Annotated in this window: 101 protein-coding genes (1 of these 101 only partly in view); 44 read left to right on the forward strand and 57 right to left on the reverse strand. The window is 66.0% G+C overall.

Annotation, left to right across the window (positions count from 1 at the left end; translation table 11 throughout):
• The 4 genes from ACN22W_RS14165 to ACN22W_RS14180 form a co-directional block, all read right to left on the reverse strand.
• Positions 1-146, reverse strand: partial view of a GTPase-associated system all-helical protein GASH gene (locus ACN22W_RS14165; protein ID WP_419685099.1) — the 5' portion only. The gene continues 883 nt to the left of window position 1, outside the view; only the first 146 of its 1,029 coding nucleotides appear in the window; the start codon lies at positions 144-146; its stop codon lies beyond the left edge, outside the window.
• Positions 143-1,522, reverse strand: a complete 1,380-nt coding sequence (locus ACN22W_RS14170; RefSeq protein WP_419685101.1) for a metallophosphoesterase — start codon at positions 1,520-1,522, stop codon at positions 143-145. Before ACN22W_RS14170 ends, ACN22W_RS14165 begins: the two co-directional genes overlap by 4 nt.
• 535 nt (positions 1,523-2,057) lie before the next feature.
• A complete protein-coding gene (locus ACN22W_RS14175) occupies positions 2,058-2,981 on the reverse strand; it encodes a TniQ family protein (protein ID WP_419685103.1) in 924 nt (307 codons plus the stop codon).
• Complete coding sequence (locus ACN22W_RS14180; protein WP_419685105.1) at positions 2,965-3,321, reverse strand: helix-turn-helix domain-containing protein; 357 nt, start codon at positions 3,319-3,321, stop codon at positions 2,965-2,967. Before ACN22W_RS14180 ends, ACN22W_RS14175 begins: the two co-directional genes overlap by 17 nt.
• 185 nt (positions 3,322-3,506) lie before the next feature.
• On the opposite strand from ACN22W_RS14180, the gene ACN22W_RS14185 reads away from it, so the two are divergent.
• Positions 3,507-4,868 carry a TnsD family Tn7-like transposition protein gene (locus tag ACN22W_RS14185; RefSeq protein WP_419687426.1) on the forward strand — a complete coding sequence of 454 codons (1,362 nt, stop codon included), beginning with the start codon at positions 3,507-3,509 and terminating at the stop codon, positions 4,866-4,868.
• 49 nt (positions 4,869-4,917) lie between these two features.
• Here the strand turns inward: ACN22W_RS14185 and ACN22W_RS14190 are convergent, their stop codons facing one another.
• Positions 4,918-6,450: an ATP-binding protein gene (locus ACN22W_RS14190; RefSeq protein WP_419685107.1), complete on the reverse strand. Its 1,533-nt coding sequence runs from the start codon at positions 6,448-6,450 to the stop codon at positions 4,918-4,920.
• Positions 6,447-8,717: a hypothetical protein gene (locus ACN22W_RS14195; protein ID WP_419685109.1), complete on the reverse strand. Its 2,271-nt coding sequence runs from the start codon at positions 8,715-8,717 to the stop codon at positions 6,447-6,449. The genes ACN22W_RS14190 and ACN22W_RS14195 overlap by 4 nt, the downstream gene beginning before the upstream one ends.
• 1,768 nt (positions 8,718-10,485) lie before the next feature.
• Here ACN22W_RS14195 and ACN22W_RS14200 point away from each other — a divergent pair.
• The 5 genes from ACN22W_RS14200 (at position 10,486) to ACN22W_RS14220 (ending at position 18,471) form a co-directional block, all read left to right on the forward strand.
• Positions 10,486-11,397 (forward strand): hypothetical protein, encoded by a 912-nt coding sequence (locus tag ACN22W_RS14200; RefSeq protein WP_124609895.1) that lies wholly within the window; start codon positions 10,486-10,488, stop codon positions 11,395-11,397.
• A gap of 154 nt (positions 11,398-11,551) precedes the next feature.
• Entirely contained in the window at positions 11,552-12,619 is a 1,068-nt protein-coding gene (locus ACN22W_RS14205; RefSeq protein WP_175028265.1) for a hypothetical protein, read from the forward strand.
• Positions 12,620-12,720: 101 nt separating this feature from the next.
• Positions 12,721-13,494 (forward strand): hypothetical protein, encoded by a 774-nt coding sequence (locus ACN22W_RS14210; protein ID WP_419685111.1) that lies wholly within the window; start codon positions 12,721-12,723, stop codon positions 13,492-13,494.
• A 102-nt stretch (positions 13,495-13,596) separates the two neighbouring features.
• Positions 13,597-16,857, forward strand: a complete 3,261-nt coding sequence (locus tag ACN22W_RS14215) for a hypothetical protein (RefSeq protein ID WP_419685113.1) — start codon at positions 13,597-13,599, stop codon at positions 16,855-16,857.
• A 1,014-nt stretch (positions 16,858-17,871) separates the two neighbouring features.
• On the forward strand, positions 17,872-18,471 hold the full coding sequence (locus tag ACN22W_RS14220) for a hypothetical protein (RefSeq protein WP_124609891.1): 600 nt from the start codon (positions 17,872-17,874) through the stop codon (positions 18,469-18,471).
• Between the two features lie 361 nt (positions 18,472-18,832).
• On the opposite strand, the gene sodB is transcribed toward ACN22W_RS14220, so the two are convergent.
• From sodB to ACN22W_RS14235, 3 genes are all read right to left on the reverse strand, one after another.
• On the reverse strand, positions 18,833-19,411 hold the full coding sequence (sodB, locus tag ACN22W_RS14225) for a superoxide dismutase [Fe] (RefSeq protein ID WP_011352986.1): 579 nt from the start codon (positions 19,409-19,411) through the stop codon (positions 18,833-18,835).
• Positions 19,412-19,637: 226 nt separating this feature from the next.
• The gene (xseA, locus tag ACN22W_RS14230) at positions 19,638-21,020 is read right to left on the reverse strand and encodes an exodeoxyribonuclease VII large subunit (protein ID WP_419685117.1); all 1,383 of its coding nucleotides are present in this window, start codon (positions 21,018-21,020) and stop codon (positions 19,638-19,640) included.
• Positions 20,971-21,186, reverse strand: coding sequence for a hypothetical protein (locus ACN22W_RS14235; RefSeq protein WP_419685119.1), 216 nt, complete (start codon positions 21,184-21,186; stop codon positions 20,971-20,973). The genes xseA and ACN22W_RS14235 overlap by 50 nt, the downstream gene beginning before the upstream one ends.
• 284 nt (positions 21,187-21,470) lie before the next feature.
• Between ACN22W_RS14235 and lpxK the strand changes: the two genes are divergently transcribed.
• From lpxK to ACN22W_RS14260, 5 genes are all read left to right on the forward strand, one after another.
• On the forward strand, positions 21,471-22,499 hold the full coding sequence (gene lpxK / locus ACN22W_RS14240) for a tetraacyldisaccharide 4'-kinase (protein ID WP_419685121.1): 1,029 nt from the start codon (positions 21,471-21,473) through the stop codon (positions 22,497-22,499).
• Complete coding sequence (locus tag ACN22W_RS14245; protein ID WP_010090898.1) at positions 22,480-22,674, forward strand: Trm112 family protein; 195 nt, start codon at positions 22,480-22,482, stop codon at positions 22,672-22,674. The genes lpxK and ACN22W_RS14245 overlap by 20 nt, the downstream gene beginning before the upstream one ends.
• A 109-nt stretch (positions 22,675-22,783) precedes the next feature.
• On the forward strand, positions 22,784-23,575 hold the full coding sequence (gene kdsB / locus ACN22W_RS14250; protein WP_419685128.1) for a 3-deoxy-manno-octulosonate cytidylyltransferase: 792 nt from the start codon (positions 22,784-22,786) through the stop codon (positions 23,573-23,575).
• Between the two features lie 208 nt (positions 23,576-23,783).
• On the forward strand, positions 23,784-24,446 hold the full coding sequence (gene adk, locus ACN22W_RS14255; protein ID WP_193098916.1) for an adenylate kinase: 663 nt from the start codon (positions 23,784-23,786) through the stop codon (positions 24,444-24,446).
• A 223-nt stretch (positions 24,447-24,669) separates the two neighbouring features.
• Positions 24,670-25,428: an SDR family NAD(P)-dependent oxidoreductase gene (locus ACN22W_RS14260; RefSeq protein WP_193098917.1), complete on the forward strand. Its 759-nt coding sequence runs from the start codon at positions 24,670-24,672 to the stop codon at positions 25,426-25,428.
• A gap of 67 nt (positions 25,429-25,495) precedes the next feature.
• Here the strand turns inward: ACN22W_RS14260 and ACN22W_RS14265 are convergent, their stop codons facing one another.
• Positions 25,496-26,338, reverse strand: a complete 843-nt coding sequence (locus ACN22W_RS14265) for a SirB1 family protein (RefSeq protein WP_129512814.1) — start codon at positions 26,336-26,338, stop codon at positions 25,496-25,498.
• An 8-nt stretch (positions 26,339-26,346) separates the two neighbouring features.
• Positions 26,347-27,954 (reverse strand): murein biosynthesis integral membrane protein MurJ, encoded by a 1,608-nt coding sequence (gene murJ / locus ACN22W_RS14270; RefSeq protein ID WP_419685131.1) that lies wholly within the window; start codon positions 27,952-27,954, stop codon positions 26,347-26,349.
• A 246-nt stretch (positions 27,955-28,200) separates the two neighbouring features.
• On the opposite strand from murJ, the gene rpsT reads away from it, so the two are divergent.
• Complete coding sequence (gene rpsT, locus ACN22W_RS14275; protein ID WP_047898858.1) at positions 28,201-28,473, forward strand: 30S ribosomal protein S20; 273 nt, start codon at positions 28,201-28,203, stop codon at positions 28,471-28,473.
• A 149-nt stretch (positions 28,474-28,622) separates the two neighbouring features.
• Here rpsT and ACN22W_RS14280 read toward each other — a convergent pair whose 3' ends face one another.
• Complete coding sequence (locus ACN22W_RS14280) at positions 28,623-28,943, reverse strand: DUF3579 domain-containing protein (protein WP_048245154.1); 321 nt, start codon at positions 28,941-28,943, stop codon at positions 28,623-28,625.
• Between the two features lie 413 nt (positions 28,944-29,356).
• Between ACN22W_RS14280 and argF the strand changes: the two genes are divergently transcribed.
• Entirely contained in the window at positions 29,357-30,286 is a 930-nt protein-coding gene (gene argF / locus ACN22W_RS14285; RefSeq protein ID WP_343494828.1) for an ornithine carbamoyltransferase, read from the forward strand.
• 98 nt (positions 30,287-30,384) lie between these two features.
• On the opposite strand, the gene ACN22W_RS14290 is transcribed toward argF, so the two are convergent.
• The 3 genes from ACN22W_RS14290 to murB all read right to left on the reverse strand — a co-directional run bounded on the left by ACN22W_RS14290 (position 30,385) and on the right by murB (position 33,112).
• Positions 30,385-31,467, reverse strand: a complete 1,083-nt coding sequence (locus ACN22W_RS14290) for an SRPBCC domain-containing protein (RefSeq protein WP_419685134.1) — start codon at positions 31,465-31,467, stop codon at positions 30,385-30,387.
• Positions 31,464-31,838: an ArsR/SmtB family transcription factor gene (locus tag ACN22W_RS14295; RefSeq protein ID WP_419687427.1), complete on the reverse strand. Its 375-nt coding sequence runs from the start codon at positions 31,836-31,838 to the stop codon at positions 31,464-31,466. Before ACN22W_RS14295 ends, ACN22W_RS14290 begins: the two co-directional genes overlap by 4 nt.
• 224 nt (positions 31,839-32,062) lie before the next feature.
• The gene (gene murB, locus ACN22W_RS14300) at positions 32,063-33,112 is read right to left on the reverse strand and encodes a UDP-N-acetylmuramate dehydrogenase (protein ID WP_419685136.1); all 1,050 of its coding nucleotides are present in this window, start codon (positions 33,110-33,112) and stop codon (positions 32,063-32,065) included.
• Between the two features lie 136 nt (positions 33,113-33,248).
• On the opposite strand from murB, the gene ACN22W_RS14305 reads away from it, so the two are divergent.
• Entirely contained in the window at positions 33,249-33,734 is a 486-nt protein-coding gene (locus tag ACN22W_RS14305) for a YajQ family cyclic di-GMP-binding protein (RefSeq protein WP_057926110.1), read from the forward strand.
• A 72-nt stretch (positions 33,735-33,806) separates the two neighbouring features.
• Here the strand turns inward: ACN22W_RS14305 and plsY are convergent, their stop codons facing one another.
• Positions 33,807-34,445 (reverse strand): glycerol-3-phosphate 1-O-acyltransferase PlsY, encoded by a 639-nt coding sequence (plsY, locus tag ACN22W_RS14310; RefSeq protein WP_419685138.1) that lies wholly within the window; start codon positions 34,443-34,445, stop codon positions 33,807-33,809.
• A gap of 108 nt (positions 34,446-34,553) precedes the next feature.
• A complete protein-coding gene (gene ybaK / locus ACN22W_RS14315) occupies positions 34,554-35,045 on the reverse strand; it encodes a Cys-tRNA(Pro) deacylase (RefSeq protein ID WP_048245167.1) in 492 nt (163 codons plus the stop codon).
• 240 nt (positions 35,046-35,285) lie between these two features.
• Between ybaK and ACN22W_RS14320 the strand changes: the two genes are divergently transcribed.
• The gene (locus ACN22W_RS14320; RefSeq protein WP_419685140.1) at positions 35,286-36,848 is read left to right on the forward strand and encodes a class I adenylate-forming enzyme family protein; all 1,563 of its coding nucleotides are present in this window, start codon (positions 35,286-35,288) and stop codon (positions 36,846-36,848) included.
• Between the two features lie 50 nt (positions 36,849-36,898).
• On the opposite strand, the gene xerD is transcribed toward ACN22W_RS14320, so the two are convergent.
• The 3 genes from xerD to queG all read right to left on the reverse strand — a co-directional run bounded on the left by xerD (position 36,899) and on the right by queG (position 39,616).
• Positions 36,899-37,849 (reverse strand): site-specific tyrosine recombinase XerD, encoded by a 951-nt coding sequence (xerD, locus tag ACN22W_RS14325; RefSeq protein ID WP_419685142.1) that lies wholly within the window; start codon positions 37,847-37,849, stop codon positions 36,899-36,901.
• Positions 37,849-38,316: a methylated-DNA--[protein]-cysteine S-methyltransferase gene (locus ACN22W_RS14330; RefSeq protein ID WP_419685144.1), complete on the reverse strand. Its 468-nt coding sequence runs from the start codon at positions 38,314-38,316 to the stop codon at positions 37,849-37,851. Before ACN22W_RS14330 ends, xerD begins: the two co-directional genes overlap by 1 nt.
• Before the next feature lie 64 nt (positions 38,317-38,380).
• Complete coding sequence (gene queG / locus ACN22W_RS14335) at positions 38,381-39,616, reverse strand: tRNA epoxyqueuosine(34) reductase QueG (protein WP_419685146.1); 1,236 nt, start codon at positions 39,614-39,616, stop codon at positions 38,381-38,383.
• Between the two features lie 17 nt (positions 39,617-39,633).
• Here queG and tsaE point away from each other — a divergent pair, with 17 nt between their 5' ends.
• Together tsaE and ACN22W_RS14345 are read left to right on the forward strand one after the other, a co-directional pair.
• A complete protein-coding gene (gene tsaE, locus ACN22W_RS14340; protein ID WP_048245174.1) occupies positions 39,634-40,185 on the forward strand; it encodes a tRNA (adenosine(37)-N6)-threonylcarbamoyltransferase complex ATPase subunit type 1 TsaE in 552 nt (183 codons plus the stop codon).
• Complete coding sequence (locus tag ACN22W_RS14345) at positions 40,167-41,696, forward strand: N-acetylmuramoyl-L-alanine amidase (protein ID WP_419685148.1); 1,530 nt, start codon at positions 40,167-40,169, stop codon at positions 41,694-41,696. Before tsaE ends, ACN22W_RS14345 begins: the two co-directional genes overlap by 19 nt.
• A 54-nt stretch (positions 41,697-41,750) precedes the next feature.
• Here the strand turns inward: ACN22W_RS14345 and ACN22W_RS14350 are convergent, their stop codons facing one another.
• Positions 41,751-42,629: an EamA family transporter gene (locus ACN22W_RS14350; protein ID WP_419687428.1), complete on the reverse strand. Its 879-nt coding sequence runs from the start codon at positions 42,627-42,629 to the stop codon at positions 41,751-41,753.
• Positions 42,630-42,786: 157 nt separating this feature from the next.
• Between ACN22W_RS14350 and ACN22W_RS14355 the strand changes: the two genes are divergently transcribed.
• Both ACN22W_RS14355 and trxA read left to right on the forward strand, forming a co-directional pair.
• Positions 42,787-43,668, forward strand: coding sequence for a pirin family protein (locus ACN22W_RS14355; protein ID WP_419685150.1), 882 nt, complete (start codon positions 42,787-42,789; stop codon positions 43,666-43,668).
• Between the two features lie 52 nt (positions 43,669-43,720).
• The gene (trxA, locus tag ACN22W_RS14360) at positions 43,721-44,569 is read left to right on the forward strand and encodes a thioredoxin (RefSeq protein ID WP_193098926.1); all 849 of its coding nucleotides are present in this window, start codon (positions 43,721-43,723) and stop codon (positions 44,567-44,569) included.
• A 101-nt stretch (positions 44,570-44,670) separates the two neighbouring features.
• On the opposite strand, the gene tcdA is transcribed toward trxA, so the two are convergent.
• A complete protein-coding gene (gene tcdA / locus ACN22W_RS14365; protein WP_419685152.1) occupies positions 44,671-45,528 on the reverse strand; it encodes a tRNA cyclic N6-threonylcarbamoyladenosine(37) synthase TcdA in 858 nt (285 codons plus the stop codon).
• Between the two features lie 128 nt (positions 45,529-45,656).
• On the opposite strand from tcdA, the gene pdxH reads away from it, so the two are divergent.
• The 3 genes from pdxH to ACN22W_RS14380 all read left to right on the forward strand — a co-directional run bounded on the left by pdxH (position 45,657) and on the right by ACN22W_RS14380 (position 48,965).
• Positions 45,657-46,301, forward strand: a complete 645-nt coding sequence (gene pdxH / locus ACN22W_RS14370; protein WP_129512827.1) for a pyridoxamine 5'-phosphate oxidase — start codon at positions 45,657-45,659, stop codon at positions 46,299-46,301.
• 121 nt (positions 46,302-46,422) lie between these two features.
• Entirely contained in the window at positions 46,423-47,643 is a 1,221-nt protein-coding gene (locus ACN22W_RS14375; RefSeq protein ID WP_343494820.1) for a cyclopropane-fatty-acyl-phospholipid synthase family protein, read from the forward strand.
• Between the two features lie 23 nt (positions 47,644-47,666).
• Positions 47,667-48,965: a DUF72 domain-containing protein gene (locus ACN22W_RS14380; RefSeq protein ID WP_419685155.1), complete on the forward strand. Its 1,299-nt coding sequence runs from the start codon at positions 47,667-47,669 to the stop codon at positions 48,963-48,965.
• Positions 48,966-48,989: 24 nt separating this feature from the next.
• Here the strand turns inward: ACN22W_RS14380 and msrA are convergent, their stop codons facing one another.
• Positions 48,990-49,550 carry a peptide-methionine (S)-S-oxide reductase MsrA gene (msrA, locus tag ACN22W_RS14385; RefSeq protein ID WP_041492935.1) on the reverse strand — a complete coding sequence of 187 codons (561 nt, stop codon included), beginning with the start codon at positions 49,548-49,550 and terminating at the stop codon, positions 48,990-48,992.
• Positions 49,551-50,130: 580 nt separating this feature from the next.
• On the opposite strand from msrA, the gene ACN22W_RS14390 reads away from it, so the two are divergent.
• The 3 genes from ACN22W_RS14390 (at position 50,131) to ACN22W_RS14400 (ending at position 53,320) form a co-directional block, all read left to right on the forward strand.
• Positions 50,131-51,537: a selenium-binding protein SBP56-related protein gene (locus tag ACN22W_RS14390; protein WP_419685157.1), complete on the forward strand. Its 1,407-nt coding sequence runs from the start codon at positions 50,131-50,133 to the stop codon at positions 51,535-51,537.
• Complete coding sequence (locus ACN22W_RS14395; protein ID WP_419685159.1) at positions 51,534-52,199, forward strand: hypothetical protein; 666 nt, start codon at positions 51,534-51,536, stop codon at positions 52,197-52,199. The genes ACN22W_RS14390 and ACN22W_RS14395 overlap by 4 nt, the downstream gene beginning before the upstream one ends.
• A gap of 611 nt (positions 52,200-52,810) precedes the next feature.
• Positions 52,811-53,320 (forward strand): flavin reductase family protein, encoded by a 510-nt coding sequence (locus ACN22W_RS14400; RefSeq protein ID WP_129512833.1) that lies wholly within the window; start codon positions 52,811-52,813, stop codon positions 53,318-53,320.
• Here ACN22W_RS14400 and ACN22W_RS14405 read toward each other — a convergent pair.
• Positions 53,307-53,807: an Lrp/AsnC family transcriptional regulator gene (locus ACN22W_RS14405; RefSeq protein WP_006477992.1), complete on the reverse strand. Its 501-nt coding sequence runs from the start codon at positions 53,805-53,807 to the stop codon at positions 53,307-53,309. The genes ACN22W_RS14400 and ACN22W_RS14405 overlap by 14 nt on opposite strands.
• A gap of 130 nt (positions 53,808-53,937) precedes the next feature.
• Here ACN22W_RS14405 and kynB point away from each other — a divergent pair, with 130 nt between their 5' ends.
• The 3 genes from kynB (at position 53,938) to kynA (ending at position 56,877) form a co-directional block, all read left to right on the forward strand.
• Positions 53,938-54,579, forward strand: a complete 642-nt coding sequence (gene kynB / locus ACN22W_RS14410) for an arylformamidase (RefSeq protein ID WP_419685166.1) — start codon at positions 53,938-53,940, stop codon at positions 54,577-54,579.
• A gap of 25 nt (positions 54,580-54,604) precedes the next feature.
• Positions 54,605-55,858, forward strand: coding sequence for a kynureninase (kynU, locus tag ACN22W_RS14415; protein WP_419685168.1), 1,254 nt, complete (start codon positions 54,605-54,607; stop codon positions 55,856-55,858).
• Between the two features lie 92 nt (positions 55,859-55,950).
• Positions 55,951-56,877: a tryptophan 2,3-dioxygenase gene (kynA, locus tag ACN22W_RS14420; RefSeq protein WP_419687429.1), complete on the forward strand. Its 927-nt coding sequence runs from the start codon at positions 55,951-55,953 to the stop codon at positions 56,875-56,877.
• A gap of 21 nt (positions 56,878-56,898) precedes the next feature.
• On the opposite strand, the gene ACN22W_RS14425 is transcribed toward kynA, so the two are convergent.
• The 4 genes from ACN22W_RS14425 to mdlC all read right to left on the reverse strand — a co-directional run bounded on the left by ACN22W_RS14425 (position 56,899) and on the right by mdlC (position 62,607).
• The gene (locus ACN22W_RS14425; protein ID WP_419685170.1) at positions 56,899-58,296 is read right to left on the reverse strand and encodes an MFS transporter; all 1,398 of its coding nucleotides are present in this window, start codon (positions 58,294-58,296) and stop codon (positions 56,899-56,901) included.
• Between the two features lie 263 nt (positions 58,297-58,559).
• Entirely contained in the window at positions 58,560-59,504 is a 945-nt protein-coding gene (locus tag ACN22W_RS14430; protein ID WP_419685172.1) for a ketopantoate reductase family protein, read from the reverse strand.
• A gap of 13 nt (positions 59,505-59,517) precedes the next feature.
• Complete coding sequence (locus ACN22W_RS14435) at positions 59,518-60,969, reverse strand: aldehyde dehydrogenase (RefSeq protein WP_419685174.1); 1,452 nt, start codon at positions 60,967-60,969, stop codon at positions 59,518-59,520.
• Positions 60,970-60,999: 30 nt separating this feature from the next.
• A complete protein-coding gene (gene mdlC / locus ACN22W_RS14440; RefSeq protein WP_419685176.1) occupies positions 61,000-62,607 on the reverse strand; it encodes a benzoylformate decarboxylase in 1,608 nt (535 codons plus the stop codon).
• A gap of 99 nt (positions 62,608-62,706) precedes the next feature.
• Here mdlC and ACN22W_RS14445 point away from each other — a divergent pair, with 99 nt between their 5' ends.
• The 4 genes from ACN22W_RS14445 (at position 62,707) to ACN22W_RS14460 (ending at position 67,862) form a co-directional block, all read left to right on the forward strand.
• Positions 62,707-63,618: a LysR family transcriptional regulator gene (locus ACN22W_RS14445; RefSeq protein WP_048245209.1), complete on the forward strand. Its 912-nt coding sequence runs from the start codon at positions 62,707-62,709 to the stop codon at positions 63,616-63,618.
• 184 nt (positions 63,619-63,802) lie between these two features.
• Complete coding sequence (gene dalD, locus ACN22W_RS14450) at positions 63,803-65,197, forward strand: D-arabinitol 4-dehydrogenase (RefSeq protein ID WP_419685178.1); 1,395 nt, start codon at positions 63,803-63,805, stop codon at positions 65,195-65,197.
• A 105-nt stretch (positions 65,198-65,302) separates the two neighbouring features.
• Positions 65,303-66,784, forward strand: coding sequence for a xylulokinase (gene xylB / locus ACN22W_RS14455; RefSeq protein ID WP_419685180.1), 1,482 nt, complete (start codon positions 65,303-65,305; stop codon positions 66,782-66,784).
• Positions 66,785-66,905: 121 nt separating this feature from the next.
• Complete coding sequence (locus ACN22W_RS14460) at positions 66,906-67,862, forward strand: sugar-binding transcriptional regulator (protein WP_419685182.1); 957 nt, start codon at positions 66,906-66,908, stop codon at positions 67,860-67,862.
• 16 nt (positions 67,863-67,878) lie between these two features.
• Here the strand turns inward: ACN22W_RS14460 and ACN22W_RS14465 are convergent, their stop codons facing one another.
• A complete protein-coding gene (locus ACN22W_RS14465) occupies positions 67,879-69,102 on the reverse strand; it encodes an MFS transporter (RefSeq protein WP_419685184.1) in 1,224 nt (407 codons plus the stop codon).
• A gap of 113 nt (positions 69,103-69,215) precedes the next feature.
• On the opposite strand from ACN22W_RS14465, the gene ACN22W_RS14470 reads away from it, so the two are divergent.
• Positions 69,216-70,100, forward strand: coding sequence for a LysR family transcriptional regulator (locus tag ACN22W_RS14470; protein WP_419685186.1), 885 nt, complete (start codon positions 69,216-69,218; stop codon positions 70,098-70,100).
• A gap of 13 nt (positions 70,101-70,113) precedes the next feature.
• Here ACN22W_RS14470 and ACN22W_RS14475 read toward each other — a convergent pair whose 3' ends face one another.
• The 8 genes from ACN22W_RS14475 to ACN22W_RS14510 all read right to left on the reverse strand — a co-directional run bounded on the left by ACN22W_RS14475 (position 70,114) and on the right by ACN22W_RS14510 (position 78,442).
• A complete protein-coding gene (locus ACN22W_RS14475) occupies positions 70,114-71,223 on the reverse strand; it encodes a sn-glycerol-3-phosphate ABC transporter ATP-binding protein UgpC (protein ID WP_343494807.1) in 1,110 nt (369 codons plus the stop codon).
• Positions 71,224-71,281: 58 nt separating this feature from the next.
• Entirely contained in the window at positions 71,282-71,995 is a 714-nt protein-coding gene (locus ACN22W_RS14480) for an HAD family hydrolase (RefSeq protein ID WP_419685189.1), read from the reverse strand.
• On the reverse strand, positions 71,992-72,843 hold the full coding sequence (locus ACN22W_RS14485) for a carbohydrate ABC transporter permease (RefSeq protein ID WP_048245223.1): 852 nt from the start codon (positions 72,841-72,843) through the stop codon (positions 71,992-71,994). Before ACN22W_RS14485 ends, ACN22W_RS14480 begins: the two co-directional genes overlap by 4 nt.
• Positions 72,840-73,787 (reverse strand): carbohydrate ABC transporter permease, encoded by a 948-nt coding sequence (locus tag ACN22W_RS14490; protein WP_419685191.1) that lies wholly within the window; start codon positions 73,785-73,787, stop codon positions 72,840-72,842. Before ACN22W_RS14490 ends, ACN22W_RS14485 begins: the two co-directional genes overlap by 4 nt.
• A 101-nt stretch (positions 73,788-73,888) precedes the next feature.
• Entirely contained in the window at positions 73,889-75,214 is a 1,326-nt protein-coding gene (locus ACN22W_RS14495) for an ABC transporter substrate-binding protein (RefSeq protein WP_048245225.1), read from the reverse strand.
• Between the two features lie 61 nt (positions 75,215-75,275).
• A complete protein-coding gene (locus ACN22W_RS14500) occupies positions 75,276-76,628 on the reverse strand; it encodes a D-tagatose-bisphosphate aldolase, class II, non-catalytic subunit (RefSeq protein ID WP_419685193.1) in 1,353 nt (450 codons plus the stop codon).
• The gene (locus ACN22W_RS14505; RefSeq protein WP_419685195.1) at positions 76,616-77,572 is read right to left on the reverse strand and encodes a sugar kinase; all 957 of its coding nucleotides are present in this window, start codon (positions 77,570-77,572) and stop codon (positions 76,616-76,618) included. Before ACN22W_RS14505 ends, ACN22W_RS14500 begins: the two co-directional genes overlap by 13 nt.
• A gap of 93 nt (positions 77,573-77,665) precedes the next feature.
• Positions 77,666-78,442: an L-iditol 2-dehydrogenase gene (locus ACN22W_RS14510; protein ID WP_419685197.1), complete on the reverse strand. Its 777-nt coding sequence runs from the start codon at positions 78,440-78,442 to the stop codon at positions 77,666-77,668.
• Positions 78,443-78,770: 328 nt separating this feature from the next.
• On the opposite strand from ACN22W_RS14510, the gene ACN22W_RS14515 reads away from it, so the two are divergent.
• The 4 genes from ACN22W_RS14515 to ACN22W_RS14530 are packed head-to-tail and all read left to right on the forward strand — an operon-like array spanning position 78,771 to position 81,866.
• Positions 78,771-79,232: a Fur family transcriptional regulator gene (locus ACN22W_RS14515; RefSeq protein WP_011546084.1), complete on the forward strand. Its 462-nt coding sequence runs from the start codon at positions 78,771-78,773 to the stop codon at positions 79,230-79,232.
• A 47-nt stretch (positions 79,233-79,279) separates the two neighbouring features.
• Positions 79,280-80,194 (forward strand): metal ABC transporter solute-binding protein, encoded by a 915-nt coding sequence (locus ACN22W_RS14520; RefSeq protein ID WP_419685199.1) that lies wholly within the window; start codon positions 79,280-79,282, stop codon positions 80,192-80,194.
• Between the two features lie 15 nt (positions 80,195-80,209).
• Positions 80,210-81,091 carry an ABC transporter ATP-binding protein gene (locus ACN22W_RS14525; RefSeq protein ID WP_419685201.1) on the forward strand — a complete coding sequence of 294 codons (882 nt, stop codon included), beginning with the start codon at positions 80,210-80,212 and terminating at the stop codon, positions 81,089-81,091.
• Entirely contained in the window at positions 81,084-81,866 is a 783-nt protein-coding gene (locus ACN22W_RS14530; RefSeq protein WP_048245231.1) for a metal ABC transporter permease, read from the forward strand. The genes ACN22W_RS14525 and ACN22W_RS14530 overlap by 8 nt, the downstream gene beginning before the upstream one ends.
• Before the next feature lie 115 nt (positions 81,867-81,981).
• Here the strand turns inward: ACN22W_RS14530 and fghA are convergent, their stop codons facing one another.
• The 3 genes from fghA to ACN22W_RS14545 form a co-directional block, all read right to left on the reverse strand.
• Positions 81,982-82,830, reverse strand: coding sequence for an S-formylglutathione hydrolase (gene fghA, locus ACN22W_RS14535; protein WP_419685203.1), 849 nt, complete (start codon positions 82,828-82,830; stop codon positions 81,982-81,984).
• A 16-nt stretch (positions 82,831-82,846) separates the two neighbouring features.
• On the reverse strand, positions 82,847-83,953 hold the full coding sequence (locus ACN22W_RS14540; protein WP_034178897.1) for an S-(hydroxymethyl)glutathione dehydrogenase/class III alcohol dehydrogenase: 1,107 nt from the start codon (positions 83,951-83,953) through the stop codon (positions 82,847-82,849).
• 272 nt (positions 83,954-84,225) lie between these two features.
• A complete protein-coding gene (locus ACN22W_RS14545; RefSeq protein ID WP_419685205.1) occupies positions 84,226-85,662 on the reverse strand; it encodes a xylulokinase in 1,437 nt (478 codons plus the stop codon).
• A gap of 439 nt (positions 85,663-86,101) precedes the next feature.
• On the opposite strand from ACN22W_RS14545, the gene ACN22W_RS14550 reads away from it, so the two are divergent.
• Positions 86,102-87,478, forward strand: a complete 1,377-nt coding sequence (locus tag ACN22W_RS14550; RefSeq protein WP_193098950.1) for a nucleobase:cation symporter-2 family protein — start codon at positions 86,102-86,104, stop codon at positions 87,476-87,478.
• Between the two features lie 133 nt (positions 87,479-87,611).
• On the opposite strand, the gene ACN22W_RS14555 is transcribed toward ACN22W_RS14550, so the two are convergent.
• Genes ACN22W_RS14555 through ACN22W_RS14570 form a run of 4 tightly spaced genes read right to left on the reverse strand, consistent with a single transcriptional unit; the run spans position 87,612 to position 94,429 of the window.
• Positions 87,612-88,376, reverse strand: a complete 765-nt coding sequence (locus tag ACN22W_RS14555; protein WP_419685207.1) for a chloramphenicol phosphotransferase CPT family protein — start codon at positions 88,374-88,376, stop codon at positions 87,612-87,614.
• 36 nt (positions 88,377-88,412) lie between these two features.
• Positions 88,413-89,936 (reverse strand): efflux transporter outer membrane subunit, encoded by a 1,524-nt coding sequence (locus ACN22W_RS14560; protein ID WP_419685209.1) that lies wholly within the window; start codon positions 89,934-89,936, stop codon positions 88,413-88,415.
• A complete protein-coding gene (gene bpeB / locus ACN22W_RS14565; protein WP_129512855.1) occupies positions 89,936-93,136 on the reverse strand; it encodes an efflux RND transporter permease BpeB in 3,201 nt (1,066 codons plus the stop codon). Before bpeB ends, ACN22W_RS14560 begins: the two co-directional genes overlap by 1 nt.
• 15 nt (positions 93,137-93,151) lie before the next feature.
• Positions 93,152-94,429 (reverse strand): efflux RND transporter periplasmic adaptor subunit, encoded by a 1,278-nt coding sequence (locus ACN22W_RS14570; protein ID WP_412023113.1) that lies wholly within the window; start codon positions 94,427-94,429, stop codon positions 93,152-93,154.
• 398 nt (positions 94,430-94,827) lie between these two features.
• Between ACN22W_RS14570 and ACN22W_RS14575 the strand changes: the two genes are divergently transcribed.
• Positions 94,828-95,469 (forward strand): TetR family transcriptional regulator, encoded by a 642-nt coding sequence (locus tag ACN22W_RS14575; RefSeq protein WP_048242628.1) that lies wholly within the window; start codon positions 94,828-94,830, stop codon positions 95,467-95,469.
• Between the two features lie 51 nt (positions 95,470-95,520).
• Here the strand turns inward: ACN22W_RS14575 and ACN22W_RS14580 are convergent, their stop codons facing one another.
• Positions 95,521-96,198: a cysteine hydrolase family protein gene (locus ACN22W_RS14580; RefSeq protein ID WP_419685212.1), complete on the reverse strand. Its 678-nt coding sequence runs from the start codon at positions 96,196-96,198 to the stop codon at positions 95,521-95,523.
• Positions 96,199-96,350: 152 nt separating this feature from the next.
• Between ACN22W_RS14580 and ACN22W_RS14585 the strand changes: the two genes are divergently transcribed.
• Positions 96,351-97,355, forward strand: a complete 1,005-nt coding sequence (locus ACN22W_RS14585) for a helix-turn-helix domain-containing protein (protein WP_419685214.1) — start codon at positions 96,351-96,353, stop codon at positions 97,353-97,355.
• Positions 97,356-97,407: 52 nt separating this feature from the next.
• On the opposite strand, the gene ACN22W_RS14590 is transcribed toward ACN22W_RS14585, so the two are convergent.
• The 6 genes from ACN22W_RS14590 to ACN22W_RS14615 all read right to left on the reverse strand — a co-directional run bounded on the left by ACN22W_RS14590 (position 97,408) and on the right by ACN22W_RS14615 (position 102,790).
• Positions 97,408-98,115 (reverse strand): CoxG family protein, encoded by a 708-nt coding sequence (locus ACN22W_RS14590; protein WP_419685216.1) that lies wholly within the window; start codon positions 98,113-98,115, stop codon positions 97,408-97,410.
• 28 nt (positions 98,116-98,143) lie between these two features.
• Positions 98,144-98,503, reverse strand: coding sequence for a DUF427 domain-containing protein (locus ACN22W_RS14595; RefSeq protein WP_129512859.1), 360 nt, complete (start codon positions 98,501-98,503; stop codon positions 98,144-98,146).
• A gap of 136 nt (positions 98,504-98,639) precedes the next feature.
• The gene (locus tag ACN22W_RS14600) at positions 98,640-99,077 is read right to left on the reverse strand and encodes a carboxypeptidase-like regulatory domain-containing protein (RefSeq protein WP_129512860.1); all 438 of its coding nucleotides are present in this window, start codon (positions 99,075-99,077) and stop codon (positions 98,640-98,642) included.
• A 104-nt stretch (positions 99,078-99,181) separates the two neighbouring features.
• Positions 99,182-100,666, reverse strand: coding sequence for a DegQ family serine endoprotease (locus ACN22W_RS14605; protein WP_412023111.1), 1,485 nt, complete (start codon positions 100,664-100,666; stop codon positions 99,182-99,184).
• A 111-nt stretch (positions 100,667-100,777) separates the two neighbouring features.
• Entirely contained in the window at positions 100,778-102,124 is a 1,347-nt protein-coding gene (locus ACN22W_RS14610) for an ATP-binding protein (RefSeq protein ID WP_412023110.1), read from the reverse strand.
• Between the two features lie 3 nt (positions 102,125-102,127).
• Positions 102,128-102,790 carry a response regulator gene (locus ACN22W_RS14615; protein ID WP_419685219.1) on the reverse strand — a complete coding sequence of 221 codons (663 nt, stop codon included), beginning with the start codon at positions 102,788-102,790 and terminating at the stop codon, positions 102,128-102,130.
• Between the two features lie 200 nt (positions 102,791-102,990).
• On the opposite strand from ACN22W_RS14615, the gene dacB reads away from it, so the two are divergent.
• The 3 genes from dacB to ACN22W_RS14630 all read left to right on the forward strand — a co-directional run bounded on the left by dacB (position 102,991) and on the right by ACN22W_RS14630 (position 106,955).
• Positions 102,991-104,523 carry a D-alanyl-D-alanine carboxypeptidase/D-alanyl-D-alanine-endopeptidase gene (gene dacB, locus ACN22W_RS14620; protein ID WP_419685221.1) on the forward strand — a complete coding sequence of 511 codons (1,533 nt, stop codon included), beginning with the start codon at positions 102,991-102,993 and terminating at the stop codon, positions 104,521-104,523.
• A 294-nt stretch (positions 104,524-104,817) separates the two neighbouring features.
• Positions 104,818-105,732, forward strand: coding sequence for a sterol desaturase family protein (locus ACN22W_RS14625; RefSeq protein ID WP_343494791.1), 915 nt, complete (start codon positions 104,818-104,820; stop codon positions 105,730-105,732).
• A gap of 95 nt (positions 105,733-105,827) precedes the next feature.
• Entirely contained in the window at positions 105,828-106,955 is a 1,128-nt protein-coding gene (locus ACN22W_RS14630; RefSeq protein WP_193098959.1) for an SGNH/GDSL hydrolase family protein, read from the forward strand.
• Between the two features lie 81 nt (positions 106,956-107,036).
• On the opposite strand, the gene ACN22W_RS14635 is transcribed toward ACN22W_RS14630, so the two are convergent.
• The 6 genes from ACN22W_RS14635 to pyk all read right to left on the reverse strand — a co-directional run bounded on the left by ACN22W_RS14635 (position 107,037) and on the right by pyk (position 114,032).
• Positions 107,037-108,065: an L-threonylcarbamoyladenylate synthase gene (locus tag ACN22W_RS14635; protein WP_129512866.1), complete on the reverse strand. Its 1,029-nt coding sequence runs from the start codon at positions 108,063-108,065 to the stop codon at positions 107,037-107,039.
• Between the two features lie 11 nt (positions 108,066-108,076).
• Positions 108,077-109,273, reverse strand: a complete 1,197-nt coding sequence (locus ACN22W_RS14640) for a 5-(carboxyamino)imidazole ribonucleotide synthase (RefSeq protein WP_193098961.1) — start codon at positions 109,271-109,273, stop codon at positions 108,077-108,079.
• 79 nt (positions 109,274-109,352) lie between these two features.
• Complete coding sequence (gene purE / locus ACN22W_RS14645; RefSeq protein WP_412023107.1) at positions 109,353-109,874, reverse strand: 5-(carboxyamino)imidazole ribonucleotide mutase; 522 nt, start codon at positions 109,872-109,874, stop codon at positions 109,353-109,355.
• Between the two features lie 205 nt (positions 109,875-110,079).
• Positions 110,080-110,970 (reverse strand): phosphoribosylaminoimidazolesuccinocarboxamide synthase, encoded by an 891-nt coding sequence (locus ACN22W_RS14650; protein ID WP_048242647.1) that lies wholly within the window; start codon positions 110,968-110,970, stop codon positions 110,080-110,082.
• Positions 110,971-111,202: 232 nt separating this feature from the next.
• Positions 111,203-112,267 carry a class II fructose-bisphosphate aldolase gene (gene fba / locus ACN22W_RS14655; protein ID WP_047898922.1) on the reverse strand — a complete coding sequence of 355 codons (1,065 nt, stop codon included), beginning with the start codon at positions 112,265-112,267 and terminating at the stop codon, positions 111,203-111,205.
• A gap of 328 nt (positions 112,268-112,595) precedes the next feature.
• Positions 112,596-114,032, reverse strand: a complete 1,437-nt coding sequence (gene pyk / locus ACN22W_RS14660; protein WP_048242793.1) for a pyruvate kinase — start codon at positions 114,030-114,032, stop codon at positions 112,596-112,598.
• On the opposite strand from pyk, the gene ACN22W_RS14665 reads away from it, so the two are divergent.
• On the forward strand, positions 114,031-114,159 hold the full coding sequence (locus ACN22W_RS14665; RefSeq protein ID WP_021164118.1) for a hypothetical protein: 129 nt from the start codon (positions 114,031-114,033) through the stop codon (positions 114,157-114,159). The genes pyk and ACN22W_RS14665 overlap by 2 nt on opposite strands.
• Positions 114,160-114,178 lie beyond the last annotated feature (19 nt).

Raw genomic sequence — 114,178 nt, forward strand, 5'->3', positions numbered from 1 at the left:
AATGCCGCAGCTACGCCTATCGCCGCTCGCGAGTTGAGCGCTTCGAATACCACGCGCAATTTTTCGACGGATCGGTTGCGTGCTGCAACGTCAGCATCGGTTGGTTCCGCCCAGAACATCCGGGAATATTTTGCCATTATGCTCATTGTATGTCTCCGCGCTTCTTTGCCTCGATCGAACCGAGTCGCTCCTCGATTGCCTGGGTCTTCCCTTGCTTGATTAGCATCCTGAACAAGCGACGCTCCATCGAATGGTCAAGTCGCCCTCTAAATTCAGGCCGTATTGCTCCTAGGTCCACGAGTGCATTCAACCTTTCGCCTTCCGACAGCTCCTGAAAGAACCTAAGCTGGAGAAGACGTTGGTCCACTGTCGGGGACGGCTCTGTGTCTGGCGCAAGTGCTGCCCGGTTGATCACGTTGACCGCCGTGTCGGCCGGCGATGTGGCTGCGGTGGCAACGGCAACCGGCTCGACTTCTGGCGTTCCTTCCGAAGCCATGCGATCCACTGGCGGTACGATGGTTGGCCGCGGAGCCCGGCGAAAGTTCGGCGAAGCCAGTACCTGCCGTTCCGCCCTTCCGTCCATGAACGCGTCGTCTCGCCTGAAGCGGGTCAGGTAGTCATCCCACGTTCTCGGATTGATCGTCACCGCGAGCGCGTCAGCATCCTCATCCCATTCGAAAACGAGAATGTTGTACTTGTACGTGTAGTCCTCGACAACCTTCTCCGGATTTGTCGCACCAGCGGCCAAGAGCAGCAAGTCGCGCCCCGCGTCGACTGAATCAACCTGCAGCCTCGGAAAGTGCTCGTGACCGGAAATTAGGACACGCGCTCGATTACGAAGGTAGTTGCGAGCCTTCCCCGAATCTTGGAACCAGTTGAGCGGGTGATGAACGAGGACGATGATCTCCTCCCCATCCTCCTCTGGCAAGACTTGTTGCCGCTTGCCAAGGATCAACTTTCCTTCATCGTCCTTGCGAGAACAAATAAGAGCCGAATTCAGACGCACGAACTTGATGCTTCGCCCTTTCGCGAGTTCGAGGCGTCCCCCGCTGGACATTTGTCCGTTCAGATCAAGCTCGCACTCGTAGTCCAATGCGAAATCACGATAAGCCGCGAACCGCCCATACAGAAAATCGCAGCCCTCGGCGCTATCCAGGAGCGGATCAAGGACGGCATCCCCATTTTCACGGATCTGTGTAAGAACGCATTCAATCGGGACAGAAATCTTGTCTCTATCGATGTCATGGTTCCCCGGTACCATCTGGACATTGACCCGCTCGCAGCCAATGGCATCGGTCAGCTCGACCAGCCATTCAGCGGCGATTCGATACTCGTGTTCCTTTCCTGAATATGCGATGTCGCCGGTCACGATCACGCCCGAAGCTTTTCCTCCCAGCTTCGCCACTTCCGCACGCGCGTCGTCGATCAACCGTCGCTTGGCGTCATTATTTACGACGATGTCCCCGCCATTCTTCTCTTGGCCGAAGTGGATATCGGAAAGATGAATAAAGATTGCTTTCAAGCTGCCCCCAGTGCCCCGTTTCCCGCGTGATCATAGCAAAAGGAACGGTAGGTTTGGATGAGCAGGCAAGCAAGAGCGTGAGCATATGACTTTGGCAATCTCACTCCTGCTCTCACGTTTCAGCCCAATCACCGCCAGTGCAGGGTCGTTAGAAGTCGAACGTACTTCCACCATCGACGGTATTGCCATCACCGCCGTTTTTTCAAATAGAACCTTCTGCCCATAGCAAAGCACCGTATCTCAAATAGGACATCGCCCCCATCTGGCTATCCCCCCCTGGCCAGAACGCTCCCCAACGGTCGATTTATAGATGCAAAAGCCTCGATGACTCCGTCAAGGACGAAGTCGAGGGCTTTCCCATATCCACCAAAGTCCACCCAGATCTTGCCATCTCGAGCTCACTGAGTTGCAACTGCTACAACCCGCTCGGTACCACTGTGGTCAGGTACAATCCGTCGACGTCGCAATTAGCACATTAGACCGCACTCAAAAGCCCGATGGTGCGACGTATACTCGGCGCTACTTCTCACCCCGGTCAAGAAACGGACGCACGGGCCAATGCCACCAGCACCAACTGACCAATCGGATTCACACCACCGTCATTGCCAGTTATCGCCCGCTCTACGAACGCGGGTGTAATCTCAGCCCCAACTACGTTCGAAAGTTGGCGCAGCGACGTGCAATCCCAATCTCTCAGCAGAGACCGAATTATGCGTTCCGGATAACGCTTCCGCTCCATCGCAAATGCTCGACGGTACAACGCCATCCGCCGGGCAGGCGATATCGCGCGGCGGTTACTCGAAAAGAGCTCAGACGTTAAGTCCAAGTGACGTAGATAACCACGCGTCAGGATGGCAGGTCGCGAGTCGAACTGGTCATTCCCACAGTGCGGGCAACTCGGTTGAGGGAGATGCCAGTCACTGTCAGACCCCTGACTTCGGCCGCAGGTTTTACAGGCTCCTAAGAGAGGAAGGCTGTGGATTGGGCAATGATGTATGCCCGGAACCTGGTGGATCGTATGCCAATACGCTAGACCATACTTGCCCACATCCACTTCCATGCAAGCTGTACAGCAATACATGCCGTACTTGGCCAAGTTCCTCTGAGCAGAAGTCGGGATGAAACTCCTCGTGTTACGTCCTTGAAACCGCTTCGGCCGTATCGTCATTCGCCACTCGTGCGCCTGGCGCATCGACATCGCCGATGAATAGAAGCCGAACAACGTTCCACGCTCAAGCAACGAGTTGCTCTCTGGAATACATCCTTTTGCTTGTGCACGGTAAAGGCACTGCGCGAAGGGCGCCGCAGGAAACGAAGTCGCGCAGTCGAACAACTGGAAGCTCGTTACGGATTTCGACATATTGCCCGACAGAGCATGCGTAACAGCAACAAGTGAAAAGAAGGTCACGCCATCGGGGATCGTAGGTACAAACAAGGGCCGGTCACTTACAGGAATCATCAGCAGATCTCCAGGTGTCACGCAGTACCTTGAGTCGTCTCAAAACGTCGACGACGAGCCGGCGCTCGTGATCGCTTCCGTTCATTAAGTTCCGAAGTATCCCGTGCGCTTCGGCCTCTAAACCTACGTCTCCCGCACCAAGCATCGACTGAATCTCGTGCCTGGCGAATGAGCACAGTGCACTGACGTTTGCAGAGGTTCGCTTGTTCTGACCACGCAATATCCGACTGATTTGAGACTGATTGACGCCGGTCACCTGAGCAATCTCTGCCTGCGTCAATCGGCGATCCGCCACGGCAGTACGTAACCACGCAAGTAACTGTTCAGTTTCGGAGTTCATTGAACAACTATGCTCTTTTGCATATTTATATGCAAGTTCTTGACGTTGCTTCTTACAGCCGATCGCGCGAGCATCTGAGTTCAACGCAGGAGTGCGTTATGCACCTCTACCCCGAATCTGGTCGCGCCCTCAATCTGCCGCTTCTCCAAGATGACGAGACGTTGTTCAGCTTGCTCTCGCGCACAATGCTGCTGACTTCCCAAGCAGCGTCAACGGATCTGAGTCGCTTACTACTTGGCAACAGAAGAGCGGCGCTGATCTTCGATTACCCACACGGGCTGTCCACCCTGGCAAGGCTGATGCCGCCACCTCTATCGAGCCCTGTAGACATCGCGATCGCTGCCACTTGCTTGCCCTTTTTTGTTCGATTTCGCGAACCGAAATTCGTACAAAGCGCTGCCGAACAAATTGGTAGCGATACGGTTGCGTCGTTGAAGCGACGATTGGGATTGCAGGCGTGTGCGGCTGGAGCGAGGCTACCGATCAAGGCCTGCCCAGAATGCATGGAGGAAGATGTTCGATCAGCAGGCGCCGCATATTGGCACCGGACACCGCAACTTCCGGGAGTTGCTGTTTGCCCAGTACATCGGGTCGAGTTGATAACGGCGAAGTCGATGCGACAAGGTAAGCAAACGACGCTTTTTCTACCCAGTGATTTGACATGGACGCGCTCTGCCGACACCCAGAACAAATCCGGCAGCAGCACACTGCAGTTTGCGACGCTAGCCGCTGCTGCGCTTCAATGCCGGCTTCCCGGGCAGTTCGACCAGCATGTTCTGTATCACACGTACCGGCACGCTCTCAAAGAAAGGCAGTTGCTCTCAAGATCCGGACGACTGCGGCTCGCCGAACTCGAATCGAAGCTAAGACTACATGTGAGTTCGCTACCTCGTGGTGTCCAACTCTGTCGCCCCGAACTATCACGAGAAATAATCTCGCTTGTCGAGATACTGCGCTCAAAGCGAGAAACGTCTAACACATTGCCAAACCTCGTTCTCATTGGAATGCTGTTTGGCACGTGGGAGCATTTCATATCGGTATATGAGTGGGAGAGCACCATGTCCCCACCACAACAATGCGAGACACAACCTCCGTCAGCCACCTATCGTCCGTCATCGATACAGAGGCGGCTAGTATCGCCATCGGAAAGACACCGTCGCCGGCAAGAAGCCGTTACATCCGTGCTCCGCTACCTCGCTGAACATCCCGGCGCATCACGATCGCAGATAGCTCGAGATGTTGGCGGACCATGGCGGTGGCTATATCGCCACGATCCGGATTGGCTCGAAAATAATTGTCGTGAACCGCTACCACCCAATCGTCGCTACGACACGTGGGTCAATTGGCCTCAACGCGATGCGCGGTTGCATGCACTAGCAATGGAACAGCGCTATCGCGTCAGCCTTACCGCAGGTCGACGCATCACTGTGAACACAGTTCTCCGTGAGCTGGGGCCACTTCCTTTTGCTGTCCAGCTATCCAGAATGCCACGCACCGCAGCACTTCTCAACGATATCGTCGAAGAAATGCGCAGACAACGTATGTAGTTCTGCTTGGTTTGCAATCTCATGTCTGGCTTCCCGGGAAACCAAAAACCTACGAACCCTTCCGCTTCTTCAGTTCATGGAAATTCCCAAGCAGCACATTCTGGCGCCCATCCGCTCGTACATCCTCCGGAGACAGAGATGCTCGCAACTCCTCCGCTTTGCGCTTGCGGCGCTCAGCCGATGTCTTCTTTGCTTGAAATGTCGCTGCTGCGGTCACAAACCGAGGTGCCTTGGCAGATGATCTCGCGCGCCCACCTTTGCTTGCGATATCTGCGCCTTGCGTCAGCGCCATCTTGGCAGAAGCGGCAGCGCTCAAAGACGAAGAACCTGCTTTTACTGGCTTCATCGGATCGATTTCGGAGTCCCACATTGATGCAAACGACAATGCAGGCACATCAAGGAACTTGCTCAACGCATTGACGTCGCGCTCAACAAGCCCGCGAATGAGGGCATGCGACGAGCGCATCACTGGACTTCTAAACGCGGCCACCACCTCATCATTGCTCAGGTGGTCCTTTCCAGATCTCAATGCCAGCAGTTGTGCCTGGATCAAGAGCTTCGCAAGGAAGTCGCAAATGCCGCCGGTAAAGCCAAACAACAACTCCGCAGCGTCGACAAGCTGAGGCGGCTTCGGAAGGATATTGAATCTCAGCATGCCGGGGACGACAAACTCAACCCACTCAACATCGCTCGACGAGGTTGCGGGCCACAACTCAAACGCACCGCCGGAACTCATACGCCGCACATCTTGTGAGAAGTCTTCGAATCCTTCGAACCCAATCGGGTTTCCGATGAGAACGATCGGGATGCCAAGATTGCAGAGGCGAAGGAAGAATAACAACATGAGGTTGCGGGACGCCTCGCTTTGGAAATTGCGTAGCTGAATTTCCTCAACTATCAAGACACCACAGAACGAATTGAAGAGCAACTGAGCAACGACGACCATGTGCGTTTCCACAGTCCATTTCTTCGCAGAATATTGTCTGAAGTAGTCTGTTCCCAACGCAGCATCCACGGCGGCATATATCTGCATCAGGAAACCATGCCGACTACCGTCCGATGTCATGTCTACTTTGATCCAGACCAACTGCAGTTGCGACGCCCAGCCACACTGCTGATTCCGACCGTGCTCGATAACCTGTGGGAGGAGACTGAGCACCCGGTTGACGATGGTCGACTTTCCAAGTCCGGTAATGCCTTTGATAGTAAGGCCGCGGGCATTCCGTACGTGCCCCAATTGCATCGAAAGACCTTTGAGTGGATCCATTTTGGCGACCTGCATACGCTCGCTCAGGAAGGTCTTCGTCGCAGGATTTCGATCCTCGTAACCTGCCCAAATCGACGCCAATATGGCATCAGCAATATCGATTGCTACTGGCGTAGGTACGAAATGTGCGGTGACCTTGGACGCATATCGTTCTCGATCGGCAAGAGGCATATCGTTCATTCGTACCGACAGGAGAGGCTCGCGGTTCAGGAGCATCGGAAGATCTTCGTAACGTACTGGAAGCGGTAGTACCTCCAACAGCGGGTTCACGGGTACGGCACCTTCCGACGATGACGCGGCATGAACTCGAGTCATGATTCTTCTCGCATTCTGTTGAATCGCCTCATCACCTCCAAGGCCGGTGACGTCTGTGTCGGTGCGGTATTGGGCGCATTCGCACTGGCCGTCGGCGGCACCGTGGCTTCTGGGACACTGTCCGTTTGAGAAGGTGGTTCTGCAACGCTCGCTAGAAGACTCTTTTCGAACTTTCGATTCTGTCTGATGTTCGACTTCAAAGACCTCTCAGAGAATCGCTTCCGACTGCGCTCGATAAGCTCCTTCTTCTCTTCCTTTGCACTGCTCACGTCAGCGAAGAGTTCTGCATCGAGGGTTACCTCCTGCTGCTCGCACATCCCTCTGCTTCGATGCCGCTCAAGTAGATCGTGATCTTGTACGGCAAGATGGTCTTGCAATGTCCACTCCGTCACTGCAAGGCGATCGTGATCGTCAACGTTGGTGAGTTCGTGCACCCCGTCGTGGACTATCCAAATCTTGCGAAGATCGTTGGGATCTGCGCGAACCTCAAGCCGCACGTGATTCCTGCGCGCCTCCTCCATCAACCCTCGCTCCAGAAGAATTTTTCCGACGAAGCGGGCTTTTCTCACGACTTCAGCTTTTCGTCCGCGATCAGGTCGTAGAAGGTACACACCTGATCCGGTCAATACGGCCGGCAACTTTGGATACAGATGCGATCTCACCAAGTCTGCCGATGGGGGGCCTCCCGCCGTGTACCCGTTCTCAATGCACCATCTGTAAATTGAGATCCGCGTAGGAACGACGTTATCTCGGCGCATTTCGGTGGTCAGTAGATTTTCGCAGCGCTCTTCGTTATTGTGATGAAGAATCCGCTTGACTAAATTCCTCACGTACTCGAAGTACGTCAGACATGCGGATAGCACCGGCGATTTTTGCCCGCGCTCGGTACGCTTACCGCGGGTCGTGCCCGGGATCTTATGATCTAACGCGGAATGAAGGACATGATGATATGTCTCGACCGGAGACTTCAGATCGGCGCGCCCCACCGGCGTAAACTCCAAGGTGCTGCCAAAATTCGCGACGCGTTGTATGGATTCTTGTGCTCGAAATTCGCCGTTATCGCAGATGTATCGTTGGAACGCTATTGCAGGCCAATCCTCGAAGGAAGCGACAAGCCCAAAGCGCGAGCAAAAGTCCATCTTGTCGAGAGCTGCATGAGCGATCGCTTGCATAGCCGTCTCCGCAGACGGCGCATCGAACCCACAGTAGAATCCGGCGATGATTCCGGTGTATGCGTCGCGAATCATGATCCGATTCGCTGTGCCTACAACGAGTAGGGGGCTCGCTGAAGACACAAGATAAACGTCGTTCGTTGTCGCATCGCAGTACGCCACCTGCCCGACACATTGAATTCCGTCTCGCGCTGTCCCCGGCAGCGCTCTTAGATTCCGGTCAAACTCACCTCCCATCAGTTGCAACCGAGAGGCTGCTCTCGACCGCAGACCGCCCATCCCCCAGTATCTAAACTGGCGCAGCGTCGGCCTGTTCTCGGGGAGTCTCAGCATCGGTATCAATGCATCCCCCCGTTTCTCGGTCTCGGCACGATAAAAGGCCTCCATCGTTCTAAGATAGGCCGCATGAACCGATACTCCCGGGCGTAGAAATGTCTCCCACCCAAACTGCAACTGCTCACGATCAACGTCGCTCAACAAGTACCCGGGTGACGCCGATGGATCGCTTCGAATCGCGACGTTCGGACGGCCCAACTTCCTAGCCTGCGAACGGATCTTTCCTTTTCCCCCACAGTTGCTGAGACTCCCCAACAAGGCATTGCGATTACTAGCACCCGCCCAGTATCGATGCAGAATCGCAAGAATGATCTTGTTCTTGACGCCCAACTCGGATGCGCGCTCACCAACTGCCGTTCGCAACATGCCAAGTTCCAGCAAATCGTGGAGGCAGTACCGAGAGACGATTGGCTCGATCACGTGCCACGCTCTATCGCGGCGACTGAGTTGAGCACACTTTTCGCTTCCAGCGCTTCGGCCGTACCTTGCCTCGATCTGCTCGTCCGAGAGCAACCAAGTGGTAGGAGCGATGTATGTTTCAATTTCCACACGTCCGTCGTCAATCGACAGCTCGATCTGCCCTAGCGAAAACATCTTGGGGCCGCGATGATAGGTGATCTTGCGGTTGTCCTCGCGAGCAGTTTGAATCGCCCAGACACGATTACATGGGACATTGAGAAGAAGTGCTCGATACGTTCCGCACGATGTGGACGGCGCGTCGTTGAAGCGAAAAATACTGTTCTCGAGAATTCTGCTCACTTTCCACCTCCCTCGAAAAGCGAATCCCGCAGACGCGCGTGTATGGCTCGCCCCCCACGAACCATCAAGCTCGACGTTGCAATCGGCTCACTTAGGTCGATATCGATATCGAGCTGCCACGCGAGCAACCTGAACGCCGGCCACGCCAAGCATTTCGAAAATCCCGTGTTTGCCGTAGCTATCCGGACGGCCTCTCTTAGTGGTCTCCGAAGCATCCCTCTGATCAAGGCATCTCGAAATTCGTCGAAGCGCGGCGCCGAGCAAATTCGGTCTCGGCAAGCGAGCCCGGTTCCACATACTTCGAGATTTGCAAACAACTGCCGCGGCAGGGCGAGATCGTGCGCGATGTGATATCGAGCAGATATCGCACGGCAGTAGCGTCGTTCTAGTTCGAGTCGCTCCAGGATCCGTGATGTTGGACAGGCGTTGGCAACTGCCTCATAGGGCTTGCACGAGAAAACGACTAGTCGCGGAGGCACGTGCTCCCTCAGTACCGTCGCCACCACATCGAGCGTGGCGACATAGGGAATGCCTGTTCCGACGTAAACACCGTGGTCTATGCCTGCGTCCTCAGCAATCTCGAGCAAACCTGGTGCAACGACTGTTTCATATTGCTCTGCGGTCGCAGCGCCAGCCAAGGGGTGGGAATGCGGAAAGGGCCAAACAGGAAACTGTTCTCGTACGTCCTGTGCGCCTAACCAGTAGCACAGCATTCCAATGTGACGTTCGAGCCTAGCCAGCCCATGAAATGGGCGCTTCTGGCCTGGAAGCGGACCGACCGTCTGGTTGCTATTCGGTGACGAATTCCTCCGTCGAACCTCGATGAACGGCCTGTAACTTTCCCCGTGCCCTTGGCCCGCCCCCTCTTCAATCAACTTCTGCAGCTTCTCCCACGTCATCGTTCCTCGCATCTCGTGTCTCCGGCCGATGTCGGCCCACCAGATCGCCAGGAGGCGATCAGGCACGCCGACGGCCAATGCGCTTGCATCAATCGCACGCAATATGGACCTGCGTGCGATACGCAAATGCAGAGGCAAAAAGGGCTTGACTCGGCCGAATTCGAGAACGATACTGAGGATGTCCAGTCTCACAGTACCGCGCTCTCATAGAGCCAAGAAACAAAGCCAGTCATCCGTGATTGGCTTTTTTCTTTTCTACATACCGCCTCCTACGTTCACCAACTTCAGTAGAGAAAATGTGCTCTGAGTGTCGAGCCATGTGATGTCACATTAGACACCTCCTCGTTTTTCGTCATCAAGTTTATTTTGCAGTCCGATATATATTGGATATTGATGTCCATCGAGGCCTACACAGTTCATCAGAAGTGGTACTCCTCAACTTTCACCGGTGAAAATTGAGGAGCATGATGCAACATTTTTTGCCGGACGTCTTGTGGCCCTATGCAGCACGCGAAAGAATCTAAAGCGACCCAGCCTCAAGCAAGATCGAACTGGCCTCCATCGCTTTCCCGGACGATACCTTCTCTTGGGCAATCTCTGCGCCCGGTGCGCCGGGCTCTCTGCACGGCCGCACATCTTCCCGTTTGAATTCGTCAGTAAAGTGCCTTCTTGCCCTGCTCATTTCATCCCTCTTGGATTACATCAGCTTAGCTGATGTGCCCGGGGAACCGATCGAAAGCTGATTCGACGTCTCCCTTTGACCAACCTCGCCTCGCCGGCGTACTGCGTCATCACTTGGAAGATATACGGCATCGCGCTTCGGCTCGGACCTGCGATATATTGGCGCTGTTTCTTTGACGGAAAAAATCATGTCCAGCCTCGGCGTCGAACACGACCATGGCCTCATTTATGAGGGTACCGACAATCCTAACCACCTCACCGTCCCTGCGCCAATAATTTCTCAATGCACACTCATTGAGTCACCTGCTGATTTCGATAAATTGCCTCGCGGAATGCAAGGCGACCCGTTCCGTTGGATTTTCCGGGAGGACTCGTTCGACCCAGTCTCCCGAGTGAGGCGTGGGCGCATCTTCCAGTCATTCGGTAAAACTAATCGCACGTCCGTTTTCGTAGAGGCGCATCCGAATTTACAATCTGATAGCCGCCTGAGGAACGACTACGGCCGCATACAGAAAGACCTAAATGTGTTCATCCATTGCACTGAGCTCTTGGGGTGTCCCAATCGAGGTGAGGGACTTCAGCTAGCGATAGGCAATACGCAGGCACACTCCCTCTGGCGAATCCTGCAGACCGAGCAAACAATCAGTCACGATGTGCTGGTTACTCTTCGGGCAGAGTCTGCGTTTGGCATTCTGCCAGCTCTCAAGTTGGAGAAAATTCCGGAGGAGAATCAGAAATCCATATCAAGTGCCTACGACCGTGTCATGCAGGTAGCGTACAGGGACTCCCCAACCTCAGTTGTTGACCAGTGTCGAAATCTTTGTGCGGTCGTCAGCGCTCGATGGCTGTATGCTCTGACTGGAAATAAAACGATACTTGAGGAAGACCTCGGAGGTTGCATCACAGCGGTCAAGAAGCATTTCGGTGAAAAAGAGCAACGGCTAATCCGTGCTGCACTTGATACCGTCAATCTTCTTCACCCGAGAGGAAAAGATAATGAGCGCGAGCGCTACGACCTTCGGGAGGTGTCAAAGGAGGACGCCGAACTTGCCCTGCACGCAACGGGTTTCCTCATAACCGAACTCGGCTGGGGAAACTGATACCCGTCCGTGCTGTGGCATCGGGTGGGTATCTATCGATTGCGGCGGCGGTTTCGTTGCCGGAGATTCGGACGATGTCTACACTCCTCAAGGAACGACACACGGTCCACTTCTTCTATTGCAAGAGTCTCCTTTGCTGCCAAAGAACCCCAAGATGTCTTCAGAAACCATGATAGACGAGAACCAGCCAACTCCCGATGTACATCCAGTCTTCGAGACTCCATCGTCGGCGCCCATTCCCTTCGTAGATCTCGCCAACCTTGACAGGCGCATTGTGATGAGCAACTTCTTTCACGATGGAACTCGATGGCGGACATGGGCCCGCGTTGCAACTGGTGCCTTGGTTGAACTGAATATTGTGGAACTTGCGGAAGGATTCTATTTCGCCGAGAAGCCTCAATCACCAACCGATGCACATTTTCGGTTCATGGACTTCATCGCTCAGCACGCGTCCTTTCCTGAACTGAAATTGGCCGTTGCCGGCGTGATGGATGACATCTCGAATCTATCGGCATCGCTGGCAAAGCTTCAACTACTGCACACATCCCGGGACAATGTCGGGTCGGGCATCACGAGGATGGTTGCAACAGAGGTCGAGTATGTATTGTCTGTATGCAGGAGCCTCTTCGACTTGCTGCAAGAGGTTATCAATAAGCTATGGCAAAAGGTTACGCTAACTGGCACTGCCAACACGAAGCGCCCGATGAAGGGTTCTTTCGCTGCCGTCGCATTGTTCCAAGAGGCGCCTGCGACTGCTGAAAAATTGGTCGAAAAATTTGGTCTGCCACTGCCCCTTGTCGACTTCTACGTGGCGGTGACGCCGTTCTTTCTCCAACTCCGAACAATACGCGACAACTTAGTGCATCACGGATCGCAGATGCAGATCATTTTTTCCGGCGATGCAGATTTCCTAATCTCAGGGCACCTGCGACCGTTTGAGAGTATGAAGATATGGCGGGATCAGGAGCGTCAACCTAACAATCTCGTACCCTTGCGCCCCGCAATCAATTCCGTCGTCTATCGAACGCTTGCGGTATGCGAGCAATTCAGTGAAGTCATGCGACAGCACTTCCAGCTTCCTCCACCTGTCGTTCCTGGAATGCATCTATTCATGCGAGGCCCGTTCAACTCCTCCTTCCTTGACGCAATGAATGATGCCGTACATAGAGAAGGCTCTTTGAATGGTGAGCCTCAGAACAGAGCGCCAGCGACGACACGGTAGCATGGGGATTGTATGTGCCATCGCTCGCCCTGAGGCTCTCGATAAGCGCAGGTTAACAAGCGACCCGAGGCAAACCTAGCCATATCCACGAGGACGAACCTGTGGAATACCGCAAACACAAGCCCGAACCCGTGCAGAAAGGAAATCCGTACGGTTTAGTACAACGACAACATATATTCCCTCGAAAATCTATCGAACGCTTCTATGGACTTGACGGGAAAGTAAGCGTGCTCCGATTGGGTGAAACCCAAAGTCGTCTTCGCGTTACGGCCGAGCATGAAATGTTCTGTGCGAAACGTCTCTGGGACCAACGCGCCGAGTCAGGATACATGGCGCAAATTGAGAAACGGTTTCAGAAAATCGCCAACCTCGTTCTTTACGGGGACCGTCGACGGTTAGCTCTCGAGAACGATACGATCACTGCTTTCTACGCTCTATGGAAACACCGCGTGCACTACAGCGCAAACCCTGTACCTGCAGTCATTTTGAAAGGTGTGACGCCAGATAATGAAATCACAAAGGATAAAAAGGAACGGCTGGAGAGCAACCATTACCTGTTCATAGACGAGAATGGCATGATGGGTAGCCGGCAGCTAACCGGAATGCACATCCAGCGTGCCATTGACTACACGCACCTTCAGTTAAAGGGTATACGATGGTACGTCACGGAGGCGGAACCAGGCGCCGGCGAGTTTCTCGTCCCGGATAGCCCTCAAGCACTGTATGTTCCGCTATCCCCGACGGTTTCCCTCCTCGGAAATATGGACATGCCCCGCGCGGACGCAAGCAGCGTCAGGTTTTTAAATCTTTCTGTAATAGCTGGCTGTACTCGATTTGCATTCGCTCGGGATTTTTCGCAGTGCGTCATCAGATAGCAGTTTGACGCCGACACGGCGGCGCTAGCACCTTTTCGGTCACACGATATCCGGCTCAACTACCTGAAGATAGTTGAGCCCGACAGCTTAAGTGGAGCAACGATGCTCAGCTTCGCATTTGACAATCTGTCACGCCGGGTCAACAAAATTGTCGCCCAGTGGTTGGGCCAGCAGAGCGTATCCATATCCTTCAATATTGCGAGCTGGCGGCAGCTGGTCCCCCTTGCGCTCGGGAGGCCATTCGTTTGTTTGTCGGTACTGGTCGCCGTGAAATTCATCATAGCGTTGCTTTGGTGGACCTGCCCTCGATTTCTCGCCCTGACGGTACCGTCCTACGACTGGAGCAACGCGGAATTTGCAGCGTATGTTGGCACGCTCTGGTCAGTACAGGCAACAATTGCCGCCCTGGTATATCCAATCGTCATTGCGTTTGTGGCAGTGCTTCTTCAGCGCCGAGCCACGGCAAAACTTAGCTTGCAGTTGTACCTGCGTGACGCTGCGGCGCTTACAGCTGGCATCAGTTCGATAGCGCTGGTCGCCACCATGGGCGCTGAGTATCTGGCTGTCCCCTACGTCTCAGCGGAATGGATTGCCATGGGGGCGGCCGGGGACTGTGTCTGGTTCTTTGCTAACACCGTGCTCACTGCATGGTTTCTGTATCGGACCGTCCTCTATCTTGACGACAGCACCAGGATGCGCGTTTTCACGCGCTACGCCGTGAGCAACGCCTTGCCAGCAGATATCCGTGGGCGGCTTGAGGGAAGCATTTTTCTCCAAGAGGGCCATGTCGGGGATACGGTAGAAGAGGAAGGAAGACGTTCGAGCAAACCTCGCGTGCGGTACCTCCCATTCCCCGACGGTACACCCTATGTCACCGTGATGGTCCGCGGCTCGAAGACGGTTGTCGACGTCCGCCTTCGTTTGCTTCGCATCGCAACGGAACTATGGATTCGTGCTCACCGCGAAAAATCCTCTGGGAATCCACGTTCAGTCTCGATCCGGTCACCGTGCCTCTCCTTTACGTTCTCGCCTGGTGAACAACTCAGCGGCGAGGAAACTTTGTGCACCGTGCGGGACGGGGAACCACCAAGCCGCATCGCAGCACTCCTGATTCGTCGCTCGCTCGTACTTGGGCAAAGGAAGCCCTCAACATCCACAATCGACATCTTTGAAGAGTTGGCTGCCGAGGTGCTCACGCTGCTCGAGCAACATCGATTCGAGGCCGCGGCCGAAACGATATCTGCACTGCTCGATCTCCATGCCGAGTTGATTAAAGCAGGGGCGTTCGTGGCCGATGATGGAACGAAGGACAATGCCGCGTTGCTCTCAGACCCGTATCAACTGAGTGGTTTGCGTCTTCACCAAGAATGGGTCAATGGGTACCGGCAACTCATTATCGCAGCCGTTACAGATGTCAATCTTGGAACGCCGTTCTATAGCCGCTGCTGCCACATACCTTACCGCCTGCTCAACCGGCTTCATGGCCAGCACCCAGATGTCGTTTCGTATGTGCTGAACCTGTCATCACTGATGTCACATCGACTCGGCTTGTGGTGGCAATCGAAGGCTGACGACAAAGGCCTCACGATGCGCGGTGCTGCAAACGCAGTCGTTTTGCCTATCCCATCGGCGAAGCAGTACGAGTCCGCGGTAAAGACTTTTATCGAAGGTTGGGAAGCCAGCAGCTATTTGGATATCCGCGTGCCCCCCGACAATGCGGCGAATGCATGGCAGGCGCTCTCAGAGCAACTACGGCTCGCTGCGGAGTATCTTCGATACTTGGTCAAGATGCTTTCCGGGGCAGTCGTTCGCGGGGACCGGACAGCCGCACTATATCTCGAGGACTCGCTCCTAAAGTGGTGGGCATCCCAGGAATCACAGTTTGATGGTCATCCGTTGCCCGAACATGAGTTCCCCATCCACACGCTCGCGTGCATTGACGATAATTGGTCGGTTGTACGCTCGTCGTTGGAGAACCTCCCAGAAGGGGATGAGGAACCAGCGATTGCGCAGGCGCTCGCGTCGACATTGTTGCGGCGATACTGGGTCGACATTCGCTTTGTCACTGCACTTGTACTCGTTTCGTGGACTGACGCCTCGGGCTGCGATTCTACGTTTTCGTTTGAATTGGCAGTCGCACTACTAACTGGGCGTAGCTACATAGAAGGTGGAACGGTAGCGGTGCGAGAGATTTCCGAGTTCAACAGGGTTTGGCTGCATCTCGTTCGCGCGCAAAATGCCGACCGACGTTACGAGAATCGGCTCAACGGAGTCGTGCGCGCTATGTTTGACGCCCTTGAGCCTGACCGACTCGGCGGACGAATATTTTCCGGCTGGAGTGACAGCGATATGCAGTCGCTCCTCAACACGCAAATCGAGCTACTCCTTGCCGTTGCGGGTGGCCGAACGCCCTTCGGTGTCTTCACCGCAGTATCGGCTGTGCCGTACTGGTCTCGAGACATGAACCAACTTGAACAGTTGCGACATTTCGCGCGACAACTCAGCGACGCTTTGAATTCACCAGGCCTCACATCCCGGCTAGATCTGATCGATAAACTGCGGAAGGCACTAGGCAATGCAACCAGCTCGGAGGACGCACAAACGGCTTTGGCGGGCGACTTGAATGCATTGGCTACTGCCGCCGCCGAAGCGCGGCAGGCGGTATTCACTAACGCACAGGTCGCAAATAGCAGATTGGCGCTAGCGTCATCCGCGGTTTCACGCTACATCTTGGACAAGCAATGCACCATTTTTCCGCTTTCCCTCGCTCCAACGTTTATCGCTGAACCTTGCTCCGCTGACTTGTCGAGGTTAAACGTCGTGAACGTTAGAAAAGGCCCCTTCACAGACCCGCCGCTGGAAAGCGGGCATGACCACTCCATCGAGTGGTATAACAAGCTGGTTGGAGAGCAAGTTGCTTCAACCATCATCGAAAAATACCTGCACGCTAAGCGCCCAGCTTCTTTGCCCAATACAAGCACTGACGTCTTTCTCGGCTGGCTCGCAGAACAAGTACAATCGATTCAGCGGAACGGCGGCACTCCAGCTATCCTCGTCCCGATTCAAAGTGCGCCAGCATGGCTTCGTCAGTTGCGCGAAGGCCCAGGCAATGCTTCGGATGCACTTGCGTTTAACTACCGACGTGAGAACGACGTCGCAAGTGTTATCGGCCACTTGGGAGACGTACCAATTCACGCAGCGCCGGTCACTGTTGACGCCTGCTATATAGCCCAGCTCGAGGACTTCACGAAGCTTTCGTACGCGGCCTTTGACGAAGCGATGTGCATCGGAATTGAATGGTCGCCCGAGTCGGTCGAGACTATCCGCCTCTCGTTTTTTTGGAATTTCTCTGTACCCGAATGAGGGTGACCTATTCAACAGCAGGAGTTCATATAACGCCTTGATGGCCCTCTCGATCGAACGTCGGAGGTGTGTGCGCGGACCAACAATCTATCTGGCGCTCCGGTACTCCCTGCTTGCTTGCGTTCGTTCTGGATCTTCGCCCGAACGCAAACGATGAGGGTCTCGCGCGATCGTCTCCCGGCTGTTCTGTCGCAAGCAGGTCTTTGATATTCACTGCCTCGCCGGACTTAGGTACCAAATTGAGCTGGCGCCAGTCATGACTATCGGACTGAAGTACAACTTGCTCAACGAAACGAAGTGCAATTTGCTCGTGCATCGAACAGTGCGTGATGATGCCTACCGGATTGTTCTAAGTATCGGCCACGCTCGCTCACATCAAGCCTTGCTGCTACATTCTGAAACTGCCAACCCGTTGGTCTCTTTCCAAGCAACCGCACCAGCAGTTCGACGTCGATAGGATGATCGTAGCAAAGCACGGGTTTCTCACGGCGCTGCCTAAGTTCGTTCATCCAGCTGCTCAACTCCCTTGCCGCCTCCACACTGGACATCACTCTATCGGGATATTGTCCTAGCTGTGGAACAACAATCGTTCGCACAAAGTCAGTACAGTCACTAACTAAATAATCTGTCAGCTCGACGTAGAATTCGCGGCCATCCTCCGCAACTAGCGCGAGGCTTACAAGCGCCGGAGAGTCCAAATTCGTGAACTCCGTGTCAATGAAGACTCGTCTTTTCCATGGGTGCAAGGTCCCCATCAACGCCCTCCGTCACCTAGATGTCCAACTCGCAATTCAATTCACAATTGAAGTGAACTGGACTTAACCATAACGTAGCATTCGAGAAAACACATCACCCCTCAAACGTTTTCCGTAGAAAAAATACCTCCTTAAATCTATTCCCACCTCCGTTCCACATAAAATCCATCGAACTTCGATCTCAGCACCACATATCCATCCAATTCAAGAGTATGCTACCAAACGGACTGCACGCCACGATCATAATCCTGGAGCAACTATGCCGCGACTTTCCCTCACCGATCTAGTTGACGTAGTTTCGAAGGCGGGCTCCCCGAAGGCAACAAAAGTTAGACAAATCAAAAACAGAGATGACTACAGCCCGGCGATTGATTTCTACAAGCCATTGCGCGATGGAATCGTTTCCGTTCACCAATCTGGAAAATCCAAATCCGAGCTAGACTCCATTCTCGATGGCCTTAAAGATGTAAAGAAGCGCTCCGCGTATCCGGAAATTATTGAAGGATATCGAAAATGGTGGGGAGCAAAGAGACCTCAATGGTTTTCTCCACCAACGGCCGTGTATACAAATTCCGGCATCGAGGTCTCCGTCAACCCTGAAATTGGATTGCTTTACAACGATACGCCACACGTCATAAAGCTTTACTTGAAAGATGACGATGTAAATAAATCCAAAATGGATCTTATTACCGCACTCATGGAGCATTGCCTCAGACAAAAATCAAGCGCAAATACACGCATGGGGGTTCTGGATGTGCGTGGATCTAAGCTATACACGCTTGGCACCAACTCTGCGGTACAGAGGGCCATCATTGATGCTGAGCTGGCGTATGTCGCGGCACTTTGGCCAAATGTCTGAGACTCATGGCATCGAAGCACGGCAGCATCGAGCGGCAAGAATTTCAGGAAAGTACCGTACATGGCGCACGCCCGCGTGAGTGGACGTCCGGGTACCCAACTCCGAACTCGCCTGCGTACAACGTGGCACTCACACCATTCGGTTGGACCGCTCCCACCGCGGGGTAAACGCGATTAGTCCCTGTATCTATAGTCAGCGATCACGTACAACTTTCGAAATTCAAATTTCGAAAAAAAGCCCTCGTGACGAGGGCTTTCATATCGGTTACGATTTCCAAAGTTTGTTGCGGGTCACTCCGTCAACTTTCCAAACTTTGTTGCCGTTTCCAAACTTTATTGTGACGGAACACAGGTGCCGGACCTTACGCGAAGTTCTTCGCTGCGAAGTCCCAGTTCACGATGTTCCAGAACGCTTCGACGAACTTCGGACGTGCGTTGCGGTAGTCGATGTAGTACGCGTGTTCCCACACGTCGATCGTCAGCAGCGCCTTGTCGGCGGTCGTCAGCGGCGTGGCGGCGTTGCTCGTCGACACGATGTCGAGCGAACCGTCCGCCTTCTTCACGAGCCATGCCCAGCCCGAACCGAACGTGCCGACCGCAGCCTTCGTGAACGCTTCCTTGAATGCGTCGTACGAGCCCCACTTCGCGTTGATCGCGTCGCCCAGCGCGCCCGTCGGTGCGCCGCCGCCGTTCGGCGACAGGCTGTTCCAGAAGAACGTGTGGTTCCAGATTTGCGCGGCGTTGTTGAAGATGCCGCCCGACGACTTCTTGACGATCTCTTCCAGCGACAGGTTCTCGAATTCCGTGCCCGGGATCAGATTGTTCAGGTTCGTCACATAAGCCTGATGATGCTTGCCGTAGTGGTACTGGATCGTCTCGAGCGAGATGGTCGGCGCGAGTGCGTCTTCAGCGTACGGGAGCGGCGGGAGCGTATGAGCCATGGCGATTCCTTCGTTGAGTATGTAGGGAGGCTTGTGTTGAATGCTGCCGAGCGTCCGATTGTAGGCGAGGACGAATAACCCCGCAAACTCACGGGCCATTTATCCGCAGTATGCGGAAAAGCGATGTTTGCGCATCGTCCGGCAGGACGAACCGGCGATGCGCGGCATCCGTTCCCGTGCTTCGCGCATGCGTTGCGGGACCTGCGTTTCGCTTACGCCGGCCCGCTCAGATCGTATCGGTCAAGCGCGGCTGCACGTCGGCAAGCGACACGTCGGCCGAGCCTTCGGCCAGATGCACGGTCAGGCGGCGCTGCGGCTTCAGCGCGCTCGGCGCGCGCACCGCGCGGCCGGTCTGCGCGTCGATGAGCGCCGCATAACCGCGTTCGAGCGTGCGCTGCGGGCTCAGCACCTCGAGCCGTGCCGCACAGGCTGACACACGTGCCATGTCGCGTTCGTGACGGCGCTGCAACGCCACCGCGAGACGCTGCGACAACCCCGCGAGCGCCTGGCGCGCCTGCGACGGATCGGGCCGCGCGCGCTGCCAGCGCAACTGCGCGAGCGCAAACCGCGCGCGCGCGTCGCGCACCGGCCGCGAGGCCGCCGACGCGAGCCGCACCGCGAGCTGCTCGACATGCGTGCGCTGCCGCTGCAGCCGCTCGGCCGGGCTCACGAGCCGGCGCGCGAGCCAGTCGAGCTGCTGCGCGCGCCGTTCGAGCATGCGTTCGATACCGCGCGCGAGCGCACGCTGGCGCTCGTCGACCTCGCGCAGCAGCAGCGCGCGCTGCGGGCTCGCGAGCTCGGCCGCGCCGGTCGGCGTCGGCGCGCGCAGGTCGGCCGCGAAATCCGCGATCGTGAAATCGGTTTCGTGCCCGACGCCGCTGACGACCGGCAGCTCGCTCGCCGCGATCGCGCGCGCCAGCGCTTCGTCGTTGAACGACCACAGATCCTCGATCGAACCGCCGCCGCGGCAGACCAGCAGCACGTCGACCTCGCGCCGCGCATTCGCGGCCTGGACGGCCGCGACGAGCTTTTCGGCGGAACCGGCGCCCTGCACGGGCGCCGGATAGACGATCACCGGAATATGCGGCGCGCGGCGCGCGAGCGTGGTCAGCACGTCGCGCAGCGCGGCGGCCTGCAGCGACGTGACGATGCCGATCGCGCGCGGGTGGGCCGGCAGCGGCCGCTTGCGCTCGGGCGCGAAGAGCCCCTCGCCCTCGAGTTGCGCCTTCAGCCGCAGGAACGCCTCGTACAGGCGCCCCTGCCCGGTGCGCCGCACGGCCTCGACGTTGAGCTGGACTTCACCGCGCGGCTCGTACATCGTGACGACCGCGCGCACCTCGATCCGGTCGCCTTCGCGCGGCGTGAATTCCGCGTATTGCGCACGGCCGCGGAACATCACGCAGCGCATCTGCGCCTGCTGGTCCTTGATCGAGAAATACCAGTGGCCGCTCGCGGCACGCGTGAAATTCGACACTTCGCCCGATATCCACAGCAGCGGGAACGAGCGCTCGAGCATCGTCGAAATCGCGCGATTGAGCGCCGAAACGGGAATCACTTCGTCACCGCCGCGCGTCGCGCCGGGTGCGGAAAAAGGAGAGTCGGAAGGCATGGGCGATCGGATGAATGCTGGCGGCGACACGATAGTCCGACACGCGCGCGACGTCCAGCACCGGCCGCATTCGCCGCGACGCGCGGAAGGTGTCCACATTCTGGCAACGGTCCGGCTCAAACGCTTTGAAACTGCTTAAAAATCCAGACAATTCGTCATAACGCATTGATTTTTATAGATTTTTAAACCTTTCGAAATCATTCGCATCCGATTCGATGCCCGCCCGGCGGGCGTTTGAGGCGATCGACCGGGGAGTTTTTCACAGAGTTGTCCACAGGCCGCCGCGATCCGGCCCCGCAGGCTGCGTCGGCCGGTCGCGCTTGCCGCGTCCGCCTGCGGCGCGCTAGAGTGCCGCCTTCCGCAGACCCCGCGGCATGCGCCGCCCAACGGAGAATCCGCCTTGACGAATCCGTCCCACGCCGCGGCGCACCACGCGCCGCGCCCGGCCCGATGAGCGCGCCCGGCGGCCCGCTCGCCCGGCTCGAAGCGCGCCTGACACGCGAATGGCAGCGGCGCGGCGCGCTCGCGTGGGCGCTCACGCCGTTCGCGTGCGTGTTCGGCCTGTGCGCGGCACTGCGGCGCACCGCGTATGCGCAGGGCTGGAAAAAGCCGGTCGACGTCGGCGTGCCCGTCGTCGTGGTCGGCAACGTGACCGTCGGCGGCACCGGCAAGACGCCGACCGTGATCGCACTCGTCGACGCGTTGCGGGCGGCCGGCTTCACGCCCGGCGTCGTGTCGCGCGGCTACGGCGCGAACGTGACCGTGCCGACGGCCGTCACGCCCGCGTCGCGCGTGAGCGCGGCCGGCGACGAACCGCTGCTGATCGCGCGCCGCACCGGCGCGCCCGTCTGGGTGTGCCCCGACCGCGTCGCGGCCGCGCAGGCGCTGCGCGCCGCGCATCCGGACGTCGACGTGATCGTCAGCGACGACGGCCTCCAGCACTACCGTCTCGTTCGCACGGTCGAGCTCGTCGTGTTCGACCACCGGCTCGGCGGCAACGGCTTCCTGCTGCCGGCCGGGCCGCTGCGCGAGCCGTTGTCGCGGCACCGCGACGCGACGCTCGTCAACGACCCGTACAGCGGCACGCTGCCGCCGTGGCCCGACACCTACTCGCTCGCGCTCACGCCGGGCGCCGCGTGGCACCTCGATCAGCCCGCGCTGCGCCGCCCGCTGTCGCAGTTCGCGCACGAACGCGTGCTCGCGGCGGCCGGCATCGGCGCGCCGGAACGCTTCTTCGCGACGCTGCGCGCGGCCGGTCTCGCGCCGGCAACCCGTGCGCTGCCCGACCACTACGCGTTCGCCGACAATCCGTTCGTCGACGACGCCGTCGACGCGATCCTGATCACCGAGAAGGATGCAGTAAAATTGGGCGCTTCCTGGCGCGACGCTCGACTGTGGGTGGTCCCCGTCGAAGCCGCGCTCGACCCTCGCCTCATTGCCCTCGTTGTGGAGAAACTCCGTGGACGCTCGCCTGCTTGAAATCCTTGTGTGCCCTATCTGCAAAGGCCCGCTCCACTATGACCGTGCCGCGCAGGAGCTGATCTGCAACGCGGACAAGCTCGCGTACCCGATCCGCGACGGCATCCCCGTGATGCTCGTCGACGAAGCACGCCAGACCGTCGAAGGCACGCCGGTCGACCCGGCCGGCCGCTAAGCCGCCCGACGACGCCCCGGCCGCGGCCCATCCGCGGCCGGCTCGCCGAACCCCGCCGGGCGCCGGCTCCCGACGCGCCGCCCGCCCCGACCTTCTCACCGCTCCCCCGATGACTCACCCGCAACCCTTCATCGCCGTCATTCCCGCCCGGCTCGCGTCGACGCGGCTCCCGAACAAGCCGCTCGCCGATCTCGGCGGCAAGCCGATGGTCGTGCGCGTCGCCGAGCGCGCGCGCGAAGCGGGCGCGCAGCAGGTGCTGGTCGCGTCCGACGCGCAGAGCGTGCTCGACGCGGCGCGCGATCACGGCTTCGAAGCCGTGCTGACGCGCGCCGACCATCCGTCCGGCACCGACCGGCTCGCGGAAGTCGCGGCGACGTTCGGGTGGAGCGACGACACCGTCGTCGTCAACGTACAGGGCGACGAACCGCTGATCGACCCCGTGCTGGTGCGCGACGTAGCGTCGCACCTGGCCGCGCATCCCGCGTGCGCGATCGCGACCGCCGCCCACCCGATTCACACCGCGGCCGACGTGTTCAACCCGAACGTCGTGAAGGTCGCGCTGGACGCGCAGAGCGTCGCGCTGTACTTCTCGCGCGCGCCGATTCCGTGGAGCCGCGACGCGTACCAGCCGCACTGGCCCGACGTCGCGGTCATGCCGGCCCCTGCGTTTCCGGTCTACCGGCACATCGGCCTCTATGCGTATCGCGCGCGTTTCCTGCGCACGTATCCGACGCTCGCGCAGGCACCGATCGAACAGGCCGAGCAGCTCGAACAGCTGCGCGCGATCTGGCATGGCGAGCGCATCGCAGTGCTGATCACCGAGCAAGCGCCCGAAGCCGGAATCGACACGCCGGCCGATCTCGCGCGCGTGCAGGCCCTTTTTCAGCCGGGTTCAAAATAACCCGTGGCATAATCAGGCGATTGTGCGAGCCGTCCGTGACCAGCGCGTTCTCGCTTGACCCCGCCCGCGGCCCTGCCGGCAGCCGCGCGTCGCCGAAGCCGACGCGCCGCATCAGACCAGCCCGCCGCGCGCCAGGCAAGCCCCGCGCACACTGTCGCCGACGCCTTCGAAGCTCGCCACACGAATCTACATACTTGGAGATATCACCATGCGTTTGATCCTGTTGGGTGCACCCGGCGCGGGAAAGGGCACCCAGGCAAACTTCATCAAGGAAAAGTTCGGCATCCCGCAAATCTCGACGGGCGACATGCTGCGCGCGGCCGTGAAGGCCGGCACGCCGCTCGGCATCGAAGCGAAGCGCTTCATGGATGAAGGCAAGCTCGTGACGGATGACCTGATCATCGGCCTCGTCAAGGAGCGCCTGAAGGAATCCGATTGCGCGAACGGCTACCTGTTCGACGGCTTCCCGCGCACGATCGCGCAGGCTGACGCGATGAAGGAAGCCGGCGTCGCGATCGACTACGTGCTCGAGATCGACGTCCCGTTCTCGGAAATCATCGAGCGCATGAGCGGCCGCCGCACGCACCCGGCATCGGGCCGCACGTACCACGTCAAGTTCAACCCGCCGAAGGTCGAGGGCCAGGACGACGTGACGGGCGAACCGCTGATCCAGCGCGACGACGACAAGGAAGAAACCGTCAAGAAGCGTCTCGAAGTGTATGAAGCGCAGACCAAGCCGCTGATCAAGTACTACGGCGACTGGGCGCAGCGCGGCGAGGAAAACGGCCTGAAGGCCCCGCAGTATCGCAAGATCTCGGGCCTCGGCAGCGTCGAGGAAATCCGCGAGCGCGCGTTTGACGCGCTGAAGTAAGCAGCGCATCGCGCATCCGCAAGCCGCCCTTTCCGGGCGGCTTTTTTTTCGGCCGCGCGACGGCGCCCCGTACAATCGGTCGAACGGGTACGCCCGGCATCGAACGGAACCACCGCTTTGCATGGGACCTCCCTAAGCGCTAAAGCGCCAAGGGCGGTCGACGCTTTGCATGGGACCTCCCTAAGCGCTAAAGCGCTAAGGGCGGTCGACAAAGGAGGCAGTCATGGAGATTCGCGGCAACGTCTTTCTGATCACGGGTGGTGCATCGGGCCTCGGCGCCGGAACGGCCCGGATGCTCGCGCAGGCAGGCGGCAAGGTCGTGCTCGCCGACCTGAACGAGGCGGCGGGCGTCGCGCTCGCGACCGAGCTGGGCGGCGAATTCGTGCGCTGCGACGTCTCGAGCGAGGCCGACGCGCAGGCGGCCGTCGACGCGGCGACGCGCGCGGGCACGCTGCGCGGCCTCGTGAATTGCGCAGGCATCGCGCCCGCAGCGAAAACGGTCGGCAAGGACGGTGCACATCCGCTCGACGTGTTCGCGAAGACGATCAACGTGAACCTCGTCGGCACGTTCAACATGATCCGGCTCGCGGCCGCCGCGATGGCGGCAACCGCGCCGACGGCGGAAGGCGAGCGCGGCGTGATCGTCAGCACCGCGTCGGTCGCCGCGTTCGACGGGCAGATCGGCCAGGCCGCGTACGCGGCCTCGAAGGCCGGCGTCGCGGGCATGACGCTGCCGATCGCGCGCGACCTGTCGCGCAGCGGCATCCGCGTGATGACGATCGCGCCCGGCCTGTTCGAAACGCCGATGCTGCTCGGCATGCCGCAGGACGTGCAGGACGCGCTCGGCGCGATGGTGCCGTTCCCGCCGCGGCTCGGCAAACCGGCCGAATACGCGATGCTGGTGCGGCAGATCGTCGAGAATCCGATGCTCAACGGCGAGGTGATCCGCCTCGACGGCGCGATCCGGATGCAGCCGAAGTAAGCGCCGATGAAAAAACGCCCGCGATGCGGGCGTTTTTGATTCGAGGCTTCGACAATCGCGCGCCGGCTCAATCCTCGCCGTCGCGCTGCATCCGCTGCCGCAGTTCGGTGACCTGCGACTCGACGACGGTCGCGTCGTCCGCATCCGGCCGCTCGCCGAGATACTGCTCGAGATCCTCGAGCGCGGGGCGCAGGTAGTCGAGCCGCGCATACGCGAAACCGCGATCGCGCACCTCGTCGAGCTGCTCGGGCAACAGGATCACGAGGCGCTGCTGCACCGCGAGCAGCCGCTGCCAGCGTTCCGTCTGCAGATAGATCGTCTTCAGGTTGCGCAGCATCCGCGCAATGATCTCGCGGCTCGTCGCGGGCTGCAGCAGCGCGCGCAACGCGCTGTCGACCGCACCGGCCGCGCGCGCGACGTACGGCTCGAGCATCTCGACCATCTCGGCCTCGGACAGCGAATGGCCATTGGTCGGATCAATGATCAGGTCCCCGTCCGGCAGCGTGACGCGCAGCAGGAAGTGACCGGGGAACGACACGCCGCGCGCCGGTACGCCGATCTGCTCGGCGAGCTCCAGATACAGCACCGACAGCGAGATCGGAATCCCGCGCCGCCGCTTCAGCACCGCGTTCAGGTGGCTGTTATCGGGGTCGTAGTAGTCGTTGTGATTGCACGCGAAGCCCAGCTCGCGGAAGAAGAAGTCGTTCAGCGCGGCGACACGGCCCTTCAGGTCCGCATCGTCGGCGAGCCGCCGGCTCAGCCGCGCCGCCAGCATGTCGAGTTCGGCCAGCGTGCCCTGCAGGTCGAGGTCGGGATACGCGTCCTGCGCCAGCGACAGCGCGGTTTCCGTGACGGGCAGGCTGTCGTCGTCCGCCACGAGCGTGCTGAAGTAGTCGAGGACGCGGGTCATAGCGGTCGTCACTTGGCGCGCCTTCTGAAGTAAGCGTATTTGAAGCCCATCACCCACAACATACCGAAATATAGTGCAGCGAACAGCACGAGGCACGCGGCCATCAGCGCGATGCGATCGAGCGGCTGCGCGCGCATCCCGGTCCAGTCGAAGGCGATCGAGAACCAGTGCATCAGGCCCGCGAGCACGAGCGTCGCGCCGATCAGCTGCACGAAGAAGCGCAGCCAGCCCGGCGACGGCTGGTAGATGCCGCGCTTGCGCAGCCCGATGAACAGCAGCAGCGAGTTCAGGCACGCGCCGACGCCGATGCTCAGCGTGAGGCCCGCGTGGCCGATCAGCGGCACGAACACGTAGTTCGAGATCTGCGTGACGATCAGCACGCCGATCGCGATCTTCACGGGCGTCTTGATGTCCTGCTTCGCATAGAAGCCCGGCGCGAGGATCTTGATCAGGATGATGCCGACGAGGCCGATCCCGTAGGTCGCGAGCGCGCGTGCGACCATCGTGACGGTATGCCCGTCGAACTTGCCGTAGTTGAACAGGGTTGCGGTGAGCGGCGTCGCGAAGAAGAACAGCGCGAGCGCGCTCGGTGCCGCGAGCAGGAACGTGACGCGCAGCCCCCAGTCGAGCAGCGCCGAATACTCGTGCGAATCGGCGTCGACGTGCGCCTTCGACAGGCTCGGCAGCAGGATCGTGCCAAGCGCGACGCCGAGCAGCGCCGTCGGAAATTCCATCAGGCGGTCGGCGTAGTTGATCCACGACACGGCGCCCTGCCCGAGCCGCGACGCGATGTTGGTGTTGATGATCAGCGACAGCTGCGCGACCGACACCGCGAACGTCGCGGGCACCATCTTCGCGAGCACGCGCTTCACGCCGGGGTGACGCAGCGCGCGCAGCGGGTTCAGGCCGATCAGCGGCACCATGTCGATCTTCTTCAGGCCCGGCAGCTGCACGAGGAACTGCAGCACGCCGCCGACGATGACGGCCCACGCAAGCGCGTATACCGGCACCTTCAGGTGCGGCGCGACGAACACGGCCGCGGCGATGAACGCGACGTTGAGCAGCACCGGCGCGAACGCGGGCAGCGAGAAGCTCTTGTACGTGTTCAGCACGCCGGACGCGAGCGTCGTCAGCGAAATGAACACGATGTAGGGGAACATGATCCGCGTCATCGTGACCGCGAGCGGGAACGCCTGCCCGTCGGTGTGCAGGCCGGACGCGACCGCGAACACGACCCACGACGCGCCGAAGATCCCGAGGACCGACAGCACGGCAAGCGCCCACGCAAGCACGGTCGACATCGCGTCGACGAGCGCCTTCGTGGCATCGTGCCCCTGCTGGTTCTTGAACTCGGCGAGGATCGGCACGAACGCCTGCGAGAACGCGCCCTCGGCGGACAGACGGCGCAGCAGGTTCGGGATACGGAAGGCGACGTAGAACGCGTCGGTGTATTGACTGGCGCCGAACGCACGGGCGATCAGCGTCTCGCGGGCCAGTCCGGTCACGCGCGACAGCAGCGTGAAGCCGCTGACCGTCAGCAGGGCTCGGAATAGATTCATGGGGCGCTTATTATACGGACGTTGCGTGGCCCGGCACGGACCGAAGCCGAAAAGCACGCACGCCGCCGGCGTCCCTCCCGACGGGAATCACTTCAAGCTTGCCACTCGCTTGATTTTGTTGCTATAATCGCCGGTTTCTGGGCTCGTACATGCACGGCAACTGCCGTTTTCATGTCCCGGCCTCGGTTAAACTCACCGTTTTTTTATGCGCCCCTGGGCAATCGTTCTCAGGGGACGGATCGAAAAGCAGCGCTTGGCCGTCAGGCTCCAAGCTCTGGAAACAGGACAGGATAAGGAACCGTCATGGCTAACTCCGCACAAGCACGCAAGCGCGCCCGCCAGGCCGCGAAGGCAAACTCGCACAACTCGGCGCTGCGCTCGAAATTCCGTACCGCGATCAAGTCGGTCCGCAAGGCTGTTGAAGCCGGCGACCACGCAAAGGCTGCCGATCTGTTCAAGGCTGCCGTGAAGACGATCGACACGATCGCCGACAAGAAGATCGTTCACAAGAACAAGGCCGCTCGCAGCAAGAGCCGCCTCGCCGCAGCCGTCAAGGGCCTGCAGGCAGCAGCGTAACTCCGGTGCGCCCGCCCACGCGGGCGCTCCTGTTTCCTGCGATCGCAAAAAAGCCCGCCTAGGCGGGCTTTTTTGTCGTCTGTCGTCCGGACATCATGCCGGCCGACGACAGCCAGGGCGGGCGCAGCAGGCGCCCTCGCCCGTCGGCATCATTTCTTCGCGCTGTAGTCCGGCAGTTCGCACGCCTCGGTGACGACGAGGTTGTTGTCCTTCGCGAAATTCAGCACGAAATCGAAAGCCATCGGCTCGATGTCGCGCAGCCGGGAATCGAGGATCACGCACTTCAGATCGCCGAGCATCGTCGGGCGCACGTACAGCGAATACTTGAGACGCGCATTCGGCCCGCTCGCCCCCGGCCCGAAGCAGGCCATCACACCGGCCAGACGTTCCGACCAGTCGCTCGGGCGAAACTTTTTCCCGTCTTTCGTGATGCCCTGGATGAAAAATTCGGTCGGAGGGGTTTCAGCCATGTGGTTACCCAAGTGACGGCCCGGCGATGCCCAGGCGACGGCGCCTGGATACGCGAACACAAAGCTGGAATGAACGGCGGCACAAGCCATCCGATATCCCGAAAACGGGGCGTCGGAGCGCGCCGCCGGTGTACTGCACCGGATTTGTGCAGCGCACGGCTTGTGTCCGGCAGAGCGCGATGAGGCTTGCCTGCCGGGCTGGAGAAAACTTTTGGATTATACCGCAGCGCGCCATCGCGCGTCGTTCCGAGGCCCCGCTTCCCGTGCCGCCGACGGCGCGACGAGATCGCGCCCCGTTTCTCTCCGTGGCTCGTCAAAGCACAGAAAATCCTTTATGCTGCTTTGAGTTATCCACACCCGACGGCGGCGCCGTCCGGCCTCGCTGCCGGGTGAAACCCGCCGTATCTCGCTTCATGACCGCCAAAACCATTCGTCACTACCTGCAGTTCAAGGATTTCTCGCTGGAAGACTACGAGTACGTGCTCGAACGCACGGGTATCCTGAAGCGCAAGTTCAAGAACTACGAGACCTATCACCCGCTGCACGACCGCACGCTCGCGATGATCTTCGAGAAGAACTCGACGCGCACGCGCCTGTCGTTCGAAGCCGGGATCTTCCAGCTCGGCGGCCACGCCGTGTTCATGAGCACCCGCGACACGCAGCTCGGCCGCGGCGAGCCGGTCGAGGATTCCGCGCAGGTGATCTCGCGGATGGTCGACATCATCATGATCCGCACGTTCGAGCAGGAGATCATCCAGCGCTTCGCGGACAACTCCCGCGTGCCGGTGATCAACGGCCTGACCAACGAATACCACCCGTGCCAGGTACTCGCCGACATCTTCACGTACTACGAGCACCGCGGCCCGATCGCCGGCAAGACCGTCGCGTGGGTCGGCGACGCGAACAACATGCTCTACACGTGGATCGAAGCCGCGCAGATCCTCGGCTTCAAGCTGCGCTTGTCGACGCCGCCCGGCTACGCGCTCGACATGAAGCTGGTGTCGCCCGACAGCGCGCCGTTCTACGAGGTGTGCGACGACCCGAACGAAGCGTGCAAGGGCGCCGATCTCGTGACGACCGACGTGTGGACGAGCATGGGCTTCGAGGCCGAGAACGAGGCACGCAAGCAGGCGTTCGCCGACTGGTGCGTCGATGAGGAAATGATGGGCCACGCGAACCCGGACGCGCTGTTCATGCACTGCCTGCCCGCGCACCGCGGCGAGGAAGTGACGGCCGGCGTGATCGACGGCCCGCAGAGCGTCGTGTGGGACGAAGCGGAAAACCGCCTGCACGTGCAGAAGGCGCTGATGGAGTTCCTGCTGCTCGGCCGGCTGAAGCACTGACGCGCGCGGCCTCGCCGCAAGCGACAAGCGCCGGCACAGCCGGCGCTTTTTATTTTCCCGCGACCCGCGCGGCAGGCGCGCTCATGGCAATGCCCCCATCAGCCCGGCACCGGCTGCGTCGCGGCGAAGCTTGGCCGCTCGCGCATCACCGCCTGCGCACGCGTGACGTTCGGGTATTTCCGCAGCAATTCCGCCCCTTCGGGGAACATGCCCACGTACGCCAGGATCGGCGCGAGGAACAGATCCGCCATCGACAACTCGCTGCCGGCCAGGTAATCGCGCACGCCGTACGCGGTGTCGAACACCTGCAGATGCTTGTCGATTTCAGGCAGCGCCGTGTCGATCACCGCGCGATCAGGCTGGCCATTCTCGCCTTTCGGGAACACGTACTGCAGCACGTAGCGGCGCACCATCGCGTCGTACGCATAGCAGTTGATCACGCTGATCCATTGCTCGCCGCGCGCATGCGCGGTGGCGCCCCACCGGGGCAGCAGGCTCGGGCCGTCGAACGCTTCGTCGATATAGCCGAGGATCGCACGCGTTTCGTAGAACTCGATCGGACCGTCGCAGAATGCCGGGATAAGCCCGAACGGGTTGTGCGCGAGCACTTCCGGCGAATGCGGCGGCAGCGGTTGCAACGTGTACGCGACGCCCTTTTCCGCGAGCGCCATCCGCACGGTCCGGCAATAACTGCTGCGCGGATCGCCGATCACGACGACGGTACCCGCGCTGCCCTCCGGGTCCAGCAGATCGTTGAGCCGGTTGAACACCGATTGCCATCCGCCCATGTGCGAATCGCGCTCGGCCTCGCTCGGAAAGCCGCTGTGACGCATGTGCAGATGCGTGCCGCCGTCCTGGTCGGTGAACGTGACCTCGATCAGCGTCTTCAGATCGGCCGGCATCGCCCCGGCCTCCCAGGCCCACGTGTACGCCAGAAAGTCGACGCGATCGACCTTCTGGTATTCGCCGCCCGCGATGTGGCGCGAACCGTCGCGCCCACCCATCACGATGCGGTACTTGCCGCCGACCCGCGCGTCGGCGCTTGCTTCGATCACGCCCATCCCGCGCGGACAATGCCAGGTCGCCAGCGCGGTTTCGTTCGTGAACGCGTCGAAAACACGTTCGCGCGGCGCGCGGATGAACCGGTTCAATTCGAGATGAAACGTCGCTGCCTGACTCATGACTTCTCCCGCCGAGGTGGGGCGTCGTCGCCGGCCGTGCCACCCGCGCACGATTGTTCGACGAACGCCGTCAGTCGATCGAGGCTCTCTTCCCAATATTGCCGATAGGCTTCGAGCCACCCGTGCGCATCGCGCATCCCGTCCGCGCGCAACCGGCAGATTCGCCAGCGCGCATTGACTTCCCGCTCGATCAGCCCGGCCTCCGAGAGCACGCGAAGGTGCTTCGAAATCGCCGGCGCCGACATGTCGAACGGCCGGGCCAGTTCGCCGACGGGCGCCGCGCCCTCGGCCAGCCGCACCAGGATCGCGCGCCGGGTAGGGTCGGCCAGCGCGGCGAACACCGCGGACAGGGAATCGGATGTGGAATGCATGATCTCATTTAACTTCAAGGTTAAATGAGAGTCAAGGGGATGATGGGTGTGGCGGCGGGACGGCGTGGATGGGCGGGCGGCGGGACGAAACGACGCGCGCATCGCCGCCGGGCGGTGCGGCGCGATGCGGGACATGACGGCGCGCTTCGAGAAAAATGGACGGTTCGCCGTGTGGAACCGGCAACAGCCGGCACGGTTCCGTTACGCGGGTGTCCTGTCCCGGCTTACAGGCAGACCGGCTCCGGCTCCAGCTCGACGCCAAATTTCGCGAACACGTCGTGCTGGATCGCCTGCGCCAGCGCGAGCACGTCGGCGCCCGTCGCGCCGCCGCGATTGACGAGCACGAGCGCCTGGCGGTCATGCACGGCCGCCGCGCCCAGCGCACGCCCCTTCCAGCCGCAGCGGTCGATCAGCCAGCCGGCGGCAAGCTTGACCTGCCCGTCCGGCTGCGGATACGACACGACCTCGGGCGCGCGGGTGCGCAACGCATCGAACTGCGCGGCGTCGATCACCGGATTCTTGAAAAAACTGCCCGCGTTGCCGAGCACGAGCGGATCGGGCAGCTTCGCGCGGCGGATCGCGACGACCGCGTCGAACACGTCGCGCGGCGTCGCCGCATCGGGCGCGATGCCGCGCGCGTCGAGCTCGCGCGTGACGTCCGCGTAGCCGAGCCGCGGCGTCCATTGCCTGGGCAGCCGGAACGTCACGGACACGATCGCGTACCGGCCGCGCCCTTCCCGCTTGAAGAAACTGTCGCGATAGCCGAACGCACAGCGCGCGGCGTCGAAGCGCTCGCTGCGCCCCGTCGCCAGCTCGACCGCGACCAGCGAATCGAAATACGCCTTCATCTCGAGGCCGTACGCGCCGATGTTCTGGATCGGCGCGGCGCCGACGGTGCCCGGGATCAGCGCGAGGTTCTCGAGGCCCGGCATCCCGTGCTCGAGCGTCCACGCGACGAATGCGTGCCAGTTCTCGCCGCCGCCGGCCTCGACGTACCACGCGTCGTCGTCCTCGCGCACGACGCGGCGGCCCGCGATCTCGTCGAGCAGCACGACACCGTCGAAATCGCGCGTGAACACGACATTGCTGCCGCCGCCGAGCACGAGCCGCGGCAGGCTCGCGACGCGCGGGTCGCGATGCAGCGCCTCGAACTGCGACGCGTGCGTGATGCGCGCGGCAAAGCGCGCCGTCGCGGCGATGCCGAACGTGTTGTGCGCGGCGAGCGGATGGTCGGGAAGCAGCGACAGGGCGGAATCGTCAGGGAGCATCGGCATTCGCGGTCACGTCCGCCCGAGCGGCGCATGGCCGGCCTTGGGCAAACGGAGGGGCATCGGTAAAATGGCAAACAGTCCGCAATTATAGCGAGTGCCCGCGCGCGAGCCGGGTGCCCGCATCTCAAGGGAGAAAACCATGCCATCGTTCGACGTCGTTTCCGAAGCGAACATGATCGAAGTGAAGAACGCCATCGAGCAGTCGAACAAGGAAATTTCGACGCGCTTCGACTTCAAGGGCTCCGACGCGCGCGTCGAGCAGAAGGAGCGCGAGCTGACGCTGTTCGCCGACGACGATTTCAAGCTCGGCCAGGTCAAGGACGTGCTGATCAACAAGCTGGCCAAGCGCAACGTCGACGTGCGCTTCCTCGACTACGGCAAGGTCGAGAAGATCGGCGGCGACAAGGTCAAGCAGATCGTCACCGTGAAGAAAGGCGTGACGGGCGATCTCGCGAAGAAGATCGTGCGGCTCGTGAAGGACAGCAAGATCAAGGTGCAGGCGAGCATCCAGGGCGACGCCGTGCGCGTGGCGGGCACGAAGCGCGACGACCTGCAGAACGTGATCGCGATGCTGCGCAAGGATGTGACCGATACGCCGCTCGACTTCAACAACTTCCGCGACTGATCGGCCGCCGATCCGTCATCACGCCGGGCCCCGCACACGCGGCGCGCCCGGCACGCGGCAATCGCCGCTACGTCAGGCTTTTCCGCCGTCCTGCGCGCCGCCGTCCGCGGCCGCTTTCTTCTTGTCGCCGATCCGGCTCTCCTGCCCCGCGAGCAGCTTCGAAATATTGCCGCGGTGACGCCAGATGAGCAGCACGCTCATCGCGAGCACGGCCCACGCGACCGGGTTGTGGCCCGTGCCGAACAGGAACACGTCGAACACCGGCGCGAATACGGCCGCCGCCAGCGCGGCGAGCGACGAATAGCGGGAGAAGAACGCGACGATCAGCCAGGTCAGCGCGGTCGCGAGCCCGAGCACCGGGTGCACGGCGAGCAGCACGCCGGCCGCGGTCGCGACGCCCTTGCCGCCCTGGAAGCGGAAGAACACCGGATACAGGTGGCCGAGGAACACGGCGATCGCCACCCATGCGACCGCGACGTCGGGCAGGCCGAAGTGCCGCGCGAGCCAGACGGCGATCCAGCCCTTGAACGCGTCGCCGATGAGCGTCAGGATTGCGGCCTTCTTGTTGCCGCTGCGCAGCACGTTGGTCGCGCCGGGATTCTTCGACCCGTACGAACGCGGGTCGGCCAGGCCCATCGCGCCGCTGACGACGACGGCGAACGACACCGAACCGATCAGGTAGGCAACGAGGGCGGCGAGCAGGATCTGCATGCGGAGGACTCTTCTTTCAACGTATCGGTAAAGGGAAGGCTATGTGCGGCAAGCCGAAACGGCGCCCATTCTACCGAACGAGCACGGCCTGCCACGAAGGTGAAACCCTCAGTCGACGCTCGCGCACTGCACGGGCTGCGCGCCGAGCAGCGACGTGAGCACCGCCGGCTCGAGGCTAACGAGATAACCGCGACGCCCGCCGTTCAGGTAGATCGTCGGCAGTTCGAGGATCGTCGCCTCGACGTAGACGGGCATCGTCTTGCGCGTGCCGAACGGCGACGTGCCGCCGACGAGATAACCCGAATGGCGGTTCGCGACGTCGGGCTTGCACGGCTCGACGCGCTTCGCGCCGATCTGCCGCGCGAGGTTCTTCGTCGATACGGTGCGATCGCCGTGCATCAGCACGATCAGCGGCTTCGCGTGTTCGTCTTCCATCACGAGCGTCTTCACGACGCTGTGCTCGTCGACGCCGAGCTGGCGCGCCGATTCGCCGGTGCCGCCGTGCTCGACGTATTCGTACGGATGCTCGCCGAACGCGACGCCGTGGCGGCGCAACAGCTGGGTCGCGGGGGTTTCGGACACGTGTCTGGATTTGCTCATGGCGGCATTCTAATGGTGAACGACCGGCGCTCGCGCGATGGCGCGCCGGCGCCGGCGGTATACTCGCGGCCCGTTTTCCGCCGGGCGGCCCGCGGCATCGCCGCTACGATCCCGCCCATCATCATTGCGGACATCGCGAAGCGCTATTGCCCGATTGGCCGATTGTGGCGCGCGCGTCGTCATGGCACGATCGTTCGCAAACATCGTCACGCCGCCGCCCGCCCCTTTTCTGGAGACGCCATGCCCTCGTCCATCCGTTCCTCCGAGCCGCTCGACGTCGATGCGTTGCTCGCCGCGCTGCCGAGCCGCATCGCCGACGTGCCCGCGCGCTGGGCCGCGAAGGCGAGCGCGCACCCGGCGCTGATCGAGGACGCGCGGCGCCTGTCGTACGGCGACCTATCGCGGGCCGTCGACGCGGCGGCCGCGCTGCTCGCGCGCGTCGGCGTGCAAGGCGGCGACCGCGTGATGATCGTCGCGGAAAACTGCGTCGCGCAGATCGTGCTGCTGTTCGCGGTCGCCCGCCTCGACGCGTGGGCGCTCGTGTCGAACGCGCGGCTGTCGGCCGGCGAACTCGACGCGATCGCCGCGCACGCGCGTCCGAAGCTGATCGCGTTCGCGACGGACACCTCGCCCGACGCGCGCGCGCATGCGGCACGGCACGGCGCGACGCCCGCCGGCGCGCTGCCGGTCGACATCGGCGCGTGGTCGTATCACGTCGACGCGAGCGCACCGTGCGAAGCGGTGGCGGCCGACGGCGCCGCGCAATGCGCGGCGCTGATCTACACGACCGGCACGACGGGCGCGCCGAAAGGCGTGATGCTGTCGCACCGCAACCTGCTGTTCATCGCGGCGACGTCGAGCACGCTGCGCCGCGTGTCGCCGGACGACGTCGTCTACACGGTGCTGCCCGTGTCGCACGTGTACGGGCTCGCATCGGTCTGCCTCGGCAGCCTGTACGCGGGCGCGACGCTGCGGCTCGCCCCGCGCTTCTCGCCGGAAGCCGTGCGCGTCGCGCTCGCCGACGAAGGCGTCACGATCTTCCAGGGCGTGCCCGCGATGCACGCGAAGCTGCTCGAACACCTGCACACGCACGGCCACGCATGGCACGCGCCGCGCCTGCGCTTCGCCTATTCGGGCGGCTCGCCGCTCGACGCGAACCTGAAGGCGCGCGTCGAGCGTCTGTACGGCGTGCCGCTGCACAACGGCTACGGGATGACCGAAAGCAGCCCGACGATCACGCAGACGCCGCTCGATGCGCCGCGCGCCGACAGCTCGGTCGGCGTGCCGATTCCGGGCGTGGAGATGCGGATCGTCGCACCGGACGGCACCGACGTGTCGCCGGGCGAAGTCGGCGAGATCCGCGTGCGCGGGCCGAACGTGATGCTCGGCTACTACCGCAACGCGGACGCGACGCGCGCCGCCGTCTCGCCGGACGGCTGGCTGAGCACCGGCGATCTCGCGCGGCAGGAGGCGGACGGCGCGGTGACGATCGCGGGCCGCAGCAAGGAACTGATCATCCGGTCGGGCTTCAACGTGTATCCCGTCGAAGTCGAACAGGTGCTGAACGCACATCCTGACGTCGTGCAGGCGGCCGTCATCGGCCGCGCGGTCGAGGGCAACGAGGAAGTGCTCGCGTTCGTCGAGCTGGTGCCCGGCGCGGCGGCGGACGAAGCCGCGTTGCACGCATGGTGCGCGGAGCGGCTCGCGCCTTACAAGCGCCCTGCGCGAATTCGCGTGCTCGACGCGCTGCCGGCCGCGTCGACGGGCAAGGTGCTGAAGCACAAGCTGCGCGAGCTGGCCTGACGCCGGCCGGCGCGCACGGCGCCGTGCCGTGCCGCCGTGCCGGATTCGCGCTAACCGCGCGGGTGGTGTTGCGCGTGCAGCGTCTTCAGCCGCTCGCGCGCGACGTGCGTATAGATCTGCGTGGTCGAGATGTCGCTGTGGCCGAGCAGCAATTGCACGACGCGCAGGTCGGCGCCGTGGTTCAGCAGATGCGTCGCGAACGCATGCCGCAGCGTGTGCGGCGACAGGTGCGCGCGCACGTCGGCGTGCTGTGCGTGGCGCTTGATGATGTTCCAGAACTGCTGGCGCGTCATCCCGTTGCCGCGTGCGGTCACGAACAGCGCATCGGCCGCGCGCGCACCGAGCAGCGCCGGCCGCGCGTCGCGCAGGTAGCGCTCGATCCAGCCGTGCGCAACTTCGCCGAACGGCACGAGCCGCTCCTTCGAGCCCTTGCCCATCACGCGCACGACACCCTCGTTGAGGCCGACCTCGACGGTCTTCAGCGTCACGAGCTCGCTCACGCGCAGCCCGCTCGCATACATCAACTCGAGCATCGTGCGATCGCGCAGGCCGAGCGGCGTGCCGATGTCGGGCGCGCCGAGCAGCGCCTCGACCTGCGCCTCCGACAGCGTCGACGGAAACCGCGCCGCCTGTTTCGCGGACGTGATCCGCAGCGTCGGGTCGGCGCTCGCGCGATGCTCGCGCACGGCCCAGCCGTAATAGCGACGGAACACCGACAGCCGCCGGTTCGACGACGTCGCCTTGCCGTCGCTGCGCGCCGCGATGTAGCCCGTCACCATCGCCTCGTCGGCCGAATCGAGCGGCGCATCGTGGGTCGCGGCCAGCCATTGGGAAAACAGCACCAGATCGCGCCGGTACGCGTCGAGCGTGTTGCGCGAGAGCCCGTGCTCGAGCCACAGCGCATCGCAGAACACGTCGATCGACGCGCGGCTCGCGAGCAGTGCGGGCGATGCGGCCGCGGCATCGCCGTCGGCTTCGGTGGAAATCAGCGGTTCGCTCATCAGTACGGCACGCCCTCGTGCGCCAGCAGCCAGCGCTTCACTTTCTGGTAATAGCCGTTGTCGTCGTGGTTCGCGAAGCCGCCGAGGCCGCCCGCCGCGACGACGCGATGGCACGGGATCACGAGCGGAAAGTAGTTCGCGCCGCACGCCTGGCCGACCGCGCGCGGCGCGCTGCCGATCCGCTTCGCGACCTGGCCGTAGGTCAGCACCGTGCCCGGTGGAATATCGCTGATCACGTTCCACACGCGAAGCTGGAACGCGCTGCCGACTTCGGCGAGCGGCAGGTCGAAGCGCGCCGACGCACGCTCGAAATAACGTTCGATCTGCTTGACCGCGCGCTTCGCGAGCGGCGAATCCGGATCGACCGACTTCACCGACTCGGGCAGATAGACGATCTCGCGCACCACCGCGGCGTCCGTGCGGATGCCGACCTTGCCGAACGGCGCGTCGATGACTGCATTGAACATGGCCCTCTCCTGACCGATGGATGCGCGCGGTTCCGCCGCGCGCCGACGACACTTTACGCCGCCTTCACGCGGCACGCAGCGCCCATTCGACATGCTCGCGCACGACCGGCGACGGATCGTCCGCCCGCGCGCGCAACGCGGCAACGATCGCGTCGCGCGCCTGCGGCGCAAGCCGATCCGCGTCCGCGCGCAGCGCGTTGCCGAGCCCGACCGCGAGATTGCGCAGCCAGCTTTCGTAGCCGATGCGCCGGATCGCGCTGCCCTGCATCCGCGTGTCGAACGCGTCGGCGTCCCACGCGAACAGCTCGACGAGCGTCGCACGGTCGAGGCCGTGCCGCACGTCGAAATCTGCGACGGGCGCGGCCTGCGCGAACTTGTTCCACGGGCACACGAGCTGGCAGTCGTCGCAGCCGTACACACGATTGCCGATCATCGGCCGCAGCGGCTCGGGGATGCTGCCTTTCAGTTCGATCGTCAGGTACGAGATGCAGCGGCGCGCATCGACGCGGTACGGCTCGACGATCGCGCCGGTCGGGCACGCGTCGATGCAGCGCGTGCAGCTGCCGCAATGCGCGCCGGGCGTCTCGGGCGCGGTGTCGGGCGACGTGTGCGCATCGGTCGGCAGCGGAATGTCGACGTAGATCTCGCCGAGGAAGAACAGCGAGCCGGCATCGCGCTGCAGCAGCAGCGTGTGCTTGCCGCGCCAGCCGACACCGGCCTTCTGCGCGAGCTCGACCTCGAGCACGGGCGCAGAATCGGTGAACACGCGATAGCCGAACGCGCCGATCTCGTGCTCGATGCGCTCCGCGAGCGTCTGCAGCCGGTTGCGCAGCACCTTGTGATAGTCTCGGCCGCGTGCATAGATCGACACGACTGCCGCCTGCGGATCGTCGAGCCGCGCCCGTTCGCGCGCGCGCCAGTCGTGCGGCACGAGCGCGCCCGGCTCGCCGTCGGGTGCGGCGGCGGCGAGCGTTTCGGCCGGCAGGTACGCGAGCCGCACGGAAATCACGCGTCGCGTACCGGCCACAAGTTCGGCCGGCCGCGCGCGTTTCATCCCATGTTTCGCCATATAATCCATTTCGCCGTGGTATCCGGCTTCCAGCCAGGCGGCGAGGCCTGCTTCGGCATCCGAGAGATCGGTATCGCTGATGCCGATCGCCCCGAAACCCAATTCGCGCCCCCACGCCCTGATGCGAGCGGCGAGCGCAGTCAACGCCGCATCATCGAGCGCGCACGGCGCCGCGCCTTCGGCTTGAGTCGAAGGCGTGTCGGATGCGGCGAGTTCCGGTAATCGGTTCATCGCACTATTTTACGAGAATGCCAGCCACGTCCCATACGCCTCATGCCGCCACGCTGCCTGCCCCGTTCGCGGAGCGCGTGATCGCACTCGCCGACGAAGCGGCGACCGAGGCCTTCGGCACCCGTTTCGCGCACGCGCTCGACGCGGCGCGCGTCGATCTCACCCGCGCGCACGCGTTCGACGGGCTGCAGATCCAGCTGGTCGGCGATCTCGGCGCGGGCAAAACGACCCTCGTGCGCGCGATCCTGCGCGGCCTCGGCCACCCGGGGCGCGTGCGCAGCCCGACCTATACGCTCGTCGAGCCGTACGCGCTCGAACGCGGCGATGGGGAACTCGAGGTCTATCACTTCGATCTGTATCGATTCAATGATCCGGCCGAATGGTCCGACGCAGGCTTTCGCGAGTATTTCAATTCCAGCGCGATCTGCCTCGTCGAATGGCCGCAACAGGCGGGCGCGCTGCTCGGCGTGCCCGATCTGGTCTTCTCGCTCGACGTGGATGGCGACGGCCGTGCCCTCACCGTCCGGGCGTATAGCGCTTCAGGAAAGGCATGTCTCGAAAGATGTTGATCAAACCGTTCCGCTCGATCGAATCGGCGGCCACCGCGACGCACAACTGGCGGCGCCGCCAGATCCTGCGCGCGGGCGCGTCGACGCTGGTGCTCGGTCTCGTCGCGCCGCGGCTCGCGCACGCGTCGTCGGTGCTCGGCGTGCGCGTGTGGCCCGCGCGCGATTACACGCGCGTCACGATCGAATCCGACCAGCCGCTGCAGAATAGCCAACAGCTGCTGCAGGGTCCCGACCGTCTCGTCGTCGACCTGAGCGGTCTCGATCTCGACCAGGCGTTGCGCGACCTCGTGTCGAAGATCGCGCCGAACGATCCGCAGATCCAGTCGGTGCGCGTCGGCCAGTATCAGCCGCACGTCGTGCGGATGGTGTTCGACCTGAAAGGCTCGGTGAAGCCGCAGGTGTTCACGCTGCCGCCGGTCGGCACCTACAAGTACCGGCTCGTGTTCGACCTGTATCCGGCCGTCGCGCCCGATCCGCTGACCGACCTGATCGCGCAGACGGAACGCAAGGAGCAGGCGCTCAACGACACGGCGCGCGCGCAGCAGATGCAGCCGCCGACCGCGCTGAACGGGCCGGCCACGCCGCCGCCGAGCGCCGCCGGCGACAACAGCGACGCGTTCTTCCAGCGCTTCGCGCAGAACACGCCGGCCACGCCGCACACCCCGCCTGTTGCCGGCGCGCCCGCGACGCCCGCGAAACCGGCCGTCAAGCCGCCGCCCGTCATCGCGCGCCGCGACGACAGCGACGACGACGGCGACACCTACAAGTTCACCGCGCCGAAATCCGGCAAGGGCGGCACCGTCCGCCTGCTGACGGTCGCGATCGATCCGGGCCACGGCGGCGAGGATCCGGGCGCGATCGGCGGCGGCGGCACGTACGAGAAGCACATCGCGCTCGACATCGCGAAGAAGCTGCGCGCGAAGATCGACGGTGCGCCGAACATGCGCGCGATGATGACGCGCGACGCCGACTTCTTCGTGCCGCTGAACGTGCGCGTGCAGAAGGCGCGCCGCGTCGGCGCCGACCTGTTCGTGTCGATCCACGCGGACGCGTTCACGACACCGTCCGCGCGCGGCTCGTCGGTGTTCGCGCTGTCCGATCACGGCGCGACGAGCGCCGCGGCGCGCTGGATGGCCAACAAGGAAAATTCGTCCGACCTGATCGGCGGCATCAACATCAAGACGGCGGACGCGGCCGTGAACCGCGCGCTGTTCGACATGTCGACGACCGCGCAGATCCGCGATTCGCTGCGCTACGGCAACTACGTGCTGAAGGAAGTCGGCGGCATCAACAAGCTGCACAAGGGCTCGGTCGAGCAGGCCGGGTTCGCGGTGCTGAAGGCGCCCGACATCCCGTCGATCCTCGTCGAGACCGCGTTCATCAGCAACCCGGAAGAAGAGAGCCGGCTCAACGACGACAGCTATCGCGACCAGATGGCCGACGCGATCTTCCGCGGCATCAAGCGCTATTTCGCCGCGAATCCACCGCTCGCGAAGAACCGGATGGCCTGACAGCCTCCCTGGCCGTCCCTTCCCTGCCGCCGGCACGCAGCGCGTGCCGGCGCGTCACGACGCCGCGAAGCGGCGCATCAGTTTCCCGCCGAACACGTTCACCGCGAGCCCGCCCATCACGAGCGCCGTGCCGATCAACTGCGTGCGCGTCAGATGCTCGTCGAGCAGCAGCGCCGACGACGCAAGCCCGACGATCGGCACCAGCAGCGAGAACTGCGCGACCTGCGCGGCCGGGTAGCGCGACAGCAGGCGGCTCCACAGCCCGTAGCCGAGCAGCGTCGCGACGAACGCGAGATAGACGACCGCGAAGATCGATGTGCCGTTCAGGCCGGCGAGCGCGGTCGCGATCCGCTGCGGCCCTTCGAACCACAGCGACAGCAGGAAGAACGGCACGGGCGGCACGAGGCTCGCCCACACGACGAGCGACACGAGGTTCGCACGGCCGACCTTCTTCGTGACGATGTTGCCGAACGCCCACATCGCGGCCGAGCAGATCGTCAACAGGAAGCCCGCGAGCGTCATCGCATGGCCGCCCTGCGCCGCGATCACGACGAGGCCGCCCGCGGCGATCGCGAGCCCGATCAGGTTCTGCACGTGCAGCCGCTCGCCGAGGAACAGCATCGCGAACACGAGCGTGAAGAATGCCTGCGACTGCAGCACGAGCGACGCGAGGCCGGCCGGCATGCCGACGTACATGCCGGTGAACAGGAACACGAACTGGCCGAGCTGGATCGTCGCGCCGTACAGCACCAGCAGGCGCCACGAAATCTGCGGCCGGCGCACGAAGAACACCGCGGGCACCGCCGCGAGCGTGAAGCGCAACGCGCCGAGCAGCATCGGCGGCATGCCGTGCAGGCCGACCTTGATCACGACGAAGTTCACGCCCCACGCCAGGATCACGACCAGCGCGAGCAGCAAGTCCTTCGGTGCCATCATCGGCGTCTCCTCGATTGTCGAATCATCGTTATGCAGCCGGTCAGTCTACCGGGTTTCGCCCCCCGGCCCGATACCCGCGCGGCGCGAATGGAATCGCCGGCGGGCGGCTATTACAATGACCGGCATCACCGCAGCCGCCCCCACAGGACCCGCCATGAACGATCCGATCAAAGCCCTGCTGAAGCCGCACGTGCGCGACATCGGCAACCTGCAGGTGCGCCGCACGCTGCCCGCGCTCGCCGCGCGCCTCGTCGGCCCGTTCATCTTCTTCGATCACATGGGGCCCGCCGAACTGCCCGCCGGCACCGGGCTCGACGTGCGCCCGCATCCGCATATCGGGCTCGCCACCGTCACCTACCTGTTCGACGGCGCGATCCTGCACCGCGACAGCCTCGGCTCGCGGCAGGAAATCGTGCCGGGCGACGTGAACTGGATGACGGCCGGCCGCGGGATCGTCCACTCCGAACGCACGCCCGACGCGCAGCGCGCCAGCGGTCACACCGTGCACGGGATCCAGACCTGGGTTGCGCTGCCGCGCGCGCACGAAACCGTCGAGCCGTCGTTCGAGCACCATGCGGCCGACACGCTGCCGAAGCGCGACGAAGACGGCGTGGCGCTGACCGTGATCGCCGGCGACGCATTCGGGCTGCGCTCGCCGGTCACGACGTTCTCGCGCACGCTGTATGTCGCGGCCGAATTCGCGGCCGGCGGCCGCATCGAACTCGACGCGTCGCACGAGGAGCGCGCGGTCTACGTGGTCGACGGCGATCTCGCGATCGACGGCACGCCGGTTCCGGCCGAACAGATGGCCGTGCTGGCGCCGGGCGCAACGGTCGCGCTGACGAGCGCCGGCGGCGCGCGCGCGATGCTGCTCGGCGGCGACAAGATCGACGGCGAGCGCTTCATCGAATGGAATTTCGTCGCGAGCAGCCGCGACGCGATCGCGCGTGCGAAGGACGCCTGGACGCGCCAGGAAATGGGCAAGGTGCCGGGCGAGACCGAGTGGATTCCGCTGCCCGAATCGAAGCCGCGTTGAAAAAACGGCGCGCCGCCCCCATCCTGACGACATTCGAACGAAAGAGAACGACATGGACACCACGCTTGCCACATTCGAGAAAGACGTCATCGAGGCGTCGCTGGACATGCCCGTGCTGGTCGACTTCTGGGCGCCGTGGTGCGGCCCCTGCAAGACGCTCGGCCCGCTGCTGGAAAAGCTCGAAGGCGACTACGAAGGCCGCTGGAAGCTCGTGAAGGTCAACGTCGACGAGAACCAGGAACTCGCCGCGCACTTCCAGACGCGCAGCATCCCGCACGTGATCGCGTTCGCCGACGGGCGCCCGGTCGACCAGTTCGTCGGCGTGCTGCCCGAAGGCCAGTTGCGCGCGTTCCTCGACCGGCTGCTGCCGGCGCCCGAGGAAGCCGAACGGCGCGCCGCGCAATACGCGATGGCCGAGGAGCGTTACGACGACGCGCTCACGCACCTCGAAGCGGCGCTCGCGCTGAACCCCGGCTTCGACGACGCGCGCCTCGACCTGATCGAACTGCTGCTCGCGAGCAACCAGGTCGACGCCGCGCGCGCCGAGACCGAACGCCTGTCGCCGCAGACCGTGCAGGGCGGCGATCCGCGCTACCAGGCGATCAAGACCCGTTTCGACGCGCTCGAAGCAACGGCCGACCTGCCGCCGACCGACGCGCTCGAGGCACGCATCGCGGCGAACCCGGGCGACCTCGACGCGCGCTTCGACCTCGCGCAGAGCCTGATCGCGCGGCGCGCGTATGAAGGTGCGCTGGAACAGTTGCTGGAAATCGTGACGCGCGATCGCGCGTACGGCGACGATCTCGGCCGCCGCACGATGATCTCGGTGTTCGAACTGGCCGGCGATCGCCCCGACCTCGTCGCCGGGTGGCGGCGCAGGCTGAGCATGGCGCTCAACTGACGTTCAACTGACACGCGACCGGCCGGGCCTTGCAGCCCGGCCGAATCGCTTGCGGCGCATGACCCGCGCCGCACCCTCCTTCTACACCCGCGCTTCGCGGATCAGCCGGCGGCCTGCGCCGCGATCGCGCGCAACGCATGCGCGGCGGCCGCGAAGCCGAAGCTCGCGGTCACGCACACGCTCGACCCGAATCCCGCGCAGTTGAGCCCCGCGACGTGCGCGGCCGTGGACGGCTCGGCGCCGTCCTCGATGTCGCATGCGGCCGCTTCCGGATAGATCAGCGGCTCGTCCGAATACACGGCGCTGACCTTGAAACGCGCCTTCGGCCCGCGCGGAAAGCCATGCTGCTTGCGCAACTGCGCGCGCACCTTCGACAGCAGCGGATCCTGGATCGTCAACGCGAGATCGTCGATCCGGATGCGCGTCGGGTCGAGTTGCCCGCCCGCGCCGCCGACCGTGACGAGCGGCTGCCGTTTCGCGACGCACCATGCGATCAGCGCGACCTTCGTGCGCACGCTGTCGATCGCGTCGATCACGTAGTCGAAGCCGCCGCCGAGCAGCGCGTCGAAGTTGTCGGGTTCCGCGAAATCCTCGATCCGGTTCACGCGGCACGCGGGATCGATCAGCGCGATCCGCTCGGCCATCGCGTCGACCTTCGGCTTGCCGTAATTGCCGTCGAGCGCATGGATCTGCCGGTTCGTATTGCTTTCGGCGACGTTGTCGAGATCGATCAGGGTCAACGTGCCGATCGCGCTGCGTGCGAGCGCCTCGGCGACCCACGACCCGACGCCGCCGATCCCGATCACCGCGACATGCGCACGTTCGAACGCGGCGGCCGCCGGCGCGCCGTACAGCCGCGCGACGCCGCCAAAGCGCCGCTCGCGATCCACGTCAAGCTGGATTGTCGAGGTCGGGGTAACATCAGAAGAACTGGGCGGGGCAGTATCGGCGGCAGACATGGCAGCAAGGAAAACGTAAGTCGTGCAGCCCTCTATTTTGCCTGAACTCCCCGCTCGCACGCGCCACTGTGCACGCACGTTTCTCGCGCGTTCGCTATACTGGCCCCAGATTGAAGCGTTTGCATAACATGACGACTCTCGCTGATCTCCGCATCAACTATTCACGTGCTTCGCTCGACGAAGCCGATGCCGCCCCCGACCCCTTCGCCCAGTTCGACCGCTGGTTCAAGGAGGCGCTCGCCGCCAAGTTGCCCGAGCCGAACACGATGACGCTCGCGACCGTCGGCGACGACGGCCGGCCGTCGGCCCGGATCGTGCTCATCAAGGGCGTCGACGAACGCGGGTTCGTCTTTTTCACCAATTACGAAAGCCGCAAGGGCCGCGATCTCGCCGCGCATCCGCAAGCCGCGCTGCTGTTCTACTGGATCGAGCTCGAGCGCCAGGTGCGCATCGAAGGCCGGATCGAGAAAACCAGCGCCGAGGAAAGCGACCGTTATTTCGCGTCGCGCCCGCTCGGCTCGCGCATCGGTGCATGGGCGTCCGAGCAGAGCGCCGTGATCGACAGCCGCGCGACGCTCGAAGCGCGCGAAAAGGCCGTCAGCGAACGCTATGGCGACGCCCCGCCGCGCCCGCCGCACTGGGGCGGCTATCGCCTCGTGCCCGACGCGATCGAGTTCTGGCAGGGACGCCCGTCGCGGCTGCACGACCGTCTGCTCTACACGCGCGACGCCGACGCGTCGCCGGGCTGGACGATCTCGCGCCTGTCGCCGTAAGCGCGGCGCCGGCGCACGCCGGTCGTGTCTCGTGTTACATCCGGGCGCCCGCTTCGCAAGCGGCGGGCGCCGGTCAAGATACTTGGCTGTATTCGATTCAACGAACAAACGGAGAATCCAAATGTTCTGGGAAAAGAAGCTGGCACAGTGGGCGGACGAAGTACGGGCGAAAGCGAACATACCGGCGCGCCTCGTGCTGTGGAACGGCGAACAACTCGATTTCGGCACCTTCAGCGCGCCGCAGGTCACGCTGAAGGTGAACAGCGCGTCGGCGTTGCCGCTCTTGCTCGAACCGAGCCTCGACAATCTCGGCGAGGCGTACGTGAAGGGCAAGATCGACATCGAGGGCAAGCTGTCGGACATCATCAACATCGGTTATTCGCTCGCGCGCAGCACGGTGACGAGCGCGAGCAAGCTCGCACGCGTGAAGCGCTACTTCACTCACACGAAAAACACCGACCGGAAGGCGATCCAGTACCACTACGACGTCTCGAACGAGTTCTACCGGCTGTGGCTCGACGAGAACATGGTGTACTCGTGCGCGTACTTCGAGAATGGCGACGAGGATCTCGCGACCGCGCAGGTCAAGAAGATCGACCACATCCTGACCAAGATCCAGCTCGAGCCCGGCCAGCGCCTGCTCGACATCGGCTGCGGCTGGGGTGCGCTCGTGCTGCGCGCCGCGCAGAAGTTCGGCGCGACGTGTCTCGGCGTGACGCTGTCGCAGAACCAGTTCGATCTCGCGACCGCGCGCGTGAAGGCCGCGGGGCTGGAGGACAAGATCGAGATCCGGCTGCAGGATTACCGCGAGATCGACGGCCAGTTCGACCGCATCACGAGCGTCGGGATGTTCGAGCACGTCGGCCGCAAGAACCTGCCGCTCTATTTCTCGCGGGTCCGTGACCTGCTCGCCGACGACGGCATCGCGATGAACCACGGGATCACGTCGACCGACGCGGAAAGCGGCGAAACGGCGCTCGGCGGCGGCGAGTTCATCGACCGCTACGTGTTCCCGGACGGCGAGCTGCCGCACATCAGCCTCGCACTCGAAGCGGCGCAGCGCGGCGGCCTGGAAGCGGTTGACGTCGAAAGCCTGCGGCGGCACTATGCGCGCACGCTCGAGATCTGGACGGAAAATTTCGAGGCGAAGGCCGAAGAAGCGCGACAACTCGTCGACGACGAAAAATTCCGCATCTGGCGCGTGTATCTCGCCGGCTGCGCGTATGCGTTCGAGCACGACGACGTGTCGATCTTCCAGATCGTGTGCCGCAAGGCCGGACGCAGCGCGAAAACGCTGCCGTGGTCGCGGCGCTATATGTACGAACACGCGCTGCCGCGCTAGGCGGCGCTTCACGCTGGGCATGCATGGGTGACGGCAGGACGCGGCGCAAGGCGCCACCGGAACGACAGCAACGCGACGACACGGACGGGTCGCACGCCGACGGACAATTCGACCTGTTCGGTGTGCCGCCTGACGCCGCTCGCGCGTCGCCGCCCGCGAAAGACGACCTCCCTGCCGACGCCGATGAACCCATGACGTCAGGCACGCCTGACGATGCGCGGCCAGCGCCGCCCGCCCGCGCAGCCTCCCGCCCTGCCGACAAAGCACCGCCCGCGTCCTCCGGGCTGCTGTGGGACGAACCGTCTCCACCTGCCGCGCCGCCGCAGAAAGGCCGGCGCCAGCGCGGCGTGCCGCCCGCGCCGATCGCGGCGGACGTCGCCGACGCAGCGGCCGGCCTGCCGCCGAACGTGCGGCTCGGCACGTCGTCGTGGTACTTCCCCGGTTGGAACGGCATCGTCTACGACGGCGATTTCGCGCAGACGAAGCTGTCGCGCGAAGGGCTCGAAGCGTACGGCGCACATCCGCTGCTGAAGAGCGTGAGTCTCGACCGGTCGTTCTACGGCCCGCTGTCCGTCGCCGACTACCTGCGTTACGCGCAGCAGGTGCCCGACGACTTCCGCTTCGTCGTGAAGGCGCCGGCCTCCGTGACCGACGCGGTCGTGCGCGGCCGGCGCGGCGAGCCGTCGGGGCCGAACCCGACCTTCCTCGACGCGCAGCTCGCCACCCGCGAATTCGTCCAGCCATGCATCGAAGGGCTCGGCCGGAAAGCCGGTGTGCTCGTGTTCCAGTTTTCGCCGCTGCCCGACCAGCTACTCGCCGAACCGGCCGCGCTGATCGACCGGCTGGCCGCGTTCTTCGCGGCGCTGCCGCCGCTGTCGCCGGAAGCCGATGGCCCGCGCTACGCAATCGAGATCCGCGATGCGAGCCTGCTCACGCCGCGTTTCATCCGTGCGCTCGCGTCGCTCGGCGTGCGCTACTGCGTCGGCCTGCACGCGCGGATGCCCGACCCGCTGCGCCAGGCGGCCGCGCTCGCGCTGCTCGACGGCGACGCGCCGGGCCCGCTGATCGTGCGCTGGAGCCTGCACGGCGGCTTCAAGTACGAACAGGCGAAAGCGAAGTACGAACCGTTCGACAAGCTCGTCGACGAGGATCCGGCCACGCGCTCGGCGCTCGCCGAACTGGCCGCGCGTTATGCGCTGGCCGGGCAGCCGGTGATCATCACGATCAACAACAAGGCGGAAGGCTCCGCGCCGCTGTCGTGCATCGCGCTCGCGCGCGAGATCGCCGCCGCGTGCGCGCAGTGGCGCAACGAGGCGGCGTAACACCCGTTCCTGCCGTTCAAATGCTCACGCGCCGCGCAGCGACTTCAGCCGGTGCGAGAACTTCTGCCGGAATTTCGCGAGCTTCGGCCCGATCACGACCGAGCAGTAGCCCTGCCCCGGATTGCGCGCGTAATAGTTCTGGTGATAATCCTCGGCCGGCCAGTAGTTGCCGTCGAGCGGCACGACCTGCGTGACGATCGGCTGCCCGAACACCTGCTCGCGTTCCAGCTCGCGGATCACGTCGAGCGCGGTGTCGCGCTGCGCGTCCGAATGCGTGAACACGACCGACCGGTATTGCGTGCCGACGTCGTTGCCCTGCCGGTTCAGCTGGGTCGGATCGTGCGTCGCGAAGAAGATCTCGAGGATCTCGCGATAACCGATGCGCGCCGGATCGAACGTCACGTTGACGACTTCCGCGTGACCCGTGTCGCCTTCGCAAATGTCGCGGTAGCCGGGGTTGCGCGTATGGCCGCCCGCGTAGCCCGACTGGACGGCCGTCACGCCGTCGACGTCGAGAAACACGGCCTCCGTGCACCAGAAACACCCGCCTCCCAACGTCGCGGTTTCAAGCATCTCGTTCACCATGAATTCAAACCCTCGTTGATGACGGCGGCCGGCCTGCATGCACCGGCGCCACCGGTCCGTCTCGCCGCTGCCCGTCCGTGATGCGGGACGACGCGGCACCTCGGCAAGTATCTCACTCGCACGCGAACCTGGCAGATTGCCCAGGTGCCGCGCGCGACCCGCCGCCCGCTTTCTCGTCTACACTTAGCCACGCGAGCGCGGCGGCAAACCCGCTGCCTCGCGCAAAGCGCCCGATGCGTGCCCGACCCTGATGCAAACATCATCTGCCGGAACATCGATATGCATGCGTTAACAGACATCGCCCGCGTCACTCGCCCGGCCGTCGCCGCGTCGCGGGCCACCGCTTCCACTGTGCCATCCCCTTGCCGTGCATCCGTCCCGCCCCGCGCGCGGCGATCCGGCACACCGCCTTTATCCGCTTTCACGATCTGATGCACGGCGCCGCGCGTGTCATCGACGCGTGCATCCGCCTGCCGATCGCTCCCGCCGGCGTGATTCGCGCCGCGCGGCAACCCCGACCCGCACGCCCGCATCGTACGGCCGTGCGTTCATGATCCGATACCACTGAGAGGGCAATACCATGAGCATGCGGCCTGACCCGACGTTTCACGCTTCGCCGGAGCTTGCGATGCAGGCGCCGGCGGAAGAATTTGCCTATACGTTGTTGCTGAGCCCCGATTTTTCCAGACCCGACGCACTCGCCGTGATCGACGTGAAGCCCGGCTCGTCGACCTACGGAAAGATCGTGCATACGGTGACGATGCCGAACACCGGCGACGAGTTTCACCACTTCGGCTGGAATGCGTGTTCGTCTTCGCTGTCGCCGCTGACCGGCCATGCGTTCCTCGAACGCCGTTTCCTGATCATCCCCGGCCTGCGCTCGTCGCGCATCTACGTGATCGACACGAAGCCGCACCCGACGCAGGCGCGTATCCACAAGATCATCGAGCCCGACGAGATCTTCGCGAAGACCGGTTATTCGCGGCCGCACACCGTTCACTGCGGCCCCGAGGGCATCTACGTGAGCACGCTCGGCGGCGCGGGCAAGGACGGCACCGACGGCGCGCCCGGCATCTTCATCATGGATTGCGAAACCTTCGACGTGCTCGGCCGCTGGGAGATCGACCGCGGCGCGCAGGACAAGCATTACGACTTCTGGTGGAACCTGCCGCGCGACTACATGGTGTCGAGCGAATGGGCGCTGCCGCCGCAATTCGAGAACGGCATCGTGCCCGAGGACCTGCTCGCGAACAAATACGGGCACCGGCTGCATTTCTGGGACCTGCGCGCGCGGCGCAACGTGCAGACGATCGATCTCGGCGCGCATCACCAGATGGCGCTCGAGGTACGGCCCGCGCACGACCCGGCGCGCGAATACGGGTTCGTCGGCGTCGTGGTCGACACGACGACTCTCGAAGGCTCGATCTGGACCTGGTGGCGCGAAGACGGCAAATTCCACGTGAAGAAGACGGCGACGATCCCGCCCGAGCCGGCCGCGGCCGACGAACTGCCGCCGCTCCTGAAAGCGTTCGGCGCGGTGCCGCCGCTCGTGACCGACATCGACCTGTCGCTCGACGACCGCTTCCTCTACGTGTCGTGCTGGGGCACCGGCGAGATGCGCCAGTACGACGTGTCGGACCCGCACCACCCGGTGCTCGTAGGGTCGGTGCGGATCGGCGGGATCGTGCGCCGCGCGCCGCACACGAACGGCCGCACGTTCGCGGGCGGCCCGCAGATGGTCGAGATCAGCCGCGACGGCCGGCGCGTGTACTGGACCAACTCGCTCTATTCGACGTGGGACGACCAGTTCTATCCGGACGGCGTGCCGGGCGCGCAAGTGCTCGCGCACGTGGGGCCGGAAGGTGGGCTGACGCTCGCCGACGACTACTGGGTCGAGTTCCCCGACGGCTATCGCGCGCACCAGATCCGGCTCGAAGGCGGCGACTGCTCGACCGACTCGTTCTGCTATCCGTCGGTCAAGCGTTGAACACCGGTCTTCACGCCCAGTTCGCGCTGTGGGCGGCCGTGCTCGCGAGCGGCATCTATCACGGGCTCAACCCCGCGATGGGCTGGCCGCTCGCGGTGTCGAACGCGCTGATGACGCGCCGCGGCGGCGCGCTCGTCGCGGCGCTCGGCTATCTCGCGCTCGGCCATGTTCTAGCGGTATTCGCGGTGATGCTGCCGTTCGGGCTGCTGGCCGCGCTGCTCGCGTGGCAGTCGGCGATCCGGATCGGCGCGAGCGCGCTCGTGATCGGCTTCGGCGCCGTGCTGCTGATCCGGCGCCGGCATCCGCGTGCGCTTGCGCGGATCCCGCCCGCGCGGCTCGGCCTGTGGTCGTTCGCGGTCGCGCTCGCGCACGGCGCGGGGCTGATGCTGGTGCCGATCTACCTCGGGCTCTGCGGGCTCGACAGGGACGCCGGCCATCGGGCGGCGGCCATGCTCGTCGATACGCATCTCGGGATGGCGCTCGTCGTCGCGGCCGTGCATGCGACCGCAATGATCGCCACCGGCGGCGGGCTCGCGTGGCTCGTGTATCGCTATCTCGGGCTGAAGTTCGTGTCGCGGAGCTGGTTCAATCTCGATGCGGTCTGGGCGTCGAGCCTGATCGTGACGGGCGCGCTGTCGCTCGGGTTCGCGGCAGCGCGATAGCACGGGCGGGCTCGATGGCTGGCATGGCGAATCGGTGGATGAGCGGACAGGCAGATGGACGGGCCAACCGCACAGCACGAAAACGCGTCAGGACGGCCGTGCCGATCCGCCCGCCGTCGCGAACCCGGCATCGCGCCGCAGTGTTCGCTACGCCACCCTAGGGCCTGTCCACGCTAATAACGGGCTTGCGCTGGCCCCCAGAAGGGCCGAGCGCAAGGATTGCGACGAAGCGAATACTCGACGTATTCGCGAGGAGCATGACGCGGCGATCGGCCCTTCTGGGGGCCAGCCCCACGAATGATTTTTTCCAAACAGGGGAACGTGCCTTGCCGGCCGTATTGCGGCGTCGATCGTCACTTGTTTGGCTCGGCCAAACGGCGCTCCTCACTCCTTGCACTACGGCCGGCAAGGCACGTTCGCAAGCCCGTTATTAGCGTGAACAGGCCCTAGCCCTGCAATGCGCCGTCCGGCCGGGCCCGGCGGCCCCGATTCCGCTAAAATCGGGCCATGCGCACCACTTCCCAATCGACTGCCTTGTCACCTTCCGTCCGCCGCGCCTGCCGCCCCCGCGTCGCGCCGCGCCCGCCCGTTTCGTTCCGGATGGCCGCCCGATGACCCGCGCCAACCCGCCGGATTTCGACACGGCCGCCTTCCGCCAGGCGCTCGGCCAGTTCGCGACGGGCGTCACGGTGATCACGACGCGCGCACCGTCCGGGCAGCTGATCGGCATCACCGCCAGCTCGTTCAACTCGGTATCGCTCGATCCGCCGCTGGTGCTGTGGAGCCTCGCGCACAAATCGGCATCGACGCCCGTATTCCGCGGCAACAGCCATTACGTGGTGAACGTGCTCGCGGCGTCGCAGCTCGACCTGTGCAAGCGCTTCTCGACCTACAAGGGCGATCGCTTCGAAGGGATCGCGCATGCGGCCGGCAACTCGGGGATGCCCGTGCTCGACGGCGCGCTCGCGTGGTTCGAGTGCCACAACCGCAGCCGCTATGACGAAGGCGACCACGTGATCTTCGTCGGCGAAGTGGAACGCTGCGGCGTGCGGGCCGCATCGGATACGACACCGCCGCTCGTGTTCCACGGCGGCGGCTTCCACGGCCTTACACGGCTTTGATCGCGCCCGTGCGCGCCAGCCCGACCGGCGCGCCGGCTTCGTCCTTCAGCGTCTGCAGCACGATGTTCGAGCGGATGTCCATCACGCCCGGCGCCTTGTAGAGCCGGTTCAGCACGAAATCGGAATAGTGCTTGAGGTTGTGCGCGAGCACGCGCAGCAGATAGTGGCTCTCGCCCGTGACGACGAACGCGCCGACCACCTCCGGCCATTCGCGCAGCGCTTCCGCGAAGCGCTCGTGCCACTGGTTTTCCTCGTTGCGCATCGATACCTGAACGAACGCCTCGAGCTCGAAGCCGAGCTTCTCGCGGCTCAGGCACGCGCGGTAGTGCTCGATCACGCCCTGCTCCTCGAGCAGGCGCATGCGGCGCAGGCAGGCGGATGGCGAAAGCGAAATCCGTTCCGCCAGGTCGAGATTGCTGATTCTGCCCTCCTCCTGCAGTACCGCCAGAATCCGGCAGTCGGTGGCATCGAGCGTGATCGCGTGCATTTTTGGTCCCCGTTTTCCCTCTGAGTCGAATTATCTGCCAATCCGGCGGATTGTCCATGTTTATTTCGCAAGCACTTTCTGCGAGCGTCCACCTATCATTCGAAGCATCGACTTACCGCTTCGTCATGCCATGGACACACTCTGGGACATCTCGCCGCCTGTCAGCCCCGCCACTCCCGTGTGGCCGGGCGATACGCCGGTTTCCGTCGAACGCGTGTGGCGGATGGAGGCCGGCTCGCCGGTCAACGTCGCACGCCTGACGCTGTCGCCCCACACCGGCGCGCACTGCGACGCGCCGCTGCACTACGACGCCGACGGCGCGCCGATCGGCGCCGTGCCGCTCGACACCTACCTCGGCCCGTGCCGCGTGATCCATTGCATCGGCGCGTCGCCCGTCGTGCAGCCGGCCGACATCGCGGCCGCGCTCGACGGCGTGCCGCCGCGCGTGCTGCTGCGCACCTGTGCGCAAGCGCCGGTCGCGCAATGGGACCCCGATTTCTGCGCCGTCGCGCCCGACACAATCGACCTGCTCGCCGCGCGCGGCGTGAAGCTGATCGGCATCGATACGCCGTCGCTCGACCCGCAGGAATCGAAGACGATGGACGCGCATCATCGCGTGCGGGCACACCGGATGGCGATCCTCGAAGGCATCGTGCTCGACGACGTGCCGCCCGGCGACTACGAACTGATCGCGCTGCCGCTGAAGCTCACGACGCTCGACGCGAGCCCGGTGCGCGCGGTGCTGCGCGCGCTGCCCGTGCGTTCCTCCTGATTACCCCGACCTACGACCCCACATCATGATCAAGACCCGTGAAGACGCGCTCGCGCTCGACCGCGACGACCCGCTCGCCCCGCTGCGCGACCAGTTCGCCCTGCCCGACGGCGTGATCTACCTCGACGGCAATTCGCTCGGCGCGCAGCCGCGCGAATCGGCCGCCCGCGCGCAGCAGGTGATCGGCGCCGAATGGGGCGAAGGCCTGATCCGCAGCTGGAACACGGCCGGCTGGTTCGCGCTGCCGCGCCGGCTCGGCGACAAGCTCGCGACGCTGATCGGCGGCGCGCCCGGCGAAACGGTCGTGACCGACACCATCTCGATCAACCTGTTCAAGCTGCTGTCGGCCATGGTGCGCCACCAGGCCGAGCGCGCGCCCGAGCGCCGCGTGATCGTGTCGGAACGCTCGAACTTCCCGACCGACCTGTATATCGCGCAGGGGCTGATCGAACAGCTCGGCGGCGACTACGAACTGCGCCTGATCGACGATCCGGCCGACCTGCCCGATGCGCTCGGCGCGGACACGGCCGTCGCGATGATCACGCACGTGAACTACCGCACCGGCTACATGCACGACATGCCGGCTGTCACGCAGCTCGTGCACGACGCGGGCGCGCTGATGCTGTGGGATCTCGCGCACTCGGCCGGCGCGGTGCCGGTCGACCTGAACGGCGCGCGCGCGGACGGCGCGGTCGGCTGCACGTACAAGTACCTGAACGGCGGCCCCGGTTCGCCCGCGTTCGTATGGGTGTCGCAGCGCCATCACGCGCATTTCTCGCAGCCGCTGTCCGGCTGGTGGGGCCACCGCGCGCCGTTCGCGATGCAACCGGGCTTCGCGCCCGATCCGGGCATCGCGCGCTTCCTGTGCGGCACGCAGCCGATCGTGTCGATGTCGATGGTCGAATGCGGGCTCGACGTGTTCCTGCAGACCGACATGCACGCGATCCGCCGCAAGTCGCTCGCGCTGACCGATGCGTTCATCGCGCTCGTCGAGTCGCGCTGTGCAGGCCTGTCGCTGAAGCTCGTCACGCCGCGCTCGCATCACCAGCGCGGCTCGCAGGCGAGCTTCGAGCATCCGCACGGCTACGAGGTGATGCAGGCGCTGATCGCGCGCGGCGTGATCGGCGACTACCGCGAGCCGTACGTGCTGCGCTTCGGCTTCACGCCGCTCTACACGCGCTTCGCCGACGTGTGGGATGCCGTCGAGACGCTGCGCGACATCCTGGCCACCGAAGCGTGGAAGGCGCCCGAGTTCGCCGAGCGCGGCGCGGTGACCTGACCGGTTCTGCCCGGCGCGCGCCGCACCGACGTGCGGATGACGCGCCGCGCCCCCGTCATTCAATCCTGGAGAAAGTCGTGAATTCTGGTCATATGCAGCCGCCCGGCGACGACGCGCCGGCGGGCTGCCCGTTCTCGGGCGCACGCGCCCCGCATCCGGCACACGAAGCACCGCACGTGCCGGGCGAAACCTCGGGCCAAGCCGGCTGGCACAACGCGCAGCTCGATTTCTCGAAGTCGATGAGCTACGGCGACTACCTGTCGCTGAATTCGATCCTCGACGCGCAGCATCCGCTGTCGCCCGATCACAACGAGATGCTGTTCATCATCCAGCATCAGACCAGCGAGCTGTGGATGAAGCTCGCGTTGTTCGAACTGCGCGGCGCGCTCGATGCGGTGCGCACCGACGCGTTGCCGCCCGCGTTCAAGATGCTCGCGCGCGTGTCGCGCATCCTCGAGCAGCTCGTGCAGGCGTGGAGCGTGCTGTCGACGATGACGCCGTCCGAGTATTCGGCGATGCGGCCGTATCTCGGGCAGTCGTCGGGCTTCCAGTCGTACCAGTATCGCCAGCTCGAATTCCTGCTCGGCAACAAGAACGAGCAGATGCTGCAGCCGCATGCGCACCGGCCCGACATCCTCGAACAGGTGCGCGCGACGCTCGAGGCGCCGTCGTTCTACGACGAGGTCGTGCGCCTGCTCGCGCGGCGCGGTTTCCCGATCGCGGCGGAACGGCTCGAGCGCGACTGGACGCAGCCGACGCGGCACGACGAAACGGTCGAGGCCGCGTGGCTCGAGGTGTACCGTCACCCGCAGCAACACTGGGAGCTGTACGAGATGGCCGAGGAACTGGTCGATCTCGAGGACGCATTCCGCCAGTGGCGCTTCCGTCACGTGACGACCGTCGAGCGCATCATCGGCTTCAAGCAGGGCACGGGCGGCACCAGCGGCGCGCCCTATCTGCGCAAGATGCTCGACGTCGTGCTGTTCCCCGAGCTCTGGCACGTGCGCACCACGCTGTAACGCACGTGATGCGCCCGCACGTCACGACGACGTGCGGGCCAGCTCCTCTCCTTCGCGCGGCATCGACTGCGCGCGCGACAGCCGCGGAATATGCCGCCGCACCGCGAGCAGCGCGACGCACACCACGCCCATCGCGGCGGCCAGCATCGTCAGGTACGCGCTTGCGCCGCCCGTCGTGATCACGATCGCGCCCGCAAACGCGCTGAGGATCGCGCCGAGCCGGCCGAACGCGAGCGCGCTCGCGGTGCCCGTCGCGCGCACCGCCGTCGGGTAGATGTACGCGCAGAGCGCATACATCGTCGACTGCACCGCGTTGACGAACAGCCCGTGCAGGCCGAGCCCGACGATCAGCCAGCCCGTGTGACGGCTCGCATCGACGCCCATCAGCCACACCGCGCTCGCCGCGCCGCCGATGCTGCACAGCGCGAGCGGCCAGCGCGACCCGGCATGCGCGATCGCCCATGCACACAGCAGCGCGCCGATCACGCCGCCGAGGTTGTACGCGGTGAGCCCCGCGCCCGCGACCGACACGCTCAGCCCGCTCGCCGCGAGCATCGTCGGCAGCCAGCTGAACGCCGCATACACGGCCAGCAGACACATGAAGAACGCGCACCACAGCGCGATCGTGTCGCGCGCCTGGCCGCTCGCGAACAGCGCGCCGAAACCGCTGCGTCCACCGGGCACGCGTGCGTCCTTCATATCGGTAAACACGGTGCCCGGCGCGACCGGCCGCTGCATCCGCGCGAGCAGCGCGCCGAGTTCCGGCCAGCGCGCGGGGCGCCGTGCGAGATAACGCGGCGATTCGGGCAGCGCGCGCACGAGCACGAAACCGAGCACGAGCGGCAGCGCGCCACCGGCGAAGAACAGCCCGCGCCAGCCGTAGCGCGGCAACACCTCGTGTGCGAACAGGCCGGCCAGCATGCCGCCGAGCGGCACGCAGACGATCGTCGCCGTCACCATCATCGTGCGGCGCCGCGCGGGCGTGTATTCGGCCGTCATCGTCGTGGCCGTCGGCAGCGCACCGCCGATACCGAGCCCTGCAAAGAAACGCAGTATCGCGATCGCGGTGACATCGGGCGCGAAGCCGATCGCGCAGGTCGCGATGCCGAACAGGAACACGCTGCCGATCACGGCCTGGCGGCGGCCGAAACGATCCGCGACGATGCCCGCGCACGCGCTGCCGATGCCCATCCCGATCAGGCCCGCCGCGACCGCCGGCGCGAACGCGCCGCGCGTGATGCCCCATTCGCGGATCAGCACGGGAATCGCAAAGCCGATCAACTGGCCGTCGAAACCGTCGAGCACGATCGCGAGCGCGGCGAGCAGCACCACGCAGCGCTGCATCGTCGTGAACGGCCCGTCGTCGAGGGTGGTGCCGATGTCGACCGACGGCGGCGGCACTCCGTCGCGCGTGCTCATGCGACCTCCCGTGCGCTGCGCATGCGCGGCAACGTGCGCGAGCGGCGCGCGGCAAGACAACGGCATTCGATGGCTTTCATGGCGTCTCCAGTTGTCCGGGCTGGCGCTGGCGCGTGCCCGGATCTCGTACTGCGCGGTCGGCCGGGCGCAACGCGTCGGCGCCGGCTCCGGTGTCTTGTCCAATCCGTCCCGAGCCGGCGCCATCGCACACGCACGGCGCGCTCGTATCGTTATGCGGCGCAAGCCGGCCGCCGGCCTGATGCTCAGTTCACCCGTGCGTCGATCAGCCGGACGAGCGCGAGCAGCGTCTCGGCGTGCGGCACCGCGACACCCGCTTCGCGCGCAGCCGCGACGACCTTGCCGCTGATCGCGTCGATTTCCGTGCGGCGACCCGCGAGCACGTCCTGCAGCATCGACGGGCGATGGCCGCGATGTTCGTGGATCGCATGCTCGACGTTGCGTGCGATGCGTTCACCGTCGACCGCGATGCCCTTCGCGCGGGCGACGGCGGCCGTCTCGGCCGCGATCGCGAGCGCGAGCCGCGGCCCGTCGTGATGGTTGCCGAGCTGGTCGACCGTGCAGCCGGTCACCGCGCACAGCGTGTTGAGGGCCGCGTTGAACGCCACCTTCTCCCAGATCGCGGCCCACACGTCGGCATCGAGCGTGCACGCGAGCCCCGCGCGCGACAGCGCGTCGACCACCGCCTTCGCGACCGGGCGGGCCGCGCCGTCGGCCGTCATCATGCGGATCGTGCCCGCGCCGTGCGAGCGAACGTGCGCGGGCCCCGCGGCGTCGGCCGGCCACGTCGTCACGCCGACCAGGATCCGCTCGAGCGGCACGAACGCATTCAGCATTTCGACGTTGCCGAGCCCGTTCTGCAACGTCAGCACGTACGTGCGCGGCGTCAGCAACGCGCGCACGCCGTCGAGCGCGCTGCGCGTGTGCAGCGATTTCGTGAAAACGATCAGCAGGTCGAACGGTGTGTCGGGCGACGCGGCCGCGGCCGCATTCGCGGCGTCCGGCCGCACGGCCTGCAAATCGCGGACGCGCCGTTCGCCGCGATCGTCGTCGATGCGCAGCCCGTCGCGGCGGATCGCATCGAGATGCGCATCGTTCACGTCGATCAATGTGACGGCCTCACCGCTTTCGGCCAGCAGCCCGCCGAACAGCGAGCCCATCGCGCCCGCGCCCAGAATCGCGATCCTCATCGTCATGGCCTCGTCAGAACGGATAGTGGCGTGGCGCCGTCTGCACGGTGATCCAGCGCAGGTCCGTGAACGCCGCGATGCCGGCCTTGCCGCCGAAGTGGCCGAAGCCGCTGTCCTTCACGCCGCCGAACGGCATCTGCGCCTCGTCGTGCACGGTCGGGCCGTTCACGTGGCAGATGCCCGATTCGATGCGTGCCGCGACGCGCATCGCACGCGCGACATCGCGGCTGAACACGGCCGACGACAGCCCGAACGCGTTGTCGTTCGCGCAGCGGATCGCCGCCGCCTCGCCGTCGACGCGCACGATGCCCTTCACTGGGCCGAACGATTCTTCCGCGTAGATGCGCATCGCCGGCGTCACGTGGTCGAGCAGCGTCGCCGGGAACAGCGTGCTGTCGGCCTTGCCGCCGCACCGCAGTGTCGCGCCGTGCGCAAGCGCGTCGTCGATCAGCGCGTTGCAGCGTTCGACGGCCTTCATGTCGATCAGCGAACCGAGGACGACGGGCCCGTTGCGAGGATCGCCGAGCGGCAGCGATGCAGCCTTGGCGGCGAGCTTCGTGACGAACGTATCGGCGATCGACGCGTCGACGATGATCCGCTCGGTCGACATGCAGATCTGCCCGGAATTCGCGAACGCGCCGAATGCGGCCGCCGCGACCGCCGCGTCGATATCCGCATCGTCGAGCACGACGAACGGCGCCTTGCCGCCGAGCTCCAGCACCGACGGCTTCAGGTGGCGCGCGCATGCTTCGGCGACGATCCGCCCGACGCGCGTCGAGCCCGTGAAATTCACGCGGCGCACGGCCGGATGCGCAATCAACGCATCGACGACGGCGCCCGCGTCCTCAGGCGCGTTCGTCACGAAATTGACGACGCCCGGCGGCAGCCCGGCCTCCTGCAGCGCCTCGACGATCAACCCGTGCGTGACGGGGCACAGCTCCGAACCCTTCAGCACGACCGTGTTGCCGCACGCGAGCGGCAGCGCGAGCGCGCGCGTCGCGAGGATCACCGGCGCGTTCCACGGTGCAATGCCGAGCACGACGCCGGCCGGCTGCCGCACGCCCATCGCGAGCGAGCCGGGCACGTCGGACGGAATCAGCTCGCCGCCAATCTGCGTGGTCAGCGACGCGGCCTCGACGAGCCCGCTCGCGGCAAGGTGCACGTTGAAGCCGGCCCACAGCGCGGACGCGCCCGTCTCGGCCGCCATCGCGGCGACGAACTGCTCGTGCTTCGCTTCGAGCGCGGCGGCCGCCTTCAGCAGCAGCGCGCGGCGCGCACCGGGCCCAAGCGCGGCCCATTCGGGAAACGCGCGGGCGGCCGCGTCGGCCGCCGCACGCGCATCGTCGACGGTGCACGCGGGCGCTACGGACGCGATTTCGCCGTCGAGCGGGTTGCGGCGCACGAAGGTCGCGCCGCTGGACGAATGGCGGCGTTCGCCGCCGATCAGCATCGATACGGTTTGCATGGATTCTCCGCAAAAGACGCGCGCCGCGCGTCAGGCAATCTCGACTTCGACGACGACCGGCGTCGTGGCCTGCAGCGCGTCGGTCAGCGTATCGCGCAGGCGCGCCGCGTCGGCGACGCGCACGCCGCGGCAGCCCATCCCTTCGGCGAGCGCGACGAAATTCAGGTCGGGCAGATCGGTGCCCTGCACGGGGTCGCCGGGGCCGAAGCCGAACACCGGCGCGAAATCCTGCAGCGCCGCGTAGCGCCGGTTGTTCAGGATCACGAACGTGATCGGCAGCTTCAGTTGCGCGGCGCTCCACAATGCCTGGATCGAATACAGGCTCGATCCGTCGCCGATCAGCCCGATCACGCGCCGGCCCGGCTGCGCGAGCGCGACGCCGACGGCGGCCGGCATCCCGTAACCGAGCCCGCCGCTGTCCATCGTGTAGAACGTGCCGCTGCGCGTGAACGGCAGGTGTTCCTGCATCACGGGCCGCGCGCTCGGCGCTTCCTCCACGACGATGTCGTGCGCGTCGCGCACGTCGGCGAGCGTCTGCAGCGCGAACGCGGCCGACATGCGCTCGCCGGCGGCCGGCGCGTCGACGCGCACGCGCGACGGCCGCGGCGCGGGCATCGGCCGCTCGGGCGGCGCCGGGCGCGCCAGCAGGTCGCGCGCAGCAAGGCGCAGGTTGCCGACGACCGCGTCGCCCGACGGCGTCCACGCGGCGACGCCCGGATCGTCGACGAGTTGCACGAGCGCCGCACCCGGCGGCACGTGCGGGCCGAAGCCTTCGATGTGATAGGTGAACGCGGGCGCGCCGAACGCGAAAACGAGGTCGTGCCCGTCGAGCCGCGCGACGATCTTCTCGCGGATCGCGGGCAGGAAGCCGCCGAACAGCGGATGGTCCTCGGGGAAGCTGCAGCGGCCCGACATCGGCGCGACGTACGCGCGCGCCCGGTGCCGCTCGGCGAGTCGCACGACGTCGTCCCACGCGCCTGCACGATCGACCGCCGCGCCGACCACGAGCGCGGGACGACGCGCAGCGTCGAGCGCATCGCCGAGCCGCGCGAGCGCGTCGGGATCGGGCCGCACGACGCTGCTGACGTCGCGCCGTGGCAGCAGCTCGGCCGGCTGGTCCCAGTCGTCGACGGGAATCGACACGAACACCGGGCCGCGCGGCTCCTGCATCGCGATGCGGTATGCCCGCGCGATCGCGGCCGGCACGTCCTGCGCGCGCGCCGGCTCGATGCTCCATTTCACGTACGGCTTCGGCAGTTCGGCGGCCTGCGTCGCGCCGAGGAATGGATCGAACGGCAGGATCGCGCGCGCCTGCTGGCCCGCGGTGACGATCAGCGGCGTGCGGTTCTTGAACGCGGTGAAAAGGTTGCCCATCGCGTTGCCGACGCCCGCCGCGGAATGCAGGTTGACGACCGCTGCATTGCCGGTGGCCTGCGCATGGCCGTCGGCCATCCCGACCACGACGGCCTCGTGCAGGCCGAGCACGTAACGGAAATCGGCCGGGAAATCGCGAAACATCGGCAGTTCGGTCGAACCGGGATTACCGAACACGCGGTCGATGCCGAACTGGCGAAGCAGGTCGATGACCGCGTCGCGAACGGTGACGGGTGCGGCGGATGGGGGCGGATGGCCGGACATGCTCGGGTGTCTCCTCGATGGCTTGGCGGTTTCCACAGTATCGAAGCGCAAGCCATTCTCGGATACTGTATTTTTTGCGATAAGCCATTACATTCCGGCATGACCTTCGATCTCCGACAATTGCGCGCCTTCACGACGATCGTCGCGTGCGGCAGCCTCGGCCGCGCGGCCGATGCGCTGCATGTGACGCAACCGGCGCTGAGCCGGATCCTGAAGCGGCTCGAGGACCAGGTGGGCGCGCCGCTGTTCGAGCGCCATTCGAAGGGCGTGCAGCTCACCGCGTTCGGCGACGCGCTGCTGCCGCACGCGACGCTGCTGCAGCACGAGGCCGAGCACGCGCGCGAGGAGCTCGACGCGATGCGCGGGTTCGCGAAGGGCACGATCAAGGTCGGCGCGGTGGGCAGTATCGCGAGCCTCGTGCTGCCGGTCGCGGTCGGCCGCGTGCTCGACCGCTGGCCGAACCTGCGCGTCGAGATCATCGAAGGCGTGTGGGACCGGCTCGCCGAAGGGCTGAACAAGCACGAGATCGATCTCGCGCTGTCCGCGCACGGGCCCGACACCGACGAGATCGTCGCGATTCCCGAGTGCCGCTGGGAAGATCGCAGCCATATCGTTGCGGCGCCGCACCATCCGCTGCGCGCGCTCGGCCGCGCGCCGACGCTCGCCGATACGCTGGATGCACGCTGGGCGATTCCGCCGCGCGGCACCGCGCCGTTCGACCACATGCGCGCGACCTTCGACGCGCACGGGCTCGCGCTGCCCGACATCGCAGTCGAGACGCGCTCGGTCACGACGCTGAAGAGCCTCGTCGCGCACGCGGGTTTCCTGAGCTGGATGGCCGAGCCGATGTACGGCGCCGAGCAGCGCGCCGGCACGATCGACACGCTGCCCGTGCGCGAGGTCGTCGCGGTGCGCACGCTCACCGCGTTCCGGCGCCGCCACGGGATCCTGCCGGGGCCGGCCGGCAAGCTGCTCGACGAACTCGTCGCGCTCACGCGCGAAGGACGCTGACCGCATTTCCCGGACGGCCGCCCGTTCCCCGCCTCTTCCCGCCCTGCCCGCGCGCCGCCGCAGCGCACCATCGAAATGCCGTTTCCCCGCCTTGACTTTCGTTCGCCCGAATACGATCATTCGCTCACACGACGAGCAAATGATCTCGCCGACAGGAAAGACTGGCACGAACAGGAGACACCGGATGAGCGAATCGTCCTCCGCCCGCGCGCCCGTGCTGCTGCACATCGGCGCGGGCTCGTTTCACCGCGCGCACCAGGCGTGGTATCTGCATCGCGTGAACACGGCCGTGCCGGCCGACGAACGCTGGTCGCTGACCGTCGGCAACATCCGCGACGACATGCGCGCGACGATGGAAGCGCTGGCCGCGCAGCACGGCGAATACACGCTCGAAACCGTCACGCCGCAAGGCGAGCGCGCGTACGAGACGATCCGTGCGATCACGCGCGTGCTGCCGTGGTCGATCGACCTCGCCGCGCTGATCGACGCCGGCGCCGATCCGGCCTGCCGGATCGTGTCGTTCACCGTCACCGAAGGCGGCTACTACCTCGACGAACACAACCGGCTCGACATCGCGAACGCCGATCTCGCGGCCGACCTGCAGGGCGCGCGCACGACGCTGTACGGCGCGCTCGCGGCGCTGCTCGCCGAACGCATGACGCGCGGCGCGGGCCCGCTGACGCTGCAGAGCTGCGACAACCTGCGCAACAACGGCGCGCGCTTTCGCGCGGGAATGCGCGAATTCCTCGAGCGGCGCGGGCAGGCCGACCTGCTCGCGTGGTTCGACGCGAACGTCGCCACGCCGAGCGCGATGGTCGACCGCATCACGCCGCGCCCGACGGCCGACGTGCGCGAGCGCGTGCTGGCGGCCACCGGCATCGACGACGCGTGCCCGGTGATGGGCGAATCGTTCATCCAGTGGGTGATCGAGGACCGCTTCGCGGCCGGCCGGCCGCGCTGGGAGCTGGCCGGCGCCGAACTCGTCGACGACGTGCACCCGTATGAGGAAGCGAAGATCCGCATCCTCAACGCGACGCACAGCTGCATCGCGTGGGCCGGCACGCTCGCGGGCCACACGTATATCCACGAAGGCACGCACGACGCGGCGATCCGCCGCTTCGCGCACGACTACGTGACGCAGGACGTGATCCCGTGCCTCACCCCGAGCCCGCTCGATCTCGCGCGCTACCGCGACGTCGTGCTCGAACGCTTCGGCAATCCGTACGTGCTCGACACGAACCAGCGCGTCGCGGCCGACGGCTTCTCGAAGATCCCCGGCTTCATCGCGCCGACGCTCGCCGAATCGTTCGCGCGCGGCGCGGCGCCGGTCGCCACCGCCGTGCTGCCCGCGCTGTTCCTGCGTTTTCTCGAACGCTGGGCGCGCGGCACGCTGCCGTACGCGTACCAGGACGGCGTGATGGACGAAAGCGCCGCGCGGGCGATCGTCGATGCCGACGACCCGGTCGTCGCGCTGTGCGCGAGCCGCCCGCTGTGGGGCTCGCTCGCCGGCAACGCGGCGCTGTACGAGGCGCTGCGCGCCGGGCTCGCGTGGGTCGACACCTGGCTCGCGCCGCGCTGACGCGCGGCAGCCGGCGCCCGGCCGCACGGGCCGGGCGAACCTGCTTGGCACATGCCGGGCAGCACGGCTAAAGTAGCGGCTCCTCTCTGACGGAACGGATCGCTCATGTATCTCGGCATCGACCTCGGCACCTCGGAAGTGAAGGTGCTGCTGCTCGCCCCGGACGGCGCGGTCGTCGGCACCGCCGGCTCGCCGTTCACGGTGTCGCGGCCGCATCCGCGCTGGGCCGAACAACATCCGGACGACTGGTGGCAAGGCACGCTCGCCGCGCTCGCGGCGCTGCGCGAACGGCATCCGCAAGCGTTCGCGCAGGTGCGCGGCATCGGCCTGTCGGGCCAGATGCACGGCGCCGTGCTGCTCGGCCGCGACGACCGCGTGCTGCGCCCCGCGATCCTGTGGAACGACATGCGCAGCGCCGACGAATGTGCGCTGCTCACCGAACGCGCACCCGATCTCCATGCACTGGCCGGCAATCTCGCGATGCCGGGCTTCACCGCACCGAAACTGCTGTGGGTCGCGAAACACGAACCCGACGTATTCGCAGCCACCGCGTGCGTGCTGATGCCGAAGGACTACCTGCGGTTCCGGCTGACCGGCGCGAAGGTGTCGGACCCGTCGGACGCGGCCGGCACGCTGTGGCTCGACGTCGCGCGCCGCGACTGGTCCGACGCGCTGCTCGCCGCATGCGGGATGACGCGCGACCAGATGCCCCGCATCGTCGAGGGCAACGCACCGTCGGGCACGCTGCGCGCCGATATCGCACGCGAACTCGGGCTGTCGGAGGCCGTCGTGGTGGCGGGCGGCGGCGGCGACAACGCGACCAGCGCACTCGGCATCGGCGCGATCCACGCGGGCGACGGCTTCGTGTCGCTCGGCACGTCGGGCGTGCTGAGCGTGGTCGGCGACCGCTTCATGCCGAATCCCGCGTCGGCCGTGCATGCGTTCTGCCATGCGATTCCCGATCGCTGGCAATTGATGAGCGTCGTGCTGTCGGCCGCGAGCTGCCTGCGCTGGGTCTGCAAGCTGACCGGCACCGACGAGCCCGCGCTGCTCGCCGAAGTCGCGGCGCTCGACGCCGACGCGCTCGCGACGGCGCCGCTGTTCCTGCCCTACCTGTCCGGCGAGCGCACGCCGCACAACGATCCGTATGCGCAGGGCGTGTTCTTCGGGATGACGCACGCGACCGAGCGCGCGCATCTCGGCTACGCGGTGCTCGAAGGCGTGACGCTCGGCCTCGCCGACGGCTTCGACGCGCTGCATGCGGCCGGCATCGAAACCGACCAGTTGTCGCTGATCGGCGGCGGCGCGCGCAGCGCGTTCTGGGCGCAGCTGATCGCCGACGCGCTGAACGTGCGCACGCGCCAGATCGGCGGCGGCGAAACCGGTGCGGCGCTCGGCGCGGCCCGGCTCGGCTGGCTGGCCGTCGGCGGCGATCCGCATACGGTGCTGACCAAGCCGCCCGTGCGTGCCGACTACGCACCGGACGCCGCGCGCCATGCGCTGCTGCGCGAACGCCTCGACGCGTTCCGCACGCTGTACCGTCACGTGCGGCCGCTGTACGAACCGTCGCGCGCACGGCTCGCGTAAGCGCCGCGGTCGCGCGCACCGGCCGCCGGCCGCACGCGCGACATGCGGTACAGTGGATGCCGTCGTGCGGCCCGCCGGCCGGCCCGCGGGCGGCCCCCCAGCTCCGAACCGAATCGCTATCGTGTCCAAGTCCTCAGAAAAACTCGATCTCGCCACGCGTGCCGCGTGGCTCTACTACGTCGCGGGCGACACGCAGAACGAAATCGCCGAAAAGCTGCAGGTGTCGCGCCCCGTCGCGCAGCGCCTCGTCGCGTTCGCGGTCGAGAAGAACCTGATCCGCGTGCGCGTCGACCACCAGCTCGCCGACTGCCTCGATCTCGGCGCGCAGCTGTCGAAGCGCTACGGCCTCGCGATGTGCGAAGTCGTGCCCGTCGATGCCGATGCGCCCGACGCGATCGACCGCAAGCTCGCGGTCGCCGGCGCGCAGGTGATGGAGCGCTACCTGGGCGAGACGCGGCCGATGGTGATCGCCGTCAGCAGCGGCCGGACGCTGAAGGCCGCGGTCGCGCAGATCGCGCAGATCGAGCGCCCGCAGCACCGGCTCGTGTCGATGGTCGGCGCGATCGCGGCCGACGGATCGTCGAACCGCTACGACGTCGCGCAGTACATCTCCGAGAAGACCGGCAGCAAGCACTTCCTGCTGCCCGCGCCGCTGTTCGCCGACAGCGCGGCCGAGCGCGCGCAGTGGTGCAACCACCGGCTGTACCGGATCGTCGAGGCGCTGTCGGGCAAGGCCGACGTCGCGTTCGTCGGGATCGGCAACATCGGCCCGCACTGCCCGCTCTACGAAGACGGCTTCATCACCGAACAGGAGCGCGACGAGATGACCGCGCTCGGCGCGGTGGCCGAACTGCTCGGCATGCCGATCGACGCGCAGGGCAAGCTGATCGACGTATCGACCGGCACGCGCGTGACGAGCGTGTCGCTCGCCACGCCGCCGAAGCGCCCGACGATCGCGTTCGCGGGCGGCCCGAAGAAACGCGACGCGGTGATCGCCGCGTTGCGCGGCCGCTGGATGTCGGGGCTCGTCACCGACGAAACCTGCGCGCGCGCCGCGCTCGACGCGAAGGCGGACTGAGTCCTCAGCCGGACGCTCAGGCCGCGCGCGGCGCCGGAAACGCATGCCGGCGCGCACGCCACGCGCCGACCCACGCGGCCGCCAGCAGCGCGACGAGCACCCACGGAATCGCACCGGCGCCGGTGGCGCCGAGCAGCATCCCGCCCGCGATGCCGCCCCCGGCGATCGCGAGGTTCCACACCGTCACGAGCATCGACTGCGCGACGTCGGCGGCGTCCCCCGCCGCATTCGCGGTGGCCGTCTGGAACAGCGTCGGCGCGCCGCCGAACGCGAGCCCCCACAGCGCGACGCCCGCATAGATGATCGTCATCCCCGATCCGGCGCCGAGCATCACCGCCGCGAGCGCGAACAGCGCGATGCTGGCGAGCGTCAGACGCCGTTGCGCGGCGCCGATCCACGCGCCCGTCAGCGCGATGCCGACCAGCGACGCGACGCCGAACACGAACAGCACCACATCGACCTGCGCACCCATCCGCACGCCCGCGAGAAACGGCGCGACGTACGTGTACAGCATGTTGTGCGCGAGCACGTACGCGAACATCACGATCAGGACCGGCCGTACGCCCGGCAGCGTCATCACGCCGAGCACCGGTTCGCGCGCGCCGGCCTGCTGCCCCGGGTAATCGGGCAAGCGCAAGCGGATCCAGCCGATCAGCGCGAGCGCCGCGAGCGTGATCAACGCGAACGCGACGCGCCAGCCGAGCGCCGCGCCCAGCGCGGTGCCGGCCGGAATGCCGATCGACATCGCGACCGGCGCGCCGAGCATCGCGACCGCGATCGCGCGGCCGCGCAACGACGCGTCGACCATCCGGCTCGCATAACCGGCCAGCAACGCCCACAGCAGCCCGGCCGACATGCCCGCGACGAAGCGCGCGACGAGCGTGAGCGCGTAGTACGGCGACACGGCGGTCAGCGCATTCGACACGACGAAGCCGGCCAGCGCCATGAGCAGCAAGCGGCGCCGGCGCATCGCGCGGGTCGCGGCCACGAGCGGAATCGCCGCGACGATCGAGCCGAGCGCATACACGGTCACGAGCTGGCCGATCAGCGCGGCAGGCACGCGCAGGTCGACGCTCATCAGCGGCAGCAGGCCGGCCGGCAATGCCTCGGTAAGGATCGTGATGAAGGCGGCCGTCGCGAGCGCCAGCAGGTTCGCGACCGGCAGGCGCTCGTCGGCGGGCGCGCGATCGAGCGCGGCGTCCGGTTCGGCGCAGGACGCGGTGACAGGCTGGGATGACATGGCGTGACCTCGAACAGTGAAGGAACGCCCATCGTAAGGAGCCGACGCGAGAAGAAAAACCGGGTTAGAGTTCCGGACAATCCGGACGTCGATGTCCGCAATCGGGATCTTGCATGGAAAATCTGGGCGGCTTCGTCGTGTTCGTGCAGGTCGCGGAAACGCGCAGTTTCGTCGCGGCCGGCCGCGCGCTCGGGCTGTCGGCATCGGCGATCGGCAAGCGCATCGCGCGGCTCGAGGCGCGCCTGAACGTGCGGCTGTTTCACCGCAGCACGCGCAGCATCACGCTGACCGCCGAAGGCACGCGCTTTCTCGAACGGTGCCGGCGCGTGATCGCCGAGATCGACGCGGCCGAGCAGGAACTGAAGTACAGCGCCGAAGCGCCGCGCGGGCGTTTGCGCGTGAGCCTGCCGACGATCGGCACGCTGCTGCTGCCGGTGCTCGCCGACTTCATGGCCGCGTATCCGGAGATCGAACTCGATATCGATTTCAGCGACCGACTCGTCGACGTCGTCGAAGAAGGTTTCGACGCGGTGCTGCGCACCGGCCAGCCGTCGGATTCGCGGCTGTCGTCGCGGCTGCTCGGCCATTTCCGCCAGCACCTCGTCGCGTCGCCCGACTATCTCGACCGGCACGGCACGCCGCACACGCCGGCCGATCTCGCGCGCCACCGCTGCCTGCACTACCGTTTCCCGAGCAGCGGCAAGCTCGAAACCTGGCCACTGCGCGTGCCGCGCTCGGGCACGCCGCCCGACGTGCCCGTATCGATGGTCAGCAACAGCGCGGAAACGCGCCTGTGCTTCGCGCTGCGCGGGCTCGGCATCGCGTGCCTGCCCGAATTCTTCGTGCACGGCGCGCTCGATGGCGGCACGCTGCGTGCGGTGCTCGACGAACACGTCGCGAGCCGCACGCCGCTCTATGCACTGTGGCCGTCAGGCCGCCATCCGACGCCGAAGCTGCGCGCGTTCGTCGATTACATGGCCGCGCATTTGCACCTGTGAGCGCGGCCGGCCGTCACGCCGCCTTCGCGTGCACGCCGAGCCGCCGCAACGCCTGCCCTTGCTCGTCGAACAGGTGACAGTGCTCGGCTTGCGCATGCACGTGCAGCGCGTCGCCGGTGCGATACGTATCGAGCGGCGGAATCCGCGCGATCAGGCCGTCCGGCGCAACCGCCGACTCCGCATACAGGTACGCGGCATCGCCGAGCGACTCGACGGCCATCGTCCGCGCGGCGACACCCGTGGCCGCGGCCTCGACCAACAGGTGCTCGGGCCGCACGCCGACGGTCACCGCCGCGCCGCGCTGCAGCCCCGCCGCTTCGACCGCCACGCGCTGCGTCTCGCCGCTGTCGAAGCGCACCAGCACGCCGCCCGCATCGATCGATTCGACCGTGCCTGTCAGGAAGTTCATCTTCGGCGAACCGATGAAGCCCGCGACGAACTGGTTCGCCGGTGCGTGATACAGCTCGTTCGGCGTGCCGACCTGCTGCACCGCGCCGCCCGACAGCACGACGATCTTGTCGGCGAGCGTCATCGCCTCGACCTGGTCGTGCGTCACGTAGATCATCGTCGTCTTCAGCTCGTCGTGCAGCCGCGCGAACTCCAGCCGCATCTTCACGCGCAGCGCGGCGTCGAGATTCGACAGCGGCTCGTCGAACAGGAACACCTTCGGCTTGCGCGTGATCGCACGACCGATCGCGACGCGCTGCCGCTGGCCGCCCGACAGCTGCTTCGGCTTGCGGTCGAGCAGGTGATCGATGTGCAGGATCTTCGCCGCGTTCTTCACCGCCTGGTCGATCTCGGGCTTCTTCGCGCCCGCGAGCTTGAGGCCGAACGCCATGTTGTCGTACAGCGTCATGTGCGGGTACAGCGCATACGACTGGAACACCATCGCGATGCCGCGCTTCGCGCTCGGCACGTCGTTGACCTTCGCGCCGTCGATCAGCAGGTCGCCGCTCGAAATATCCTCGAGGCCCGCGATCATCCGCATCAGCGTGGATTTGCCGCAGCCGCTCGGGCCGACGAACACGACGAATTCGCCGTCGGCGATGTCGAGGTTCACGTTACGCAGTACTTCGGTTTCGTCGTAGCGCTTCGCGATGTTGCGCAGGAGCACGCTTGCCATGATCTGTCTCCGTTCGTTCGTGATGCGCCGCATGCACGCATGCGGCGCGTAACTTGTCCTAGTTCGGCAGCACCGCGCCCGTCGCCTGCCAGCGCGCGACGTAGCCGGGCAGCTCGTGCATGTCGTCGAATACGTGACGCGCGCCGATGCCGCGCAGCGCGTCGATCTGCGCGGCCGACGCATGCCCGCCGCCGACGAAGCCGAGCACGGTCATGCCGGCCGCGGCCGCCGCGGTGATGCCCGTCACGCTGTCCTCGACGACGAGGCACTGCGCGGGCGCCACGCCGAGCGTGCGCGCGGCCGCGAGATACACGTCCGGCGCCGGCTTCGGCCGCGCGACGGAATCCGCGCAGAACAGCCGGTCGCCGAAGAAGCGCGCGAGGCCCGTGCGCGCGAGCGCCGCCTCGACATACGTGCGGTAGCTGTTGCTCGCGCAGGCCGTCGTCAGTTCGATCGCGGCCAGCGCCGCGTCGATGCCTTCGACCATCGGTGCGTTGACGGCCGCCGCCTCGACCGCACGGCGGATCGCATCGACGTCGTCGGCCGACAGCGTGCGGCCGACGGCGTCACTCGCGCCGGCCAGCACGCGTTCGATGCGCAGCCCGAGCAACGGCATCACGGCCGGCCGCGCATCGACGCCCGGCCAGCGCGCATCGAGTTCGCGCACGATCACGTCGGCGGCGACCGCTTCGCTGTCGATCAGCACGCCGTCGCAATCGCAGATCAGCACGTTCGCACCTTGACCGGTAGCACCTTCGCCGGCCGCGCTCATTTGACCGCCCCGAACGTGAGCCCGCGCACCAGCTGCTTCTGCGACAGCCAGCCGACGATCAGGATCGGCGCGACCGCGAGCAACGAAGCGGCGGACAACTTCGCCCAGAACAATCCCTCCGGGCTCGAGTACGACGCGATGAACACGGTCAGCGGCGCCGCGTTCGAACTCGACAGGTTGATGCTCCAGAACGCCTCGTTCCACGACAGGATCACCAGCAGCAGCGCGGTGGACGCGAGCCCCGGCAGCGCCATCGGCATCAGCAGGTAGACGATCTCCTGCCACGTCGATGCGCCGTCGATGCGCCCCGCTTCGAGGATGTCCTTCGGGATCTCGTTGAAGTACGTGAAGGTCATCCACACCGCGATCGGCAGGTTGATCAGCGTGTAGACGATCACGAGGCCCGACACGGTATCGAGCAGCCCCGCGTTCTTCCACAGCAGGTAGATCGGCACGAGCACGCCGACCGACGGCATCATCTTCGTCGACAGCATCCACAGCAGCACCTTCTGCGTGCGGTGGTTCGGGAAGAACGCCATCGCGTACGCGGCCGGCACCGCGAACAGCAGCGAGATCACCGTGACACCCGCCGAGATCAGCACCGAATTCCACGCGAACGCGAAGTAGTTGCTGCGCGCGAACACCTCGCGGAAGCTGTCGAGCGTCGGCATGAAGAACAGCGTCGACGCATACGCCTGCTGCTCGGTCTTGAACGCGGTGATCGCCATCCAGAAGATCGGGAAGAACAGCAGCAGCGCGATCAGCCACGCGAGCGTGCCGGGCAGCGCGCGCCGCACCAGGTCGAACACGGCCGGCACGCGCCGGCCTTCGAAGGTCAGGTCGCTCATTTCTCGTACTCTCCCTTCAGGTTGCGCGCGAGCATCCGCACGAGGAAGAACGACACGACGTTCGCGACCACCACGGCGATGATGCCGCCGGCGGATGCGAGGCCGACGTCGAACTGCTGCAGGCCGAGCGCGTAGATCAGGTACGACAGGTTGGTCGTCGCGTCGCCGGGGCCGCCGCCGGTCGTCGTGTAGATCTCCGCGAAGATCGACAGCAGGAAGATCGTCTCCATCATCACGACCACGGCGATCGCACGCTTCAGGTGCGGCAGCGTGATGTAGAAGAACATCGCGATCGGGCCCGCGCCGTCGATGCGCGCGGCTTCCTTCTGCTCCTGGTCGAGCGACTGGATCGCGGTGAACAGGATCAGGAACGCGAACGGCAGCCATTGCCACGCGACGATGATGATCACGGCGGTAAGCGGGTAATCGGCGAACCAGTCGATCGGCGTCATCCCGAGCGCGCGCATCGCGGTCGCGACGAGCCCGTAGACCGGGTGCAGGATCATGTTCTTCCAGATCAGCGCGGACACCGTCGGCATCACGAAGAACGGCGCGATCGCCAGCAGGCGTGCGACGCCCTGCCCGTAGAACTTGCGGTCGAACAGCACGGACATCAGCACGCCGCCGATCACCGTGATCGCGAGCACCGCGCCGATCAGCACGAGCGTGTGCCAGATCGCGGGCAGGAACGACGGATCGGTCGCGAGGAAGCGGTAGTTGTCGAGGCCCGCGAAACCCTTCACCTCCGGGTTCAGCAGGTTGTAGCGCGAGAACGAATACCAGATCGTCATCGCGAGCGGAATCGACATCCACAGCAGCAGCACCGCGACGGACGGCGACACGAGCCAGCTCGCGCCGCCGCGCGCGCGGCGCGGCGCGCCCGGCGGCGACGACGCGTCGCCGACCGACGGCGCGTGACTCAGGGGAAGACGTAGGTGACGCATGATCGGGGTCCCTCCGGTTGATGCGCGGGCGCGAACGGCCTGCCCGCCTTTCAGCGTGGGCGACCCGCACCGTGCCCGACGGCACACGGTGCGGGGCCGCGTTACTTCTTGTAGCCGGCCTGCCGTACCGCGCGGTCGGCGGCCGCCTGCCCGGCGGCGAGCGCCTGGTCGACCGTCATCTGGCCCGCGACCGCACCCGCGATCGACTGGCCGACCACCGTGCCGAACGACTGGAATTCAGGAATCCCGACGTACTGCACGCCCGTGTACGGCACCTTCTTCAGCGACGGATCGGTCGGGTCGGCCGTCTCGATCGCCTTCAGCACGAAGTCCGAGAACGGCGCGGCGGCCTTGTACTCGGGGCGCTGATAAGTCGACGCGCGCGTGCCCGGCGGGACCGACGCCCAGCCCTCGTCCTTGCCGGCCATCTCGATGTACTGCTTCGACGTCGCCCACGCGATGAACTTGCGCGCGGCATCCTGCTGCTTCGAGGTCTTCGGCACGGCCAGCGCCCACGCCCACAGCCAGTGCGAACCCTTCGGCGTGACGGCGACCGGCGCGGGCGCGAAGCCGATCTTGTCGGCGACCTGCGACTGCTGCTTGTTATAGAGCATCCCGGCCGCAACCGTCGCGTCGATCCACATCGCGCACTTGCCCGACGCGGTCAGCGTCAGGTTCTCGTTGAAGCCGTTCGAGCTCGCTCCCGGCGGGCCGTCCTTCTTCAGCAGGTTCACGTAGAACGTGATCGCCTTCTTCCATTCGGGCGACGTGAGCTGCGCGTTCCAGTTCTCGTCGAACCAGCGCCCGCCGAACGTGTTCACGACCGTCGACACGAACGCCATGTTCTCGCCCCAGCCGGCCTTGCCGCGCAGGCAGATCCCGTAGGTGCCCTTCGCCTTGTCGGTGAGCTTGTCCGCGAACTCGGCGATCTGGTCGTAGGTCGGCTGGTCGGGCATCTTCAGCCCCTTCGCCGCGAACAGGTCCTTGCGGTAGAACGTCATCGAGCTTTCGACGTAGAACGGCAGTGCATACAGCTGGCCGTTGTACGACAGGCTGTCGCGCGCGGTCTTCACGATGTCGTTGAGGTCGTAGTCGGCGGGCAGTCCCGTGATCGGCGCGAGCCAGCCGCGCTTGCCCCACTGCGGCGTCTCGTAGGTGCCGATCGCCATCACGTCGAACTGGCCGCTGCCGGTCGTGATGTCGGTCGTCGCGCGCTGGCGCAGCACGTTCTCCTCGAGAATCACCCAGTTCAGCTTGATGTCGGGGTTCGCTTTCTCGAACGCCGGCGACAGCTTCTTCAGCTCGATCATGTCGGGGTTGTTCAGCGTCGCGATCGTCAGCGTGCCGGCGGATGCGGCGCAGGCGGCCGTCGCGAGCGCGGCTCCGGCGAAGCAGCGTGCGGCGGCGTCGAGCATCTTTCGTTGCATGGCATGTCTCCTGTGATTGTTCGAAGTATCGTCGGTCTTGCGTCGTTTCCTTCGCGGCCCGTCATGCCGGCCGCTGCATTCCGCACGCGCGCGCATAGTGCGCAATCACGTCGCGTATCCGGTGGCGCACCCATGCGCGCGGCTCCTTCGCGAGCCCGCCCGCGCGGCACGCCGCGTAGACATCCGGCAGCCACTGCGCGACGAGCGTCTCGGGCACCGGCTGCCGCGCGAGGTTGCCGAACAATTGCTCGACCGCGGCCGCGACGGCCGGCTGCAGCCAGTAGTAGCGGATCCGGTCGCTGTAGCTGAACTGGCGCGCGAGCCGCTGCTCGGTCTCGTCGCCGCGGTAGTACGGCGCCCAGTGCTCGGGCTGCGCGCGCATCGCGGCATCGACGACGTCGCGCAACCGCGAGCGCTGCGCGACGTCGTCGATCAGCGCATCCTCGATGAACGTCAATGCGAACAGCGCCTCGCGCAGGGCGAACGTCAGCGCGGGGCCGACCTTCAACACCGCGAAGTGATCGCGCACGAGCGCGGCGAGCGCACCCTCGGTCTGGTAATCGGTCGAATGCGCCTCGAACACGAGACGCGGTGTATGCAGGATACTCGCGCCGAGTGACGCTGCCTTGGCGCTGTCGTAGTCGAGCACGTGGCGGTCGTCGAAGTCGACGCCCGGCTGCGCGACGATCGCGACCACGCGTGTCCACGCGTCGTCGAGCCCGGCCGCCGCGAACGCGCGGCGGTGCGCGTCGAGCGTCGCGTCGATGCTGTCGCTGCGCGTGACCGCGATCCGCGCGATCGCCGCGTCGCCGTCATGGCCGCCGACTTCGCCGCCCGGCGTCGGCACCTCGGTGCCGATCACGTAGACGGGTGCGACGCCGGCGCGCGCCGCCGCGTCTTCCGCCGCACGACACAGCTCGGCCGCGCGCGCGGCGATCGTGCGGTCGTCGAGCCGCGCCGGATCGTCCGCGCAGGCCATGCTCGCATCGAGGTGAATCTTTTCGAAGCCGGCCTCGACATACGCGGCGACCATCGCGCCGGCCTCGCGCATCGCGTCGGCCGCGCGGCGATGCCGCCACGGGTTCGGGCCGAGATGGTCGCCGCCGAGCACGAGCGCCGACGGCGGCAGCCCGCAGCGCTCGGCGATCGTATCGACGTCGCGACGGAAATCGGCGGGCGTCATGCCCGTATAGCCGCCGAGATGGTTCACCTGGTTGCAGGTCGCCTCGATCAGCAGTGGCGAGCCGTCCGCGCGCGCGGCTTCGCAAGCGGCCTCCAGCACGAGCCGGTGCGCGCTGCAGATCGAATAGATGCCGCGCTGCGCGTCCGCGCGGTTCGCGTCGAAGATCATCCGCAGCACGGCATCGGCGTGCGCGGTGCGCGTGCGTTCGGCGATGGTCGTCAGGCCGGACATGCGATACCTCGTTCGGTCAGGAAACGGTCGATCTCGGCCGCGCTGCTGTTGCCTTCCATCGGGCCGCGCCGCGTGACCGCGATCGCGCCGGCCGCGTTCGCGCGGCGCAGCGCGACGTCAATCGGCACGCCCGCGACGAGGCTCGCGACGAGCGTGCCGCCGAAACAGTCGCCGGCGCCGGTCGGGTCGATCTCGTCGACCGGAAAAGCCGGCGCGTCGACGCGGTTCGCACGGTCGAACGCAACGCTGCCTGCCGCGCCGCGCTTCAACACCACACGCTCGAGCAGCGGATGCGTCGCGAGCAGGCCCGCGATCGCACGCTCGGCCGGCTGCGGCCCGCAGAAAAACGGCAGGTCGGCCTCGCTCGGCAGGAACAGGTGGCAGGCGGCGAGCATCTCGTCGAGCGCCGCGCGCATCGGGCGAAAGCTCAGCATTTCGGGCCGCACGTTCGGATCGAACGACACCTTCGCGCCGGCGCGCGCGGCCTCGATCACGCCGCGATGCACCGCCGCGATCGCCGATTCGCTCGTCAGCGACGAGCCCATCACGTGGAAGTAGCGGCAGCCGTCGAACATCGACGTATCGACGTCGGACGCATCGACGCACGCGGCCGCGCTGGTGGCAAGACTGAAGACGAAGCTGCGCGAGCCGTCGTCGCGATACGCGACGAACGCGGTGCCCGTCGGGCGCGCGACGCGACGGATGCGCGCAACGTCAACGCCGTCGAGTTCGAGCCGCGCGACGATCGCGTCGCCGAACGCGTCGCGGCCGACGCAGCCCGCATACGCGACGCGCGCGCCGAGCCGGGCGGCCTGATCGGCAAAGATCGCGGGCGCGCCGCTCGGGAACGGTCCGGTGAACAGGCCCGGCGTGTCGAAGCCCTGGCCGCGCTCGGCGGCGACGAATTCGGCCAGCAGTTCGCCGGCAACAACGATCGCGGCCATCAGGCGTATCCTTGTTCGACGGCGGCCGCGCCGGGCGGGCAAGCCGCCCCGTCGAGGGCCGGCCGGCAGGTTGCGCGTGCGAGCGGCGCCATGTCAGCTCATCCAGTTGCCGCCGTCGACGTTCAGCGTCTGGGCGGTGATGTAGTCGGCGTCGGCCGATGCGAGGAACAGCGCGGCGCCCGTCAGGTCGCCCGGCACGCCCATGCGGCCGAGCGGCACGGCTTCGCCGACGAGCCGTTTCTTCTCGCCGAGCGGCCGGTTCTCGTAGCGCGCAAACAGCGCATCGACCTGCTCCCACATCGGCGTGTCGACGACGCCCGGCGCGATGCCGTTCACGTTGATCCGGTGCGGCGCGAGCGCGAGCGCGGCCGACTGCGTATAGCTGATCACCGCGGCCTTGGTCGCGCAGTAGTGCGAAACGAGTGCCTCGCCGCGACGGCCGGCCTGCGACGACATGTTGACGATCTTGCCGCCGCGCCCCTGCTCGACCATCCGCTGCGCGACGGCCTGCATGAGGAAGAACAGCCCTTTCACGTTGACCGCGAACAGCCGGTCGAACACGTCCCACGATTCGTCGAGGATCGGGCGCATGTCGAACAGCGCCGCGTTGTTGAACAGGATGTCGATGCCGCCGAAGCGCTCGACCGCGGTCATGACGATCCGCTCGATATCGTCGCGGCGCGTGACGTCCGCGGTAACGGCCATCGCGCGGCCAGGGTTCGCTTCGATGAGCCGCGCGAGCGATCCGCCCGCCGGCTTCAGGTCGACGAGCACGCAGCGCGCGCCCTCGTCCAGATAGCGTTGCGCGACCGCCTCGCCGATGCCGCTTGCGGCGCCCGTCAGGATCGCGACCTTGTGTTCCAGTCTCACTGGTTGTCTCCGGTTCGTTCTGCTGTGCGACGGCCGCGAAGTGAGCGAACGCCCGCTGACCGATCAATTGCTCTGTTGGTGATCGAATGATCGGATACGCGATTCGCGCTGTCAAGGCGACGTGGCGGCTTTCTATGATGCGCTGCGGCACAACGGCGCAGGGCGACGGCCCGCCGCGCGCGCCCGGCAAGGCGCGGCGCGCGCGGTGCGGCGCAGCCGGGAAAGCGATGAAGGGGACGGAGCGAGGACGGAAAAGGGAATTCGCGCTGCACGGCGCGACGATACGTTATATCATCGCGATACTCCGTTTTATTGCCTGCTTCACGCCATGGCTACCTCATCGTCCATTGACGCCCGGCTGTCCCGGGCCGACGCATTCGCCGCCGAGCACGGGCTCGCGTGGACGCCGCTGCGCCGCCAGGTCTACGAACGCGTGCTGGCCGCGCAGCGCCCGATCGGCGCATACGACCTGCTCGCCGAGCTCGAGCCGCAGCGCGGCCGCGTGCCGCCCACGACCGTCTATCGCGCGCTGGATTTCCTCGTCGAGCACGGTTTCATCCACCGGATCGAATCGAAGAACGCGTTTTTCGCGTGCTGCGAGATCGGCGTGCCGCACGAAGGCCAGTTCCTGATCTGCGATTCGTGCGGCGACACCGTCGAGATTCCCGGCGGCGACCTCGCGAAGCAGTTGTCCGCGAGCGAGCCCGCGCACGGTTTCGAAGTCCACCACCAGGTCGTCGAATTGAGTGGCCTGTGCGGCCACTGCAAGCGCAAGCCCGCGCAACGCTGACGCCGAATCGCGCGGCGCATGCGCCGCCCCTTCCAACGAGGAGTTCCATGTCCATTGCCCTGAAGCGCGCGCCGCGGCGTGCCCTGTCGCCTGTCCGCTGGCTCGCCGCCGCTGCCACCGCGCTGTCGTTCGCGGCGCCGGCATTCGCGCAGGCCGCGACCGTCAACGTCGTCGCCGCCGAGAATTTCTACGGCGATGTCGTGTCGCAGATCGGCGGCCACCACGTCGCGGTGACGAGCATCCTGAGCAATCCCGACCAGGATCCGCACCTGTTCGAAGCGAGCCCGAAAACGGCCCGCGCGCTCCAGCGCGCGCAAGTCGTGATCTACAACGGCGCCGACTACGATCCGTGGATGGGCAAGCTGCTCGGCGCGTCGAAGCAGGCGAAGCGCGCGACGATCGTCGTCGCCGATCTCGTCGGCAAGAAGGCCGGCGACAACCCGCACCTGTGGTACGACCCGGCGACGATGCCGGCCGCCGCCCGTGCGATCGCCACCGAGCTCGGCCGTGCCGACCCGGCGAACAAGGCCGAATACGATGCGAACCTGCAGAAGTTCGTCGCGTCGCTGAAGCCCGTCGACGACAAGGTCGCCGCGCTGCGCGCGCAGTACAAGGGCGTGCCGGTGACGGCCACCGAGCCCGTGTTCGGCTATATGTCCGACGCGATCGGCCTCGACATGCGCAACCAGCGCTTCCAGCTCGCGACGATGAACAACACCGAAGCGAGCGCGCAGGACGTCGCCGCGTTCGAGAACGACCTGCGCAAGAAGCAGGTGCGCGTGCTGATCTACAACAGCCAGGCCGAAGAACCGATGACCAAGCGGATGCTGAAGATCGCACGCGACGGCGGCGTGCCGACCGTCAGCGTCACCGAGACGCAGCCGGCCGGCAAGACCTTCCAGCAATGGATGGCCGGCCAGCTCGACGCACTCGCCAGCGCGCTTTCGGCCGGCAAGAAATAACACGACCGCAACACGATGACCGCCACTCCTCACGCCCTCGCAGTCGATCGCGTCACGCTCGAACTGGGCGGACGCACGATCCTGCGCGACGTCAGCTTCTCGATCGAACCCGGTGAATTCGTCGGCGTGCTCGGGCCGAACGGCGCGGGCAAGACGACGCTGATGCGCGCGGTGCTCGGCCTCGTGCCCATCTCGAGCGGCACGCTGTCCGTCGGCGGCGTGCCGGTCGTGCGCGGCAACGCGTCGATCGGCTACATGCCGCAGATCCGGAGCGGCCTCGCGAACCGCCGGATGCGCGGCTACGACTTCGTCGCGATGGCCGCCGACGGCCACCGCTGGGGGTTGCCGCACACGAACGCGGCGGCGCGGCGCGAGGTCGACCGCGTGCTCGACCTCGTCGGCGCCCCGACGCTCGCGCGCCGGCCGCTGTCGGAACTGTCGGGCGGCGAGAGGCAACGCCTGCTGCTCGCGCAGTGCCTGCTCGGCAGCCCGAAGCTGCTGCTGCTCGACGAACCGCTGATCAGCCTCGATCCGAACCACCAGCGCGGCGTCGTCGAACTCGTGCGCAACGTGCAGCGCGAGCTCGGCATCACCGTGCTGTTTTCCGCGCACGAACTGAATCCGCTGCTGAACGCGCTCGACCGCGTGCTGTATCTCGGCAACGGCGTCGCGGCGCTCGGCACCGTCGACGAGGTGATCACGAAGCCGGTACTGTCACGGCTCTACGGGTCGCCGATCGACGTGATGCGCGTGAACGGCAAGATCTTCGTGATGTCGGGCGACGTCGAGATCGAGAAGCACGACCACGAACACGAAGACGACGACGGCCACTCGCACGGCGGCGGCGGCCATCACCACCACGGACACGCCCATCCCGGGCATTCGCACGATGTTTGAATACGACTTCATGATCAACGCCTTCGCGGCGTCGGGCATCGTCGCGGTGCTCGCGGGCATCGTCGGCTACTTCCTGGTGCTGCGCGGGCAGACCTTCGCCGGCCACGCGCTGTCGCACGTCGGCTTCACCGGCGCGACGGGCGCGGTGCTGCTCGGCATCTCGCCGATCTGGGGGATGGTCGGCTTCACGCTCGCAGCCGGGATCGGGATGGGCGCGCTCGGCGAGAAGCTCGCGGGCCGCGACGTCGCGATCGGCGTGATCCTGTCGGGCGCGCTCGGTTTCGGCCTGCTGTTCCTGCATTTCTATACGTCGTTCGCGACGCAGGTCACCGCGCTGCTGTTCGGCAACGTGCTCGCGGTCAGCCACGACACGCTCGCGGTGCTCGCGGGCATCGGCGCGGTGAGCCTCATCGCGCTCGCGCTGATCGCACGGCCGCTGCTGTTCGCGTCGCTCCAGCCCGAACTGGCCGAAGCCAAGGGCGTGTCGCTGCGCACGGTGTCGATGCTGTTCCTCGCGGTGTGCGCGCTCGCGGTGGCCGCCGCGACGCAGATCGTCGGCGTGCTGCTCGTGTTCACGCTGCTGGTCGGGCCGGCCGCGGCCGCGCAGAACGTGTCGACGCGGCTGTCGACGGGCGTGCTGCTCGCCGCGCTGTTCGCGCTGTTCGAGGCGTGGGCCGGTATCGTGCTCGCGTATCACACCGACTGGCCGACGAGCTTCTGGATCACCGCGCTGTCCGCGCTCGTATACGGCGCGAGCCTGTTGCGGCGCAACTGATTCGCGCTGCCAATGAAAAACGCCGGCGTGCCCGAGGGCAGCGCCGGCGTTTTTTTTATGCACCGCGATCGCGTACAGCGATGCCGATGCGTGCGTTACCTGCTTCCCGCTCTGCTCACCGCGCAAGCACGCGTGCGTGATGCACGATGTGATCGGCGATGAACGTCGAGATGAAGTAGTACCCGTGGTCGTAACCCGGATGGCGGCGCAGCGTCAGCGGCTGACCGGCCTTCGCGCAGGCGGCTTCGAACACGTCGGGGTTCAACTGGTTCGCAAGGAACTGGTCGGCGAGGCCCTGATCGACCAGGATGCCGTCCGCGAACTTCGGCGCATCGGCGCGCGCGACGAGCTCGCTCGCGTCGTGCTGCTTCCACGCGTCGCGATCGTCGCCGAGGTAGCCCGAGAATGCCTTCTCGCCCCACGGGCAGCGCGTCGGCGCTGCGATTGGCGCGAACGCCGACACCGACCGGTACAGGCCCGGATGGCGCAACGCGAGCGTCAGCGCGCCGTGCCCGCCCATCGAGTGGCCGAAGATACCGAGCCGCGCGCCGTCGATCGGCAGTTCGGCCGCGACGAGCTCGCGCAGCTCGCCCGTCACGTACGACTCCATCCGGTAATGCGCGGACCACGGCGCTTCGGTCGCGTCGACGTAGAAACCCGCGCCAACGCCGAAATCCCACGCGTCGGTCTCGCCCGGCACGCCCGCGCCGCGCGGGCTCGTGTCGGGCATCACGAGCGCGACGCCGTGCTGCGCCGCGTATTGCTGCGCGCCCGCCTTGATCGCGAACGTCTCGTCGGTGCACGTGAGCCCCGCGAGATAGAACAGCGCCGGCACGCGACCCTGCGCGGCCTGCGGCGGCAGGTACACCGAGAACTTCATCGGCAGGCCGATCGCCGCCGAATCGTGACGGTAGAAGCGCTGCTCGCCGCCGTGGCATGCATGCGAGGAAACGAGTTCGAGCATGGCGATGCGCTCCCGGTCAGTACAGCACGACCGAGCGGATCGACTCGCCCTGCTTCATCAGGTCGAAACCTTCGTTGATCCGCTCGAGCGGCAGCGTGTGCGTGATCAGGTCGTCGATGTTGATCTTGCCTTCCATGTACCAGTCGACGATCTTCGGCACGTCGGTACGGCCGCGCGCGCCGCCGAACGCCGAGCCCTTCCATTCGCGGCCCGTCACCAGCTGGAACGGACGCGTGCTGATTTCCTCGCCGGCTGCCGCGACGCCGATGATGAACGACTGGCCCCAGCCCTTGTGCGTGCACTCGAGCGCCTGGCGCATCAGCTTCACGTTGCCCACGCATTCGAACGAGTAGTCCGCGCCGCCGTCGGTCAGCTGCACGATGTGGTCGACGACGTTCTCGACTTCGTTCGGGTTGATGAAGTGCGTCATCCCGAACTTCTTCGCGAGCTCGACGCGTTTCGGGTTGATGTCGACGCCGATGATCTTGTCCGCGCCGACCATCTTCGCGCCCTGGATCACGTTCAGGCCGATGCCGCCCAGGCCGAACACGACGACGTTCGCGCCCGCCTCGACCTTCGCCGAGTAGACGACCGCGCCGACGCCCGTCGTCACGCCGCAGCCGATGTAGCAGATCTTGTCGAACGGCGCGTCCTCGCGCACCTTCGCAACCGCGATCTCCGGCACCACGATGTAGTTCGAGAACGTCGACGTGCCCATGTAGTGGAACAGCGGCTTGCCGTCGAGCGAGAAGCGCGACGTCGCGTCGGGCATCAGGCCCTTGCCTTGCGTCGCGCGGATCTTCTGGCACAGGTTGGTCTTGCGCGACAGGCAGAACTTGCACTCGCGGCATTCCGGCGTGTACAGCGGAATCACGTGGTCGCCCTTCCTGACGGTGCCGACGCCGGGGCCGACGTCGACCACCACGCCCGCGCCTTCGTGGCCGAGAATCGCCGGGAAGATGCCTTCCGGATCGGCACCCGACAGCGTGTAGTAGTCGGTGTGGCAGATGCCGGTTGCCTTCACTTCGATCAGCACTTCGCCTGCGCGCGGCCCTTCGAGATCGACTTCCTCGATCGTCAGCGGCGCGCCCGCCTTCCATGCAATCGCGGCTTTCGTCTTCATCGTGTCACTCCTGTCTGTCTGTTAAGTCGAACCGGGTTGGTGCCTCAGCGCTGGGGCCGACCGGAGCCGGTGCTTCGACACGCTCCGGTCCCATGCTTTGCGCCGGGTCCATGCAAAGCTGTGGAAGCCGTGCCGCGCGGCTTCGCGCGCGCCACGGCGCAAGAATCTCGTGCTCGCCATGATGGCCGGTCCCGACGCGCACCGCGTGCGGGAAACGGTCGCCGGCTTGCCACGATGCGTCATCGCTGACGCAAAAGAACAAGTGTTCGAGTTTAAACGCCCGTCGTGAACCATGCATCCGTACGCGCGTACAGATCGATGAAGCGCGCGTAACGCGCAGCCAGCAGGCGATCGTCGCGCGGCGCGGCGACCGGCGACGCGCTCGGTGCCAGCGCGTGCAACGCCGCTTCCCGCCAGTGACCGATCGCGACACCCGCGAGCAGCGCGGCGCCGCGCGTCGCGGCGTTCGGGCAATCGATCGCGTGGAGCGACGCGCCGAGCGCATCGGCGAGCAACTGGCGCCAGCGCGGATCGACCGAGCCGCCGCCCGCGAGACGCAGCGTCGTCACCGGGTCGCCGCGATCGGCGTCGCGGATCGCATCGAGCCCCGCACGCAACGCGAACGCGACACCTTCGAACGCGGCGCGCATCATCGCACCGCGCGTATCGCCGAGCCCGAGGCCGAGCCAGCCACCGCGCGCATCGGGGTTCATCCACGGCGAACGCTCGCCCGTCAGGTACGGCAGGAAGCACAGCCGTTCGGACGCCGGTTGCGCGAACGCATCGTCGTAAGCGTGCGCCCAGTCCGGATAACCGAGCCAGCCGCGCACGGTTTCGAGCGCGAGCCCGACGTTCTGCATCGCGGCCATCGTGTAATAACCGTCGCCGGCCGCCGTGCGATAACGATGCAGCCCGCGCCGCGCGGGTGGCAGCGTATCCGCGAGCACGACGATCTGGCCACCGCTGCCCGTCGTCAGCAGCGCGTCGCCAGCCGTGGCAAGCCCGCTGCCGAGCGCCGCGCATGCCGTGTCGGCCGCGCCCGTCGCAAGCGGCACGCCGGCAGGCAGGCCGAGCGCCGCGGCCGCGCGCGCACCGAGCACGCCGCAACGTGCGCTCGACGCACGGACCGGCGCGAACCGGTCGGCCGGCAAGCCGAGCGTGTCGATCAACGCCGTATCCCATGCGCCGTCGGGCGTCGCAAGCGCGGTCGCACATGCGTCGCTCGGATCGGCCGCGACGTCGCCGCCAAGTGCGACGCGCAGCCAGTCCTTCGGCTGTACGGCCCAGCGCGCGGCGCGCAGCGCAGCGGGTTCGTGCGCGGCCAGCCAGCGCAACAGCGGGCCTGCCATGCCCGGTGCGACGGGATTCGGAACATCGCGCCAGTCGGCCGCATCCGCTTCGCGCACCGCGCGCGTGTCGGGCCACAGCATCGCAGGCCGCACCGGCTGCCCGTCCGCGTCGACCAGCACGACGCCATGCATCTGGCCCGAGAACCCGATCGCCGCGACCTGCTCGCGCTCGCCGGCCGGCAACCGCGCGGCCGCGCGCACCAGCGCCTGCCACCATGCGTCGGGCGCGATCTCGGCCCAGCCGGGCTGCGGCGACGACAGCGCATAAGGTTCGCTCGCGACCGCACGCTCGACGCCGTCGGCATCGAGCGTGACGAGTTTGACGGAGCCGGTGCCGAGGTCGATTCCGAGCAGGCGCATGACGTGAAGATGAATTCGAATGAACGGATGTCGATGATAACGGGATCGCGATACACGACCCGATTTTTGCCGCCGCGATGACGCACCGAAAGCGCTGTCGGCAGCCCGGTGTCACCGGGCTGCACCTTGCGTGCAAAAGCGGCCGTTCGCGGGTTAACCCGGCACGATTTTTCGACACCCCTTTTTGCCACTATGCGAGCCGCGCGATACACACCATAAAGCGACCTATATTTGACACGGGGGCCCGCGCTATTTTGAAGGGCTATAAATCCGGGGAACCTCACTCCTACGGCAGTTTCCCGATGATCGACCCCCTGTTCCATGCCGAAATGGCATATCGAACCAGCAAAGAACGGAATAGTACCCAGTGCTCTTGTTGCGGGGATTCATTCCGCATAACTTCGTATCACCCCGAAAACAAGATCATGGAGTGAGACAGATGCAATCGAACACGGTCCATCCGTGCGATGAAGTGCTGCCGACCGGCAAGCTGGTAACGCTTGGCCTGCAACACGTCCTCGTCATGTACGCCGGCGCTGTCGCCGTACCGCTTATCGTTGGCGGCGCGCTCAAGCTGCCGAAAGACCAGATCGCGTTCCTGATCAGCGCCGATCTGTTTTCGTGCGGCATCGCGACGCTGATCCAGACGCTGGGCCTGTGGATCTTCGGGATCCGCCTGCCCGTCATCATGGGCTGCACGTTCGCGGCAGTCGGCCCGATGATCGCGATCGGCACGAACCCCGGCCTCGGTATTCTCGACATCTTCGGTTCGACCATCGCGGCCGGCATCATCGGCATCGTGCTGGCGCCGATGATCGGCAAGCTGTTGCGGTTCTTCCCGCCAGTAGTGGTCGGCACCGTGATTGCGGTGATCGGTCTGTCGCTGATGGAAGTCGGCATCAACTGGGCAGCCGGCGGCGTCGGCAACCCCGAATACGGCAGCCCCGTCTACCTCGGCCTGTCGCTGCTCGTGTTGACGCTGATCCTGCTGATCAACAAGTTCGGCCGCGGCTTCATCGCGAACATCTCGGTGCTGCTCGGCATCGTCGCCGGCTTCGTGATCGCATTCGTGATCGGCCGCGTGAACACGGAAGGCGTGTCGCTCGCGCCGTGGGTCGGCTTCGTGATGCCGTTCCACTTCGGCTGGCCGCACTTCGACCCGCTGTCGATCGCGACGATGGTCACCGTGATGTTCGTCACGTTCATCGAATCGACCGGCATGTTCCTCGCGGTCGGCGACATGGTCGATCGTCCGGTCAACCAGCAGCAGCTCGTGCGCGGCCTGCGCGTCGATGGCCTCGGCACACTGATCGGCGGCATCTTCAACTCGTTCCCGCACACGTCGTTCTCGCAGAACGTCGGCCTGATCGGCGTGACGGGCGTGAAGAGCCGTTACGTGTGTGCGACGGGCGGCGTGATCCTCGTGCTGCTCGGCCTGTTCCCGAAGATGGCGCAGGTCGTCGCGTCGGTGCCGCCGTTCGTGCTTGGCGGCGCAGGCATCGTGATGTTCGGGATGGTGGCGGCAAACGGCATCAAGGTGCTGTCGAAGGTCGACTTCGTGAACAACTCCCATAACCTGTTCATCGTCGCCGTGAGCGTCGGCATGGGCCTCGTGCCGGTCGTGTCGCCGCACTTCTTCTCGAAGCTGCCGCCGGCGCTCGCACCGATCCTGCACAGCGGCATCCTGCTGGCATCGGTAACGTCCGTGATCCTGAACATCGTGTTCAACGGCGTGAAGGGCGAGAAGGACGCGCGTTGCGACATCCGCCGTGCCGGACACGACTTCGACGGCCGCCCGGCCGACGTGCACCACTGATCGCCCAGCGCCGGATGACGGCGCAACGCGGTAACGAAAAACGCCACGGCATGCCGTGGCGTTTTGCTTGGCGGGACCCTCGTGGCAACGGCGCCTGCCTGCCGCGGGCGGGTGTCCCGGGAGAAACCGGGCATCAGCTCCCGTGCAGCGCCAGCGCCGACGCGACCTCGCGCGCGCAGGCTTCCGGCGTGGCCTTGCTGGTGTCGACCGTCACGTCATACGTGACGCCAGCGTGCACCCTGTCGTACTGCCAGCGCGCCAGCCCGGCAACACGGTCGCCTCGTTGCCGCTCCCTTTCCTCGAGAACCTCCAGCGGACAGTGGACGCCAACCATGCTGACCGTGAACGGCGCCAGCAAATCGGCATATTCCGCTTTCTCGTCGCCCAGCAGCACGTCGTCGACAATCAGATGGTTTCCCTGGTTCGCCAGCGCGACGATCGCGTGTCGCATCCCCTGCATCGCTCGCCGGGCAACCGGCCCGCTGCGTATCGATACGACATCCTTGCCGTCCTCGATGAATGACGAAAAAACGAATCCGTCCGCATCGTTCAGGTAACGCGCGGGCAGCATGCCGAGAAACGCATCCATCTGGACATGCAGGAACGGGATGTCCAGCATGGCCTGGAGCGCATGCGCGAGAGACGTCTTGCCTGAGCTTCCCACGCCGTTGAGCAGGATGATTCGAGTCGTTTTCATGCGGCGAGTGTACCTGCGTGCGCTGAACAACGCCGATCGGTATCGCGGAACGAACTGCGTGACCCGACCCGCCGCACCGGGCATGTTTGCCGGGAAGCCGATGCGATGAAATGTATCGACCGGCGCGTCGGCGTTCGCAAAAAAAACGCCACGGACTTTCGTCCGTGGCGTTTTCATTTCCGCATACAGCCGGTTCGGCAAACAGGAGCGGCTGCCCGCTCCCGCCCTGCTTCGCGCTTACCCGTTCGTCGACGCTGCCGACGCAGGCGCCGGGGCGGCCGCCTTGTCGTAGTCGACCGGTGTATCCGGCGCGCGCGGCGTTTCGCCGGCCCGCTGGATCCACCCGCCGCCCAATGCACGGTACAGGTCGACCAGGTTCGTCCAGCGCGCCAGACGCGCGCTGATCAGCGACTGCTGCGCCGAGTACAGGTCCGTCTGCGCGGTCAGCACCGACAGGTAGCTGTCGACGCCGTTCTTGTAACGCAGGTCCGACAGGTCGAAACGACGCTGCTGCGCGTACTCGTTGCGCTCCAGCGCGGCGATCTGCTGGTCGTACGTGCCGCGTGCGGCCAGCCCGTCCGACACTTCGCGGAACGCCGATTGAATCGCCTTCTCGTAGTTCGCGATCTCGATGCGCTTCTGCACGTGCGCGAGATCGAGGTTCGCGATGTTCTGCCCACCCTCGAAAATCGGCAGCGCGATGTTCGGCGCGAACGACCACGCCGCCGTGCCGGCCTTGAACAGGCCACCCAGCGTCGGGCTCGCGGTACCGAACGCCGCCGTCAGCGAGATCTTCGGGAAGAACGCCGCGCGTGCCGCGCCGATGTTCGCGTTCGCGGCCAGCAGCGTCTGCTCGGCCTGCATCACGTCAGGGCGACGCGTCAGCAGATCCGACGGCAACCCGGCCGGCACGTCCGTCAGCAGATTCTGCGAGTCGAGCGGCATGCCCGGCGGCAGATCGTCCGGCAGCGGCTCGCCGATCAGCAATACCAGCGCGTTCACGGCCTGCGCGCGGGCACGTGCCTGAGCCTGCTGGTTCGCGAGCGCCGTCTCGACGACCGTCTGCGCCTGACGCAGGTCGAGCTCGGAGCCCGTGCCGTTGTCGAACTGCAGCTTCGTCAGGTCGTACGACGCCTGCGCGGATTTCAGCGTGTTCTCCGTGACCTTCAGCAGATCGTCGGTCGACAGCACCGTCAGGTACTGGTCAGCCACCTGCGACACCAGCGAGATTTCCGACGCCTGCCGCGCATACGCGGTCGACAGATACTGCGCGAGCGCCTGATCCTTCAGGCTCTGCACGCGGCCGAACAGATCGAGCTCCCACGACGCGGACAAGCCCACGTTGTAGGTGCGCGTGATCAGCGACTGCTGCGTCGTCGACACACCAGCCGGAACACGCTGGATGTTGCCCGTGCCCGTCGCATCGAGCGTCGGGAACAGGCCCGCGCGCGTGATCTGGTACTGCGCACGCGCCGCCTCGATGTTCAGCACCGACACGCGCAGGTCGCGGTTGTTCTTCAGCGCGATTTCGATCAGCCGCTGCAGGCGCGGATCGACGAAGAATTCGCGCCAGCCGATGGCGGTCGCCGCCTGGCCGTTCGCGCTGCGCGCGCCGGCAGCACCCGGCTGCGTCGCATAAACGCCGCCGGCCGGGAACGCCTGTGCGACGGGTGCGTCGGGCCGCGTGTAATGCGGCGCCATCGTGCAGCCCGTGGCAAAGAGCGCGACCGCGATTGCAGTCAAAGCGTGTTTTTGCATCATCACTGTCCCTTGTTGCCTTGGTCGCCGTTGCCCGGCTTCTCTTCGTGGTGCGAGTGCTCCTGAGCCAGGCGCAGCGCCTCGTCGACGTCTTCCTTCTCGCCGCTGAAGATCGCGCGGATCTTCACGAAGAACATCGGGATCATGAAGATCGCGAGGAACGTCGCCGTGATCATCCCGCCGATCACGCCGGTGCCGATCGCGTGCTGGCTCGCCGAACCCGCGCCGTTGCTGATCGCAAGCGGCATCACGCCGAGAATGAACGCGAGCGACGTCATCAGGATAGGACGCAGCCGCAGGCGCGCCGCTTCCAGCGCGGCCTCGATCGGCCCCATCTTCTCCGTCACCTGCAGTTCGCGCGCAAACTCCACGATCAGAATCGCGTTCTTCGCGGACAAGCCCACGGTGGTCAGCAGGCCGACCTGGAAGAACACGTCGTTCTCGAGGCCGCGCATCGTCGCCGCGAGCAGCGCACCGATCACGCCGAGCGGCACGACCATGATCACCGAGAACGGGATCGACCAGCTTTCATACAGCGCCGCGAGACACAGGAACACGACGAGGATCGAGATCGCATACAGGATCGGCGCCTGCGAGCCGGACTGGATTTCCTGGAACGACAGGCCGGTCCACGAATAGCCAATACCGACCGGCAGCTTCTTCGCGAGCCCTTCCATCGCGGTCATCGCCTGACCGGTCGACTTGCCCGGTGCGGCCTGACCCTGGATTTCCATCGCCGACACACCGTTGTAGCGCTCGAGCTTCGGCGAACCGTACGTCCAGTGACCGGTCGCGAACGAACTGAACGGCACCATCCCGCCCGACCCGTTGCGCACGTACCAGATGTTCATGTCTTCCGGCGTCATCCGGAACGGCGCATCGGCCTGCACATAGACCTTCTTGATCCGGCCGTCGACGTCGAGGAAGTTGTTCACGTACTTCGACGCCCACGCGATCGAGAACGTCTGGTCGATCGCATCCGCCGTCACGCCGAGCGCATTCGCCTTCTCGCGGTCGATGTCGACCTTGTACTGCGGCGTGTCGTTCAGGCCGTTCGGGCGCACACCCTGCAGCGTCGGATCCTTCGAGGCCATCCCGAGCAGCTGGTTACGCGCGGCCATCAGCGCATCGTGACCGAGACCGGCGTTGTCCGTCAGCTCGAAGTCGAAGCCGGCGGCCGTACCGAGTTCAGGAATCGACGGCGGGTTGAACGGGATCACCAGCGCGTCCTTGTAGCCCGCGTAACGCCCGAACATCCGGCCGATCAGCGCCTGGACCTTCTGGTTCGCATGCTGACGCTGCGAGTAGTCCTTCAGGCGAACGAACACGAGACCGGAGTTCTGGCCGCGGCCCGCGAAGCTGAAGCCGTTGACCGTGAACGCCGATTCGACGATTTCCTTCTCGTCCTTCAACAGGTAGTCGGAAATGTTCGCGAGGGTCTTCGCGGTCGTTTCCTGCGTCGAGCCCGACGGCGTCTGCACGATCACGAACATCAGGCCCTGGTCTTCATCGGGCAGGAACGACTTCGGCAGGCGCACGAACAGCAGGCCGACCGCGACGATCACGACCAGATAGATGATGAGCCAGCGGCCCGAGCGCTTGATCACGTGGTGCACGCCGACGTGGTACTTGTCGCGGCTATTGTTGAACGTGCGGTTGAACCAGCCGAAGAAACCCTTCTTCTCTTCGTGATGCCCTTGCGGGATCGGCTTCAGGATCGTCGCGCACAGCGCCGGCGTCAGAATCAACGCGACGAGCACCGACAGCACCATCGCCGACACGATCGTCAGCGAGAACTGGCGATAAATCGCGCCGACCGAACCGCCCGAGAACGCCACCGGCACGAACACCGCCGACAGCACCAGCGCCACGCCGACGAGTGCGCCGGTGATCTGGCCCATCGCCTTCTTGGTCGCTTCCTTCGGTGACAGGCCCTCTTCCGCCATCACGCGCTCGACGTTCTCCACCACGACGATCGCATCGTCGACCAGCAGGCCGATTGCGAGCACGAGGCCGAACATCGACAGCGTGTTGATCGAGAAGCCCACCAGCGACATGATCGCGAACGTGCCGAGCAGCACGACCGGCACCGCGATCGTCGGGATGATCGTCGCCCGCAGGTTCTGCAGGAACAGATACATCACGAGGAACACGAGCACGATACCTTCGAGCAGCGTCTTGACCACTTCCTCGATCGACAGCTTCACGAACGGCGTCGTGTCGTACGGATACTTCACGACGAGGCCGTGCGGGAAGAACGGCGCCAGTTCGTCGATCTTCGCGCGCACGGCCTTCGCGGTCGCGAGCGCGTTCGCGTTGGTCGCGAGCTGGATACCGAGTGCCGCGGTCGGCTGACCGTTGTACTTCGTGTCGAAGTTGTAGTTTTCGCCGCCGAGGCCGATCTGCGCGACGTCCTTCAGGCGAACCTGCGAGCCGTCCTGGTTGACCTTCAGCAGGATGTTGCCGAACTGCTCGGGCGTCTGCAGCAGCGTCGATTCGGTGATCGTCGCCTGCAGCACGGTGCCCGGCGTGGCCGGCGTGCCGCCGATCTGGCCGCCCGCGATCTGCACGTTCTGCGCGGTGATCGCCGACGACACGTCGACCGGCGTCAGGCCGTAGTTCGTCAGGCGGTTCGGGTCGAGCCAGATCCGCATCGCGTACTGCGAGCCGAACAGCGTGACGGTACCGACGCCGTTCAACCGGCTGATCGGATCCTTCACGTGCGACGCCACGAAGTTCGCGAGGTCGTACTTGTTCATGCTGCCGTCTTCGGAGTTGAAGGCGAGCACCAGCAGGAAGCTGCTGCTCGACTTCGTCACCGACAGGCCGAGCTGCTGCACGACCTGCGGCAGAACCGGCGTCGCGAGCGACAGCTTGTTCTGCACCTGGACCTGTGCGATGTCGGCGTTGGTGCCCGGCGCGAACGTCAGCGTGATCGTTGCGTTACCCGAGTCGTCACTCGTCGACGACATGTACAGGAAGTTGTCGAGACCGCTCATCTGCTGCTCGATCACCTGCGTCACCGTGTCTTCCACCGTCTTCGCGGAAGCGCCCGGATAGTTCGCGGTAATCTGGATCGATGGCGGCGCGATCGTCGGATACTGCGAGATCGGCAGCGTGAAGATCGCCGCAACCCCGGCCAGCATCAGGATGATGGCGATCACCCACGCGAAGATCGGGCGATCGATAAAAAACTTTGCCATGAAACAGGCTCCCTGTTATTGCGCGCTCGAAGCAGCGGCAGCACTCGCCGGCGCGGCGCCCGATGCGGCGGCACCGGAAGCGGCAGCGGCGCCGGAACCGGCGGCAGCCGGCGCGGCGGAGGCGGCGGCAGCGCCCGATGCGGCACCGGCCGCCGGTGCGATCTGCGCGGGCACCGACTTCACGGTCGCACCCGGGCGCACCTTGTCGACGCCCTGCACGATCACGTGATCGCCCGCCTCCAGCCCCCCTTCGACGACCCAGTTCGGACCCTGCATGCCGGTGGTCTTCAGCGGACGCGGCTCGACCTTGTTGCTGGCGTTCACCACCATCGCGATCGCCTGGCCCTTCTGGTCGTGCGTGACGCCGATCTGCGGCACCAGGAACGCGTTCTCGTTCACGCCTTCCTCGATCCGTGCGCGCACGAACATCCCCGGCAGCAGCACCTTGCCCGGGTTCGGGAAGACCGCGCGGATCGTCACCGAGCCGGTGGTCTGGTCGACCGTCACGTCCGAGAACTGCAGCTTGCCCGGCTCCGCATAGGTCTTGCCGTCTTCCAGCACCAGCGACACCTTCGCGGCGCCCGGGCCGGTCGTCTTCAGACGCCCGCTCTGCACGTCCTGACGCAGCTTCAGCCCTTCGAGGCTCGACTGCGTGAGGTCGACATACACCGGGTCGAGCTGCTGCACCGTCGACATCAGCGTCGCCTGGCTCGCCTGCACGTATGCGCCCGGCGTCACCTGCGAGATGCCGACACGGCCGGTGATCGGCGAGACCACGTCCGTGTAGCCGAGGTTGATCTGCGCGGTATCGACCGCCGCCTTGCCGGCCGCGACGTCCGCCGCGGCCTGACCTTGCGTGGCCACCGCGTTGTCGTAGTCCTGCTTGCTGACCGCGTTCGCCGCCACCAGTACCTTGTAGCGCGCGACCAGTGCGTTCTGCGTCACGAGGTTCGCCTGCGCCTTCGCCAGCGTCGCCTTCGCGCTGTTCAGCGCGGCGACGTACGGTGCCGGATCGATCTTGTAGAGGCGCTGGCCGGCCTTGACGTCCGTGCCTTCGGTGAATTCACGGCGCAGCACGATACCGTCGACCCGTGCGCGCACCTGCGCGACGAGGAACGCGCTCGTACGGCCCGGCAGTTCGGTGAAGACCGGAACGGATTGCGGCTGGACGGTGACGACGCCGACTTCCGGCGTTTGCGGCGGCGGTGCCGATTCTTTTTTTCCGCATGCAGCCAGGAAAACCGCGGCTGCCGCGACAGTGATCAAGCGGTATGGAACCCGTTCGACGCGCATGGAGCGACCTCTGTGTATAGCCAATGGAATAAGTGCAGCACCCGGCGGGAGCGCAACACGGATGCGCCTCGCGGCGCAGATCGAACACCTGAATTACTGGACTGCTGGATACAGCACGTCGGCACGAGACCTCCATGCCGACGGGATGCCGCGAACTGCGGACTGGTACTAGGGCGGGAATCAGCAGAGTGGGATATTAACTGATTGCCACTTGGGTCATTCGATCGTAGGGTGGTATTGTATATACATTCACGAATGTATGTAAAAAGCCCGTTTGTGTCTCGCCGACTGTCCAGTCTTACGGATTGTTACCAGTCGCAAGCATAGCCCGTCTCCATGGCGACGACGAGGGTTGCGGACCCTAAATTTACCAACGATCGATCCAATCAGGCCTGCACATGGTCAGACGTACCAAGGAGGAGGCGCTCGAGACGCGCAATCGCATTCTCGACGCCGCCGAACACGTGTTCTTCGAGAAAGGCGTATCGCACACGTCGCTCGCGGACATCGCCCAGCACGCCGGCGTGACGCGCGGCGCGATCTACTGGCATTTCGCGAACAAGAGCGAACTGTTCGATGCGATGTTCGACCGCGTGTTTCTGCCGATCGACGAGCTGAAGCGGATGCCGCTCGACGCGCCGGGCGGCAATCCGCTCGAGAAGATCCGCAAGATCCTGATCTGGTGCCTGCTCGGCGTGCAGCGCGACCCGCAGTTGCGGCGCGTGTTCAGCGTCCTGTTCATGAAGTGCGAGTACGTCGCGGACATGGAGCCGCTGCTGCAGCGCAATCGCGCGGGGATGAGCGAGGCGCTGCACGCGATCGATGCCGATCTCGCGGGGGCCGTGCGGCTCAAGCTGCTGCCCGAGCGGCTCGACACCTGGCGCGCGACGCTGATGCTGCACACACTCGTCAGCGGTTTCGTGCGCGACATGCTGATGCTGCCCGACGAGATCGACGCCGAGCAGCATGCGGAAAAGCTCGTCGACGGCTGCTTCGACATGCTGCGCCTGAGCCCGGCGATGCTGAAGGAAGGCGACTGACAGAGCGGCCGCCGCCGCGACGCGCTGCCCGCCCCCGCCTGTCCGGCCGGCTCAGGCCGCCTTCGCGCGCTGCGCGCGAGCCCGCCGGTTCGACGCGGCCACCGAATCGGGTTTCGACATCGGCGCGCCGGCCAATCCCGCGATCCACGCGTCGGTCGACATCACGGCCGCGAAATTCGACTGGAACACCACCGTGTACGCACGGTGAATCTCTTCGGCGCTCGCCGCGCCCGCTTCATTCTCGTAAGGCAACGCGCCCGTCGCGTCGTCCAGGTACTCGACCGTCAGCCCCGCATGCGCCGCGTGATAAACCGTCGACGCATTGCAGTTGTGCGTCATGTAGCCGGCCACCGCGAGCGTGTCGATCCCGTGCGCATCGAGCCATGCGGCGAGATCGGTGCCGGCAAACGAACTCGCCTGCGTCTTCTCGATCAGGTGCGCGTACGGCCGGCTCGCGACGACCGCGTGCAGCGCGACGCCGTCGGTGCCGGGCGCGAAGATCGGCGCGCCGGCCGGCGCCACGTGCTGGACGACGATCACGGGCACACCGGCCGCATGTGCGGCGTCGATCGCACGGCCGATGTTCGCGAGCGACACGTCGAGCGGCGGATACTCGATCGGCAGATTGCCCGTCACATATTCGTTCTGGACGTCGATCACGATCAGCGCACGACGGGAAACCGGATGGACGACGGAACGGGAAGCGGAATGCGGGACGGTGTTCGACATGGCAGGCTCCTGGCCCAGGGGCGCGGCCCCGCCCCGGAACGGGACGGCCAGCGGCGCGATGCGATGCATTGTCGGGCCGCATCATGCCTGCAGATAGTGGCCCGATAGTCATTCTTCGATAGAATCGGGCCATCACCATTCCGGAGCCCGTCATGACCGCCGCGTCACCTGCCCCGCCCGTTCCGACCATCGTCGCCGTGATCGCCTACGACGGCATCAGCCCGTTCCACCTGTCGGTGCCGTCCGTCGTGTTCGGCAAGGAACGCGACGCGGCCACATCGCCCGCGTTCGAGTTCCGCGTGTGCTCGGCCGAGCGCGGCCCACTGTCGACGACGGGCGGCTTCACGATCACCGCGCCGTACGGCCTCGACGGGCTCGACGACGCCGACATCGTCATCGTGCCGGCCTGGCGCGACCCGGACGAAGCGCCGCCCGACGTGCTGCTCGACGCCGTCCGCGCGGTCGCCGAACGCGGCGCGCAACTCGTCGGGCTGTGCCTCGGCGCTTACGTGCTCGCCGCGGCCGGCCTGCTCGACGGTCGCCCGGCCACCACGCACTGGGCCTGGGCCGACGATTTCGCCGAACGCTTCCCGCGCGTGAAGCTCGACCCCGACGTGCTGTACGTGGACGACGGCAACCTGATGACGTCGGCCGGCACGGCCGCGGGGCTCGACTGCTGCCTGCACGTCGTGCGGCAGCGCTTCGGCTCGGACGCCGCGAACCAGATCGCGCGCCGCCTCGTGATCCCGCCGCACCGCCAGGGCGGGCAAGCCCAGTACGTGCCGCAGCCGGTCGCAGCGCACCCGCGCGATGCGCGGCTCGCGGGCCTGCTCGACTGGGTGCGCGCGCACCTCGACGCCGCGCACAGCGTCGATTCGCTCGCCGAACGCGTGCTGATGAGCCGGCGCACGTTCACGCGCCACTTCCGCCAGGCAACCGGTACGACCGTCACCGCGTGGCTGCAGGCCGAGCGGCTGGCGCGCGCGCAGCATCTGCTGGAAACCACCGGACAATCGATCGACGCGATCGCGCAGGCGGCCGGCTACGGGTCGAGCGTGTCGCTGCGCCAGCATTTCGCGGGCACGCTCGGCACCTCGCCGTCTGCGTATCGAAGGGAATTTCGCGGCGCCGGAGCCGGTGCCGATGCGGGACGGTAACGCCCGCCGCGCGGGCGGCGGGCCGTGAAGCGGAACGGCGACGCGCGGTCGCTCAGCCGCCGTTGATCCAGCGTGCCGCGTAAAGCAGCAACGCGACGAACACGATCATCGCCGCCCAGGCCCAGACGGGCACCGTGCCGGAACCGCGATGCGGGAGCGCGCTGGCGGCACGCCCGGTCAGCGCGCCGCCGAGGTGCGGCGGCAACGAACGCTTCGTCGCGGCCACCAGCGACGCCGGCCGCAGGAACACATGCTGGCGCCGATGCGCGGCCGAGCGCGCGCGATTCGGCGCGAGTCCATGCTTGGCTTGCACGACCGCGCAGAACTCGCGGAAGAAATCGTCGGTCCATTCGCGCAGCGCATTGTCGATCTGCCGCCCCGGCAGCTCGGCGAGCGGCCCGCTCGCGGTCGCCCAGACCACGTACTCGATGCACGTGGCGTTCTCGTCGTCATCCGGCATCAGCACGAGTTCGACCTGGCCGCGCAGCGCGCCGAGGCCGTCGGCCCGCGCCTTGAAGTTGATCACGCGGCGCGGCTGCCCTTCCGCGTCGCCCTGCTCGCCGGCCGCATGCGCACGCACGTCGTAGCGGGCGCGCAGCGGGCCGAGCGGCACCGTGATCGTCAGCGCGAACTCGTCGTGCGCGAGCTTCACGAACGATTCGCAATGGTCGAAGCTCGCCCGCAGCAATGCGGGATCCTCGAAGGCCTCCCGCACGACAGGCGGCGCGAGCGGTACGCGTAACGTGTCGTTCAGTTCCATGATGCCTCCCCGATGAACACGCGCCGCATCAGGACGTCTCGACGAGACTGTCGATCCGTGCGACATCGAAGGCGACGTAGTGCGCAAGCGCGGCGGCCGCCTCCTTCGGTTCTTCGAAACTCCACGCGGCGTTCTCGATCACGCCGTCTTCCGTCTGCAAGTCGAAATGCACGGCCTCCCCCCTGAACGGGCAGGCGGTCGTCATGCCCGACTTCACGAGCCTGCGCATGTTGACGTCGTGGCGCGGCAGGTAATGGGTGTCCGGCAACCCCGTCACGCGCACGGTCAGCACGCCGTGCGAATCGGCATACGTGATGCCGCGATGGATCACGCGCACGCGATGGCGGTTCGGCACGATTTCAAGACGAGGGTCGGCGGCATCGGACATCGTTTCTCCTTCGGGCGGCCCGGCAGGCAGGCCGGTGGCAGGAAACGAAAAAAGCCACGGCACGCATGCCGTGGCTTTCATTATGGGCGAATCTTCGTCCGATTGCGCGACCCGGGCCGGGGCCGCGTGCGGCGGGCTACTGCGCGCTCCACTGGAACGCGGTTTTCGCGCCGCCCTTCGCGCCGACGGTGACGGCGCGCGACTCGTCGTTGCCCTGGTACGACGCATGCACCGTATAGCGCCCCGGTGGCACCTTCACGAGCATGTACGGCCCGCGCGCGTCGGTTTTCAGCACTTCGGCGCCCTTGCCGTCGACGATCAGCACATGGACGTCGGCCAGGAACTCGCCGCCCTTGCCGGTGAAGCGCAGGGCCAGCGGCCACTTCGGCTCGTTGCGCTGAAACGCCGTCGATTCGTCCTGCCCGACGCCGCCGGACACGAAGGTGACGTCGCCCTGCTGGCGCGCGGCGGGCAAGCCGTCCGACTGCGCGTACGCGCCGGTCGCACCGGCTGCGAGGCCGGCGGCCAACGCCGCGGCGACGGCAAATCGGGACACGTTGCGTAGATATTGCATGGCTCTCTCCTTGGGGTCGGAACACATACAGGGCGCCGCGTCATGCGATCGAACGGCGGCGGCACCCGCCGCGGCCGGCCAGGCCGGCCGTCGGCCGTGGCCGGTCAGCTCAGGTCGACCGGCACGAAGATCTGTGCATTATCGCGCTGGATCAGCAGAGCCAGACTGTTGCCCGCGCCCTTGACCGCATCGCGCAGCTGCTCGGGGCTCGTGACCGGGCGGCCGTTGACCGCGAGGATCACGTCGCCGGGCTGGATGCCCGCGTTGGCTGCCGGGCCGCCTGCCTGCTGCACGATCAGCCCGTGCGACAGGTTGTCGGCACTGCGCTCCTGCGGCGACAGCGGCCGCACCGCGACGCCCAAGCGCCCCTGCTCGACCGGCCCACCGTCATTCGACGCGAGTTTCGCATCGGCCATCGCGCCGAGCGTCACGCTGATCGACTTCTTCGACTTGTCGCGCCAGACCTGCAGATCGGCCTTCGAACCCGGCTTCAGGTTCGCGATCTGCGCGGGCAGCGACGTCGAATCGGCGACCGGCGAACCGTTCACCGACAGGATCACGTCGCCCGGCTGCAAGCCTGCCTTCGCGGCCGGGCCGTTCGGATCGACCGAGCTGACGAGCGCGCCGTCCGGCTTCTGCAGCCCGAACGAACTCGCGAGCGTCTGGTTCAGCCCCTGCACGGCGACGCCGAGGCGGCCGCGGCTCACGTGACCCGTCTTCACGAGCTCGTCCTTCACCTTGATCGCCTCGTTGATCGGGATCGCGAACGACAGGCCCTGGAAGCCGCCCGTCTGCGAGTAGATCATCGAGTTGATGCCGATCACCTCGCCCTGCAGGTTGAACAGCGGGCCGCCCGAGTTGCCCGGGTTCACCGGCACGTCGGTCTGGATGAACGGCGTGTAGTTCTCGTCCGGCAGCGCGCGCGACTTCGCGCTGATGATGCCCGACGTGACCGTGTTGTCGAAGCCGTAAGGCGAACCGATCGCTACGACCCACTGGCCGACCTTGCTCTGGGCCGGATCGCCGATCTTCACGGTCGGCAGGCCGCTCGCGTCGATCTTCAGCACCGCGACGTCGGACTGCTTGTCCGAGCCGACGACCTTCGCCTTGTATTCGCGCTTGTCGGTCAGCTTGACCGTGACGACGTTCGCGCCGTCGATCACGTGCGCATTGGTGAGGATGTACCCGTCGGAGCTGATGACGAAGCCCGAACCGAGGCTCGCGCTCGGCTGGTCGTCCGGCTGCGCGTCGCCGCCCATGCCCGGCATCTGGCCGTAGAAACGCTTGAAGAACTGGTAGAACGGGTCGCTCGGGTCGATCGGCAGTTGCGGCTGCGGCACGCGCCGCGACACCTGCTTCACGACGTGCTTCGCGCTGATGTTCACGACCGCCGGGCCGTAGGTCTCGACGAGCCCGGAGAAATCGGGGATGCCGGTCTTGGCGGCCGCTTCGGCCGGCATCAGCGCGGCCGCCTGTGCGGGCGTGATGATCTGCGGATCGGCGCGGCGGGTGCCGGCGACATAACCTGCCGACAGGGCGGCCGCGACGGCGACCGCGACGGCGCCGCGCGCAAGGAATCGGGTATTCATCGTAGGACCTCCTCTTTGTTAGGACGCAGCGTAACGACCCTGACTTAAAGGAGGCTTAATCAGCCTTAAGTGGGGCTTAAGCGGGCCGCGAGGCCCGCCCGGCGCTGTTCTTCAGGCGGATTCCGGCTCGCGCGGCGCCTGGGCCGGCATCTCGGCGGCGCGAAACACGACGCTGACGAGCAGGCCGCCCGCGGCCGCGTCGCCGAGCGCCACCGTCGCGCCCTGCTGCGCCGCCACGCGCTTGACGATCGCCAGCCCGAGGCCGCTGCCCGACAAGTCGGTGCGCGCCCGCGCGGAGCTGTCGCGGTAGAAGCGGTCGAACACGCGCTCGCGCTCGTCGGCCGGGATGCCCGGCCCGCTGTCGCCAATCTGGACGCACGCGCGGCCGGCCGCGTCGGCGGTCAGCGACACGTCGATGCGGCCGCCGTCCGGCGTGTACTTCACCGCGTTGTCGAGCAGGTTGCCGAACATCACGCGCAGCGCGCCGATATCGGCGACGACACTCGCCGCGCGCGTCTCCTCGAAGCCGAGATCGATATGGCGCCGCTGCGCGAGCGGCGCATGCGCGGCCACGCATTCGGCGAGCAGCGACTGCAGGTCGACCGGTTCGCGCATCGTCGCGCCATCGGGTTCGGCGCGCGCGAGCGCGAGCAACTGCTCGGCAAGCCGTGTCGCGCGCGTGACGCCGTCCTGGAGATCCGCAACCGCCTCGCGGCGCGACGCGTCGTCCTTCGCGCGGGCGACGAGCTGCGCCTGGATCTGTACGGCCGCAAGCGGCGTGCGCAACTCGTGCGCGGCGTCGGCGACGAACGCCTTCTGCGTATCGAGCGCCGCCGCGAGCCGCGCGAGCAGCCCGTTCAATGCACGCACGAGCGGCTGCACCTCGAGCGGCAGACGGCCGTCGGGCAGCGGATCGAGCGCCTCGGGCCGGCGCGCCTCGACCGCGCGCGTCACGCGGCCGAGCGGCGCGAGCCCGCGCCCGACGATCACCCACACGGCCGCGCCGAGGAACGGCAGCAGCACGATCAGCGGCCACAGCGTGCGCAGCGCGACGTTCGCGGCGAGCCGGTTGCGCACCGACAGCGGCTGCGCGAGCTGCACGACGTTGTCGCCGACGATCGCGCCGTACACGCGCCATTCGCCGCGGTCGGTACGTTCGGTCGAGAAACCGAGCTCCGCGCGCGGCGCGATCGGCGCGCGCGGATGCGAGAAGTACATCAGCACGCCGTTGCGGTTCCAGATCTGGATCACGATGCCTTCGTCGCCGTTGGTCCGTGAGCCGAACACCTGCGAGAACGGCTCGGACGGCAGCGCCGCGGCGATTTCCTGCAGCTGGTAGTCGAACAGCTCGTTCGCCTCGGCGAGCGCCTGCCGATAGATGAGCCAGCCCGCGATGCCCACGCCCGCGACGACGATCGCGAGCAGCCAGATCAGCAATTGATGACGAATCGACCTCACGCGTCAGCTTTCCTTGACGACCATGTAGCCGAGCCCGCGCACGTTGCGGATCAGGTCCGAGCCGAGTTTCTTGCGCAGCGCATGGATGTAGACCTCGACCGTATTGCTGCCGATCTCTTCGCCCCAGCCGTACATCTTCTCCTCGAGCTGGCTCTTCGACAGCACCGCGCCGGGCCGCGCGAGCAGCGCCTCGAGCAGCGCGAACTCGCGCGCGGACAGCGCGACCGGCGCGCCGTCGAGCGTCACCTGGTGCGACGCGGGATCGAGCGTCAGCGCGCCGTGGCGGATCAGCGACTCGCTGCGCCCGGCCTGACGGCGGATCAGCGCACGCATCCGCGCGCCCAGCTCGTCGAGGTCGAACGGCTTGACGAGGTAATCGTCGGCGCCTGCGTCGAGCCCCTTCACGCGATCGGCGACCGCGTCGCGCGCGGTGACGATCAGCACGGGCACCGACAGCCCGCGGGCGCGCAGCGTGCGCAGCACGTCGATGCCATCGCGCTTCGGCAGGCCGAGGTCGAGCAGCAGCAGGTCGTACGTCTCGCCGCCGAGCGCCGTGAGCGCCGCGTCGCCGTCCTGCACCCAGTCGACCGCAAAGCCGTCCGAGCGCAGCGCCTTGCGCACGCCCTCGGCAATCATTCGGTCGTCTTCGACAAGCAGAATCCGCATCGGGACAGGCATCCATGGGTCGGGTGAAACACGCCGACCATTGTAGCGCCGCGAATCGCGTGCGCGGCATGTGCGCAACAAAGTGATGCCGCCCTGCCGCACGACACGCGATTTCAGCGGGCATTTGCCCAGTTTCTCTACAATGTGCGCTTGCGCGCGACACGCGCGCCGCCCGAGCCCCTGCCTACCCGTATTCGTCCATGCCGATTTCCACCCTTTCCGCCCGGTTCGCCCCCCGCACCCGTGTCTGCCTGCGTGCAGCCGCCGTCCTCGCCACCTGCACGGCCCTGGCCTTCGCGCCCGCCGCGCAAGCCGGCAAGAAATCCCACAAGCAAGCACGCAAGACCGCCGTCGTGTCGCCGGCCGCGCGCGCGGCCGGCCTGCCGGCGACCGTGCTCGTCGCGCTGCAGCGCGCGAAGGTGCCGGCGTCGGCGATGAGCGTCGTGGTCGAGCGCGTCGGCGATCCGGAACCGCTGATCGCGTGGAATGCGAGCCGGCCGATGCTGCCGGCATCGACGATGAAGCTCGTGACGACCTTCTCGGGCCTGTCGATCCTCGGCCCCGACTTCCGCTGGCGCACGACCGCCTACACGGACGGCACGGTCGACCCCGACGGCACGTTGCAGGGCAACCTGTACATCAAGGGCACCGGCGATCCGAAGCTCGTGCCCGAAGAGTTGATCGACCTCGTCGACAAGATCCGCAAGGCCGGCATCAAGCGCGTGGCCGGCGGCCTCGTGCTCGACAAGAGTTATTTCGCGGCGTCGACGCGCGACCTGCCGTCGTTCGACGACGACGCGAGCGCGCCGTACAACGTCGGCCCCGATCCACTGCTGTACGCCTTCAAGGCCGTGTCGTTCACGGTCACGCCGGGCGACGACGGCAAGGTGGCCGTCGACGTGCTGCCGCCGCTCGCGGACCTGTCGATCGACAACCAGCTGGTCGAAGGCACCGGCTCGTGCAGCGCGGCCGCCGCGGCCGCGCGCCCGACCTTGACGGCCGGCGGCGGGATGATGACCGCGTCGTTCGCCGGCGACTATCCGCTGCGCTGCGGCGCGCACACGACCAACCTCGCGATCCTCGATCACACGACCTTCTTCGCGCGCGGCTTCCTCGCGCTGTGGCAGCAGGACGGCGGCACGATCACGGGGCCCGTGAGCGAAGGCAAGGTGCCGACCACCGCGCGGCCCGTCGCCGTGCATCACAGCCCGGTACTCGGCAGCATCGTCTACGACATCAACAAGTTCAGCAACAACGTGATGGCGCGCAACCTGTTCCTGACGATCGGCGCGGTCAGCGGCAAGCCGCCCGCGACGCCCGAGCAGTCGAGCCGCGCGATCGAGGCGTTCCTGCAGAAGAACGGGATCGCGATGCCCGACCTCGTGCTCGAGAACGGCTCGGGGCTGTCGCGCGAAGAGCACGTGAGCGCGCTGTCGCTCGCCGCACTGCTGCAGGCCGCGAACGCGAGCCCCGTCGCGCAGGCGTTCGTCGATTCGCTGCCGATCGCCGGCATCGACGGCACGATGAAGAACCGCCTCACCAACGCCGGCGTGCTCGGCAACGCGCACATCAAGACCGGCACGCTGCGCGACGTGCGCGCGATCGCCGGCTACGTCGCCGGCGCCGACGGCCAGAGCTACATCGTCGTCAGCTTCATCAACAACGATCACGCGGAAGGCGCGCGCGCCGCGCACGACACGCTGCTCGAATGGATCTACGCGGGCGCGCACTGACGATGCCCCCGCGCGCACGCTCGTGCGCGCACCCCTCATTCCGTGCGCCGGCCGCCACGCATCACGGTCGGCGCACGCGTCCCGTTCCGTCCCCAACCATGCCCATCAATCGGGGCCGCACCGCCCGGCCACGCGCCGCGCGGCTTCCGTAGAAACCCTGTCCTCAGAGGGAACCCTCTACGCTCCCCTCTCGCCTAGCGCGTGGTGTTTGCGTAGGCTGATGGCCTGACTGATATCTACAACGGGCCATACGCCCGGCCTCAAGGCTTGCAGGGGAAAGAAGGAGACACGCCCATGCGATTCGACGTCGAATTGCTTCTGCTCGCGCTGGCGCCCGTCTTCCTGCTCTGCATCGCGTGGGAGGCCTGGCACCTCGCCCGCACACGTGCGCAAGACCATGTCTATGCGTGGCGCGACACGCTGTGCAATGCGGCACTTGCCCTGATGCACCAGGGCGCCGACAAGATCGCATGGCTGTTCGTGATCCCCGTCTACGCGTACTGCTACCAGCACTATCGCCTGTTCACGTGGCACGACGGCTGGCTGTCGTTCGCGGTGCTGTTCGTCGCGCAGGATTTCCTCTATTACGTGTTCCATCGCGCGAGCCATCGCGTGCGCTGGCTGTGGGCCGCGCACGTCGTGCACCACTCGTCCGAGCGGATGAATTTCTCGACCGCGTTCCGCCAGAGCCTGATGTACCCCGTCGCGGGCATGTGGGTGTTCTGGCTGCCGCTCGCGTTCGCCGGCTTTCCGCCGCAGCAGGTCGTCGGCATCGTGCTGATCAACCTCGCGTTCCAGTTCTTCGTGCACACGCAGGCGATCGGCAAGCTCGGCTGGCTCGAATACGTGCTGAACACGCCGTCGATCCACCGCGCGCACCATGCGCGCAACCCGCGCTACATCGACCGCAATTACGCAGGCGTCCTTGTGATCTGGGATCGCCTGTTCGGCAGCTACGTCGAGGAAACGCACGACGACCCGCCGCAGTACGGGATCGTCGAGCGGCTCGGCTCGAACAACCCGCTCGTCGCGACGTTCCACGAGTGGGGGTCGATGGCGGCCGACGCGTTGCGCGTCGACGGATGGCGCAACAAGCTGCGCGCGATTTTCGGCCCGCCCGAGTGGGCGAGCGCTTATCATGCGCAGATCGCCGAGGCCGCGAACCAGGATCCGCGCACCGTGCCGCTCGCGGCTGCGCGTGAACAATAAACCGTTTTAGCCAACGGCCGCCGCGCAGCCCGGAACCGAGCAGGCACGCGGCAGATGAGAAACACATCAGGCCATATCTACGAGGAGATCGAACGATGCAGTCACAACAACAATTCCCGTCGCGCACCCGGCAACGCCTGCTGCGCACCGCACAGGTCGCGATCGCCGGCGCCGCGCTCGCGCTGCTCGCCGCCTGCGGCGGTGGCGACGACAACAACAGCAGTGCATCGAACACGCCGCCGTCGGGCGTGAAGATGCAGATCGTGTCGTTCGGCGACAGCCTGTCCGACGCCGGCACCTACTCGCAGATCAAGCTCGGCTTCGGCGGCGGCCGCTTCACGACCAACCCCGGCCAGGTGTGGACGCAGAACGTCGCGCAATACTATGGCGACACGCTGCAGCCCGCGAACCAGGGCGGCTTCGGCATCCCGCTGCAGGCCACCGGCGGTCTCGGTTATGCGCAGGGCGGCTCGCGCGTGACGCAGCAGCCGGGCATCGGCCATGCGGACGCAAGCGTGCCGAACCCCGACTACGCACAGGCGACCACGACGCCGATCGCCGACCAGGTCAAGCAGTACCTGACGCAGCACGGCAGCTTCAACGGCGGCCAGATCGTGCTGCTGAACGGCGGCGCGAACGACATCTTCTATCAGGTCGCGGCCCTGCAGGCAGGCGCCATCACGCCGACGCAACTGCAGCAGAATATCGGCGCCGCCGCGCAACAGCTCGCGGGCCTGGTTCAGCAGATCGTCGCCTCAGGCGCAACGCACGTGTTCGTGTCGAACGTGCCCGATATCGGCGGCACGCCGCTCGCCCTCCAGGGCGGCACGCAGACGACCCTCACGCAACTGTCGATGCTGTTCAACGGCACGCTCGCCGCCACGCTGCAGGCACTCAAGGTCGACACGACCAAGTACGCACTGCTCGACACGTTCACGTGGCAGGACGGCATCCTCGCGAACTATCAGGCGAACGGCTTCAACGTGTCGAACACCGACACCGCATGCAACCTGAAGGCGATGGTCCAGGCCGCGACGCAGTATGGCGTCGCGAACGCGACCGCGTTCGGCTCGTCGCTGTTCTGCTCGCCGCAGACCTACACGGTGCCCAACGCCGACCAGACCTACATGTTCGCCGACACGGTCCACCCGACGACGCGCCTGCACGCGCTGTTCTCGCAGTTCGTGGAGAAGCAGATCGCGGCAACGGGCGTCGGCAAGTAAGCAGCCGGCCACGCGCCCAAACAAAAACGCCCGACCGGTTTGCCGGTCGGGCGTTTTTTATTCCTGAAGCGCCGGACTTCGTCAGTCGCGCGCTTCGAACGCGGCCGCCGCACGGCCGAGGCGATCGTTGACCGCGATCCATTCGACGGTTTCCGGCAGCTTCTCGACGAGAATGCGCGCGACTTGCGCGCGGTCGAGCGCCCGCAGCATCCCGTACAGATCGCGCGCATAGGCCTGCGGATCTTCCGGTGCCGCGACGAAATGCACGCCGTCGGCCTGTGCCCAGCGTCCCGCACGCGACGCGCGCGCGACGAGCGCGACACGCTCGCCGTCGGTTTGCGCGGCCGCGAGCAGCGGCTCGAGTGCATCGAACGGCAGCAGCGCGAGCGGCGTGCGCGGCGCGTAATGGGCCTTCAGCGTGCCCGACGCGCGCGGCGCGGTTGCGTCGCTGCCGTCCGGCAGCTGAGGCGCGCGGCCGAGCACGTCGGCGATCTGCTGCGGCGTCACGTGGCCCGGTCGCAGCAGCGCCGGGAAGCCGCGCGACAGGTCGAGGATCGTCGATTCGATGCCGACTTCGGATGCGCCGCCGTCGAGCACGTGCACGGTGTCGCCGAATTCGTCACGCACGTGCTGCGCGGTCGTCGGGCTCACATGGCCGAACCGGTTCGCGGACGGCGCGGCAACGCCGCCGTGCCCGCCGCGTCGCGCGCTGAATGCGGCCAGCAGCGCCTGCGCGACCGGATGCGACGGGCAGCGCAGCCCGACCGAATCCTGCCCGCCGCTCACCGCGTCCGGAATGCGCGCATGGCGCTTCAGGATCAGCGTCAGCGGGCCCGGCCAGAATGCATCGATCAGCGCCTGCGCATCGGCCGGCAGCGCGTCGGCCCAGTAGCCCGGATCGCCGCCGGGCGGCAGGTGCACGATCACCGGATGGTTCGCGGGCCGCCCCTTCGCCGCGTAGATGCGCGCGACGGCCTCGGGATTCGCCGCGTCGCCGCCGAGCCCGTAGACGGTTTCGGTCGGAAACGCGACCAGTTGCCCCGCGTCGAGCAGCGCGGCGGCCGCGCCGATCTGCGCGGGCGTCACGGACTTCGGGAGATCGATGGACATCGGCTGGCGCCTCAGTCGAGCGGCACGCGCAGCAACTGCGCGCACGCGGTAGCCGCGGCGACGGCTTCGTCGCGCGTCTGGGCCGTGAAGTTCACGTGGCCCATCTTGCGGCCGACGCGCGCGTCTTCCTTGCCGTACAGGTGCAGGTGCGCAGTCGGCATCGCCGCGACCGTGTCCCACGGCGGCGTGACGGCATCGGCCGCGGCACCGTTCGGGAACCACACGTCGCCGAGGATGTTCAGCATCGCGGCCGGCGAATGCTGGCGCGGGTTGCCGAGCGGCATGCGCGTCATCGCGCGCACCTGCTGCTCGAACTGGCTCGTTGCGCACGCATCGACCGTGTAGTGGCCGGAGTTGTGCGGGCGCGGCGCCATCTCGTTCGCGACGAACGAGCCGTCTTCCAGGACGAAGAATTCGACGCACAGCACGCCGACGTAGCCGAGCGTGTCGGCGATCCGCACGGCCGCCTGCTGCGCCTCTTCGACGCGCGCGGCATCGGCGGCCGGCGCGGGTACGACGGTCAGCGCGAGGATGCCGTTGTGGTGCGCGTTCTGCGCGAGCGGGAACGCGGCCGAGCGGCCGTCCGCGCCGCGCGCGATCAGCGCCGACACTTCGTATTTCAGCGGCAGGCGCTTCTCGAGCACGCACGGCACGCCGCCGAGCGCCGCATGCGCGTCGCGCGCTTCCTGCGCGGTGCTCACGCGCACCTGGCCCTTGCCGTCGTAGCCGAGGCGCGCCGTCTTCAGGATGCCCGGCAGCACCGCGTCGAGCGCGGCATCGTCGAGCGCGGCGAGCGCCGCCGACGATTCGATCACGACGTGCGGCGCGACGGGTACGCCCGATGCCTCGATGAAACGCTTCTCCGCGATCCGGTCCTGCGCGACCGCGACGCAGCGGCCGGCCGGCGCGACGAACGTCGTGCGCGCGAGGAAATCGAGGCTCGCGGCCGGCACGTTCTCGAACTCCGTCGACACCGCTTCGCACAGGTCGGCCAGTTCGGCGAGCGCGGCTTCGTCGTCGTAGGCTGCGCGCACGTGGCGGTCGGCGACCGCGCCGGCGGGGCTCGTCGGATCGGGATCGAGCACGGCGACGCGATAGCCCATCGACTGGGCGGCAAAGCAGAACATGCGGCCGAGCTGGCCACCGCCGACCATGCCCAGCCACGCGCCGGGCAGGATCGGGGAAACGGAATCAGGAGTTGCGGTCATGTCAGTGGTCGGTCGCGGCGGGCGCTGCCCGCCGCAGTGGTAGGTCAGGCAGCCGCGACGCGCGGCCGCCGGTGCGCCGTCATTCCAGCGGCGGCAGCACCATTGCGTGCGCGGCTTCGTTCTGGCGCACGCGGAACGCGGCGAGCCGGTTCGCGTAGTCGACCGACGTGCCGGACAGGATCGACACCGCGAACAGCGCGGCATTCGCGGCGCCGGCCTCGCCGATCGCGAACGTCGCGACCGGCACGCCCTTCGGCATCTGCACGATCGAGTGCAGCGAATCGACACCCTTCAGATACTTGCTCGCGACCGGCACGCCGAGCACCGGCACCGTGGTTTTCGCGGCGAGCATGCCGGGCAGGTGTGCGGCACCGCCGGCGCCCGCGATGATCGCGCGCAGCCCGCGCTCGCGCGCCTTCTCCGCATAGTCGAACATCTCGTCGGGCATCCGGTGCGCGGACACGACCTTCGCTTCGTACGGCACGCCGAATTCCTGCAGGATCGCTACCGCGTGCTTCATCACGTCCCAGTCGGAACTCGAACCCATCAGCACGCCGATGAGCGGCGCGTTGTGCGTGTGGGCGGTCTGGACTTCACTCATTTCGTTATTTCCTGTCGACCAGAGTTAGCGCTTTAGCGCTTACTCTGGTCCCATGCAAAGCGGTCGACCGGAGTTAGTGCTTTAGCACTTACTCCGGTCCCATGCCGTGGCTGGCTGGAGTTGGCGCTTCAGCGCTTACTCCAGCCCCACGGCGGTCGACCAGAGTTGGCGTTCAGCACTCACTCCGGTCCCATCCAAAGCTCGCTCAGGCGAGCGACTGGCCCGTGATGCGCTCGAGCGCTTCCTGGTACTTCGCGGCCGTCTTCTCGACGACGTCGGCCGGCAGCGCCGGCGCCGGTGCCGTCTTGCCCCACGGCTGCGCCTCGAGCCAGTCGCGCACGAACTGCTTGTCGAACGACGGCGGGTTCGTACCGACCTGATACTGGTCGGCCGGCCAGAAGCGCGACGAATCGGCCGTCAGCACTTCGTCCATCAGGAACAGCCTGCCGTGGTTGTCGAGGCCGAATTCGAACTTCGTGTCGGCGATGATGATGCCGCGCGTCGCCGCGTAGTCGGCCGCTTCCTTGTACAGCTTGATCGAGATGTCGCGGATCGTCGCGGCCAGCTCGGTGCCGATGCGGCGCTCGGTTTCCTCGAACGTGATGTTCTCGTCGTGCTCGCCCATCTCGGCCTTCGCGGCCGGCGTGAAGATCGGCTCGGGCAGCTTCTGCGCGTTCTGCAGGCCTTCCGGCAGCTGCACGCCGCACACGGCGCCCGACGCCTGGTATTCCTTCCAGCCGCTGCCGGCCAGGTAGCCGCGCACGACCGCCTCGATCATGATCGGCTCGAGGCGCTTGACGACCACGCCGCGGCCCGTCACCTGCTCGACCTCGTCGGCCGCGACAACTGCTTCCGGCGCGTCGCCCGTCAGGTGGTTCGGCACGATGTGCGCGAGCTTGTCGAACCAGAAGTTCGCCATCTGGTTCAGCACGCGGCCCTTGTTCGGAATCGGCTCGCCCATCACCACGTCGAATGCCGACAGGCGGTCGGTCGTGACGATCAGGAGCTTGTCGTTGCCGACCGCGTAGTTATCGCGGACCTTGCCGCGACCGAGGAGCGGCAGCGAGCGGAGCGTGGATTCGTAAAGGGTAGACATCGTCTTTTCGCAGATAAGGAGCCAAACAAAAAGGGAAACGCCGTTCCCCGCGGCAGGCGGGAACGGCGGTCTTGCAATACGTCGGCGAACCGGCCGGGCGACTGCGCCCGGGCGGCTGCCGGCCGGCCCTCGTTCGGCCGGACGGTACGGCTGCCTGGGGCCGGATCAAGTCCGGCCTGGCTGCCCGCCCCTGCCTTGCGGAAGATTCGGGCGGGGCAATCGTACTACAGTCTCAGCGCACGACCTGCGCGAGCGCGCCGGACTTGTACTGCTCGGCGATCTTGTCGAGCGACACCGGCTTGATCTTGCCGGCCTGGCCTTCGCAGCCGAACGCGAGGTAACGGTCGACGCAAACCTGCTTCGCCGCTTCGCGCGCGGGCTTCAGGTAGTCGCGCGGATCGAACTTGCCCGGGTTCTCGAACAGGTAACGACGGATCGCGCCGGTGATCGCGAGACGCAGGTCGGTGTCGATGTTGATCTTGCGCACGCCGTGCTTGATGCCTTCCTGGATTTCCTCGACCGGCACGCCGTAGGTTTCCTTCATGTCGCCGCCGAATTCGCGGATCTCGGCCAGCAGTTCCTGCGGCACCGACGACGAACCGTGCATCACGAGGTGCGTGTTCGGGATGCGTGCGTGGATTTCCTTGATGCGCTGGATCGACAGGATGTCGCCCGTCGGCTTCTTCGAGAACTTGTACGCGCCGTGCGACGTGCCGATCGCGATCGCGAGCGCATCGCACTGCGTCAGCTTCACGAAGTCGGCGGCCTGCTCCGGATCGGTCAGCAGCTGCTCGCGGGTCATCGTGCCTTCCGCGCCATGGCCGTCTTCCTTGTCGCCCTTCATCGTCTCGAGCGAGCCGAGCACGCCGAGTTCGGCTTCGACCGTCACGCCGATCGAGTGCGCCATCTCGACGACCTTGCGCGACACGTCGACGTTGTACTCGTACGACGCGACCGTCTTGCCGTCGGCTTCGAGCGAACCGTCCATCATCACGCTCGTGAAGCCGCTGCGGATCGCGCCCATGCAGACGGCCGGCGACTGGCCGTGATCCTGGTGCATCACGACCGGGATGTGCGGGTACGACTCGACCGCTGCTTCGATCAGGTGGCGCAGGAACGGCTCGCCCGCGTACTTACGCGCGCCGGCCGATGCCTGCATGATCACGGGCGCGCCGACCTGGTCCGCCGCAGCCATGATCGCCTGGACCTGCTCCAGGTTGTTCACGTTGAAGGCCGGCAGGCCGTAACCGTGCTCTGCCGCGTGGTCCAGCAATTGACGCATTGATACGAGAGGCATTGTGGAACTCCTTGGAATGAAAACCGGTGCGCCCTGACGCCGGCGCGGCGCTCGCTCCCGGTCAAACCGGGGTGGCGCGGCGCGGCTGAGCGTCGAATAGCCGCATTTTATCGCGAAGCGCCTCCGATTCCGACCGCCCGGTGACGCCCACTCGCAATTTGTTACGTTCGCACGGCACAATTCGGGCAAAAAAGAGAAAAAAGCCGCGCGGGGCTTCGGACCCCGCGCGGCTTTTGCGTGAAAAACAGTGCCCGATCGAATGGGGTCGACCGGATCGCCGGACCGCCGACCCGCCGGCCCGCAGGCCGGTCAGGTGCTCAATCGGCGCTCAATAGTGCTCGCCGACCCGCACGATCTTCAGCGTGTTGGTGCCGCCCGCCTGCCCCATCGGCTCGCCGACGGTCAGCACGACCATGTCGCCGTGCTGCACGTAACCTTGCTTGACGACGATCTCGAGCGCCGCCTGCAGCGCCGAGTCGCGGTCGCTGTTGAATTCGACGTGCAGCGGCGTCACGTTGCGGTACAGCGCCATCGTGCGCTCGCTGCCGACCCGCGGCGTCAGCGCGAAGATCGGCACGTGCGTGTAGTGACGCGACATCCACAGCGCGGTCGCGCCCGATTCGGTCAGCGCGATGATCGCCTTCGCGCCCAGGTGGTACGCGGTGAACAGCGCGCCCATCGCGATCGACTGGTCGATGCGCGTGAACGTGCGGTCGAGGAAATCCTTGTCCAGCTCGACGTGCTCCGACTTTTCCGCCTCGACGCACACAGCCGCCATCGTCTCGATCGTGACGACCGGGTACTTGCCGGCAGCCGTCTCGGCCGACAGCATCACCGCGTCAGTGCCGTCGAGCACCGCGTTCGCGACGTCCGACACTTCCGCGCGGGTCGGCACGGGCGCGTAGATCATCGATTCCATCATCTGCGTCGCGGTGATCACGAGCTTGTTCGACTCGCGCGCCATCCGGATCATCCGCTTCTGCAGCGCCGGCACGGCCGCGTTGCCCACTTCCACCGCGAGGTCGCCGCGCGCGACCATGATGCCGTCGGACGCGTCGAGGATGCTCTGCAGCGCCGGGATCGCCTCCGCGCGCTCGATCTTCGCGATCATCTTCGGCTTGATGCCGTACGGCGCACCCGCGATGTTCGCGAGCTGACGCGCCATTTCCATGTCGGTCGCGTTCTTCGGGAACGACACCGCGACGAGGTCCGCGCCGAGCGACATCGCGGTGCGGATGTCTTCCATGTCCTTCGCCGTCAGCGCGGGCGCCGACAGGCCGCCGCCCTGGCGGTTGATCCCCTTGTTGTTCGACAGCTCGCCGCCCACCTTGACGGTCGTGTGGATCTCGTCGCCGAGCACGCGCTCGACGGTCAGCACGATCAGGCCGTCGTTCAGCAGCAGCAGGTCGCCCGGGCGCAGGTCGCGCGGCAGTTCCTTGTAGTCGAGGCCGACGCGCTCGTCGTTGCCGAGCTCGCAAGCCGCGTCGAGGATGAACGGCTGCCCCGGCACGAGCGTGGTCTTGCCGTTCTCGAACTTGCCGACGCGGATCTTCGGGCCCTGGAGGTCGGCCATGATCGCGATCTCGCGGCCGACCTTGCGGGCGGCCTCGCGCACCATCTCGGCGCGCTGGCGGTGATCGTCGGCCGTGCCGTGCGAAAAATTGAGCCGCACGACGTCGAGGCCCGCCTGCATCATCTGCAGCAGAATCTCCGGCGAACTGGAAGCCGGGCCGATCGTGGCGACTATCTTGGTGGCGCGCTGCATGAAACTCCTCATCTGGATCAAGGTGGATGCGCTGGGTGAAACGCTGCGAGAGCCGGAAGCGGCGGGCCCAGCGGCGGCCGTTCCGGGGGGCGTGCCGGTGCTTGCGCCCGGCATCGCTTTGTTCTGAATTTCGTGGTGCTGCACGG

It is taken from the genome of Burkholderia theae (assembly GCF_048565265.1).
In the GTDB taxonomy this organism is placed as follows: domain Bacteria; phylum Pseudomonadota; class Gammaproteobacteria; order Burkholderiales; family Burkholderiaceae; genus Burkholderia; species Burkholderia theae.

Coding starts and splice junctions, on each gene's coding strand:
- msrA (WP_041492935.1), bottom strand. CDS start 49,550: ATGGTGAACGAGATGCTTGAAACCGCGACGTTGGGAGGCGGGTGTTTC.
- ACN22W_RS14575 (WP_048242628.1), top strand. CDS start 94,828: ATGGTCAGACGTACCAAGGAGGAGGCGCTCGAGACGCGCAATCGCATT.
- tcdA (WP_419685152.1), bottom strand. CDS start 45,528: ATGTCTGCCGCCGATACTGCCCCGCCCAGTTCTTCTGATGTTACCCCG.
- ACN22W_RS14260 (WP_193098917.1), top strand. CDS start 24,670: ATGGAGATTCGCGGCAACGTCTTTCTGATCACGGGTGGTGCATCGGGC.
- pdxH (WP_129512827.1), top strand. CDS start 45,657: ATGACGACTCTCGCTGATCTCCGCATCAACTATTCACGTGCTTCGCTC.
- ACN22W_RS14205 (WP_175028265.1), top strand. CDS start 11,552: ATGTCTTCAGAAACCATGATAGACGAGAACCAGCCAACTCCCGATGTA.
- ACN22W_RS14580 (WP_419685212.1), bottom strand. CDS start 96,198: ATGTCGAACACCGTCCCGCATTCCGCTTCCCGTTCCGTCGTCCATCCG.
- plsY (WP_419685138.1), bottom strand. CDS start 34,445: ATGCAGATCCTGCTCGCCGCCCTCGTTGCCTACCTGATCGGTTCGGTG.
- ACN22W_RS14280 (WP_048245154.1), bottom strand. CDS start 28,943: ATGGCTGAAACCCCTCCGACCGAATTTTTCATCCAGGGCATCACGAAA.
- ACN22W_RS14605 (WP_412023111.1), bottom strand. CDS start 100,666: ATGAATACCCGATTCCTTGCGCGCGGCGCCGTCGCGGTCGCCGTCGCG.
- ACN22W_RS14465 (WP_419685184.1), bottom strand. CDS start 69,102: ATGTCATCCCAGCCTGTCACCGCGTCCTGCGCCGAACCGGACGCCGCG.
- ACN22W_RS14400 (WP_129512833.1), top strand. CDS start 52,811: ATGACCCGCGCCAACCCGCCGGATTTCGACACGGCCGCCTTCCGCCAG.
- purE (WP_412023107.1), bottom strand. CDS start 109,874: ATGAGTGAAGTCCAGACCGCCCACACGCACAACGCGCCGCTCATCGGC.
- lpxK (WP_419685121.1), top strand. CDS start 21,471: ATGAGCGCGCCCGGCGGCCCGCTCGCCCGGCTCGAAGCGCGCCTGACA.
- ACN22W_RS14265 (WP_129512814.1), bottom strand. CDS start 26,338: ATGACCCGCGTCCTCGACTACTTCAGCACGCTCGTGGCGGACGACGAC.
- ACN22W_RS14330 (WP_419685144.1), bottom strand. CDS start 38,316: ATGTTCAATGCAGTCATCGACGCGCCGTTCGGCAAGGTCGGCATCCGC.
- ACN22W_RS14185 (WP_419687426.1), top strand. CDS start 3,507: ATGCTGCTGACTTCCCAAGCAGCGTCAACGGATCTGAGTCGCTTACTA.
- ACN22W_RS14220 (WP_124609891.1), top strand. CDS start 17,872: ATGCCGCGACTTTCCCTCACCGATCTAGTTGACGTAGTTTCGAAGGCG.
- queG (WP_419685146.1), bottom strand. CDS start 39,616: ATGAACCGATTACCGGAACTCGCCGCATCCGACACGCCTTCGACTCAA.
- ACN22W_RS14215 (WP_419685113.1), top strand. CDS start 13,597: ATGCTCAGCTTCGCATTTGACAATCTGTCACGCCGGGTCAACAAAATT.
- ACN22W_RS14425 (WP_419685170.1), bottom strand. CDS start 58,296: ATGAGCACGCGCGACGGAGTGCCGCCGCCGTCGGTCGACATCGGCACC.
- ACN22W_RS14530 (WP_048245231.1), top strand. CDS start 81,084: ATGTTTGAATACGACTTCATGATCAACGCCTTCGCGGCGTCGGGCATC.
- ACN22W_RS14490 (WP_419685191.1), bottom strand. CDS start 73,787: ATGCGTCACCTACGTCTTCCCCTGAGTCACGCGCCGTCGGTCGGCGAC.
- ACN22W_RS14390 (WP_419685157.1), top strand. CDS start 50,131: ATGAGCATGCGGCCTGACCCGACGTTTCACGCTTCGCCGGAGCTTGCG.
- ACN22W_RS14430 (WP_419685172.1), bottom strand. CDS start 59,504: ATGAGGATCGCGATTCTGGGCGCGGGCGCGATGGGCTCGCTGTTCGGC.
- fba (WP_047898922.1), bottom strand. CDS start 112,267: ATGCCTCTCGTATCAATGCGTCAATTGCTGGACCACGCGGCAGAGCAC.
- ACN22W_RS14380 (WP_419685155.1), top strand. CDS start 47,667: ATGGGTGACGGCAGGACGCGGCGCAAGGCGCCACCGGAACGACAGCAA.
- ACN22W_RS14180 (WP_419685105.1), bottom strand. CDS start 3,321: ATGAACTCCGAAACTGAACAGTTACTTGCGTGGTTACGTACTGCCGTG.
- mdlC (WP_419685176.1), bottom strand. CDS start 62,607: ATGTCCGGCCATCCGCCCCCATCCGCCGCACCCGTCACCGTTCGCGAC.
- ACN22W_RS14350 (WP_419687428.1), bottom strand. CDS start 42,629: ATGGCACCGAAGGACTTGCTGCTCGCGCTGGTCGTGATCCTGGCGTGG.
- rpsT (WP_047898858.1), top strand. CDS start 28,201: ATGGCTAACTCCGCACAAGCACGCAAGCGCGCCCGCCAGGCCGCGAAG.
- ACN22W_RS14235 (WP_419685119.1), bottom strand. CDS start 21,186: ATGCGTTATGACGAATTGTCTGGATTTTTAAGCAGTTTCAAAGCGTTT.
- tsaE (WP_048245174.1), top strand. CDS start 39,634: ATGCCAGCCACGTCCCATACGCCTCATGCCGCCACGCTGCCTGCCCCG.
- ACN22W_RS14550 (WP_193098950.1), top strand. CDS start 86,102: ATGCAATCGAACACGGTCCATCCGTGCGATGAAGTGCTGCCGACCGGC.
- ACN22W_RS14590 (WP_419685216.1), bottom strand. CDS start 98,115: ATGGAACTGAACGACACGTTACGCGTACCGCTCGCGCCGCCTGTCGTG.
- ACN22W_RS14500 (WP_419685193.1), bottom strand. CDS start 76,628: ATGTCCGGCCTGACGACCATCGCCGAACGCACGCGCACCGCGCACGCC.
- ACN22W_RS14475 (WP_343494807.1), bottom strand. CDS start 71,223: ATGGCAAGCGTGCTCCTGCGCAACATCGCGAAGCGCTACGACGAAACC.
- ACN22W_RS14635 (WP_129512866.1), bottom strand. CDS start 108,065: ATGTCCATCGATCTCCCGAAGTCCGTGACGCCCGCGCAGATCGGCGCG.
- ACN22W_RS14200 (WP_124609895.1), top strand. CDS start 10,486: ATGTCCAGCCTCGGCGTCGAACACGACCATGGCCTCATTTATGAGGGT.
- ACN22W_RS14615 (WP_419685219.1), bottom strand. CDS start 102,790: ATGCGGATTCTGCTTGTCGAAGACGACCGAATGATTGCCGAGGGCGTG.
- ACN22W_RS14585 (WP_419685214.1), top strand. CDS start 96,351: ATGACCGCCGCGTCACCTGCCCCGCCCGTTCCGACCATCGTCGCCGTG.
- ACN22W_RS14545 (WP_419685205.1), bottom strand. CDS start 85,662: ATGCGCCTGCTCGGAATCGACCTCGGCACCGGCTCCGTCAAACTCGTC.
- kdsB (WP_419685128.1), top strand. CDS start 22,784: ATGACTCACCCGCAACCCTTCATCGCCGTCATTCCCGCCCGGCTCGCG.
- ACN22W_RS14495 (WP_048245225.1), bottom strand. CDS start 75,214: ATGCAACGAAAGATGCTCGACGCCGCCGCACGCTGCTTCGCCGGAGCC.
- fghA (WP_419685203.1), bottom strand. CDS start 82,830: ATGCTCGAACTCGTTTCCTCGCATGCATGCCACGGCGGCGAGCAGCGC.
- adk (WP_193098916.1), top strand. CDS start 23,784: ATGCGTTTGATCCTGTTGGGTGCACCCGGCGCGGGAAAGGGCACCCAG.
- ACN22W_RS14505 (WP_419685195.1), bottom strand. CDS start 77,572: ATGGCCGCGATCGTTGTTGCCGGCGAACTGCTGGCCGAATTCGTCGCC.
- ACN22W_RS14650 (WP_048242647.1), bottom strand. CDS start 110,970: ATGTCTACCCTTTACGAATCCACGCTCCGCTCGCTGCCGCTCCTCGGT.
- ACN22W_RS14345 (WP_419685148.1), top strand. CDS start 40,167: ATGTCTCGAAAGATGTTGATCAAACCGTTCCGCTCGATCGAATCGGCG.
- ACN22W_RS14515 (WP_011546084.1), top strand. CDS start 78,771: ATGGCTACCTCATCGTCCATTGACGCCCGGCTGTCCCGGGCCGACGCA.
- bpeB (WP_129512855.1), bottom strand. CDS start 93,136: ATGGCAAAGTTTTTTATCGATCGCCCGATCTTCGCGTGGGTGATCGCC.
- ACN22W_RS14485 (WP_048245223.1), bottom strand. CDS start 72,843: ATGAGCGACCTGACCTTCGAAGGCCGGCGCGTGCCGGCCGTGTTCGAC.
- ACN22W_RS14320 (WP_419685140.1), top strand. CDS start 35,286: ATGCCCTCGTCCATCCGTTCCTCCGAGCCGCTCGACGTCGATGCGTTG.
- ACN22W_RS14625 (WP_343494791.1), top strand. CDS start 104,818: ATGCGATTCGACGTCGAATTGCTTCTGCTCGCGCTGGCGCCCGTCTTC.
- ACN22W_RS14405 (WP_006477992.1), bottom strand. CDS start 53,807: ATGCACGCGATCACGCTCGATGCCACCGACTGCCGGATTCTGGCGGTA.
- ACN22W_RS14305 (WP_057926110.1), top strand. CDS start 33,249: ATGCCATCGTTCGACGTCGTTTCCGAAGCGAACATGATCGAAGTGAAG.
- ACN22W_RS14640 (WP_193098961.1), bottom strand. CDS start 109,273: ATGACCGCAACTCCTGATTCCGTTTCCCCGATCCTGCCCGGCGCGTGG.
- sodB (WP_011352986.1), bottom strand. CDS start 19,411: ATGGCTCATACGCTCCCGCCGCTCCCGTACGCTGAAGACGCACTCGCG.
- dalD (WP_419685178.1), top strand. CDS start 63,803: ATGAGCGAATCGTCCTCCGCCCGCGCGCCCGTGCTGCTGCACATCGGC.
- ACN22W_RS14595 (WP_129512859.1), bottom strand. CDS start 98,503: ATGTCCGATGCCGCCGACCCTCGTCTTGAAATCGTGCCGAACCGCCAT.
- xerD (WP_419685142.1), bottom strand. CDS start 37,849: ATGAGCGAACCGCTGATTTCCACCGAAGCCGACGGCGATGCCGCGGCC.
- ACN22W_RS14375 (WP_343494820.1), top strand. CDS start 46,423: ATGTTCTGGGAAAAGAAGCTGGCACAGTGGGCGGACGAAGTACGGGCG.
- ACN22W_RS14520 (WP_419685199.1), top strand. CDS start 79,280: ATGTCCATTGCCCTGAAGCGCGCGCCGCGGCGTGCCCTGTCGCCTGTC.
- ACN22W_RS14525 (WP_419685201.1), top strand. CDS start 80,210: ATGACCGCCACTCCTCACGCCCTCGCAGTCGATCGCGTCACGCTCGAA.
- kynA (WP_419687429.1), top strand. CDS start 55,951: ATGCAGCCGCCCGGCGACGACGCGCCGGCGGGCTGCCCGTTCTCGGGC.
- ACN22W_RS14480 (WP_419685189.1), bottom strand. CDS start 71,995: ATGAGCGCGGCCGGCGAAGGTGCTACCGGTCAAGGTGCGAACGTGCTG.
- ACN22W_RS14665 (WP_021164118.1), top strand. CDS start 114,031: ATGAAACTCCTCATCTGGATCAAGGTGGATGCGCTGGGTGAAACGCTG.
- argF (WP_343494828.1), top strand. CDS start 29,357: ATGACCGCCAAAACCATTCGTCACTACCTGCAGTTCAAGGATTTCTCG.
- ACN22W_RS14175 (WP_419685103.1), bottom strand. CDS start 2,981: ATGATTCCTGTAAGTGACCGGCCCTTGTTTGTACCTACGATCCCCGAT.
- ACN22W_RS14190 (WP_419685107.1), bottom strand. CDS start 6,450: ATGACTCGAGTTCATGCCGCGTCATCGTCGGAAGGTGCCGTACCCGTG.
- ACN22W_RS14560 (WP_419685209.1), bottom strand. CDS start 89,936: ATGATGCAAAAACACGCTTTGACTGCAATCGCGGTCGCGCTCTTTGCC.
- ACN22W_RS14290 (WP_419685134.1), bottom strand. CDS start 31,467: ATGAGTCAGGCAGCGACGTTTCATCTCGAATTGAACCGGTTCATCCGC.
- pyk (WP_048242793.1), bottom strand. CDS start 114,032: ATGCAGCGCGCCACCAAGATAGTCGCCACGATCGGCCCGGCTTCCAGT.
- ybaK (WP_048245167.1), bottom strand. CDS start 35,045: ATGAGCAAATCCAGACACGTGTCCGAAACCCCCGCGACCCAGCTGTTG.
- ACN22W_RS14355 (WP_419685150.1), top strand. CDS start 42,787: ATGAACGATCCGATCAAAGCCCTGCTGAAGCCGCACGTGCGCGACATC.
- murB (WP_419685136.1), bottom strand. CDS start 33,112: ATGCCGATGCTCCCTGACGATTCCGCCCTGTCGCTGCTTCCCGACCAT.
- ACN22W_RS14600 (WP_129512860.1), bottom strand. CDS start 99,077: ATGCAATATCTACGCAACGTGTCCCGATTTGCCGTCGCCGCGGCGTTG.
- ACN22W_RS14445 (WP_048245209.1), top strand. CDS start 62,707: ATGACCTTCGATCTCCGACAATTGCGCGCCTTCACGACGATCGTCGCG.
- ACN22W_RS14470 (WP_419685186.1), top strand. CDS start 69,216: ATGGAAAATCTGGGCGGCTTCGTCGTGTTCGTGCAGGTCGCGGAAACG.
- xylB (WP_419685180.1), top strand. CDS start 65,303: ATGTATCTCGGCATCGACCTCGGCACCTCGGAAGTGAAGGTGCTGCTG.
- ACN22W_RS14570 (WP_412023113.1), bottom strand. CDS start 94,429: ATGCGCGTCGAACGGGTTCCATACCGCTTGATCACTGTCGCGGCAGCC.
- dacB (WP_419685221.1), top strand. CDS start 102,991: ATGCCGATTTCCACCCTTTCCGCCCGGTTCGCCCCCCGCACCCGTGTC.
- ACN22W_RS14540 (WP_034178897.1), bottom strand. CDS start 83,953: ATGAAGACGAAAGCCGCGATTGCATGGAAGGCGGGCGCGCCGCTGACG.
- ACN22W_RS14630 (WP_193098959.1), top strand. CDS start 105,828: ATGCAGTCACAACAACAATTCCCGTCGCGCACCCGGCAACGCCTGCTG.
- ACN22W_RS14435 (WP_419685174.1), bottom strand. CDS start 60,969: ATGCAAACCGTATCGATGCTGATCGGCGGCGAACGCCGCCATTCGTCC.
- kynB (WP_419685166.1), top strand. CDS start 53,938: ATGGACACACTCTGGGACATCTCGCCGCCTGTCAGCCCCGCCACTCCC.
- kynU (WP_419685168.1), top strand. CDS start 54,605: ATGATCAAGACCCGTGAAGACGCGCTCGCGCTCGACCGCGACGACCCG.
- xseA (WP_419685117.1), bottom strand. CDS start 21,020: ATGCCTTCCGACTCTCCTTTTTCCGCACCCGGCGCGACGCGCGGCGGT.
- trxA (WP_193098926.1), top strand. CDS start 43,721: ATGGACACCACGCTTGCCACATTCGAGAAAGACGTCATCGAGGCGTCG.
- ACN22W_RS14295 (WP_419687427.1), bottom strand. CDS start 31,838: ATGCATTCCACATCCGATTCCCTGTCCGCGGTGTTCGCCGCGCTGGCC.